Annotated in this window: 61 protein-coding genes, 10 tRNA genes, 1 other RNA gene, 3 pseudogenes and 1 riboswitch (1 of these 76 running past the window's edge); of the genes and pseudogenes, 41 read left to right on the forward strand and 34 right to left on the reverse strand. The window is 70.7% G+C overall.

Going from position 1 to position 84,611, the window contains the following annotated elements:
- Nucleotides 1–337: the 5' portion of a winged helix-turn-helix domain-containing protein gene (locus PH203_RS18590; RefSeq protein WP_289921215.1), read on the reverse strand. Its footprint begins 650 nt before the window's first position; the window shows 337 of its 987 coding nt (coding positions 1–337); its start codon is at nucleotides 335–337; its stop codon lies beyond the left edge, outside the window.
- Between the two features lie 274 nt (nucleotides 338–611).
- On the opposite strand from PH203_RS18590, the gene PH203_RS18595 reads away from it, so the two are divergent.
- From PH203_RS18595 to PH203_RS18615, 5 genes are all read left to right on the forward strand, one after another.
- On the forward strand, nucleotides 612–2,006 hold the full coding sequence (locus tag PH203_RS18595; protein ID WP_289921216.1) for an alpha/beta fold hydrolase: 1,395 nt from the start codon (nucleotides 612–614) through the stop codon (nucleotides 2,004–2,006).
- Nucleotides 2,007–2,449: 443 nt separating this feature from the next.
- Nucleotides 2,450–3,919, forward strand: coding sequence for an FAD binding domain-containing protein (locus PH203_RS18600; protein ID WP_289921217.1), 1,470 nt, complete (start codon nucleotides 2,450–2,452; stop codon nucleotides 3,917–3,919).
- Nucleotides 3,916–6,396 carry a xanthine dehydrogenase molybdopterin binding subunit gene (gene xdhB, locus PH203_RS18605; RefSeq protein WP_289921218.1) on the forward strand — a complete coding sequence of 827 codons (2,481 nt, stop codon included), beginning with the start codon at nucleotides 3,916–3,918 and terminating at the stop codon, nucleotides 6,394–6,396. Before PH203_RS18600 ends, xdhB begins: the two co-directional genes overlap by 4 nt.
- Nucleotide 6,397: 1 nt before the next feature.
- Nucleotides 6,398–7,207: a xanthine dehydrogenase accessory protein XdhC gene (gene xdhC, locus PH203_RS18610; RefSeq protein ID WP_289921219.1), complete on the forward strand. Its 810-nt coding sequence runs from the start codon at nucleotides 6,398–6,400 to the stop codon at nucleotides 7,205–7,207.
- A 172-nt stretch (nucleotides 7,208–7,379) separates the two neighbouring features.
- Nucleotides 7,380–7,883 (forward strand): nucleoside deaminase, encoded by a 504-nt coding sequence (locus tag PH203_RS18615; RefSeq protein WP_289921220.1) that lies wholly within the window; start codon nucleotides 7,380–7,382, stop codon nucleotides 7,881–7,883.
- A 28-nt stretch (nucleotides 7,884–7,911) separates the two neighbouring features.
- Here PH203_RS18615 and PH203_RS18620 read toward each other — a convergent pair whose 3' ends face one another.
- Together PH203_RS18620 and PH203_RS18625 are read right to left on the reverse strand one after the other, a co-directional pair.
- Nucleotides 7,912–10,338, reverse strand: a complete 2,427-nt coding sequence (locus PH203_RS18620; RefSeq protein WP_289921221.1) for a helicase-associated domain-containing protein — start codon at nucleotides 10,336–10,338, stop codon at nucleotides 7,912–7,914.
- A gap of 130 nt (nucleotides 10,339–10,468) precedes the next feature.
- Nucleotides 10,469–10,556, reverse strand: a tRNA-Ser gene (locus PH203_RS18625).
- Nucleotides 10,557–10,628: 72 nt separating this feature from the next.
- On the opposite strand from PH203_RS18625, the gene ffs reads away from it, so the two are divergent.
- The 6 genes from ffs to PH203_RS18655 all read left to right on the forward strand — a co-directional run bounded on the left by ffs (nucleotide 10,629) and on the right by PH203_RS18655 (nucleotide 19,911).
- Nucleotides 10,629–10,727, forward strand: an RNA gene (ffs, locus tag PH203_RS18630) — signal recognition particle sRNA small type.
- Nucleotides 10,728–10,787: 60 nt separating this feature from the next.
- On the forward strand, nucleotides 10,788–13,322 hold the full coding sequence (locus tag PH203_RS18635) for a DNA polymerase III subunit gamma and tau (protein ID WP_289921222.1): 2,535 nt from the start codon (nucleotides 10,788–10,790) through the stop codon (nucleotides 13,320–13,322).
- Between the two features lie 173 nt (nucleotides 13,323–13,495).
- Nucleotides 13,496–14,749, forward strand: a complete 1,254-nt coding sequence (purD, locus tag PH203_RS18640) for a phosphoribosylamine--glycine ligase (protein ID WP_289921224.1) — start codon at nucleotides 13,496–13,498, stop codon at nucleotides 14,747–14,749.
- Nucleotides 14,750–15,176: 427 nt separating this feature from the next.
- Nucleotides 15,177–17,144: a hypothetical protein gene (locus PH203_RS18645; RefSeq protein ID WP_289921225.1), complete on the forward strand. Its 1,968-nt coding sequence runs from the start codon at nucleotides 15,177–15,179 to the stop codon at nucleotides 17,142–17,144.
- 272 nt (nucleotides 17,145–17,416) lie between these two features.
- On the forward strand, nucleotides 17,417–18,919 hold the full coding sequence (locus PH203_RS18650) for a N,N-dimethylformamidase beta subunit family domain-containing protein (RefSeq protein WP_289921226.1): 1,503 nt from the start codon (nucleotides 17,417–17,419) through the stop codon (nucleotides 18,917–18,919).
- Nucleotides 18,920–19,011: 92 nt separating this feature from the next.
- The gene (locus tag PH203_RS18655; protein ID WP_289921227.1) at nucleotides 19,012–19,911 is read left to right on the forward strand and encodes a phosphoribosylaminoimidazolesuccinocarboxamide synthase; all 900 of its coding nucleotides are present in this window, start codon (nucleotides 19,012–19,014) and stop codon (nucleotides 19,909–19,911) included.
- Nucleotides 19,912–19,964: 53 nt separating this feature from the next.
- Here PH203_RS18655 and PH203_RS18660 read toward each other — a convergent pair.
- The 8 genes from PH203_RS18660 to PH203_RS18695 all read right to left on the reverse strand — a co-directional run bounded on the left by PH203_RS18660 (nucleotide 19,965) and on the right by PH203_RS18695 (nucleotide 24,549).
- Nucleotides 19,965–20,037 (reverse strand) — tRNA-Gly (locus PH203_RS18660).
- Between the two features lie 22 nt (nucleotides 20,038–20,059).
- The gene (locus tag PH203_RS18665; RefSeq protein ID WP_289921228.1) at nucleotides 20,060–20,668 is read right to left on the reverse strand and encodes a response regulator transcription factor; all 609 of its coding nucleotides are present in this window, start codon (nucleotides 20,666–20,668) and stop codon (nucleotides 20,060–20,062) included.
- Nucleotides 20,665–22,014 (reverse strand): histidine kinase, encoded by a 1,350-nt coding sequence (locus tag PH203_RS18670; protein WP_289921313.1) that lies wholly within the window; start codon nucleotides 22,012–22,014, stop codon nucleotides 20,665–20,667. Before PH203_RS18670 ends, PH203_RS18665 begins: the two co-directional genes overlap by 4 nt.
- A gap of 14 nt (nucleotides 22,015–22,028) precedes the next feature.
- On the reverse strand, nucleotides 22,029–22,805 hold the full coding sequence (locus tag PH203_RS18675) for an ABC transporter permease (RefSeq protein WP_289921229.1): 777 nt from the start codon (nucleotides 22,803–22,805) through the stop codon (nucleotides 22,029–22,031).
- A complete protein-coding gene (locus tag PH203_RS18680; RefSeq protein WP_289921230.1) occupies nucleotides 22,802–23,728 on the reverse strand; it encodes an ABC transporter ATP-binding protein in 927 nt (308 codons plus the stop codon). The genes PH203_RS18675 and PH203_RS18680 overlap by 4 nt, the downstream gene beginning before the upstream one ends.
- Nucleotides 23,729–23,872: 144 nt before the next feature.
- Nucleotides 23,873–23,945, reverse strand: a tRNA-Gly gene (locus tag PH203_RS18685).
- An 80-nt stretch (nucleotides 23,946–24,025) separates the two neighbouring features.
- Nucleotides 24,026–24,097: transfer RNA gene (locus PH203_RS18690), tRNA-Gly, on the reverse strand.
- Between the two features lie 134 nt (nucleotides 24,098–24,231).
- A complete protein-coding gene (locus PH203_RS18695; protein ID WP_289921314.1) occupies nucleotides 24,232–24,549 on the reverse strand; it encodes an Lsr2 family protein in 318 nt (105 codons plus the stop codon).
- A gap of 291 nt (nucleotides 24,550–24,840) precedes the next feature.
- Between PH203_RS18695 and purS the strand changes: the two genes are divergently transcribed.
- From purS to purL, 3 genes are read left to right on the forward strand one after another with little or no spacing between them, the layout of a single operon-like run.
- Nucleotides 24,841–25,104 carry a phosphoribosylformylglycinamidine synthase subunit PurS gene (gene purS, locus PH203_RS18700; protein ID WP_015659417.1) on the forward strand — a complete coding sequence of 88 codons (264 nt, stop codon included), beginning with the start codon at nucleotides 24,841–24,843 and terminating at the stop codon, nucleotides 25,102–25,104.
- On the forward strand, nucleotides 25,101–25,781 hold the full coding sequence (purQ, locus tag PH203_RS18705; RefSeq protein ID WP_289921231.1) for a phosphoribosylformylglycinamidine synthase subunit PurQ: 681 nt from the start codon (nucleotides 25,101–25,103) through the stop codon (nucleotides 25,779–25,781). The genes purS and purQ overlap by 4 nt, the downstream gene beginning before the upstream one ends.
- A complete protein-coding gene (purL, locus tag PH203_RS18710) occupies nucleotides 25,778–28,036 on the forward strand; it encodes a phosphoribosylformylglycinamidine synthase subunit PurL (protein WP_289921232.1) in 2,259 nt (752 codons plus the stop codon). Before purQ ends, purL begins: the two co-directional genes overlap by 4 nt.
- A gap of 52 nt (nucleotides 28,037–28,088) precedes the next feature.
- Here the strand turns inward: purL and PH203_RS18715 are convergent, their stop codons facing one another.
- The gene (locus tag PH203_RS18715) at nucleotides 28,089–28,673 is read right to left on the reverse strand and encodes a Uma2 family endonuclease (RefSeq protein ID WP_289921233.1); all 585 of its coding nucleotides are present in this window, start codon (nucleotides 28,671–28,673) and stop codon (nucleotides 28,089–28,091) included.
- A 249-nt stretch (nucleotides 28,674–28,922) separates the two neighbouring features.
- A complete protein-coding gene (locus tag PH203_RS18720) occupies nucleotides 28,923–29,186 on the reverse strand; it encodes a hypothetical protein (RefSeq protein ID WP_289921234.1) in 264 nt (87 codons plus the stop codon).
- Between the two features lie 246 nt (nucleotides 29,187–29,432).
- Here PH203_RS18720 and PH203_RS18725 point away from each other — a divergent pair, with 246 nt between their 5' ends.
- From PH203_RS18725 to purM, 7 genes are read left to right on the forward strand one after another with little or no spacing between them, the layout of a single operon-like run.
- Complete coding sequence (locus PH203_RS18725) at nucleotides 29,433–30,296, forward strand: helix-turn-helix transcriptional regulator (protein ID WP_289921235.1); 864 nt, start codon at nucleotides 29,433–29,435, stop codon at nucleotides 30,294–30,296.
- A complete protein-coding gene (locus PH203_RS18730) occupies nucleotides 30,293–30,529 on the forward strand; it encodes a DUF397 domain-containing protein (RefSeq protein ID WP_289921236.1) in 237 nt (78 codons plus the stop codon). The genes PH203_RS18725 and PH203_RS18730 overlap by 4 nt, the downstream gene beginning before the upstream one ends.
- Nucleotides 30,516–31,031 carry a GNAT family N-acetyltransferase gene (locus PH203_RS18735; RefSeq protein ID WP_289921237.1) on the forward strand — a complete coding sequence of 172 codons (516 nt, stop codon included), beginning with the start codon at nucleotides 30,516–30,518 and terminating at the stop codon, nucleotides 31,029–31,031. Before PH203_RS18730 ends, PH203_RS18735 begins: the two co-directional genes overlap by 14 nt.
- A gap of 9 nt (nucleotides 31,032–31,040) precedes the next feature.
- Nucleotides 31,041–31,838 carry a maleylpyruvate isomerase family mycothiol-dependent enzyme gene (locus tag PH203_RS18740; RefSeq protein WP_289921238.1) on the forward strand — a complete coding sequence of 266 codons (798 nt, stop codon included), beginning with the start codon at nucleotides 31,041–31,043 and terminating at the stop codon, nucleotides 31,836–31,838.
- Between the two features lie 31 nt (nucleotides 31,839–31,869).
- Nucleotides 31,870–32,769, forward strand: a complete 900-nt coding sequence (locus tag PH203_RS18745) for an META domain-containing protein (RefSeq protein WP_289921239.1) — start codon at nucleotides 31,870–31,872, stop codon at nucleotides 32,767–32,769.
- A 57-nt stretch (nucleotides 32,770–32,826) separates the two neighbouring features.
- Nucleotides 32,827–34,356 (forward strand): amidophosphoribosyltransferase, encoded by a 1,530-nt coding sequence (purF, locus tag PH203_RS18750; protein WP_079310184.1) that lies wholly within the window; start codon nucleotides 32,827–32,829, stop codon nucleotides 34,354–34,356.
- 44 nt (nucleotides 34,357–34,400) lie between these two features.
- Nucleotides 34,401–35,483: a phosphoribosylformylglycinamidine cyclo-ligase gene (gene purM / locus PH203_RS18755; protein ID WP_289921240.1), complete on the forward strand. Its 1,083-nt coding sequence runs from the start codon at nucleotides 34,401–34,403 to the stop codon at nucleotides 35,481–35,483.
- 72 nt (nucleotides 35,484–35,555) lie between these two features.
- On the opposite strand, the gene PH203_RS18760 is transcribed toward purM, so the two are convergent.
- Nucleotides 35,556–35,810, reverse strand: a complete 255-nt coding sequence (locus PH203_RS18760; RefSeq protein ID WP_289921241.1) for a DUF3073 domain-containing protein — start codon at nucleotides 35,808–35,810, stop codon at nucleotides 35,556–35,558.
- Between the two features lie 309 nt (nucleotides 35,811–36,119).
- Entirely contained in the window at nucleotides 36,120–37,217 is a 1,098-nt protein-coding gene (locus PH203_RS18765) for a Glu/Leu/Phe/Val dehydrogenase dimerization domain-containing protein (protein WP_289921242.1), read from the reverse strand.
- Between the two features lie 222 nt (nucleotides 37,218–37,439).
- On the opposite strand from PH203_RS18765, the gene PH203_RS18770 reads away from it, so the two are divergent.
- Nucleotides 37,440–38,282, forward strand: coding sequence for a hypothetical protein (locus PH203_RS18770; RefSeq protein ID WP_289921243.1), 843 nt, complete (start codon nucleotides 37,440–37,442; stop codon nucleotides 38,280–38,282).
- A gap of 527 nt (nucleotides 38,283–38,809) precedes the next feature.
- On the forward strand, nucleotides 38,810–39,016 hold the full coding sequence (gene bldC / locus PH203_RS18775) for a developmental transcriptional regulator BldC (protein ID WP_003949541.1): 207 nt from the start codon (nucleotides 38,810–38,812) through the stop codon (nucleotides 39,014–39,016).
- Nucleotides 39,017–39,475: 459 nt separating this feature from the next.
- Here bldC and PH203_RS18780 read toward each other — a convergent pair whose 3' ends face one another.
- From PH203_RS18780 to PH203_RS18815, 8 genes are all read right to left on the reverse strand, one after another.
- On the reverse strand, nucleotides 39,476–39,667 hold the full coding sequence (locus tag PH203_RS18780; protein ID WP_289921245.1) for a DUF6274 family protein: 192 nt from the start codon (nucleotides 39,665–39,667) through the stop codon (nucleotides 39,476–39,478).
- 195 nt (nucleotides 39,668–39,862) lie between these two features.
- Nucleotides 39,863–39,937, reverse strand: a tRNA-Asp gene (locus PH203_RS18785).
- Nucleotides 39,938–40,031: 94 nt separating this feature from the next.
- Nucleotides 40,032–43,985, reverse strand: coding sequence for an ATP-dependent RNA helicase HrpA (gene hrpA, locus PH203_RS18790; RefSeq protein ID WP_289921246.1), 3,954 nt, complete (start codon nucleotides 43,983–43,985; stop codon nucleotides 40,032–40,034).
- Nucleotides 43,986–44,056: 71 nt separating this feature from the next.
- On the reverse strand, nucleotides 44,057–44,341 hold the full coding sequence (locus PH203_RS18795) for a hypothetical protein (protein WP_289921247.1): 285 nt from the start codon (nucleotides 44,339–44,341) through the stop codon (nucleotides 44,057–44,059).
- A 62-nt stretch (nucleotides 44,342–44,403) separates the two neighbouring features.
- A tRNA-Phe gene (locus PH203_RS18800) sits at nucleotides 44,404–44,477 on the reverse strand.
- Between the two features lie 22 nt (nucleotides 44,478–44,499).
- A tRNA-Asp gene (locus PH203_RS18805) sits at nucleotides 44,500–44,574 on the reverse strand.
- A 38-nt stretch (nucleotides 44,575–44,612) separates the two neighbouring features.
- Nucleotides 44,613–44,685 (reverse strand) — tRNA-Glu (locus PH203_RS18810).
- Between the two features lie 80 nt (nucleotides 44,686–44,765).
- The gene (locus PH203_RS18815) at nucleotides 44,766–46,385 is read right to left on the reverse strand and encodes a metallophosphoesterase (protein ID WP_289921248.1); all 1,620 of its coding nucleotides are present in this window, start codon (nucleotides 46,383–46,385) and stop codon (nucleotides 44,766–44,768) included.
- A gap of 127 nt (nucleotides 46,386–46,512) precedes the next feature.
- Between PH203_RS18815 and PH203_RS18820 the strand changes: the two genes are divergently transcribed.
- The 6 genes from PH203_RS18820 (at nucleotide 46,513) to PH203_RS18845 (ending at nucleotide 54,884) form a co-directional block, all read left to right on the forward strand.
- Complete coding sequence (locus PH203_RS18820; RefSeq protein ID WP_067022470.1) at nucleotides 46,513–46,863, forward strand: metallopeptidase family protein; 351 nt, start codon at nucleotides 46,513–46,515, stop codon at nucleotides 46,861–46,863.
- 75 nt (nucleotides 46,864–46,938) lie between these two features.
- Nucleotides 46,939–47,463: a hypothetical protein gene (locus PH203_RS18825; RefSeq protein WP_289921252.1), complete on the forward strand. Its 525-nt coding sequence runs from the start codon at nucleotides 46,939–46,941 to the stop codon at nucleotides 47,461–47,463.
- A gap of 219 nt (nucleotides 47,464–47,682) precedes the next feature.
- On the forward strand, nucleotides 47,683–49,797 hold the full coding sequence (locus PH203_RS18830; protein WP_289921254.1) for a DEAD/DEAH box helicase: 2,115 nt from the start codon (nucleotides 47,683–47,685) through the stop codon (nucleotides 49,795–49,797).
- 223 nt (nucleotides 49,798–50,020) lie between these two features.
- Nucleotides 50,021–53,110, forward strand: coding sequence for a VCBS repeat-containing protein (locus PH203_RS18835; protein WP_289921256.1), 3,090 nt, complete (start codon nucleotides 50,021–50,023; stop codon nucleotides 53,108–53,110).
- A gap of 48 nt (nucleotides 53,111–53,158) precedes the next feature.
- Entirely contained in the window at nucleotides 53,159–54,712 is a 1,554-nt protein-coding gene (locus tag PH203_RS18840; RefSeq protein WP_289921258.1) for an amino acid permease, read from the forward strand.
- A gap of 99 nt (nucleotides 54,713–54,811) precedes the next feature.
- Nucleotides 54,812–54,884: transfer RNA gene (locus PH203_RS18845), tRNA-Lys, on the forward strand.
- Between the two features lie 97 nt (nucleotides 54,885–54,981).
- Here the strand turns inward: PH203_RS18845 and PH203_RS18850 are convergent.
- Nucleotides 54,982–56,097, reverse strand: a complete 1,116-nt coding sequence (locus tag PH203_RS18850) for a dihydrofolate reductase family protein (RefSeq protein ID WP_289921260.1) — start codon at nucleotides 56,095–56,097, stop codon at nucleotides 54,982–54,984.
- Between the two features lie 85 nt (nucleotides 56,098–56,182).
- Here PH203_RS18850 and PH203_RS18855 point away from each other — a divergent pair, with 85 nt between their 5' ends.
- Entirely contained in the window at nucleotides 56,183–56,686 is a 504-nt protein-coding gene (locus tag PH203_RS18855; RefSeq protein ID WP_289921262.1) for a MarR family transcriptional regulator, read from the forward strand.
- A gap of 147 nt (nucleotides 56,687–56,833) precedes the next feature.
- Nucleotides 56,834–57,475, forward strand: coding sequence for a GTP cyclohydrolase II (gene ribA, locus PH203_RS18860; protein WP_289921264.1), 642 nt, complete (start codon nucleotides 56,834–56,836; stop codon nucleotides 57,473–57,475).
- A 9-nt stretch (nucleotides 57,476–57,484) separates the two neighbouring features.
- On the opposite strand, the pseudogene PH203_RS18865 reads toward ribA, so the two are convergent.
- A pseudogene (locus PH203_RS18865) lies at nucleotides 57,485–57,786 on the reverse strand (DNA-binding response regulator); the annotation flags it as partial.
- Nucleotides 57,780–58,186 (reverse strand): annotated as a pseudogene (locus PH203_RS18870) (histidine kinase); the annotation flags it as partial. The pseudogenes PH203_RS18870 and PH203_RS18865, both read right to left, overlap by 7 nt.
- A 183-nt stretch (nucleotides 58,187–58,369) precedes the next feature.
- On the opposite strand from PH203_RS18870, the gene PH203_RS18875 reads away from it, so the two are divergent.
- From PH203_RS18875 to PH203_RS18895, 5 genes and pseudogenes are all read left to right on the forward strand, one after another.
- Complete coding sequence (locus tag PH203_RS18875; protein WP_289921265.1) at nucleotides 58,370–59,023, forward strand: TetR family transcriptional regulator C-terminal domain-containing protein; 654 nt, start codon at nucleotides 58,370–58,372, stop codon at nucleotides 59,021–59,023.
- 169 nt (nucleotides 59,024–59,192) lie between these two features.
- The gene (locus PH203_RS18880; RefSeq protein ID WP_289921266.1) at nucleotides 59,193–60,416 is read left to right on the forward strand and encodes an alginate lyase family protein; all 1,224 of its coding nucleotides are present in this window, start codon (nucleotides 59,193–59,195) and stop codon (nucleotides 60,414–60,416) included.
- Nucleotides 60,417–60,500: 84 nt separating this feature from the next.
- Nucleotides 60,501–60,574 (forward strand) — tRNA-Met (locus tag PH203_RS18885).
- Nucleotides 60,575–60,801: 227 nt separating this feature from the next.
- A pseudogene (locus PH203_RS18890) lies at nucleotides 60,802–61,676 on the forward strand (PP2C family protein-serine/threonine phosphatase); the annotation flags it as partial.
- A gap of 244 nt (nucleotides 61,677–61,920) precedes the next feature.
- Nucleotides 61,921–62,078, forward strand: a riboswitch (cyclic di-AMP (ydaO/yuaA leader).
- A gap of 12 nt (nucleotides 62,079–62,090) precedes the next feature.
- Nucleotides 62,091–63,137, forward strand: coding sequence for a M23 family metallopeptidase (locus tag PH203_RS18895; protein WP_289921268.1), 1,047 nt, complete (start codon nucleotides 62,091–62,093; stop codon nucleotides 63,135–63,137).
- Nucleotides 63,138–63,276: 139 nt separating this feature from the next.
- Here PH203_RS18895 and PH203_RS18900 read toward each other — a convergent pair whose 3' ends face one another.
- From PH203_RS18900 to PH203_RS18920, 5 genes are all read right to left on the reverse strand, one after another.
- On the reverse strand, nucleotides 63,277–64,623 hold the full coding sequence (locus tag PH203_RS18900) for a PrsW family intramembrane metalloprotease (RefSeq protein ID WP_289921270.1): 1,347 nt from the start codon (nucleotides 64,621–64,623) through the stop codon (nucleotides 63,277–63,279).
- 120 nt (nucleotides 64,624–64,743) lie between these two features.
- Nucleotides 64,744–65,496, reverse strand: a complete 753-nt coding sequence (trmB, locus tag PH203_RS18905) for a tRNA (guanosine(46)-N7)-methyltransferase TrmB (RefSeq protein WP_289921315.1) — start codon at nucleotides 65,494–65,496, stop codon at nucleotides 64,744–64,746.
- Between the two features lie 173 nt (nucleotides 65,497–65,669).
- On the reverse strand, nucleotides 65,670–65,957 hold the full coding sequence (locus PH203_RS18910) for a DUF6355 family natural product biosynthesis protein (RefSeq protein ID WP_289921271.1): 288 nt from the start codon (nucleotides 65,955–65,957) through the stop codon (nucleotides 65,670–65,672).
- 232 nt (nucleotides 65,958–66,189) lie between these two features.
- Nucleotides 66,190–67,431: an L-2-hydroxyglutarate oxidase gene (gene lhgO, locus PH203_RS18915; protein WP_289921272.1), complete on the reverse strand. Its 1,242-nt coding sequence runs from the start codon at nucleotides 67,429–67,431 to the stop codon at nucleotides 66,190–66,192.
- A 62-nt stretch (nucleotides 67,432–67,493) separates the two neighbouring features.
- The gene (locus PH203_RS18920; RefSeq protein ID WP_289921273.1) at nucleotides 67,494–68,918 is read right to left on the reverse strand and encodes an MFS transporter; all 1,425 of its coding nucleotides are present in this window, start codon (nucleotides 68,916–68,918) and stop codon (nucleotides 67,494–67,496) included.
- 684 nt (nucleotides 68,919–69,602) lie between these two features.
- On the opposite strand from PH203_RS18920, the gene PH203_RS18925 reads away from it, so the two are divergent.
- Nucleotides 69,603–71,702 carry an asparagine synthase-related protein gene (locus PH203_RS18925; RefSeq protein ID WP_289921274.1) on the forward strand — a complete coding sequence of 700 codons (2,100 nt, stop codon included), beginning with the start codon at nucleotides 69,603–69,605 and terminating at the stop codon, nucleotides 71,700–71,702.
- A 420-nt stretch (nucleotides 71,703–72,122) separates the two neighbouring features.
- Nucleotides 72,123–75,497: a BTAD domain-containing putative transcriptional regulator gene (locus tag PH203_RS18930; RefSeq protein WP_289921275.1), complete on the forward strand. Its 3,375-nt coding sequence runs from the start codon at nucleotides 72,123–72,125 to the stop codon at nucleotides 75,495–75,497.
- Between the two features lie 39 nt (nucleotides 75,498–75,536).
- Here PH203_RS18930 and PH203_RS18935 read toward each other — a convergent pair whose 3' ends face one another.
- Together PH203_RS18935 and PH203_RS18940 are read right to left on the reverse strand one after the other, a co-directional pair.
- The gene (locus tag PH203_RS18935) at nucleotides 75,537–77,438 is read right to left on the reverse strand and encodes a sigma-70 family RNA polymerase sigma factor (RefSeq protein ID WP_289921276.1); all 1,902 of its coding nucleotides are present in this window, start codon (nucleotides 77,436–77,438) and stop codon (nucleotides 75,537–75,539) included.
- Nucleotides 77,439–77,750: 312 nt separating this feature from the next.
- Nucleotides 77,751–78,518 (reverse strand): TetR/AcrR family transcriptional regulator, encoded by a 768-nt coding sequence (locus tag PH203_RS18940; protein WP_289921277.1) that lies wholly within the window; start codon nucleotides 78,516–78,518, stop codon nucleotides 77,751–77,753.
- Nucleotides 78,519–78,896: 378 nt separating this feature from the next.
- Here PH203_RS18940 and PH203_RS18945 point away from each other — a divergent pair, with 378 nt between their 5' ends.
- Nucleotides 78,897–80,276, forward strand: coding sequence for an NAD(P)/FAD-dependent oxidoreductase (locus tag PH203_RS18945; protein ID WP_289921278.1), 1,380 nt, complete (start codon nucleotides 78,897–78,899; stop codon nucleotides 80,274–80,276).
- A gap of 175 nt (nucleotides 80,277–80,451) precedes the next feature.
- On the forward strand, nucleotides 80,452–82,089 hold the full coding sequence (locus PH203_RS18950) for a SpoIIE family protein phosphatase (RefSeq protein ID WP_289921280.1): 1,638 nt from the start codon (nucleotides 80,452–80,454) through the stop codon (nucleotides 82,087–82,089).
- A 77-nt stretch (nucleotides 82,090–82,166) separates the two neighbouring features.
- Here PH203_RS18950 and PH203_RS18955 read toward each other — a convergent pair whose 3' ends face one another.
- The gene (locus PH203_RS18955) at nucleotides 82,167–83,423 is read right to left on the reverse strand and encodes an MFS transporter (protein ID WP_289921283.1); all 1,257 of its coding nucleotides are present in this window, start codon (nucleotides 83,421–83,423) and stop codon (nucleotides 82,167–82,169) included.
- A 131-nt stretch (nucleotides 83,424–83,554) separates the two neighbouring features.
- Here PH203_RS18955 and PH203_RS18960 point away from each other — a divergent pair, with 131 nt between their 5' ends.
- The gene (locus PH203_RS18960; protein ID WP_289921284.1) at nucleotides 83,555–84,103 is read left to right on the forward strand and encodes a MarR family transcriptional regulator; all 549 of its coding nucleotides are present in this window, start codon (nucleotides 83,555–83,557) and stop codon (nucleotides 84,101–84,103) included.
- Nucleotides 84,104–84,611: the final 508 nt, after the last annotated feature.

Consider the following 84,611-nt stretch of genomic DNA (forward strand, 5'->3'; position numbering starts at 1 on the left):
TCCGGGGCCGCCCGTCCCGCAGGGCCTCCAGTTCCTCGACGACCCGCTCGGGCGGGGTGGCCCGCACCCGCTCCAGCTCCTGCTCGACACCGGGCGAGGGCCCGTCGGGATGCGGGCTGAGGAAGTCCGGCACATACCCGCCGCCGTCCAGCGCCAGCTCCGACAGCAACGGCAACCGCGCCCGCCGCAGCACCCGCCGGGCCCGCGCCACCCACGGGTCGGCATTCGGGGCGGGCCGTAATCCGAAGGGCAACAAGGTCGCCACGACCTCATGCAACGGCGACACGGCAAACCGCGAACGGGCCAGCCCATCGGCATCCACGGTGAGCTCGATCAAGAAGCACTCCCTTCAGACCCACGCGCCCACCCAGCCTGCGGGCAGGCGTGCCGCCAGGTCGACGCCCACCCAGGCAGGCGGTGCCTCCCAGGCCTGCCTGGCCTGCGGGCATTCGTGCCACCCAGGGCGGCACGGGTGGGCGCAGGCGGCACCCGCCGACGCGGGTCAGCGGCACCCACCGCACAGCAACCCCCACTCTGGGAACCCTTCGAACCTCCTCGAATCCTGGCACGGAACCTCGCACCCACACCCCCGATCGGCGCACCCTGAGCACGTGGGAAGACGACGGACGACCGCGATCACCCTGGCCGCAGCCGCTGCCCTGCTGCTGTCAGGCACCTGTACGTCGAACGCCCAGGACCGGCAGGCCGCGGCGTCGCCCGGGGAGAGCGGGGGACTCTCCGGCGCCGCGGCCTGCCCCGGCCTCGACGGGTACACATGCGCCACCCTGTCCGTCCCGCTGGACCACCGCGGCGCCACCTCCGGCCGGCTGCCCCTGAAGGTGGCCACGGCCGACAACACCAAGGCCCCCAAGGGCGTCCTGGTGTTCCTGACGGGCGGCCCGGGCCAGCCGGGCGTGCCGTATGTGAAACGCGTGGCCGAGCGGTTGAAGCCGGTGCTGAAGGACTACCGCCTGGTGATGTTCGACCAGCGCGGCACCGGCGACGGCGCCCTGAACTGCCCGCGGCTGCAGGAACAGATGGGCTCCTCGGACCTGACCCCGCCGACGGCCGAGGCGGTGCGGTCCTGCGGCGCGTCACTGGGCACCGACCGCCGCTTCTACGGCACGAACGACACCGTCGCCGACCTCGAACTCCTCCGCCGCGCCCTCGGCGTACGCACACTGACGCTGGACGGCGTCTCGTACGGCACGTACACCGCGGAGCGCTACGCCCTCGCCCACCCCGGCCGCGTCTCCCGCCTGGTCCTCGACTCGGTCGTCCCGCAGACCGGCTACGACCCCATGGACCTCGCCGCGATGCGCGCGGCGCCGGCCGTCCTGACCGCGGCCTGCGAGGCGACCGGCTGCCCGACGGACCCGGCGGCGGACCTGGCCGAGGTGGTGGAGACGTACGACAACGGCGTGGACGTCCTCGACGCCCTGACGACGTACGAATTCGTCGACCCGGACTACACGGCGGCGATCGACGCCCTGCACAAGGCGGCGAACGGCGACGACGGCCCGTTGAAGGGTCTGATCGAGGGGGTGCGGCAGGGCAGCGCGGCGACGGCCGAGGAGCTGAGCCAGGGGCTGCATGCCGCGACCCTCTGCCTGGACGGCCGTTACCCGTGGGGCAGGTCGGACGCACCGGAGGAAGGCCGTGAGGAAGCCCTGGCCAAGGCGGCGGCTGAGCTGACCCCGTCGGACCACGGCCCCTTCGACCCGAGGACGGCGACGGGCCTCGGCTCGATGCGGTCCTGTCTGTACTGGCCCCGCACACCCGCCCCGCCCCTGCCCCCGGCGGACCGCCGCCTCCCGGGCGTGCCGGTGCTGCTGCTGGGCGGCGACCGTGATCTGTCGACACCGCTGGAGTGGCTGTACGACCAGAAGAGGCTCACGCCGAGGGCCCAGGTCGTCGTGGTCCGCGGCGCCGCCCACTCCGTACAGACCCGGGCGGTGAGTGACCAGGGGCGGAAGGCCGTGGCGGACTTCCTTCTGGATCATTGAGGCACCTGATCACTGAGGCACCGGGTCGCTGCCCGCGAGCTCATGTCTTTCGACAACACGGCCGGTGCGGTGCCGGAGGAAGGTACGACCACGGAGTCGCCCCCTTGACCTCGCTGGTCGCGGCCACTAATTTGCGGTAAACGTCGACCCATAACGCCCGAAAGGAGGCGACCGGCAGATGAACACCAGCTCTGATCTCGGTCGCCTCGCCCACTGCACCGTCTGGGTTCCGGGCCGGATCGCGCACGGCTGCTGAGCAGGCCGTTCTGATGTGCCCGCGCGGGGCACATTCCGGGTTTCCCGTCATCTTTTTCCGGCACGTCGTTGTCGCGTGCCTTTTGGCGCCCGCTCCTCGCAGGTGGCGCGCATGAACACAGAAAGCTGCCTGAGAAATTGGCGAATATGATGAATCGACGGATCACGCACCAGAACGAAGGCCTGTCATGACAGAGGCGCGGATCACGGTCAACGGGAAAGAAACCCCTATTTCACCGGCTGCCCCCCACACCACCGTGCTGGATTTCCTGCGCGAGCGTGGTCTGACCGGCACCAAGGAGGGCTGCGCCGAGGGTGAGTGCGGAGCCTGTTCGGTGCTGGTGGCCCGTCCCGGGGTGAACAAGCCGACCGACTGGGTCGCGGTCAACGCCTGTCTGGTCCCGGCCGCGGCGCTGGACGGCCAGGAGGTCATCACCTCCGAGGGCCTCGCCACCGTCGGCGCGGACGGCACCCCGCCCACCCTGCACCCGGTGCAGGAGGAGATGGCGGCCCGCGGCGGCTCCCAGTGCGGCTACTGCACGCCCGGCTTCATCTGCAGCATGGCCTCCGAGTACTACCGGCCCGACCGCTGCGCGCACACAGAGCCTGAATCGGCAGACGGTGGCGACCACGAGCACGGTCCCAACGGGTTCGACCTGCACGCCCTCTCCGGAAACCTGTGCCGCTGCACCGGCTACCGTCCGATCCGCGACGCCGCCTTCGCCGTCGGTCAGCCCACGGACGAGGACCCCCTCGCCCGGCGCCGCGAGCAGGCCCCGCCCGCCCCGGTCGCCACCGAGTACACCCAGGACGACAGCACCTTCCTGCGCAAGGAGACCCTCGCCGAGACGCTGCGGCTGCTGCGAGAGCGGCCCGACGCGGTCGTGGTCGCCGGTTCCACCGACTACGGCGTCGAGGTCAACATCCGCTCCCGCCGCGACGGTTGTGTCGTCGCCGTCGACCGGCTGCCCGAACTGCGGGAACTGCGCGTCGAGTCCGACCACATCGAGATCGGCGCGGCCCTGACGCTCACCGAGATCGAGCGCCGTCTCGACGGTCAAGTGCCGCTGCTCGCTGAGCTGTTCCCGCAGTTCGCCTCCCGGCTCATCCGCAACGGCGCGACCCTCGGCGGCAACCTCGGCACCGGCTCCCCGATCGGTGACAGCCCGCCGGTGCTGCTCGCGCTGGAGGCGTCGCTGGTGCTCGCCGACGCCGACGGCGAGCGCGTGGTCCCGCTCGCGGAGTACTTCACCGGCTACCGGCAGAGCGTGCGCCGGCCCGACGAGCTGATCCGCGCCGTCCGCGTCCCGCTGCCGCCGGCGCCGGTCGCCGCCTTCCACAAGATCGCCAAGCGGCGCTTCGACGACATCTCCAGCGTCGCCGTCGCCTTCGCGCTCGACATCGAGGACGGCATCGTCCGCAAGGCCCGGATCGGCCTGGGCGGTGTCGCCGCCACCCCGATCCGCGCGCTCGCCACCGAGGCGGCCCTGGAAGGCAGGCCCTGGTCGGCGGAGACTGTGGATACCGCGGCCCGGGTGCTGCGGGGCGAGGGAACGCCGATGGACGACCACCGCGCCAGCTCCCTCTACCGTTCCGCGATGCTCGGCCAGAGCCTCAAGAAGCTGCACGCACAGAACACCGAGGCGGTGTCGTCATGAGTCACCTTTCCGAGCGCCCCGAGAAGCCGGTCGTCGGCGTCTCCCTGCCCCACGAGAGTGCCTTCCAGCACGTCACCGGCACCGCGCTCTACACCGACGACCTCGTCCAGCGCACCAAGGACGTCCTGCACGTCCACCCGGTGCAGGTCATGAAGGCGCACGCCCGGATCACCGCGATCCGCACCGGGCCCGCGCTCGCCGTGCCCGGCGTGGTCCGCGTGCTGACCGGCGCCGACGTGCCCGGGGTCAACGACGCCGGTATGAAGCACGACGAGCCGCTCTTCCCCGACGAGGTCATGTTCCACGGCCACGCCGTCGCCTGGGTGCTCGGCGAGACCCTGGAAGCGGCCCGGATCGGGGCCGCGGCCGTCGAGGTCGACCTCGAAGAGCTGCCCTCCGTGATCACGCTCCAGGACGCCATCGCGGCCGACAGCTTCCACGGCGCCCGCCCGCTCATGACGCACGGCGACATCGACGCGGGCTTCGCGGACTCCACGCACGTCTTCACCGGCGAGTTCCAGTTCTCCGGCCAGGAGCACTTCTACCTGGAGACCCACGCGGCCCTCGCCCAGGTCGACGAGAACGGCCAGCTGTTCATCCAGAGCAGCACCCAGCACCCCTCGGAGACCCAGGAGATCGTCTCCCATGTGCTGGGCGTGCCCGCGCACGAGGTGACCGTGCAGTGCCTGCGGATGGGCGGCGGCTTCGGCGGCAAGGAGATGCAGCCGCACGGCTTCGCCGCCATCGCCGCGCTCGGCGCCAAGCTCACCGGCCGCCCGGTCCGGTTCCGGTTCAACCGGACCCAGGACCTGACCATGTCCGGCAAGCGGCACGGCTTCCACGCCACCTGGAAGATCGGCTTCGACGCGGAGGGCCGCATCCAGGCCCTGGACGCCCGGCTGACCGCCGACGGCGGCTGGAGCCTGGACCTGTCCGAGCCGGTCCTCGCCCGCGCGCTGTGCCACATCGACAACACGTACTGGATCCCCAACGCGCGCGTCGCCGGCCGCATCGCCAGGACCAACACCGTCTCCAACACCGCCTTCCGCGGCTTCGGCGGCCCCCAGGGCATGCTGGTGATCGAGGACATCCTGGGCCGCGTGGCGCCCAAGCTCGGCCTCGACCCGATGGAGCTGCGCGAGCGCAACTTCTACCGTCCCGGCCAGGGCCAGACCACGCCGTACGGGCAGCTGGTCACCCAGGCCGAGCGGATCGCCACCGTCTGGCAGCAGGTGAAGGACGACGCCGGCCTCGCCGACCGGGGGCGCGAGATCGCGGCCTTCAACGCCGCGCACCCGCACACCAAGCGGGCGCTCGCGATCACCGGCATCAAGTTCGGCATCTCCTTCAACCTCACCGCCTTCAACCAGGGCGGCGCGCTGGTGCTGATCTACAAGGACGGCTCCGTCCTGATCACCCACGGCGGCACCGAGATGGGCCAGGGCCTGCACACCAAGATGATGCAGGTGGCCGCGACCACGCTGGGCATCCCGCTGCACAAGGTGCGGCTCGCCCCGACGCGGACCGACAAGGTGCCCAACACCTCGGCCACCGCGGCCAGTTCCGGCGCGGACCTCAACGGCGGCGCCATCAAGAACGCCTGCGAGCAGCTGCGCGAGAGGCTCCTCCAGGTCGCCGCCACCCGGCTCGGGGTGAACGCCTCCGACGTACGTATCGTCGAGGGCGTCGCTCGCGCCCTGGGCAGCGACCAGGAGCTGGGCTGGGACGAGCTGGTGCACACCGCGTACTTCCAGCGGGTGCAGCTGTCGGCGGCCGGCTTCTACCGGACCGAGGGGCTGCACTGGGACGTGAAGTCGTTCCGCGGCACGCCCTTCAAGTACTTCGCGTACGGCGCCGCCGCCACCGAGGTCGAGGTCGACGGCTTCACCGGGGCGTACCGGATCCGGCGCGTGGACATCGTGCACGACGTCGGCGAGAGCCTCTCCCCGCTGATCGACATCGGTCAGGTCGAGGGCGGCTTCGTGCAGGGCGCGGGCTGGCTCACCCTGGAGGACCTGCGCTGGGACACCGGCGACGGCCCGAACCGGGGCCGGCTGCTGACCCAGGCCGCCAGCACCTACAAGCTGCCGAGCTTCTCGGAGATGCCCGAGGAGTTCCACGTCAGGCTGCTGGAGAACGCCACCGAGGAAGGCGCCGTCTACGGCTCCAAGGCGGTCGGCGAGCCCCCGCTGATGCTGGCGTTCTCGGTGCGCGAGGCGCTGCGGCAGGCCGCCGCCGCGTTCGGGCCGGCCGGGGTCAGCGTCGATCTGGCCTCGCCCGCGACGCCGGAGGCGGTGTACTGGGCGATCGAGGAGGCCCGCGAGGGCGGCTCCTCCCGGATTGACCATGCCGTGAGCGGGAACGCGGTGGACACCCACTCCGCGAACGGACAGTCCCCGAACGGGCAGTCCCCGAACGGGCAGTCGTCGAACGGCGAGGTCCGTACCGACGACGCGCAAGCGCTGAGCGGTGCCTGACATGACCTGGATCGCCGCGGTCGCACGGTTGCGGGCACGCCGGGAACCCGGCGTGCTGGTGACCGTCGCGACCGTGCGCGGCCACGCCCCGCGCGACGCCGGCGCCAAGCTGGTCGTGGGGCGCAGCGAGACCTGGGGCTCGATCGGTGGCGGCAATGTCGAGGCCGTCGCGATCGACCGGGCCCGCGAGATGATCGGCGCGGCCGAGCCGGAGCCGGAGCTGATGGATTTCGCGCTCAACGACAAGGTGACCAACCAGCACGGCGTGCAGTGCTGCGGCGGCACCGTCCAGGTACTCCTGGAGCCGCTGCCGGTGGTCCGGGCGGTGGCGATCTTCGGCGTCGGACACGTCGGCCTCGAACTGGCGCGCATCCTGGCCCGCCAGGACCTCGACCTCCATCTGATCGACTCCCGCGCCGAGACCCTCACCGAGGAGCGGCTCGACGTCCTTCAGGACGCGGTGGCACACGTGCACACGCATCACACGCCGCTGCTGCCCGAGGAGGTCCTGGAGGATCTACCGGCCGGCACCCACGTCCTGATCATGACCCACGACCACGCCGAGGACGCCGCCCTGTGCGACGCCGCCCTGCGCACGCCCCACCTGGGCTCCATAGGCCTCATCGGGTCGTCGGCGAAGTGGGTGCGGTTCCGCAAGCGCCTCTCCACCGAGGGCGGCCACGACGACGCCGCCATCGACCGGATCAAGACCCCGATCGGCCTGGCCGACATCGGCGGCAAGGAACCCGCGACGATCGCCGTGAGCGTCGCCGCGGACCTGCTGCGCACCTTCGGGACCGAGGGCCACTGACCCTCCGGTTTCCGCTGGAATTCGGCGGGGTTACCGGTCACCTGCCCTTCATACGAAGCTACGAGAAGGGCAGGTCGGCCCGCCGACTCCTTCATGGTTTCGGTGACTGACCCTCCACGAGGCCCGACGGGTCTACTTGCGCTGGGAGCGACCCGCAGAAGAAGGAGCCACCGTGACCGCGTACACCCAAGAAGCGAGCGTCCAGGAGACCGAGCGCGCCTGGATGGACGAGGCCATCGGCCTTGCCACCGAGAGCGTGAGGAACGGCGGCGGTCCGTTCGGCGCGCTGATCGCCAAGGACGGCGAGATCGTGGCGATCGGGAACAACAAGGTCACGTCGCACCTCGACCCGACGGCACACGGCGAGGTGAGCGCGATCCGCGCCGCCTGCCAGAAGCTGGGCAGCTTCTCCCTCGAAGGCTGCGTCCTGGTCACCTCGTGCGAGCCGTGCCCGATGTGCCTGTCCTCCGCGCTGTGGGCGCGCGTCGACCGGATCATCTTCGCCGCCGACCGCGACGACGCCGCGGTGGCCGGTTTCGACGACCGCAAGTTCTACGACCTGTTCGAGAAGCGTCCCGCCGAGCTGTGGCCGCTGGCGATCGAGCGGGTGGAGATGCCGAACCGCACGGCGCCCTTCGACGCGTGGCTGGCGAAGTCGGACCGCATCGACTACTGAGAACGCGCCGAGTCCGGGTCGGTGTGCCCTACGCGGGCATCACGCCATGGATACGGGAGGGAGTGAAGACGCGTTCCGCCTCGCGCAAGTGGCACCACGCTTCGAGGTAGGGCGGGTCGAGCTCCAGGTCGCTGAGGGTCCGTACGGTCCGGTTGCCCGAGGTGGCGACGTACTCGACCGTGATGGCCGCACCGGTGTCGATGGCATGGGCGACCTGGCGGACATCGCTGTACGACAGGTGCTTCGCGTAGCTGGCGACGATCTCCTCGGTGTCCGTCTCGAAAGGCACGCCGGTGCCGAACGGGTCGGGTTCCGGCGTCGTCGGCGGGGCCTTGAGGAGGCGGTCGGCCAAGGCGTCCATCCCGGTGTCGGCGGGCAGGTCCGAGGCGCGGGTCGCGGTGGTCCGGGGCCCGCGCCGCCCGACATCCCTTCGCGGGGACGGGACGGCGGCGGCCCTCTGCGGCAGGCGCTTCTCGATGCGCACCGTTCCCCCGGCGGTCTCGGCGACCGGGGCGTACCCCGCGGCGCGGAGCGCGGCGAGAGTCGTCGCGGGCGGGCTGCCGCTGACCAGGACCGTCGGGGCGAGCTGCCGCAGGGCGAGCTTGGACAGTGCGCGGTGGGCGGCGAGTTCGGCCAGGAGCGCGGGTTCGTCGCCGTGGATGACGCAGGCCGCGGGGGCGATGCGCACCCGTCCATGACCTCGCGCGGTGTCGGCGATGAGATAGGTCAGCGGCTGCGGCAGGGCCGTGGCGGAGCTGTCGGCCAGGTCGGCCGCGATGTCGTCCGGGGTCCGGCCGGCGTCCAGGGCCCGGCGGACACTGCCGGCACTGAAGCGCCATACCGACGCCGTGCCACTGGTCTCCCGGTCGGCCACCGAATCCAGCAGCGCGGAGAGTCGCGCGGACGGCGTGCCGGTGACGACGGCGGTGAGGTCGGCGCCGATCCGGGCGGTCGTGGTCGCGGGGGGCAGCAGCCGCCGGGCGGTGATGTCGAGCTCTTCGTCGGCGTGGGCCGCCAGGTGGACACCGAGCGGTGACAGCGCACCCCGTGCCAGCACGCCCAGCAGTTCGCCTTCGCGGATCACGGCGCTGAACGGTGCCGTGTCCTCGGGCGAGGCATCGTCGGCGAGCGGACGGTGCCAGGCCACGAGCGGCCCCAGCTCCGAAGCGACCTTCACACCCTGCCCTGCCGGGAGCCCCGCCGCCGCGGTGAGCAGCCCCTGGCGGGCCTGCAGACAGCCACCGCAGGGCGGCGCACCGGCGAGCGCGGGAAGCGCCTTGCCGTCTTCGTCGCGCGCCCGGCTGGGGGTGAGCGGCAGGTCCCGCCATGCCCGGAGCAGTACGGCGAGCTGTTCCGCAGGCTCCTGCCCGGCCCAGGCGTCGTAGGCCCCGGTGGGCGCCACGCGATCACCGTCACGGGCCAGCAGCCCAGCGGCGTACGCCGTCTCCAGGGCGATGCGTACGACGGCGTCGTCCGCCTGGGCGGCCTTGCCGAGCCGGGCCAGTTCACGCGCCCCGATCCCGCCCGACTTCAGCCGGGCCGGCGGGGCGGTCGCGCACGCCGACAGGACGGAGGCGGCCTGGGCCGCGAACGCGGTGGCGGCCACCGCGGCCTCCCGCTCCACCTCCGAGGAGGTGACGGGCACCAACTGTGGGAGAGGCGGCAGAGGTTCGAACGGAGCGTGCCAATCGGGGCCCCGCAGAGCCAAGGCCACTTCGACCGGCATCCGGACGGGCCCGTACCGGTGACGGTCCTGGAGCAGAAGCCCACGGTCGAGTGCCCAACGGGCACCCGGCTGGAGATCGAGTCCCAGAACCCCGAACACGGCGAACGGTGACGGACGCGGCGTGGACCCGGCACTCTCCTCAAGCAACTTCCGTGTCGCTGCCGGTGCCCCCGCCACCAGCGCGGCGACCCGCTCCGCGTCACTGTGGTGCTCCACCAGAGCCGCGAGCCGCTGCTGCTTGGTGCCGGGTGGCTTGACACCCAGGACCACCAGCATGCCGCGCAGTTCCTCCGAGGTGGTGCCGGCCAGCAGCTCCTCCAGCGGGGCGTCAAGCCCCAGGGGCGTGCTCCATGCCTGGCGCAAGGGCGTGGACATACGGAGTGCCCCGTTGCCGTCGTGCCACACGAGCGCCCGATCCGACAGCTCCTCCAGGGTCGCGTCCAGCGCGTGCACCGCCGCAGGTGATGCCGAGCCGAGCAACTCCGCGAGGCTGTCCCGGGTCGCTCGTGCTCCCAGGGCTGCCAGTGCCTCGGCGGCCTGCAAGCACGGCAGCGTGAGCCGCGGCAGGACGAGTGCCACGGACCCCGGACGCTGGAGACGGTCCGCCAGTTCGCCCACCGAGCGTGGTTCCGGAGAGGAGGCCGCGTCCTTCCGCATCGCGAGTACGCGTGCCAGACGGGAACGGTCGAGTCCGCTCAGCCAGGTCGCAAGCGTCGATCGGGACTTCATGAAGGTCAAGGATGGCGCAGTTCCATGATCGGCGGATGCCGTACCGGCTGAGACGGAAACTGAGGCGGAGAACGTCGAAGGGCCCCACCGCGAACGGTGGGGCCCTTCGACATCGTGCCCGGTGAGGCACTGGCGGAGGATACGAGATTCGAACTCGTGAGGGGTTGCCCCCAACACGCTTTCCAAGCGTGCGCCCTAGGCCTCTAGGCGAATCCTCCGCCGCAAACAATACAAGACGTTGAGGAGTGCTCGCGAACTCGTTCCCGGCCCCCGCCATCAGGTACTGTTTGGGCAGCCCCTCACGCGGCGCTATCTGACTGAACTCCCCCAGGGCCGGAAGGCAGCAAGGGTAGGTCGGCTCTGGCGGGTGCGTGGGGGGCGCTTGCGTTTCCGGGCCGGGGTCCCGTGCGTGGGGCTGGTTGTCAGTGGGCGCCTATAACCTCGTATGCGTGTCGTCTCTCGCGCTGTACCGCCGCTATCGCCCGGAGTCGTTCGCCGAGGTCATCGGGCAGGAGCATGTCACCGACCCGCTGCAGCAGGCGCTGCGGAACAACCGGGTCAATCACGCGTACCTGTTCAGCGGTCCGCGCGGCTGCGGCAAGACGACCAGCGCGCGCATCCTGGCCCGCTGTCTGAACTGTGAGCAAGGTCCCACCCCGACGCCGTGCGGGGAGTGCCAGTCCTGCCGTGACCTGGCCAGGAACGGGCCGGGATCCATCGACGTCATCGAGATCGACGCCGCATCCCACGGTGGCGTGGACGACGCCCGTGAGCTGCGCGAGAAGGCCTTCTTCGGGCCCGCCGGCAGCCGTTACAAGATCTACATCATCGACGAGGCCCACATGGTCACGTCGGCGGGCTTCAACGCGCTGCTGAAGGTCGTCGAGGAGCCCCCGGAGCACCTCAAGTTCATCTTCGCCACGACCGAGCCCGAGAAGGTCATCGGGACGATCCGGTCCCGGACCCACCACTACCCCTTCCGGCTCGTGCCGCCGGGGACGCTGCGCGACTACCTCGGCGAGGTCTGCGGCAAGGAGAACATCCCGGTCGAGGAGGGCGTACTCCCCCTCGTCGTGCGCGCGGGCCAGGGCTCCGTGCGTGACTCCATGTCCGTCATGGACCAGCTGCTCGCCGGTGCGCGGGAGGAGGGTGTGACGTATGCCATGGCCACCTCCCTCCTCGGCTACACCGACGGCTCCCTCCTCGACTCCGTCGTCGAGGCCTTCGCCACCGGCGACGGCGCCGCCGCCTTCGAGGTCGTCGACCGGGTCATCGAGGGCGGCAACGACCCGCGCCGCTTCGTCGCCGACCTCCTGGAGCGTCTGCGCGACCTCGTGATCCTCGCCGCCGTCCCGGACGCCACCGAGACCGGCCTCATCGACGCCCCCGCCGACGTCCTGGAGCGCATGCAGGCCCAGGCCGCCACCTTCGGCCCCGCCGAACTCAGCCGCGCCGCCGACCTCGTCAACGCGGGCCTCACCGAGATGCGGGGCGCCACCTCCCCCCGCCTCCAGCTCGAGCTGATCTGCGCCCGCGTGATGCTCCCGGCCGCCTACGGCGACGAGCGGTCCGTCATGGCCCGCCTCGACCGCCTCGAGCGCGGCGTGAACTTCTCCGGCGGCGGGGCCGGACCCGCGATGGGATATGTCCCCGGTCCCGACATGCATGGAGGAGCGGCCGGGGCCCCGGCCCAGACTCCGGTCCCAGCGGGCGGCGGCGCCGCGGCAGCACGCGCCGCGGTACGGGCATCGGGCGCACCGAGCGGCGCGGGCACAGGCACACCGCAGGGCACCGGCACGGGTTACGGCCCCACTCCGGGCCAGGGCGCGGCTCCGGGGTACGGCGGTGCCCCCGGGCAGGGCGGGGCTCCTGGTTATGGCGGTGCCCCCAGCCAGGCAGGTACCCCCGGTCAGACCGGTGCCCCCGGCTACGGTGGCGCTCCCGGCCAGGGCGGCGCCGCAGCGTACGGTGCCGCCCCGGGCCAGGCCCCGGCTCCGGCCGGGACCGGCGATGCCGGCGAAGCCACCGGTCCGGCCGGCGCACCCTCTGGTCCCGCAGGCGCACCCCCCAGCCCCGCAGGCGGGGTCGGCGAAGCCCAGCCCCAGCAGCAGCCCCAAGCTGCCGCCACCCCCCCGCCCGCCTCCCCGGCCCCCACGGCCCCGACCACCTCCGCCCCCGGCGCCTGGCCCACCGCGGCCCCCGTCGGCGGTGGCCGACGCCCCGGTGGCTGGCCCACGGCGGCCCCGGCCGGCGGCGGACAGCCCCCGGCCGCCCCCGGCGCCCCCGCCCCGTCGTCCACACCCACCCCGCCCCCCACCCAGGCGCCCCAGGCAGCGGCACCCCCCGCCGCGGCCGCCTCCTACGCACCCCCGGCCGGCGGCCTCGACCCCCGCATGCTCTGGCCGAACATCCTGGAGGCCGTCAAGAGCCGCCGCCGCTTCACCTGGATCCTGCTCAGCCAGAACGCCCAGGTGGCCGGCTTCGACGGCACCACCCTCCAGCTCGGCTTCGTCAACGCCGGTGCGCGCGACAACTTCGTGAGCAGCGGCAGCGAGGACATCCTGAAGCAGGCGCTGGGCGAGCAGTTCGGCGTCCAGTGGAAGATCGAGGCGATCGTCGACGCGTCGGGCGGCGGCGCGGCACCCCCGCAGACCGGCGGCGGCATGTCCGGCTTCAACGGCGGTGGCGGTTACGCCGGCGGCGGCGCCCCCGGCGGTTACGGCGGAGGCGGCGCCCCCACCCAGCAGCGCCCGGCGGCCCCGGCACCCACCTCCGCGGCGGCCCCCGCACCGGCCCCGGCGTCACCGCCCCCGGCGGCCGTCCCCACCCCCCAGCCGTCCGCCCCCGAACCACCCCCGGTCGCCCCTGAGGACGACATCCCCGAGGACGACGACCCCGACCTCAACGAATCGGCCCTCTCCGGCCGCGAACTGATCGTGCGGGAGCTGGGGGCGACGGTGGTGGAGGAGATCGCGAACGAGTAGGGGCAGGCCAGGGCTGCTCGGAGGGCATGCACGGCACACCTGCCGAGGCCCGCCGGGAACCCCACTGAACAGCCGCCCACCCCGCTCATTAGGAGAAACCCACAACACCCACCCCCCACCGCCTTCAGCAACCCGCACAATTCCCCGAGCCCCTCGCCGGTTACGCTGACCCCGTGAAGGTCCTCGTCATCGGCAGCGGCGCCCGCGAACACGCCCTGTGCCGCTCCCTGTCCCTCGATCCCGACGTCACCGCGCTGTACTGCGCCCCCGGCAACGCCGGCATCGCCGAGGTCGCCGAGCTGCACCAGGTCGACGCCCTGGACGGCAAGGCCGTCGCCGCGCTGGCCGGCGAGCTCGGCGCCGAGCTCGTGGTCGTGGGTCCGGAGGCGCCCCTGGTCGCCGGGGTCGCCGACGCCGTACGCGAGATCGGTGTTCCCGTCTTCGGCCCCTCCGGGGAGGCCGCGCAGCTGGAGGGCTCCAAGGCCTTCGCGAAGGACGTGATGGCGGGGGCCGGGGTCCCCACCGCGCGGTCCTACGTCTGCACGACCGCCGAGGAGGTCGACGAGGCCCTCGACGCCTTCGGCGCCCCCTACGTCGTCAAGGACGACGGGCTCGCCGCCGGCAAGGGCGTCGTCGTCACGCCCGACCTCGAGGCGGCCAGGGCGCACGCCAACGCGTGCGAGCGCGTCGTCATCGAGGAGTTCCTCGACGGCCCCGAGGTCTCCCTCTTCGCGGTCACGGACGGCGAGACCGTCGTCCCGCTCCAGCCCGCCCAGGACTTCAAGCGCGCCCTGGACGGCGACGAGGGTCCGAACACCGGCGGCATGGGCGCGTACTCCCCGCTGCCGTGGGCCGACCCGAAGCTGGTCGAGGAGGTCCTGGCGACCGTCCTCCAGCCGACCGTCGACGAGATGCGCCGCCGCGGCACCCCCTTCTCCGGCCTGCTCTACGCCGGTCTCGCGATCACGTCACGCGGGGTACGGGTCATCGAGTTCAACGCCCGCTTCGGCGATCCCGAGACCCAGGTCGTCCTGGCCCGCCTGAAGACCCCCCTCTCCAGCCTCCTGCTGGCCGCGGCCAAGGGCGACCTCGCCGACCTCCCGCCGCTGCGCTGGAGCGACGACGCCGCGGTCACCGTCGTCATCGCCTCGCACAACTACCCCGGCACCCCGCGCACCGGCGACCCGATCACCGGCCTCGACGCGGTGGCCGCCCAGGACGCCCCGCACGCGTACGTGCTGCACGCGGGCACCAAGCACGACGGCGACGCCGTGGTCAGCGCCGGCGGCCGCGTCCTGTCCGTCACGGCGACCGGCAAGGACCTGAACGAGGCCCGCGACCGTGCGTACCAGGCGGTCGCCCGGATCGGCCTCGACGGCTCCCAGCACCGCACGGACATCGCGGCGAAGGCCGCGGCGGGAGCGTGACCACCGGGCTCAGCCCGGCGCCGAACACCGCTCCGACGGAGTGAACCCGTCAGGCCCCGAATCCGTCTCAGGATTCGGGGCCTGACGCGTCCCCGGAAGGACTGACCCGTCCCCGGGACTGGACACCCGGGGACGGGGGAAGACTGGATCCGGTGCCGGACGGGGGCTGAATTTGAGTCAAGATCCAGGGCCTGATCTTCGCTGTCCGTCATCCACCTTTCCCCAAAGCCATTCCATCGAGTGACCGCAGCCGTTAACGGCTGACGGGGGCCAGGGCCCCAACTAGGGTGCGGCGCAAGCGTTCCGGCGCGTTCCGGCACTTGGCCCACCGGCATTGCGATGTCAGTGGTGGGTGCCACAGTGGGGGAGTGAGCAACGCCAGGACAGGCAGACAGCCAGGACAGCAGGGAGGGGGTGGCATCCGGTCGTGACCGGCATGGGTGGAGAGATGGGCGCACAGGCCGCCCGCTCCCGGGCGCTCGCCGTGCTGCGCATCCGCAGCCGGGCGCTGGCCGTCGCGCTGCTGCCCGCGGCCGTCGCCGTGGTGCTGCTCGCGGGCGGTTCCACCGGCCATCTCGTGGGTCCCGGCTGGCACGCCGCCCGCTGGGCCGTCACTCCGCTGGCCGTCCTGGTCCTGCTCGCCGCCGCCGCCATCGCCCTGGTCGTGGCCCGCGCCCGCCCGGCCATGAGCCCGACGGTCCCGATCGCCGAGGAATCGGCGCCCGACCTCTACCGCATGGTGCGCGACCTGGCCGACCGCCTCGACGTCCCCGCCCCCTCCGCGATAGCGCTCACCCCGGACTGCGACAGCTGGCTGGAGGACCGCACCCATCCGGCCCACGGCCCGCCCCCGCAGCAGGACCGCGACGAGCTCACGGGCGTACGCGGCCCGCGCCGCACCGCCGCCGCGCCCGTCCTGGTCATCGGCTCCCCGTTCCTGTGGTGGATGCGCGTCGGCGAACTCCGCGCGGTCCTCGCCCCGGTCGTCGCCGGTACGGGCCCCTCGGCGCACCCCGACATAGCCGCGGCCCGCCGTTTCGTCCGAGGCCTGGACGCCGCGGTGGCCGTGGCCTCGGCCTCCGGCCGCTGCCCGATGACCCGGGTCGTCTGCGCCGGCGTCGGCTGGGTGGCCCGCCTCCTTCTGCACAGCTGCCGTGAACACGCGGCCCAGATGGAGCGAGGGGTCGCCGCGGCGGCGGCCGAGCGTGCCCAGGCCGTGGACTACGGCCTGCGGATCGTCGCCCAGGAACAGGTGGGCCTGGCTTACGCGGGCTGGGACCGCCTCCTCACCCGCGTCGCCCTCCCGGCCTGGCGGATGGGCCGCTGGCCGTCCCGCCTGGACGCGGGAGTGGTGGCCGCCCTGACGGAACTCTCCCGCCGCGACCGCCTGGCCGAGGGCTTCGCCTCCCGCCTGGGCGAACGCCCGGCCTGCGACCTCCTGGAAGAACCCGGCGCGATAGACGAGGCCACCTCCCTGCTGGCCGCCCGCCTCTTCCACGGCGGCCCCGCGGAATCCGGCCCCGACTGGTCCCCGGTCGACTGGCAGGAATACCCCGACGAGGTCGTCGACCGAAAGTGGCGCCTGGACGCGGCCCGCCTCCACCGAGTCCTCGACGCCCAGGGCGTCCGCCGCACCCCGGAAACAGACGGCCCAACCCTGGCAAGAGTCCTGACCCACCTGTCGACTCCGAGCCACACCGCCCCCGACCCCCTTCAGGACACGGGAAGGCACCCGGCCCCCAACGAAGACCCGGACCAGACCCCCCACCCCGAGCCCAGCCCGGCACCGCCGACGGACTCCGAGCCGACATCTGCAACGGCAGGCGCGGGGGCTTCCGGGCCGCCGCCAGCCCCGAACGCTCCCGCAGCCGCCAATGGCGAGTCCGCCCCGCAGGGGTCACCCGCACCTGGCCACGAAACCCGCACGGGTGGTGCGGGTGGGAACACAACGTCCGAAGGCGAAGCCGAGGACGAGACCGACGCCGACGCCGACGCGGAACCCGACGTCGACAACGAACGCACCGCCACCCTCGCCGCAGCCCTCACCGCGGAACTGGCCCGAGAAGAGGCCGCCGCCCCCAAGACCCAGACCCCCGACACCACCTTCTGGGACGAAGGCGAACTCCCTCTCTTCCCCCCACAGGCCCCCCGCACAGCCCGCGAACTCCTCACCGACCACGTCACGGCGATGGTCTGCTGCGCCGCGATGGACACCGCCGGCGCCACCCCCGGCCTCGACTGGCTCGACGGCCCGATCCTCCTCATCGACGGCGAACGCGCGGCCGACCTCACCCCGCGAGTCCTCAGCCTCATCGAGGACGGCGACCCCGCCCCCCTGCGCACCTGGCTGCTGGAATCCGGAATACGCCCGGAGAAGCCGGTCCGCCTCGTCTGAGCCAGACCCCCAGCAGCGCCGGCGCCAGCGCCGGCCCCGGAGCAAACACCCGGCACAACTCCCGTACCGGAAGACCCTGTTCCACTTTCGGCCAATTCGCAACGAATAGTGACAGCCTGCGTGCGTAATGTGATGTGCTGGGACCGATCGAGCACATGGCAAGGGCTTACGACATAAGACAGCCGTCACAGCAGCGCACGCACGAACTCAGGCACGAACTCAGGCACAAACTCACGCACGAACACACGGGGGCACGAGGGAGGGGAGCAGCCATGGCATCGGAGCAGATCCGCCGTTGGGAATCAGGCGCGCTGGCGCACGCGGTGACGGACCCCTTCGGCCAGGGCCCCGTCCCCTGGCTCCGCGGCGACGAGACGTACTTCGACGACACGGGCCACGTAGTCCCCTGGTACGTGGACGGCACCCAACAACCTCCCCGCCCGGGCCGCGAAACCCCCCGAATCCCCACCCCCCGCTCAACCGCCGGAGGCCCCCGCGCCGCAGACGACGTCCGCCGCCAGATCAAGGGCTTCACCTCCACCGGTGCGGCCGCCCCCGGCGAGGCCGTCGACTTCCACATCACGGTCGACCCGCCCCAGGAATTCAGCGTCGACGTCTACCGCATCGGCCACTACGGCGGCGACGGCGCCGCGAAGATCACCACCAGCCCCCGCCTCTCCGGCATCGTCCAGCCCCCGCCCCTCACCGCGGACCGCACGGTCTCCTGTCACCACTGGTGGCTGAGCTGGCGCCTGCAGATCCCGTCGTACTGGAGCATCGGGGCCTATGTCGCCGTACTCACCACCGCCGACGGCTACCGCTCCCACGTCCCCTTCACCGTCCGCCACGACCACCCGGCGGACCTGCTGCTCCTCCTGCCGGACGTGACATGGCAGGCGTACAACCTCTACCCGGAGGACGGCCGCACCGGCGCAAGCCTGTACCACGCCTGGGACGAGAACGGCCGTCTCCTGGGGGAGTCCGACGCCGCCACGACCGTCTCGTTCGACCGCCCGTACGCCGGCGCCGGCCTCCCCCTCCACGTGGGCCACGCCTACGACTTCATCCGCTTCGCCGAGCGCTACGGCTACGACCTGGCCTACGCCGACGCCCGCGACCTGCACTCCGGCCGAGTCGACCCCACCCGCTACCGCGGCCTGGTCTTCCCCGGCCATGACGAGTACTGGTCGGCGAACATGCGCCGCACGGTGGAGCGCGCCCGGGACCACGGCACGTCCCTCGTCTTCCTCTCCGCCAACACCATGTACTGGCAGGTGGAGTTGGGCCCGTCCCCCTCAGGAGTCCCCGACCGCCTCCTGACCTGCCGCAAACGCCGGGGCCCGGGCCGCCCGGTCCTCTGGCGCGAAATCGACCGCCCGGAACAGCAGTTGGTCGGCATCCAGTACGCGGGCCGCGTCCCCGACCCGTCCCCCCTGGTCGTCCGCAACGCCGACCACTGGCTCTGGGAGGCCACGGGCGCCCACGAGGGCGACGAGATCGAGGGCCTGGTCGCGGGCGAGGCCGACCGCTACTTCCCCCGCACCGCCCTTCCCGAGCACGAGGACCGCATCCTGCTCGCGCACTCCCCGTACGCCGACACCGAGGGCACCCTCCGCCACCAGGAGACCTCCCTCTACCGTGCCCCCTCCGGCGCCCTGGTCTTCGCGTCCGGCACCTTCGCGTGGTCCCCGTCCCTGGACCGCCCCGGCCATGTAGACCCCCGGATCCAGCGCGCCACGGCGAACCTGCTGGACCACATCTGCAAGCGCGACTGACACCACCCACCCACCCCATCGACCCCCTGTCCAGGACCGGCCACCTCATACGGGACAATCGAGCCAGTTGGACAGAACCACGGGGAGGAACCGTGTCCGGATTCGTAGAAAAGCCCGAGCCGATCCAGGTTCCGGGCTTGGTGCACCTCCACACCGGCAAGGTGCGTGAGCTGTACCAGAACGAGGCGGGCGACCTCGTGATGGTCGCCAGCGACCGCATCTCCGCGTACGACTGGGTGCTGCCGTCCGAGATCCCCGACAAGGGCCGGGTTCTCACCCAGTTGTCCCTGTGGTGGTTCGACCAGATCGCCGATCTGATCCCCAACCACGTCCTGAGCACCGACCTGCCCGAAGGCGCTCCCGCTGACTGGGCCGGCCGCACCCTCGTCTGCAAGTCGCTCCAGATGGTCCCGGTGGAGGCGGTGGCCCGCGGCTACCTCACCGGCTCGGGCCTGGTCGAGTACAACGAGTCCCGCACGGTCTGCGGCCTCGCCCTCCCCGAGGGCCTGGTCGACGGCAGTGAGCTCCCCGCCCCGATCTTCACCCCGGCCACCAAGGCCGAGGTCGGCGAGCACGACGAGAACGTGTCGTACGAGGAGGTCGCCCGCCAGGTCGGCGCCGACACCGCCGCCCGGCTGCGCCAGGCGACCCTCGCCGTGTACTCGCGGGGCCGGGACATCGCCCGGGACCGCGGGATCATCCTCGCGGACACCAAGTTCGAGTTCGGCTTCGAGGGCGACACGCTGGTCCTCGCGGACGAGATCCTCACCCCGGACTCCTCCCGCTTCTGGCCGGCCGACCAGTGGGAGCCGGGGCGCGCGCAGCCGTCGTACGACAAGCAGTTCGTGCGCGACTGGCTGACCTCGGCGGAGTCCGGCTGGGACCGCAAGAGCGAGCAGCCCCCGCCGCCGCTGCCGCAGGAGGTCGTGGACCGGACCCGCGCCAAGTACATCGAGGCGTACGAGCGCCTGACCGGCACGACCTGGAGCTGACCCCCGGCGCCACGAGAAAGGCCCCGGTCCACTGGACCGGGGCCTTCATCAAGAGCGAACGACGAGGTTCGAACTCGCGACCTCAACCTTGGCAAGGTTGCGCTCTACCAACTGAGCTACGTTCGCATGCGCCGTGGCGCGAGAACCACTATACCCAACCTCGCTGCCGGGCGAGCCGCACCGCCGCATGACGGTTCTCGGCCCCGAGCTTCGAGACGGCAGACGACAGATAGTTCCGCACGGTCCCCTGTGACAGCGCGGCCCGTTCCGCGATCTCCGCGACGGGCGCCCCGTCGGCGGCCAGTTCCAGCACCTCGGCCTCGCGCGAGGTCAGCGGCGAGTCGCCGGCGGAGATCGCGTCGGCCGCCAACTCCGGGTCCACGTACCGCTGTCCGGCATGCACGGTACGGATGATCTCCGCGAGCCGCTGCGCGCTCACCGTCTTCGGGACGAACCCCCGCACACCCGCCTCAAGGGCTCGCTTGAGATGCCCGGGCCGCCCATGACTGGTCACGATCAGCACTCTGCAGCCGGGCAGTTCGGTCCGTAGGGATGTGGCGACCTTCACACCGTCCGCACCGGGCATCTGAAGATCCAGTACGGCGACATCGGGAGCGTGTGCCCTCGCCATCGCCAGCGCCTCGGGACCCGACGCCGCCTCGGCGACGATCACCAGGTCGTCCTCCAGCGCGAGCAGCGCCGCCAGGGCGCCCCGGATCAGATGTTCGTCGTCGGCCAGCAGCAGCCGCACGGTCATCCCGTGACCTCTCTCACACGCAACGGCACTGAGGCCACCACTCGAAACACACCCTCACCCACCGGCCCGGCCTCCAACGTCCCCTCCACCGCGGCGAGCCGCTCCCGCAACCCGACCAGCCCCGATCCCCCGACCCCAAAACCCCCGACCCCAAAACCCTCAGCCCCAGAACCCTCAGCCCCAGAACCCTCAGCCCCAGAACCCTCAACCCCAAAGCCTTCAGCCCTGGAGCCCCCGCCCCCCGGCCCACCACCCCGCGAGCCCGCCCCCGCTCCCACCCCGTCGTTCTCCACGCTGAGCACCACCCGCCCGTCACTCACCCGCACACTCACCACACACCATCCCGCATCCCCGTGCCGCAGGACGTTCGTCGTCGCCTCGCGGACGACCCACGCGAGCGCCGACTGCACGTCCGCCGCAAGTCCGGCCGTCGCCTCCCCGTCCGCCGCGAAGGTGCAGTGGATCCCGGCCGCCTGCAACACCCCTTGCGCACCGGCGAGTTCCACCCCGAGGTCGGCTTCCCGATAGCCGCGTACGACGTCCCGCACCTCGCGCTGGGACTCCCGCGCGATCCGCTGCACCTCGACCATCTGCTCCTCGGCCTCGGGCCGTCCCCGTCGCGTCAGCTGGACGGCCAGCTCGCTCTTGAGCGCGATCACGGCGAGGTTGCGCCCCATGACGTCGTGCAGGTCCCGTCCGAACCGCAGCCGCTCCTCGGCGACGGCGAGCCGGGCCCGGGTCTCGCGGGCCTCGTCGAGTTCGTAGACGGCGTTGAGCAGCCAGACGGAGAAGGCGGAGGTGAAGGCGAGGAACCCGGCCCCGAGCAGCACGGCCAGCATCGTCAGCAGGGTGGCGGCGCCGGGCAGTCCCAGCGGGAAGGCGACGACCCCCGAGCCGACGGCGAACCCCGCGACGAGCCCGTACACGCGCCGCCGGTCGCGTACGCCCATCGCGAACACTCCGGCGCCGAAGATCAGGACGACCGAGAAGATCCCGCCAGTGGCACTGTCGACGGCGTCCCCGCCCGGCCCGTGCTCCGCGATCACGATCGCCGTCACGGAGACGGCCGCGGTGACCGCACCGAGTGTCCACAGCGTGTGGACGGGCTGCTCACGCCGGCCCCGGGTCCAGTCCAGCGCCCGGGACGCGGTCACGGCACAGGCCACGGCGTGCCCGACCACCAGCACCAGCAGCAGGCCGGCGAGCCAGCCCGGTATCCCGCCCAGGATCGGCAGCCCGAGCGACACCACCTCGATCACCGCGAAGAAGTGGAACGACCACCGCGTATACGTCTCCACCTTGGCCGGCGTGCTCTTCCGCTGCCACCAGCCCCCCGGCTCGCGCATGCTCTCCCCGTACGTCAGCGCCTCGGCTCCCACCGGAACCACCGTCCTACAGCAAACACCGCCGACACGGTCCAGGCCAGCGCGATGGCGAGGGCACCCAGCGCCTCGTACACCGACAGACTGCCGGTCCAGCCGCCGCGCACCAGAGTGATCACCGGGGACAGCGGCAGCAGCTCGCACACGGATGCGAACCGGTCGGGCAGCACCTCCAGGGGCACGGCGACCCCGGAGAAGATCATCGAGATCAGCACGAACGGCAGCGTCGTGACCTGCGCGCTCTCCATGGTCCGGGTCACGGCCGTCGTCAGGGCCGCCAGCGCCGCGCACATCACGAGCCCCAGCAGCAGGCCGAGGACGGCGAGATAAGGCGCCTTCGGGGCGGCCATGTCCAGCAGGGCGGTGCTCCCGGCGACCAGCACCAGCGACTGCGCGAGCCCGGTCGCACCGATCGGCAGCGCGGTGCCGACGAGGATCTCGACGTCCCGCAGCTCCCCGGTGCGCAGCCGCTTGAGCACCAGTTCCTCGCGCCGGGCGGTGTAGATCCCGACCAGGGCTCCGTAGACGCCGAACAGCAGCGAGAACCCGATCCCGGCCGGCAGCAGCACCAGTCCCATGTCGAGCCCGGCGTCCTCGACGTCCATGTCGTCCACGACGGACCGCAGGCTGAACGGCAGCACGAGCGGCACCAGGACGGCCGTGAGGAGCGTGGCCTTGCTGCGCCCGAGCAGGGTGAACTCGGCCCGCGCCAGCGCGCTCAGCCGTCCGGCCGGTGTGGTGGTGACGATGCTCATGCCGTGACCTCCTCGGCCGCCGCGATCCCCAGGAACGCCTCTTCCAGCGACGCCGACCGCACATCGAGCCGACGCAGCTCCACCCCGGCCCGCTCGGCCCACACCAGGACCCCCGTGGCCGCCCGCTGCAGTTCCCGGGTCCGCAGCCGTACGACCCGGCCGTCCATCTCGTGGCCCAGCACCCCCAGCTCCCCGAGCGGCGGCAGGTCCCCCACGAAATAGCCCTCGGGCAGCTCGAAGGAGATCCGCGAGGGCTGCCCCGCCGTCACCTCGGCCGGTGTCCCGGTCACCGCGATCCGCCCCTCGTGCAGAATCGCCAGCCGGTCGGCGAGCCCCTCGGCCTCTTCCAGATAGTGCGTGGTCAGCAGCACGGTCGTACCGCCGTCCCGCAGCGCCCGCACCAGCTCCCAGGTGTCCCGGCGCCCTTCCGCGTCCAGCCCGGTGGTCGGTTCGTCCAGGAACAGCACCTCGGGCCGCCCCAGCAGCGCGAGCGCGAGATCCAGCCGCCGCCGCTCACCCCCGGACAACTGCTTCACCCGTACGTCGACCCGCCTCGCGAGCCCGACGAGCTCCAGCGCCTCCAGCGGCGGCCGCGCCCCGCTGACGCAGCCCGCCCACATCCGCGCGGTCTCGGCGACGGTCAGCTCGGACGGAAACCCGCCCTCCTGCAGCATCACCCCGGTCCGCGGCCGTACGACGGCCCGCTCCTCGTAGGGATCGTGCCCGAGCACCCGCACCCGGCCCCCGGCCGGTCGTGCGAGCCCTTCGAGCAGCTCCACCGTCGATGTCTTGCCGGCCCCGTTGGTGCCGAGCAGCGCGAAGACCTCGCCCCGGGCCACGGAGAAGGTGATCCCGCGGACCGCTTCGAACCCGCCCCCGTAGACGCGTCGCAGGTCGGTGACCTCAATCACGTTCGTGTTCATGGAACAAGCTTCTCGGCGCCCGGGTCCCGGAAGCAGTGCGCGCTGTCATCACTCGGCATGACAAATGTCAGGGGCGCGCCCGTCCCGTACGCACGACCATGCACGAAAAAGCCCCCCGGTGGAAGCCGGGGGGCTTGATTCAAGAGCGAACGACGAGGTTCGAACTCGCGACCTCAACCTTGGCAAGGTTGCGCTCTACCAACTGAGCTACGTTCGCATTGCCTCCGACCGGCTCTCACCGATCGGCGCGAGCACCATCCTACCTGATCCACAAGGGGGACCAGACCGGCGATGCAGAGCGGGTGACAGGAATTGCACACTGCGCCTTCCCCCTGGAAGGGGGATGTTCTGCTACTGAACTACACCCGCATGTACTCCGTGGGCTGGGCTTTTCCGTCCCCGCCCCTCGGCGTGCTCCAGACTCTAGCCGACCAGGTGGGGGGCAATGCAAGTCGGTTGTCCTCAGGGCCCGCTGACGGACCCTGAGCACGCCCGGTGAGCCGTCACTGCGCCGCGGCGAACGCCTCGTAGACCTTCTTGGGGATCCGGCCGCGCGCCGGGACGTCCATCTTGTTCGCCTGGGCCCAGGCCCGGACCGCAGCCGGGTCGGGGGCGACCTCGGTCTGCTTGTACGCCTTGCCGGACCTCGACCGCTTCCGGCCGGCCTCCACGTACGGCGCGAGCGCCTTACGCAGTTGCTTGGCATTCGCTTGATTCAGGTCGATCTCGTACGACTTGCCGTCGAGTCCGAAGGCGATCGTTTCCGCCGCTTCCGAGCCGTCGATGTCGTCAAAGAGAGTGACCACGACCTTCTGCGCCACGAATATCGGTCCCTTCATACGGCACTTGCCAATTCATTTGTACAGTGCCCGACAATGCAATGGGAAGCCCGACTAAATCCTTCCGCGTGTCCGAACGCAATAGGTTTCGGGTGTCGATCGGGGATCTTTCCCGGAAATTTTCGTGAACGCGGCCGTCGATACCGGATCGTGACGGCCCTCACGTAGCTTCCTACAAGTCAACGCGCGTAGAAATTTTGTGCGGGTAGTCTGAAGACACCTGTTGGAGGAACCCGCAGGAACCTTGCTCAGCACCACACACCGGGAGTGCCAGTGGCACGCGTCGTAGTCGACGTCATGCTCAAGCCGGAGATCCTCGACCCCCAGGGCCAGGCGGTGCAGCGCGCACTGCCGCGCCTGGGTTTCGAAGGCATCTCGGACGTACGTCAGGGAAAGCGATTCGAACTGGAAGTTGACGGACCGGTCGACGAGGCCGCGCTCGCCCGCATCCACGATCTTGCGGAATCCTTCCTCGCCAACACCGTGATCGAGGACTTCACCGTCAAGGTGGAGGAAGTCGCGGAGGCCGCGAAGTGACCGCTCGTATTGGCGTCGTCACTTTCCCCGGCAGCCTCGACGACCGGGACACCCAGCGCGCGATCCGCCTCGCGGGCGCCGAACCGGTCGCCCTCTGGCACAAGGACAAGGACCTCCACCAGGTCGACGCGGTCGTTCTCCCCGGTGGTTTCTCCTACGGCGACTATCTGCGGGCCGGCGCCATCTCCCGCTTCTCGCCCGTGATGGAGACGGTCATCGAGCAGGCGAAGGCCGGCCTCCCGGTCCTCGGTATCTGCAACGGCTTCCAGATCCTCACCGAGGCCCACCTGCTCCCCGGCGGGATGCTCGGCAACGACCACCTGCACTTCATCTGCCGCGACCAGAAGCTGCGGGTGGAGAACGCGGACACCGCCTGGACGGCCGACTACACCGCCGGCCAGGAGATCCACATCCCGCTGAAGAACATGGACGGCCGGTACGTGGCCGACCAGTACACGCTGGACAAGCTGGAGGCCGAGGGCCGGGTCGCGTTCCGGTACCTGGACTTCAACCCCAATGGCTCGCTCAACGACATCGCGGGCATCACCAACGAGGCCGGCAACGTCGTGGGCCTCATGCCGCACCCGGAGCACGCCGTCGAGCCGCTCATCGGCTCGGGCCGCACCGACGGCCTCCCCTTCTTCACCTCGATCCTCAAGAAGCTGGTCAACGCATGAGCCGGACGCCTCTGGACACGGTCGAGCACGCGGCCGCGACCCCCGACGTCGAGCTGCCCTGGGCCGAACTCGGCCTGAAGAAGGACGAGTACGAGCGGGTCGTCGAGATCCTCGGCCGCCGCCCCACGGGCGCGGAGCTGGCCATGTACTCCGTCATGTGGTCCGAGCACTGCTCGTACAAGTCCTCCAAGGTCCACCTCCGCCAGTTCGGTGAGAAGGCCCCGCAGAGCGATGCGCTGCTCGTCGGCATCGGCGAGAACGCGGGCGTGGTGGACGTCGGTCAGGGCTACGCGGTCACCTTCAAGGTCGAGTCGCACAACCACCCCTCCTACGTCGAGCCCTACCAGGGCGCGGCCACGGGTGTCGGCGGCATCGTCCGCGACATCATCGCGATGGGCGCGCGGCCGGTGGCCGTGGTCGACCCGCTGCGCTTCGGTGCGGCCGACCACCCGGACACCAAGCGAGTACTCCCCGGTGTCGTCGCCGGCATCGGCGGCTACGGCAACTGCCTGGGCCTGCCCAACATCGGCGGCGAGGTCGTCTTCGACTCCTGCTACCAGGGCAACCCGCTGGTCAACGCCGGTGCCATCGGCGTCATGCGGCACGAGGACATCCACCTCGCGAAGGCGTCCGGCGCGGGCAACAAGGTCATCCTGTACGGGGCCCGCACCGGCGGCGACGGCATCGGCGGCGCCTCCATCCTCGCCTCCGAGACCTTCGACGACGCCAAGCCCTCGAAGCGCCCGGCGGTCCAGGTCGGCGACCCCTTCCAGGAGAAGCTCCTCATCGAGTGCACCCTGGAGGCCTTCAAGGAGAAGCTGGTCGTCGGCATCCAGGACCTCGGTGCGGCGGGCCTGTCCTGCGCCACGTCCGAGCTGGCCTCCAACGGCTCCGGCGGTATGCGGGTCACCCTGGACGACGTACCGCTGCGCGACTCCACGCTCTCGCCCGAGGAGATCCTCATGAGCGAGTCGCAGGAACGCATGTGCGCGGTCGTGGAGCCGGAGAAGGTGGACCGGTTCCTGGAGATCTGCGACAAGTGGGACGTCATCGCCACCGTCATCGGTGAGGTCACCGACGGCGACCGCCTCGAAATCTTCTGGCACGGCGGCAAGATCGTCGACGTCGACCCGCGCACGGTCGCGCACGACGGCCCGGTCTACGAGCGCCCGTACGCCCGCCCGTCCTGGCAGGACGAGCTCCAGGCGGACGACGCCAACCGGCTGCCCCGGCCGACGACTTCGGCGGAACTCCGGGACCAGGTCCTGAAGCTGGTGTCGTCCCCCAACCAGGCCTCCAAGAAGTGGATCACGTCCCAGTACGACCACTTCGTGCAGGGCAACACGGTGCTGGCCCAGCCGGAGGACTCCGGCATGATCCGCATCGACGAGGAGACCGGCCTCGGCGTCGCCATCGCGACGGACGGCAACGGCCGTTACGCGAAGCTGGACCCGTACGCGGGTGCCCAGTTGGCCCTGTCGGAGGCGTACCGCAATGTCGCCACGACGGGCGCCAAGCCGCTCGCGGTGTCGGACTGCCTGAACTTCGGCTCGCCCGAAGACCCGGCGGTGATGTGGCAGTTCGCGGAGGCCATCCGTGGACTGGCGGATGCCTGCCAGCAGTTGGGCACGCCGGTGACCGGCGGCAACGTCTCGCTCTACAACCAGACGGGCGAGGCGGCCATCCACCCGACCCCGGTCGTGGCCGTGCTGGGCGTCATCGACGATGTCGCCCGCCGCACCCCGGTCGCCTTCCAGGAGGAGGGCCAGCTGCTCTACCTCCTCGGCGACACGGCTGAGGAGTTCGGCGGCTCGGCCTGGTCGCAGGTGGTCCACGACCACCTGGGCGGCCTCCCCCCGAAGGTGGACCTGGAGCGTGAGCGCCTCCTCGCGGAGATCCTCATCTCGGCCTCCCGCGACGGCATGATCGACTCCGCGCACGACCTCTCCGACGGCGGTCTGATCCAGGCGGTCGTGGAGTCGGCGCTGCTCGGCGGCAAGGGCGCGCGTCTGGTCGTACCGGACGGGCTCGACGCCTTCACCTTCCTGTTCTCGGAGTCGGCGGGCCGCGCGGTCGTCGCCGTACCGCGCTCCGAGGAGGTCCGCTTCAACGACATGTGCGGCGCCAGGGGTCTCCCGGTCACCCGCATCGGTGTCGTGGACGGCGAGACGGTAGAGCTCCAGGGCGAGTTCGAGCTGCCCCTGGAGGAGCTGCGCAAGGCGCACGAGGGGACGATCCCGGCGCTGCTGGCGTAGTCCCTCGTACGACATGAAGGTCCCGTCCGACTCACGGACGGGACCTTTTCGTCTACCGCACGTAGTTCTTGAGGATCTCCGTGTCGAGCTCGATGCCGATCGGGTCGGGGAGGAGTACCTTCTCGCCGAACTTCGCGGTGTGGATGTCGCGGTAGCCGCCGACCTGTCGATCCGTGTTGCCGTGCACGGTGACCGTGGAGGAGTCCCGGTCGATCAAGACGTACAGGGGGATTCCGGCCTGGCCGTACGCGGTCGGCTTCTCGTGCCGGTCCCTGCGGTCGGTGTCTGAGTCGTACAAGGTGACCTCTACGACCATGAGCGTGCCGTCCGGGTCGGACCACTCACCATGTCCTGCGAAGTGAGCCTCGGGCGCGAGCACGGCGTCGGGTTTTGCCCTGCCCTCTCGATGCGCCTCCACCTGGAGCCCTCGGCCGTGGTACAGGTCCAGATCGGGCCTGGCCTGCATACAGGGTCGGGCCAGCCAGGACACGATGGTGCTGTGGTTCCCGTCCGCAGCCTTCTTGACTCCGATCCGTCCGTCGATGAACTCCAGCGTGACGGTCTCTGGAGCGGCGAAGGCGATCGTTTCGAACTCCTGCACCGACATCTGAGGCATGTGCTCGGCCATAGCCGTCATGTTGCACCGTTCGTCGTCGATTCCCTGCACGGGTGATCGACCCTGGCCCGCTGCCCCGTCATGTGCGCCGCCTGGACCTGCCGCAGATGATGTACGGCCACGGGCCACCCATGCCGAACGGCATGTAGGCCACGTCCTGCTCCGGTTCGGGCGCGACCGGGTCCGGCGGAGGCGGTACGGCGTCCGGCCTGAGCAGTAAGAGGAGGGCGAGCGATGCAAGCAGGCCGGCGGCGCAGCTGAGGAGCGGGATCACTTGCGGCTCGCCTCCCGCACCAACTCGGTGTCCGAGACCAGCGCTTGGCGCTCGGTGTGGTCGTCGAGCCGGACCCAGAGGAAGGCGCGCTCGGCATCCACACCGGCGTAGCCGGAGCCGACCTGGACGACGACTCCCTCGAAGGGTTCCGGGTGTTCGCGGCGGTGGGGGTCGGGCGGGACGTAGGTGGTGCCGCGGACTCGGTCGCCGATGAGGAAGGGGGCGTCGGTGCGGGGGCGGGGGCTGTTTTGGCTGGTCATGGGTTCACGTTCGCGCTTGATCCAGCCCTGTCGCAATAGAACGTAAAAATTCCACGAGAACTGGCAATTGCCGGAAGGGTGGCATAGGCCTGCGCAACACAGGCATGCGGTGTCACACTCGGGGCACGAGCCGTGATCTACAGGGCACGGGGAGTCAACTGCCGGGCATCGGCATACTGTTGGCGGGCATGACCGCAGAAGGGGCGGGCAGGAGTGGCGACGAAGACGGGACCGACCATCCGTCGTATGCAGCTGGGCCAGGAGCTGCGCCGACTACGCCAGAACGCTCCTCGGGAGGACGGCGATGGACATGGTCTGACGCTGGCACAGGCCGTGAAAGGGCTCGGCTTCACGGAGTCGAAGCTCTATCGCGTAGAAAACGGACTCACCGGCCTGCCCAAGGTCCAGGACCTCAAGGAGCTGCTGGACCGGTACGGGCTCACGAACCCCGAGGACGTGGAGTTCCTGCTGGAGGTCCACAAGAACTCTCTGCAACGGGGTTGGTGGTCGCCGTACCGGAGTCTCATGCCGTCGGGCTTCGGTATGAGCGTGGGCCTGGAGGGCGACGCCAAGATCCTCCGTGTCTACCAACCGGACGTGATCTTCGGGCTGTTCCAGACCGAGGCGTACGCCCGTGCGCAGTTCGAAGTCGCCAAGCCGGTCGACGAGCGCACTACGGAGTTCGTTGAACGGAACATCGAGATCCGCATGAGACGCCAGGAGGCCATCACCCGAAGCGACCGTCCGGTCGAGGTCCACGCGATCCTCGACGAGGCCGCAGTGCGGCGTGTTGTGGGCGGCTACGACGCCATGCGTGAACAGTACGAGCGCTTGGCTGGGTTGGCCGCTCTGGACCATGTGACCGTACAGATCCTTCCGATGTCCCAACCGGTCTACCGTGCGCGGGACAACTTCATCCTGATGGAGTTCGAGCCGCCGCTGCCGAAGGTGGTGAGCGTGGACGTACAGGACGGTGTGAGCGTCGCGGACAAGGACACGGAGATCTGGAAGTACTCGCGCAGGTTCGATGCCATGCGCGCTGAAGCCGCCCCGGCTCGCGAAACGCCGGGCTTCCTGCACCGACTAGCACAAGACCTGGAACAGTCATGAGTACTCACCCCAAGGCCCTCGAACTAGCCGCAGAAGAGACGTGGTTCAAGTCCACCTACAGCGGTGACGACGGCAGCAGCTGCGTCGAGATAGCCAACCTCACCCCCACCCACCCCCTCATCGCCGTCCGCGACTCCAAACTCCCCCACGGCCCCGCCCTCGCCCTCCCCCCGCAGTCCTTCGCCGCGTTCGTGGACCACGTACGGCAACGAGGCACCGGTGCGTCTGCGTAACGTCACCCCGGACGACGTGGACGCCTATGTCCGCATGCGCTGTGACCCCGTGATGATGAAGGAACTCGGCGGACCGGTACCCCGCGACGACATCGAGGACAAGGTCCGCCGGGACGCCGAGGAGGCCGCCGCCGACACCTCCTGGATCAAGATGATCGTCCCTGATCCGGGCAGACCGGAGGTCGTCGCGGGCAGCGTGTGCGTCTGGTCGCACGACCAGGACGAGAAACCGTTCTCCGAGATCGGCTGGATGGTCCTCCCCGAGTTCCAGGGCCGAGGCATCGGCAAGCTCGCCACCCGCATCCTCCTCGAAAGGGCCGGGGAAGACGGCCGCTGGGGCGAGATCCACGCCTTCCCGGCGACGGGCAACGCCGCCTCGAACGGCATCTGCGCGGCTCTCGGCTTCCGCCTCCTCGGCGAGACCGACGTGGACTTCGCCGGCCGGATCATCCACAGCAACCACTGGATGATCGACCCGCGTTCCGACCCGCCGAAGTCATAGGCTCACCCCATGCCCCCGGCCAGAAGACGCCCCCGCACCTACAACCCCGCCAAGATCCGCACCGCGGTCCTCACCCAGTTCGGGAACGTACGCCAGGCCGTGGCCACCCTCACCGAGGCCCAGCTCGCCGCCCCCACCCGCCTCGGCGACTGGACCGTCCGCGACCTGGCCGCGCACATCACGATGGCCGTCGAGGCCATCAGCCGCGGCCTCGACCTCGACGAACCGCCGAGCCGTGGCCTCGACCTCCTGGAGTGGCCCTTCACCACGGCCCCTCGCGCCGAGGGCATCTCCGACGACACCGAGGCACTCGCCGCAGCCTGCCCCGACCTCGACGCCCTCTTCGCCCGCACCGAGCAGCGCTTCACCGAGAGCCTCGACAAGGCCCCCGACAGCCGCCTGATCGGTAGCCGGACGGGCGCGATGACCCTCACGGACTACCTGGTCACCCGCACCGTCGAACTCGTCGTCCACACCGACGACCTGAACGCCGCGGTCCCCGGCCTCGACATCCCGTACGACCGTCAGGCCCTCGCCGCCTGCACCCGCCTCCTCGCCGACGCCCTCGCCGCGAAGGCCCCCGGCGGCTCGACGGAGGTGCGGATCCCGCCGTACGCCGTGGTGCAGTGCGTGGAAGGCCCCCGCCACACCCGCGGCACCCCGCCGAACGTCGTCGAGACCGACCCGCTGACCTGGATCCGCCTCGCGACCGGCCGGGTGGTCTGGGCGGACGCCCTCGCGGACGCCGAGGTCAGCGCCAGCGGGGAGCGGGCCGATCTCGGAGAGTTCCTGCCGCTGATGAGGTGAACCCATCAGGTGCCTCGTGCGTCCAAGGACCATGAAGCAGACGACACGTGTGAAGTACGCCGTCGCCCTGGCCGGCACCGCGCTGCTGGCGGCCTGCGGCACGGAATCCGGCGGCGGCGGGGCCGGCGGCGAGGGGAAGGACGAGGGGAAGACCAAGGTCGCGAACACCGAGGACGTGATCGCGGACACCTACTGGGTGCCGCAGAAGGTGACCGTCGACGGCAAGACCTACACCCTCCCGAAGGACGACCGCTTCCGGGTCGACGAGGCCCACATCACCTTCAAGCCCGACAGCACCGACCCCGAGATGGGCGGCGGCGAGTCCGGCGGCACCGTGGGCTGCAACAGCTTCGGCGCCGACGTGGAGATCCAGGGCGACACCGTGAAGCTCACCGATCTCGCCTCGACGGCGATGGGCTGCCAGGGCCCGGTCGGAGAGTTCGAGTCGAAGTTCCTCAGCGTCTTCGACGGCACGCTCAAGGCCGCCGTCGAGGAGCCCGACGGGACCAGGACCCTCACTCTGAGCGCCGCCGGCGGCGACAGCATCACCCTCCGCGAGGGCACCCCCCAACCGAGCCCGGCCCTCCAGGGCACCCGGTGGACCATCGACACCCTGCTCTCCGGCAAGGGAGACGACGCCACCGCCTCCTCCCTCCCCGAGGACGCGAAGGCCCATCTCACCCTCACCAAGGACGGCAAGGCCACCGGCAGCCTCGGCTGCAACACCTTCACCGCCGAGGCCACGGTCAAGGACGGCACCATCGAGTTCGGCCCCCTCGCGACCACGCGCAAGGTCTGCTCGCCGCCCGTGATGAAGACCGAGCGCGAACTCACCGAAATCCTCGCGGACAAGGTCTCCTACCAGCAGAAACAGGATTCTCTGACCCTCACCGCGGCTTCCGGGAAGGGCCTCGTGGCCCGCACGGAGTAACCAAGCACACGTCCAGCGAATTCGGACCAGTGGACGACCTCGCCTACACTCGGGGACGTGCCACGTGGTGACGGTCGACTCAATCATGATCTGCTCCCCGGCGAGAAAGGCCCCCAGGACGCGTGTGGCGTCTTCGGTGTCTGGGCTCCGGGTGAAGAGGTCGCCAAGCTCACTTACTTCGGGCTCTACGCCCTCCAGCATCGGGGCCAGGAATCCGCGGGTATCGCGGTCAGCAACGGCTCCCAGATCCTCGTCTTCAAGGACATGGGCCTCGTTTCCCAGGTCTTCGACGAGACCTCTCTCGGTTCGCTCCAGGGTCATATCGCGGTCGGTCACGCCCGCTACTCGACCACCGGCGCCTCCGTGTGGGAGAACGCCCAGCCAACGTTCCGTGCCACCGCGCACGGCTCGATCGCGCTCGGCCACAACGGCAACCTGGTCAACACGGCGCAGCTCGCCGAGATGGTCGCCGACCTCCCGAAGGACACCAACGGCCGCTCGACCCGGGTGGCCGCCACCAACGACACCGACCTGCTGACGGCCCTGCTGGCCGCCCAGGTCGACGAGGACGGCAAGCCCCTGACCATCGAGGAGGCGGCCCACACCGTCCTCCCGCAGGTCCGCGGTGCCTTCTCACTCGTCTTCATGGACGAGCACACCCTCTACGCGGCCCGCGACCCCCAGGGCATCCGCCCGCTGGTCCTCGGCCGCCTGGAGCGCGGCTGGGTCGTCGCCTCGGAGTCCGCCGCCCTCGACATCTGCGGCGCCTCCTACGTCCGCGAGATCGAGCCGGGCGAGTTCGTCGCCATCGACGAGAACGGCCTGCGCACCTCCCGCTTCGCGGAAGCGAAGCCCAAGGGCTGTGTCTTCGAGTACGTCTATCTCGCCCGCCCCGACACCGACATCGCCGGCCGCAACGTCTACCTCTCCCGCGTGGAGATGGGCCGCAAGCTGGCGAAGGAAGCCCCTGTCGAGGCCGACCTGGTCATAGCGACCCCGGAATCCGGCACCCCGGCCGCCATCGGCTACGCGGAAGCCTCCGGAATCCCCTTCGGCGCGGGTCTGGTGAAGAACGCCTATGTGGGCCGTACCTTCATCCAGCCCTCCCAGACGATCCGCCAGCTCGGTATCCGCCTCAAGCTGAACCCGCTGAAGGAAGTCATCAAGGGCAAGCGCCTGGTCGTCGTCGACGACTCGATCGTGCGCGGCAACACCCAGCGGGCCCTGGTCCGCATGCTGCGCGAGGCGGGCGCCGCCGAGGTCCACATCCGGATCTCCTCGCCGCCCGTGAAGTGGCCCTGCTTCTTCGGCATCGACTTCGCCACCCGCGCCGAGCTCATCGCCAACGGCATGACCATCGACGAGATCGGCACCTCGCTGGGCGCCGACTCCCTGGCGTACATCTCCATCGACGGCATGATCGAGGCGACCACCATCGCCAAGCCGAACCTCTGCCGCGCCTGCTTCGACGGTGAGTACCCGATGGAGCTCCCGGACCCCGAGCTGCTCGGCAAGCAGCTCCTGGAGACCGAGCTGGCCGCAGGGCCCGCCGCCACGGCCGCGGCCGACGCGATCCGTCGCCCGTAGCCGGTCCGTCCTACCTGCAGTACGACACGAAAGTTCTCACCGTCATGTCTGAGACAACTGGTGCCAGCTACGCAGCTGCTTCTTACAAAACAGCAGGTGTCGACATCGAAGCGGGCGACCGCGCCGTAGAGCTGATGAAGGAGTGGGTGAAGAAGACCCAGCGCCCCGAGGTCCTCGGCGGCCTCGGCGGTTTCGCCGGTCTCTTCGACGCCTCCGCCCTCAAGAACTACGAGCGCCCCCTGCTCGCCTCGGCGACCGACGGCGTCGGCACGAAGGTCGACATCGCGCGCCAGTTGGGCGTCTACGACACGATCGGCCACGACCTGGTCGCGATGGTCATGGACGACATCGTGGTGTGCGGCGCCGAGCCGCTGTTCATGACCGACTACATCTGCGTCGGCAAGGTCCACCCCGAGCGGGTCGCCGCGATCGTCAAGGGCATCGCCGAGGGCTGTGTCCTCGCCGGCTGCGCCCTCGTCGGCGGCGAGACGGCCGAGCACCCCGGTCTCCTCGGCCCGGACGACTTCGACGTCGCCGGCGCCGGTACGGGCGTCGTGGAGGCCGACCGGCTGCTGGGCCCGGATCGCATCCGTACGGGTGATGCGGTCATCGCCATGGCCGCCTCCGGTCTTCACTCGAACGGGTACTCGCTCGTCCGCCACGTCCTGCTGAACCAGGCGGGCCTGTCCCTGGACGCCCGGATCGAGGAGCTCGGCCGCACCCTCGGCGAGGAGCTCCTGGAGCCGACCAAGATCTACTCGCTGGACTGCCTGGCGCTGACCCGCACCACGGACGTCCACGCGTACAGCCATGTCACGGGCGGCGGCCTGGCCGCGAATCTCGCCAGGGTCATCCCGGACGACCTGCACGCGATCGTCGACCGCTCCACCTGGACCCCGGCCCCGATCTTCGACCTCGTCGGCAAGACGGGTCAGGTCGAGCGCCTGGAGCTGGAGAAGACCCTCAACATGGGCGTCGGCATGATCGCGATCGTCCCGGAGGACTCGGCGGACGTGGCCCTGAGGACCCTGGCCGATCGCGGTGTCGAAGCCTGGGTGGCAGGCGAGATCACGGCACGCGGCGACCACGCCACCGGTGCGGAGATGGTGGGTGACTACGCCGTCTGACGCGCAGGAGCAGCGCAAAACCCGGTCCGGTGGTGTGGACCACATCGGACCGGGTGAAGCGCAGCTGGAGCGTCAAGCGCCGCGGCGTTGCGACGTGGGACCGGACTCGTCGTCCTCGTCCTCATCGTCGTCGTTGTATAGATCCGCGTACTGGGCGTACGGGTCGTCTTCGTCTTCGTCGTCCTCGAACGGCTCGCCATTCGGCGGCTGGCTCGAAGTCGAAGCGCCCAGCTCATTGGCCAGACGCGACAGGTCAGTCCCGCCGCTGCTGTACTTCAGCTGGCGGGCGACCTTCGTCTGCTTGGCCTTTGCCCGGCCGCGCCCCATGGCTCGACCCCCTCGGTGACGGGGCTCGATGGCCCCAGAGTCTTGACACGCGTTCATGATCTGGAACGGGCTCTCCGCAGAGAGACCGGCCCGTAGGGCTTCCACGGTACCTGAGCCCACGCCCATACGGTACGTCGCCCACAGCACGTGCCGGGGCCCACAACCGGCGGAGTGCCCTGTCCCCGCTGGTCAACCGCGATTTTAACCACTTCTTGGCGGCCGACCCGCCGACGAACGTGAGAGTTCTCTCTAACTGCTCGCCGACGGGTACCGGCCAAGGTGCCGGGCACCGATGCGACGGGGCTCGTTTCAGCGCGCCCGGCGCGCCATCGCCGCCTCATGCATCCGCTGCTCCGCGATCCGGTCGGCCGCGGCGGCCGGCGGAATCCCGTCCGACTTCGCACGTGCGAATATGGCGAGCGTGGTGTCGTAGATCTTCGCCGCCTTCGCCTTGCACCGCTCGAAGTCGAACCCGTGCAGCTCGTCGGCGACCTGGATGACCCCGCCGGCGTTCACGACGTAGTCCGGCGCGTAGAGGATCCCGCGGTCGGCGAGGTCCTTCTCCACGCCCGGGTGTTCGAGCTGGTTGTTGGCGGCCCCGCAGACCACCTTGGCGGTGAGCGCCGGGACGGTGTCGTCGTCGAGGGCGCCGCCGAGCGCGCAGGGGGCGTAGATGTCGAGACCCTCGAGGCGGATCAGGGTCGCGGTGTCGGCGACGGCGGTGACCCCGGTCGGGTGCGCGGCGAGGATCCGGCCGACGGCCTCTTCCCGTACGTCGGTGATGACGACCTCGGCGCCCTCCGCCCGCAGGTGCTCCACCAGGTGGTGGCCGACCTTGCCGACGCCCGCGATGCCGACCTTCCGCCCGGCCAGCGAGGGGCTGCCCCACAGGTGCTGGGCGGAGGCGCGCATGCCCTGGTAGACGCCGAAGGAGGTGAGGACGGAGGAGTCGCCGGCGCCGCCGTTCTCGGGGGAGCGACCGGTGGTCCAGGGGCACTCACGTGCGATGACGTCCATGTCGGCGACGTACGTGCCGACGTCGCACGCGGTGACGTACCGCCCGCCGAGCGAGGCCACGAACCGGCCGTAGGCGAGGAGCAGCTCCTCGCTCTTGATCGTCTCCGGGTCACCGATGATCACGGCCTTGCCGCCGCCGTGGTCCAGGCCGGCCATGGCGTTCTTGTACGACATCCCGCGGGCGAGGTTCAGGGCGTCGGCGACGGCCTCCTCCTCGGTCGCGTACGGGTAGAAGCGGGTACCGCCGAGGGCGGGGCCCAGCGCGGTGGAGTGGAGGGCGATGACGGCCTTGAGGCCGCTGGCACGATCCTGGCAGAGCACGACTTGCTCATGGCCGCCCTGGTCCGAGTGGAACAGGGTGTGCAGGACGCCGGCTGATACGTCGGTCACTGTGGTGACTCCTGGGTAAGTAGCCGCTGTTGGGACCAGCTCCCGTAAGGGTGGCGGGCGCTGTGAGCATGAGATTAGAGCCTGGCTGCTCGCCGCCGCCCCGCCGTGCTCAGGATCACCTACTCCCGGAGTACGCCCGTGCGACGATTTGCATAGATTTCCCGCCCGTTTGTGAGCGGGTTTCGCAGGTTTTCCTGGCAGTGGGCGGGGGAGGGAGCAGGCGTGCCCAAGGTGTCCTCGGTGGTCGTCCCGTACGCGACCTATCTGCGCGTGTACGAGCCGTTGGCGGCCTTCCCGGAGCCGGAACGCGGCCACTGGACGCGCTACGCCCGCCGCCCCGACCGTCCCTCGTACCAGGACGAACTGCGCCGCTCCCTGGCCGACTTGCTGCCCACCCCGCCGATCCCGGTGCCGGTGCACGAGAGCAGCGACGCGTTCGTCCTGGATGTGGACGGCGTGGTCTGCGTCTGCCCCTGGCGGACCCGGCTGCGCGGCTGGCAGGCGCTGGAGGAGCTGCCCGAGGAGCTGCCGAAGCCGGTCCTGGACGCGGTGCTGCCGCCGGTCGTACGGCGGCAGGCGGCCCAGGACTACGAGCGCTGGCTGGTCCGCAACCCCGACGCCCGGCCCTGGATCCGGACCTCGACCTGGCAGGTGCCGCTGCACTGGTTCGTGCTGGTCGCGGACGAGGAGCGGCGCTTCGACAAGGGCTCGGGCGAGATCCCGCCGATGCTCCGCTACCGCACGCCCATGGTGCAGGCCCGGCGGCGGGTGGCGCGGGCTCTGCGGACTCTCAAGGACGCCATCGACGAGGGGCCGCTCATCGACGGCCTCGTGGACGTCGGGCGCTGGCTGGAGGAGTTCCATCCGCGCTCGCACGTCGAGCTGGACTACGGCGGTCTGGTGCACACCCTGCCGCCCGGCGAGCTGGAGGACGACCACTCGGCGGCCGACGTGGCCGAGGGCATCGAGGCGTTGCGGCTCGGGGACGGGGCGGCCGCGGGGGTCGCGTACGGGCGTCTGGTGGAGCGGTGGCGGTCGGTCCGGGACCGGCGTTCCGCGAACTGAGTGTGCCCTGAGTCACTTTGGTCACGAACTGGCGTTTGACCTGACGCCCGTTTTGGGGTTTCGTCCTCGGTCAAGGTGTCACCAAGTTTCCCCTGATGCTCCGCCAACAAGGGACGTAGGTCCCGATCCGGGCGTACGCCTCACTCAGTGTCAAGCGTGACGGACCGCACGTACCCGGCTCTTGCATCTCTTGCCCCTCCTCATGCCAAAATAGGACAAGGGGCCCGGGGGAGGTTCCGCTTTGGGGGGTCTGGTGACTCCTGATCGCTCTGTGACTGATCGTCACAGTGGCGTGACTGTCCGCTATGGCATGGTCCATCGGCGTCTGTCGCCCGATGAACACCTGGGGGGCAATTCCATCGGTTTGGCCGACGCGGCTGGACAGATGGTGTAGTTGTAGTGCCGAGGACAAGCCGTTCGTCCTATAACCGACTCGACTCGCGTCCGCCATTTCGGGCAACGCGGGTCAAGGTGCAGAATTTAGAGGAAAGAACCGAGAAGGTTCGGTTCTCCCGAGGAGGCCGCTCATGACCGCTCGCACCCCTGATGCCGAGCCGCTGCTGACCCCGGCTGAGGTCGCCACCATGTTCCGCGTCGACCCCAAGACGGTCACGCGGTGGGCGAAGGCCGGGAAGCTTACTTCCATCCGTACGCTCGGCGGGCATCGCCGCTACCGCGAGGCGGAGGTCCGTGCACTGCTCGCGGGCATCCCGCAGCAGCGCAGCGAGGCCTGAACCAACTGAATAACGGACAAACCGGCAGGTCCCCCAACGTGCCGAGGCGTCCGTGGCAACGCTTCAAAAGCTCCAAGCGACGCGGGTTCCGCCCCAACGGGGCCCACGCCCAAGCTCATCCCAGAACGTCACAGGGTGCGTCGTCGATCGCGCTGGACTCCGCCGGGTCCAGCGCGATCTTTTTTGTGCGCGAGATGTGGTTCAGCGCACGGCTCTGTGAGCGGGCTTGTCGGAGTCTGGGGAGGGGTGTCGGATCTCCTGTGGGGACCCCTGACGACTGGTGCAATTGCACATATTAAATTGACCAGTTGTAGGTGAGGTGTAAGTACCGCGGTTTCCGAAACTCATGCGGTGACTCCCGTCACATGCCAGAGTCCTTGTTGCCGCCGCCGCACGTGCGCTAGGGGAGGCGCATGTTCCACCGTCCCACGCCCGTACGGCCGTTGGGGCCGCCGATGGTCACGCGGGCGAGGGACTTTCGTCCTCGACGGTCTCGTCCGGCTCCTGCACGGCTCCCGAGGGGCAGTCCATGGCGAGCCGCAGCAGCTGATGACAGATCGGGCAGTGCCGCGTCAGATGGCGATAGGAGGAAGCGGCCGACAGATGCGCACGGAGCAGCGCCCGCGTCTCGTGCCTAGCCGAAGCCGCCATACGCCACCTCCAGGGGCCGCACGGGGAACGGGGCCCTGATTTCTGGAGTACCGAGCGAATGTGACGCCGTCAAGAGTGGCTGGGCGGCCATGGCACGCAAGAAGGCCCGGATCCGAAGATCCGGGCCTTCTGACTTCACTGCGGTCCAAGAAGACCCGCTCCCCTGGTGGGGGTGCGGGCCCTCTGACTTCACTGCGGTCCTGACGGGATTTGAACCCGCGGCCTCCACCTTGACAGGGTGGCGAGCACTCCAAACTGCTCCACAGGACCAGGTTTCGCGGCGCTTGGTGCTGCGTTGCGCTGCGAGAAGGACTGTACAGGAGGGGGTGCCGTCTGCGCGAACTCACCCAACGTGCAGGAGCGGTTACGGTACGGCCGCGTCGATCGCCTTCACGATCCGCTTGTCCGAGATGGGGTAAGCCGTCCCCAGCGCGTGGGCGAAATAGCTGACCCGGAGCTCCTCGATCATCCAGCGGATGTCCAGGACCGCGGACGGGACCGGGCGGCCCTTCGGCATCTGCTCCAGGAGCCACGCGTACTCGTCCCGCATCTCGTGGACCTTCTCCATGCGCGTGGTGTCCCGCTGGACGTTCGTCGGCATCTGCTGGAGGCGACGGTCCGCCGCCACCAGGTACCGCATGAGGTCCGGCAGCCGGCGCAGCCCGGTCTCCGTCACGAAGCCCGGTTTCACGAGGGCGTCCAGCTGTCCCCGTACGTCCTGGAGGTTCGCCAGGAGCGCGGGGCTCCGTACGGCCTTCAGACGGCGCTCACAGGCCTGCCAGGCGGCCAGCACCTGCTGCACCTGGCCGACCGTACGGACCGTCGTGTCGACTATCTCGGCGCGCACCTTGTCGTAGAGCTTCCGGTACGACTCCTCGTCCCACGCCGGCCCCCCGAAGTCGGCGATGAGCCGGTCCGCCGCCGCCGTCGCGCAGTCGTCGAAGAGGGCCTGGATCGTGCCGTGCGGGTTGGCCGAGAGAGCGAGCTTCTGGGGGTTGGTCAGCTTCTCCGAGGCGAACTTCGCCGGGTTCACCGGGATGTTGCGGAGGATCAGCCGCCGCGTGCCCTTCCACATGGCCTCCGCCTGCTCCGCCTCCGTGTCGAAGAGACGGACCGAGACCGTGTCGCCGTCGTCCACCAGCGCCGGGTACGCCTTCACCGGGTGGCCGGCTCGGCGGGTCTCGAAGACGCGGGTGAGGGTGCCGATCGTCCAGTCGGTGAGGCCCTTGCGTTCCAGGGACTCGCCGCCCTGGCGCTCGGCGGTGGCTGCCGCGGCCTGCGAGAGGGCCTGCCGTGCCTTCGGCTTCAGCTGGACCTTCAGCGCCTCCAGATCCTTGTCCTCGGCCAGCTTGCGGCGCCGCTCGTCCACGATCCGGAAGGTGATCCGCAGGTGCTCGGGGACCCGGGACCAGTCGAAGTCCTCGGCCTCGAAGGGGACCCCGACCATGCGCTTCAGCTCGCGCGCCATCGTCGTCGTCAGCGGCTCCTGCAAGGGGACGGCCGTATCGAGGAACCGCTTCGCGAAGTTCGGCGCCGGCACGTAGTTGCGGCGGATCGGCTTCGGGAGCGAACGGATCAGCTCCGTCACCAACTCCTCCCGCAGACCCGGGATCTGCCAGTCGAAGCCCTCGTCCGTGACCTGGTTCAGCACCTGGAGCGGGATGTGGACGGTCACACCGTCGGCGTCAGCGCCCGGCTCGAACTGGTACGTGACGCGGAACTTGAGCTGCCCCTGCCGCCAACTGTCCGGATAGTCGGCCTTGGTGACCGCCTCCGCCGACTCCCGGATGAGCATCTCCCGCTCGAAGTCCAGGAACTCCGGCTGCTCATGCCGCTTCCGCTTCCACCAGGAGTCGAAGTGGGCGCCGGAGACGACGTGTTCGGGCACCCGCTGGTCGTAGAAGTCGAAGAGCGTGTCGTCGTCGACGACGATGTCCCGGCGCCGGGCGCGGTGTTCGAGCTCCTCGACCTCGCTCAGCAGCTTGCGGTTGTCGGCGTAGAACTTGTGGTGCGTGCGCCAGTCGCCCTCGACGAGCGCGTTGCGAATGAAAAGCTCGCGGCTCGTCTCGGGGTCGATCCGGCCGTAGTTGACCTTGCGCTGGGCGACGATCGGCACGCCGTACAGCGTGACCTTCTCGTACGCCATCACGGCCGCCTGGTCCTTCTCCCAGTGCGGTTCGGAGTACGTCCGCTTCAGCAGGTGCCCGGCGAGCGGCTCGACCCACTCCGGCTCGATCTTGGCGTTGACGCGTGCCCAGAGGCGGCTCGTCTCCACCAGTTCCGCCGACATCACGAAACGCGGCTGCTTCTTGAAGAGCGCGGAGCCCGGGAAGATCGCGAACTTGGCGTTGCGGGCGCCCAGGTACTCGTTCTTGTTGCCGTCCTTCACGTCCTTCATGCCGACGTGGGAGAGCAGACCGGCGAGAAGGGAGACATGGACGCTCTGGTCGGCCGCGTCCTCCTCGTTCAGATGGATGCCCATCTGCTTGGCGACGGTCCGCAGCTGGGTGTAGATGTCCTGCCATTCGCGGATGCGCAGGAAGTTCAGATACTCCTGCTTGCACATCCGCCGGAAGGAGCTCGAACCCCGCTCCTTCTGCTGCTCGCGGACGTACCGCCAGAGGTTCAGATACGCGAGGAAGTCGCTGGTCTCGTCCTTGAAGCGGGCGTGCTGCTGGTCGGCCTGGGTCTGCTTGTCGGCGGGGCGCTCGCGCGGGTCCTGGATGGACAGGGCCGCCGCTATCACCATGACCTCGCGGGCACAGCCGTTCTTGTCGGCCTCCAGGACCATCCGGGCCAGGCGCGGGTCGACGGGCAGCTGAGCGAGCTTGCGGCCGGTCTCGGTGAGCCGCTTGCGGGGGTCCTTCTGCGCCGGGTCGAGGGCGTTCAGCTCCTGGAGCAGCTGGACGCCGTCGCGGATGTTGCGGTGGTCCGGCGGGTCGATGAAGGGGAACTTCTCGATGTCGCCGAGGCCGGCGGCGGTCATCTGGAGGATGACGGAGGCCAGGTTCGTACGGAGGATCTCCGCGTCCGTGAACTCCGGGCGGGCGTTGAAATCGTCCTCGGAGTAGAGGCGGATGCAGACACCGTCCGACGTACGGCCGCAGCGGCCCTTGCGCTGGTTCGCGCTGGCCTGGGAGATCGCCTCGATCGGGAGCCGCTGGACCTTGGTGCGATGGCTGTAGCGGCTGATCCGGGCGAAGCCGGGGTCGATGACGTACTTGATGCCGGGGACCGTCAGGGAGGTCTCGGCGACGTTCGTTGCCAGAACGATCCTGCGCCCGGTGTGCGGCTGGAAGACCCGGTGCTGCTCGGCGTGCGAGAGCCGGGCGTAGAGGGGGAGCACCTCGGTGAACCGGTAGTTCTTCTTGTTGAGCGCGTCCGCCGTGTCCCGGATCTCCCGCTCGCCCGAGAGGAAGACCAGGATGTCGCCCTTGCCCTCGCCCTGGAGCTCCTCGACGGCGTCGCAGATCGCGGTGATCTGGTCGCGGTCGGCGTCGTCCGAGTCCTCCTCCAGGAGGGGCCTGTACCGCACCTCCACCGGGTATGTCCGGCCGCTGACCTCGACGATCGGGGCGTCCCCGAAGTGCCGGGAGAAGCGCTCGGGATCGATGGTCGCGGAGGTGATGACGACCTTGAGATCCGGGCGCTTCGGCAGCAGCTGGGCGAGGTAGCCGAGCAGGAAGTCGATGTTGAGGGACCGCTCGTGGGCCTCGTCGATGATGATCGTGTCGTAGGCGCGCAGCTCGCGGTCGGTCTGGATCTCGGCGAGCAGGATGCCGTCCGTCATCAGCTTGATGAAGGTGCCGTCCTGGTTCACCTGGTCGGTGAAGCGGACCTTCCAGCCGACGGCCTCGCCGAGCGGGGTGTCCAGCTCCTCGGCGACGCGTTCGGCGACGGTGCGGGCGGCGATACGACGGGGCTGGGTGTGCCCGATCATGCCGCGCACACCACGGCCCAGCTCCAGACAGATCTTCGGGATCTGGGTCGTCTTGCCGGAACCGGTCTCACCGGCGACGATCACGACCTGGTGATCACGGATGGCGTCCGCGATCTCGTCCTTCTTCTGGCTGACGGGGAGCTGCTCGGGATAGCTGACGGCGGGTACCCGGGCGCGCCGCCCGGCCATCCGCTCCTCGGCCTTGGCGATCTCGCCCTCGATCTCGGCGAGCACGGCGGCCCGGGCCTCCGGCTTACGGATCTTGCGCGCACCTTCGAGCCTGCGCCCGAGCCGCTGCGCGTCGCGCAGGGAGAGCTCGGTCAGGCGAGGGGCGAGGGCGCCGAGGCCCGGGACACCGGGGGCAGGATGCGTAGACATACGCGATCCAGGATCTCATCCTCGGGAAATTTGTGGCGAACGGTTTTGCCGCCGGCGGTGGAGCGGGCGGGCTACAGGGTGCGCTGGCCCGGGATCTCCGCCACCGGTACCGGGGTGCGGGTCTCGTGCAGGGCGATGGACTTGGCGGTGTTGGAGACGGCCTTGATGCTCAGATAGGCCGTGGTCATGCTGCTGACCGCGGTGAAGGCGGCGGTGAGGACGCCGACGATCACCGCTTTGTCGCCGTCGAGCTGCCAGACCCCGACGATCGCCACCACGGCGATCGCCAGATTGCTGAGTATCACCGCGAACAGGCCGTACCGCGCACGGGCCAGTTCCAGACCGTTCTGACTCATCGAACCCCCTGAGCACCCCTGGATACAACAAGACCCCGATCCGAGGATCGGGGTCTTTGCTGTGGCTGGGGCCGGGGTCGAACCGGCGACCTACCGCTTTTCAGGCGGTCGCTCGTACCAACTGAGCTACCCAGCCGAGAGATTCCGGAGAATCTCAGCGGTCCTGACGGGATTTGAACCCGCGGCCTCCACCTTGACAGGGTGGCGAGCACTCCAAACTGCTCCACAGGACCAAGCTGTTGTGTACGACAGTGTCGCACACGGTGTTGCGTGCCCCCAACGGGATTCGAACCCGTGCTACCGCCTTGAAAGGGCGGCGTCCTAGGCCGCTAGACGATGAGGGCTATCGGCCCGCCTGCGCGCTTCTCAGCGCGTCGGGGACGTGAGAAGCATATGGGATGGCAGGAGGTATCGCCAAAACGGTTTAAGGAGCGCTGGGGGACGGGGTGCGCGACAGGGGCGGAGAGGTGGACGGGGAGGGGGAGGGAGTCGGGGAGGGCGTGGGGGACGGTGTGGGGGCCGCTCCCGGCAGGTTCTCCTCCGGCAGGTGGCGGCTGACCTCGGCCGTGGTCAGGCCCAGACCGCCGAGTTTGATCTCGTCCCAGGCCTGGAGGCGGCGGGTGTCACGGTCGAAGTAGAGGATCGAGGCCTCGATGGGGTCGGGGTACTTCCCCTCCACCGCGCGCAGCCCGCTCCCGCCGGTGGAGCCCTCGATACGCAGCCGGGTGCCGTTGCGCAGGACCTCCATCTCCTGGTGGTGGAGGTGGCCGGAGAGCACCAGCGGTACCGACCCGTCGACCTCCCGGGCGGCGGACGGCTCGTGGATCATGGCGACGTCGACCGGTTTCCCGGCGGTCGTCCAGTCACGCAGGGAGGCGGCGAGCCGGGCGCCCGCGGCCTCCTGGGACTCCTCGGCGCCGGACTTCTCGCTGCGGTCGGGGGTGAACTGCGGGTCGCCCAGGCCGGCGAAACGCAGGCCCGCGACCGTCTCGGCCCGCCCGTCGTCGAGGACGTGGACGTTCTTCAGGCCCTCCAAGTAGCGCTGGGTGATCCGGGAGTCGTGGTTGCCGCGCACCCACACATAGGGCGCGCCCAGGTCCTCGACCGGGTCCAGGAAGCCGTTCTCGGCGGCCGTCCCGTGGTCCATGGTGTCGCCCGTGTCGACGATGACATCGGCCTGGTACTGCTCCACCAGCGAGGCGATGATCTTCCAGCTCGCCGGGTTGAGGTGGATGTCGGAGACGTGCAGGACGCGGATGGTGGTCGGGTCGGGGGCGTAGACGGGCAGCGTGGAGGTGACGTCGTAGAGCTTCGTCACATTCGTCACCAGCCGCGCCAACTCCTTCTGGTAGACGTCGAATTCGGTCACGATGTTGCGCGCGTTGCCGACCAGGGACGGGGCCGAGGAGAGCAGGCCGGAGAACTTCGGCTCCAGGACCGAGTCCGGGTTCCAGGTGGCGTACGCCGTGCCGCCGGACGCGGCCAGCAGGGTCAGGGCGAGGCCGCCGGCGGCGAGCGCGCGGCGCGGGCGGCGGTAGACGGCGAGGCCGAGGGCGGTGGCCCCGGCGACGACGGCGACACAGGACCGTACGGCCAGGTCGAGGGTGCCGTGGCCGACGTCCTCGGCGACCTCCTGCTGGAGCCCGGAGAGGCGCTCGGGGTGGTCGACGAGGGCCTGGGAGCGGACCGGGTCGAGCTGGTCGACGTTGACGTCCAGGCGGACGGGGGCGTGGTGGCTGTCGAGCTGCAGGGCGCCCAGCGGGGAGACGTTGATCTTCGTGCCGCCGGTGAAGGAGGGGCGCAGGGTCATCGTCGTGTTCATCGGTCCGACGGGGGTGCGGACATTGCCGACGATCAGCAGGCCCAGCCACGCCCCGAGCAGCACGACCGTGATCAGGCCGAGGGCCCGGCCCCAGGGGTGCGGCTGGTGGACGAGTTCCAGGGTGGGCAGGGGGCGGCGGGTCCGGTAGTGCCGCGCGAGGGTGCGCGGCGAGCGGCGGATACGGACCAGGACGTTCAGGACTGCGGCGGGGACGCGGGCCATTGGTCCCGTATGCCCAAGTGCGGGCGTGGATATGCGGAGCGTCCGGTGACTGTCGTACGACGGTTCAGAGTTGTCGTACGACGGTTTGTGACCCTCGTACGACGGTTTCGTACCGGACAATGGCCCTGTGCTGGAGATGACGCGTGAGGAGTTCGAGGAACTGGTCGCCGAGGCGCTGGACCGGATTCCGCCGGAGTTGACGCGGCTGATGGACAACGTCGCGGTGTTCGTCGAGGACGAACCGCCCGCCGACGATCCTGAGCTGCTCGGGCTCTACGAGGGGACTCCGCTGACCGACCGCGGGGAGTGGTACGCGGGAGTGCTGCCGGACCGGATCACGATCTACAGGGGGCCGACCCTGCGGATGTGCGAGTCGCGGGAGGAGGTCGTCGCCGAGACCGAGGTCACCGTGGTGCACGAGATCGCCCATCACTTCGGGATCGACGACGCCCGGCTGCACGCCCTCGGATACGGGTGAGGGTTCGCGTGTCCTCTTGTGGGCGGCGGGAGTTGGAGAGGTTGACTCCTTCAACCGCCCTCGGAGGTGGCTCCCGTGCGCCCCTTGTACGTACCCGTCCGTCTGGCCGCCACGGTGATGGCGGTCGCCGCTGCCGCCGGTTGCATGAGCGTGGGTGACGACGACGGGGGCAAGAGCGCCAAGCCCTCGCACTCCGCGGGGCACCGGGGCGGCGAGGCGCCGGACGGCGGATCGGCGGTGACGGGCGGTGGCGGCGGGTACGGCGTCGCCGGGGCCGACGGCAAGCACGGGAAGAAGAAGGGCAAGGGCAAGGGCAAGGACGGGGAGTCGGCGTCGCCGTCCGCCTCGGCGTCCGGGACGGCCAGTGCGTCGCCCTCGGCGGAGCCCAAGCCCGGCAAGTCCGACAAGCCCAAGCCGACGCCGACCAAGACACCGCCCACCCCGACGAAGACGCCCGAGCCGGAGCCGACACCGACCCCGACGCCCGAGCCGCCCTCCCCGACGCCCACCGTCGCCGAGCCGTCCTCCTCCGCGCACCAGGAGACCGGGGCGCAGCTGGCCCAGCGGGAGCCGGCGCCGGCGGCGGGGACTCCGGCGTAGTTGATGTGCGTCACATCGGTGGGGTTCGGTTTGCCTTCACGGGTGGTGGGTGCGTATGGTTATAGATCGTTTGATTCATTTGCCCGGCGCCAACGCAGAAGCGCGCCGTGTGGCGCGTTCTCTCCCTTGCCGTGGCTGACCGCATAGAGGCGGTCGTATTGCGAAATCACGGAGTTGACGGGCGCGTGCCGACGAGACTCCGGAAGGTTTCGCTTACGCATGTCCATTTCCAGTTCTGATCACGTTGTCCTGCCCGAGAACGACGAGGCCGAGGCCGTAGCGGCGCTCGAGGCCGTCGACTCCGGCGACACCGCCGAGTCCACCGACTTCGGCGAGAAGACCCCCGAGATCACCTTCGCCGACCTCGGTCTCCCCGAGGGCGTCGTGCGCAAGCTCGCCCAGAACAACGTGACCGTCCCCTTCCCGATCCAGGCCGCGACCATCCCGGACGCCCTGGCCGGCAAGGACATCCTCGGCCGTGGCCGCACCGGCTCCGGCAAGACCCTCTCCTTCGGTCTGCCGACCCTGGCGCGTCTCGCCGGCGGCCGCACCGAGCGCCACAAGCCCCGCGCGGTCATCCTCACCCCGACCCGTGAGCTCGCCATGCAGGTGGCGGACGCCCTCCAGCCCTACGGCGACGTCCTCGGCCTGAAGATGAAGGTCGTCTGCGGCGGTACGTCCATGGGCAACCAGATCTACGCCCTGGAGCGCGGCGTCGACATCCTCGTCGCCACCCCGGGCCGACTGCGCGACATCATCAACCGCGGCGCCTGCTCCCTGGAGGACGTCCAGGTCGCCGTCCTCGACGAGGCCGACCAGATGTCCGACCTGGGCTTCCTGCCCGAGGTCACCGAGCTCCTCGACCAGGTCCCGGCCGGCGGCCAGCGGATGCTGTTCTCGGCCACGATGGAGAACGAGATCTCCACGCTGGTCAAGCGCTACCTGAGCAACCCGGTCACGCACGAGGTCGACAGCGCCCAGGGCAACGTCACGACGATGTCGCACCACATCCTCATCGTGAAGCCCAAGGACAAGGCGCCGGTCACCGCGGCCATCGCCTCCCGCAAGGGCCGCACCATCATCTTCGTCCGCACCCAGCTGGGCGCGGACCGTATCGCCGAGCAGCTGCGCGAGGCGGGCGTGAAGGCCGACGCGCTGCACGGCGGCATGACCCAGGGCGCCCGCACCCGGACGCTGGCCGACTTCAAGGACGGGTACGTCAACGCCCTCGTCGCCACCGACGTCGCCGCGCGCGGTATTCACGTCGACGGCATCGACCTGGTGCTCAACGTGGATCCGGCGGGCGACCACAAGGACTACCTGCACCGCGCCGGCCGTACGGCCCGTGCGGGTCGCACCGGCACGGTCGTCTCCCTGTCCCTGCCGCACCAGCGCCGCCAGATCTTCCGCCTCATGGAGGACGCGGGCGTCGACGCCGGGCGTCACATCATCCAGGGCGCCGGCGCCTTCGACCCCGAGGTCGCCGAGATCACCGGTGCCCGGTCGATGACCGAGGTCCAGGCCGAGTCCGCGGGCAACGCCGCGCAGCAGGCCGAGCGCGAGGTCGCCTCCCTGACCAAGCAGCTGGAGCGGGCGCAGCGGCGCGCGACCGAGCTGCGCGAGGAGGCCGACCGGCTCGTCGCCCGGGCCGCCCGTGACCGCGGTGAGGACCCGGAGGCGGCGGTGGCCGAGGCGCAGGCCGCGGCGGTCGTCGAGGCCGTGTCCGTGCCCGAGCAGCCGACGGCGCAGGAGGCCGACCGGGCCGAGGCCCCGTCGACGTACGAGCGCCGTGACGACCGTGGCGGGTTCCGCCGTGACGAGCGTCGGGACGACCGTGGTGGCCGTTCCTTCGAGCGCCGTGACGACCGTGGTGGCCGTGGGTTCGAGCGTCGGGACAACGACCGCGGTGGGTTCAACCGTGACCGTGGCGAGCGTGGGTTCGAGCGTCGTGACAACGACCGTGGCGGGTTCCGCCGTGACGAGCGTCGGGACGACCGTGGTGGCCGTTCCTTCGAGCGCCGCGATGACCGTGGTGGCCGTGGGTTCGAGCGTCGTGACAACGACCGTGGCGGCTTCCGCCGCGACGACCGTCCGTCCGACCGTCCGTCCGACCGCCCGGCCGGCCGTGGCTTCGAGCGCCGTGACGACCGTGGCGGCCACCGTGGCAGCGACCGCCCCTTCAACCGCGACCGCCGCGACGACCGCCCGGGCTTCCGCTCCGGCGGCCACGAGCGCCCCTACGGCCGCCGCGACGACCACCGCGGCACGGGTTCGGGTTCCGGTTCTTCCTTCGGGCGTCGGGATGAGAAGCCGCGTTGGAAGCGCAACGGCTGACGCCGGCTGAGCTGACCCGGAAGGGCCCGTACGACTTCGGTCGTGCGGGCCCTTCCGCCGTTTCGTGCGCGGCTGCGGCCGCGGGTGCGTTGGGGCAGAGAACGCTCTCCGGCCCGCTGCGAGAGGGCTGTAAGATCAGCCGACTTCTGAGAGGGATGTGACGGCCGGGGCCGGGGAGCCCAGTGTGAGCCGCTTCCTCTCGTGCTTCTGGGGAGGGTTCATCTTGGCTCGTCATGCCTTCGTACGGCTGCTGGGGGCGTCCGCGATACTCGCTGCCGGTCTGAGCCCGCTGCTGCCGTTCTCCGCTGCCGCGGACACCGCGCAGGAGACGGTGGTGCCGGCGACGTTCCGGGATCAGTACACGGGGGCGAGCCTCACCGACTACGCCACCACCTACGGCGGTGACGGCACGGGCAGTCAGGGCGTCTTCCACCGGCTGGAGGGCCACTCAGGGGTGGTGTGGACGCGTTACGCCGACGGCAGGACCTTCAACGCCCCGGCCCCCACCGGGGGTTCGTACGTCACCAGGGGGACGGGCGACGACGTCCTGGCGCACCTCTACACCGGCGGCAGGGTGGACCTGTGGAACGCCGGCGAGGGAACGACCAGCACCATTCAGGTGCCCGCGGGGCACACCATGGCGTCCGGGATCTTCGGTGACACCGTCGTCACCTTCGAGAACATCACCGCCGAGGACGGCACCACGACCCGGGTCACCCATCTGCTGAGCGCGGCCCCCGACGGCAGCACGCGGGACGTGGTCGTCAGGGGCATGCCCGCGGGGCTCAAGATCGGCTCACCCCTGCGCGGTGACGCCACGGGACTCCTCTTCACCGCCGGGCTCGAGGGCACGATCCGGACGGTGGCCGTCGATCCGGCGACCGGCCTGGTCCAGAGCTGGACGCAGCCCCGCCCCAGTGGGAACCCCTACGTCGAGATCTCGCCCGACTACCTGGTCCACTACGCGGGACGGGCCTCCTCGAAGGTCTACGTGTACTCCCGCGCCGACCTCTCGGCGGCCCCCGTCGAAGTGACCCTCGACAATGCCGAGGCCACCTACCCCGCGAGCGACCTCTCGGTGGTCGGCGGCTGGATCGTGCACCAGCCCGCCGGCAGGGCCGCGGTGACCGCGGTTCCCATCGCGGGCGGCGACCCGGTCACCCTGCTCCCCGCCGCCAACGCCGGCATCTCCGCCTCACCGAGCGGCAACTCCGTCGTCATCGGCCGCACCGGCTCCGACGACTGGGGCATCCATCGCATCCACGGCGACGAGACCGGCAAGCCCGTCGTCACGCTCGTCAAGGCGCTGCCGAAACCGCCGTACGCCATCCAGGGGCTCGCTCTGGAGCAGGGGCGGCTCCTGGTCGCGGACGAGAGCTGGGGCAGCACGCGCGACACTTACGTCCGGACCGTCGCCGCGACCGGAACTCCCGCATTCGGTGCGCGTTCCTCGTACGACGGGACCGACGTGATGCTCTACGACTGCCCGGAGCAGGAGGGCGGCTGCCGGATTTTCGGCACTGCCGACAACCGTGCCGTCTGGCTCTCCGATTACTCGGAGACCTCCGACCGGCTGGTCGCCAACGGGCCGGCGCAGTACGGCTACTGGGCCGTGAACGTCCCGCAGGGCGGACGCATCACCGACGTCTCCGGGCAGTACCTGATCCACACGACCGCGACCCAGCAGATCGTCCTCAAGCTCGGCGACACCTCCGGCCCCAAGGTGACCCGTGCCCCCGGTGCCGCCGCCCTCGACGGTGACGTCCTGTGGACGGCGGGCGCGACTCCCGGCACGGTGACGGCGTACAACCTGAGCACGAAGAAGACCACCGAGACGCTGACGACCGACGCCGGCTGCACCCCCACCGAACTCCAGGCCCTCGGCCGCTATCTGTACTGGACGTGCGACGGCAAGGCGGGTGTGTACGACCGTTCGACGGCCACGTCCGTGCCGGTCCCCGTCGGCGAGGCCAAGCTCGGTGACGGGTATGTCGTCACGCACGACAAGGCCGCCGGAAAGCTGGTGCTGACGACGGTCGCCGGCGGGACCGCGTCCGGCCGGGTCATCGGCGACCTCCCCGACACCGGGGTCTCGCAGCGCGATGTGCGGTGGACGGTGGACGAGGCGGGCGCCAACGCGGCCTACGCCGACGACCGGGAGCAGGTGCACCTCGTGCCCTCCGGGGTGCCGCAGCAGCCATTGCGGCTCCTCGCGCCGGTCACGGCGAACCCGTTCGTCTCGGCGAGCACGATCGACACGGTCCCGGACACCCTGGCCACCGTCCTGCTGTCGAAGCCGTCCTCCGACTGGGCCCTGACCGCGCGCAACCGCGCGACCGGCAAGACCTACACGGACGGCCGGGACGGCACGGCCGCGCGCGGTGAGCTGACCGTCGGCTGGCACGGTGCCGACTCCACGAGGACCGGGGACGCGTTCGCGCCGAACGGCACCTACGACTGGACCCTCACCGTCACCCCCGCGGACGGCGTCGGCGATCCGCTGACCGTCAAGGGCACGGCCCGGCTGACCAAGGCCGAGCCCGTACGCCACGACCACATCGGCGACGACGGCATCGGCGACCTGCTCACCCTCAACTCCTCCGGCGGCCTGACCTTCCAGCACGGCACCGGCAAGGGCACGTTCGCGGGGAAGACCACCGGCGCCGGCTGGCCGACGGGCGCGAGGTTCGTCCCGGTCGGCGATCTGAGCGGGGACCGCTGCAACGACGTCCTCGTCCGCTACAGCTCGGGCGCGCTGCGGCTCTACAAGCCGGGCTGCGGCGCGGAGCTGACACCGTCCACGGCGTACACGACGCTCGGCAGCTCCGGCTGGACGCAGTACGACGTACTGACCGCGCCGGGTGACGTGAACGGCGACCGCCTCCCCGACCTGATCGCCCGCAACGCCTCCACCGGCGCCGTCTACCTCTACAAGGGCACGGGTACCGGCAAGCTCTCCGCGCGCATGAAGCTCTACGACAACTGGAAGACGTACAAGAAGGTTGTGGGCGCCGGGGACCTCAACGGTGACGGTGTCGGGGATCTGCTCGCGCAGGACAAGTCGAACAACCTGTACCGGTACTACGGCAAGGGCAACGGGACGTTCACGGCCCGGGCGAAGGTCTTCTCGAACTGGGGCGGCTCCTACAACGTGGTCGTCGGGGTCGGGGACATCACCGGGGACGGCAAGGCGGACCTGGTCTCCCGGGACACCGCGGGCAACCTCTGGCGCAACAACGGCAACGGCAAGGGGTCGTTCGGGGCGCGGACGAAGATCGCCACCGGCTGGCAGGGCTACAAGGGCATTTTTTAGCCATGCTGTGACGTGTGTCACGCCCCCGGTGAGGGAATCGCTGGGGGCATGACAGAAGACGACATAGCGAGTGGGCAGTCGGGGGTCTCCGTACTCTCCGATGAGGAACGCCTTGCCCAGCTCGGCTACACACAGGTTCTGGCCCGCCGTATGTCGGCGTTCTCCAACTACGCGGTCTCCTTCACGATCATCTCGGTCCTGTCGGGGTGCCTGACGCTGTACCTGTTCGGCATGAACACCGGCGGCCCCGCGGTGATCACATGGGGATGGGTCGCCGTCGGGCTGATGACGCTGTTCGTCGGGCTCTCGATGGCGGAGATCTGCTCGGCGTACCCGACCTCGGCGGGCCTGTACTTCTGGGCGCACCGGCTGGCGCCCCCGCGGACGGCGGCGGCCTGGGCGTGGTTCACGGGCTGGTTCAACGTGCTCGGGCAGGTCGCGGTGACCGCCGGCATCGACTTCGGGGCGGCGTCCTTCCTGGGCGCCTACCTGAACCTCCAGTTCGACTTCGAGGTGACGCCGGGGCGGACGATCCTGCTCTTCGCCGGGATCCTCGTCCTGCATGGCCTGCTGAACACCTTCGGCGTGCGGATCGTCGCCCTCCTCAACAGCGTGAGCGTGTGGTGGCACGTCATCGGCGTCGCGGTGATCGTCGGCGCGCTGACCTTCGTACCCGACCGGCACCAGTCCGCGTCCTTCGTGTTCACGGAGTTCGTCAACAACACGGGCTGGGGGAGCGGGGTGTACGTGGTCGCGCTCGGCCTGCTGATGGCCCAGTACACCTTCACCGGCTACGACGCCTCCGCCCATATGACGGAGGAGACCCACGACGCCTCGACGGCCGGACCCAAGGGGATCGTGCAGTCGATCTGGACGTCGTGGATCGCCGGGTTCGTCCTTCTGCTGGGCTTCACCTTCGCCATCCAGTCCTACGACGGCGCCCTGAACTCCGCGACGGGCGCGCCCCCGGCGCAGATCCTCCTCGACGCGCTGGGCGCCACCGCCGGCAAGCTGCTGCTGCTCGTCGTGATCGGGGCCCAGCTGTTCTGCGGGATGGCGTCCGTGACGGCCAACAGCCGCATGATCTACGCCTTCTCCCGCGACGGTGCCCTGCCCTTCTCGCACATCTGGCACACGGTCAGCCCCCGCACCCGGACGCCCGTCGCGGCGGTGTGGCTGGCGGCGGGCGGTGCGCTCGTCCTCGGCCTGCCGTACCTGATCAATGTGACGGCGTACGCGGCGGTGACGTCCATCGCCGTCATCGGGCTCTACATCGCGTACGTCATCCCGACGCTGCTGCGGCTGCGCAAGGGCGAGTCGTTCCAGCGGGGCCCGTGGCACCTGGGCCGCTGGTCCCGGCCGATCGGGATCGTGTCGGTGGTGTGGGTCGGCGTGATCACGGTCCTGTTCATGCTGCCGCAGGTCTCGCCGGTCACCGCGGAGACCTTCAACTACGCCCCGGTCGCCGTCCTGGCCGTCCTCGGCTTCGCGGCGGCCTGGTGGTTCGCCTCGGCCCGGCACTGGTTCCTCAACCCCGACCACGAGCGCACCCGGGCCCGCGAAGCCGCCCGCAAGGGGGCGCCCGAACCGGTTGATCCGTGATCTTTGGGTCCAGTCCCATGCGGTCGGCACGGCCGTGTCACCGATACCCGATCGGAGACACGGCCGCGTCCGGCTATGCTCGGGGAGGCAACATCGCCAGGGCCGTTAGCTCAATTGGCAGAGCAGTGGACTTTTAATCCATTGGTTGTGGGTTCGAGTCCCACACGGCCTACCGAACGGGTCAGCGGGGAAACCCGTGTCGACCTGTGGCGCGGCGCTCCGGTCGAACTTGATCGTCCGGGGCGCTTTCGTCGTTCCGGGGCCCCGACTCACCCCAGCAGATGCAGATTCGGCTCCTTGGCCCGCTCCTCGAACTCGGGCAGCACGACGACCTCCACCCCCGCCCCCGCCAACAGCCCGTTCCCGTCGGCCGAGACCACGAACGTGTCCGGCTCCCGCCAGGCCGTCACCACCCGCCGCACCCCCGCGTCCAGGATCAGCCGCGCACAGGGCGCCGGCCGGGAGGCCCGTCGGGCGCAGGGTTCCAGGCTGCTGTAGACCGTCGCCGAGGACAGACGAGGATCTCCCGCGTCGATCTTCGCCAGCGCGGCCTCCTCCGCGTGGACCACGGGGTCGCCGCCCTCCCTGGAGTGGCCGCGCGCGAGTTCCGTGCCGTCGGCGGCGACCACCACCGCGCCCACGCTGAAGGCCGTCTCCGAGGGCGGGCACAGCGTGGCCAGTTCGCAGGCGAGGCGCAGCCAGTGGCGGTCGGCGGCCGTGCCCCCGGGCGCCGTGGGTTCGTAGCGCATGAGGACGACGTCCTCGATCTGCCGCGAGTCGATCAGGCGGAGTCGGCCGGGCTGGTAGGCGCCGGGGCCGAAAAGGCGGGGGGCGTCCGGGGTGCCGACGAACAGAGGTGCCACGACCAGCTGGAGTTCGTCGGCGAGGCCCTGCTGGAGGAGCTGGGTGTGGATCGTGCCGCCGCCCTCGACCATGAGCCGCTCGACACCCCGGGCGGACAGGTCGTCCAGGAGGCCGGGCCAGTCCAGGTCGGGGCCCAGGGAGACCACGCTGGCGGCCAGTCCCGCCGTACGGGCCCGCTCCGCGCCCTTGTCCGTCGTGTAGACGACCTTGTCGCCGCCGGTGTGCCAGAACTTTGCGGTCGGGTCGAGGTCTCCGGAGCCGCTGACCGTGACCTTGAGGGGGTATTCCGGCTTGCCCGCGGCCACTCGGGCCGCGCGGCGTTCCGCCGAGTTCACCAGCAGCCGGGGGTTGTCCGCGCGGATGGTGCCGGCGCCGATGAGGATCGCGTCGACCGAGGCCCGTACCTCGTCGACGCGGTCGAAGTCGGCCGGGCTGGAGAGGAGCAGGCGGTCGGGGCTGGTGTCGTCCAGGTAGCCGTCCAGGGAGACGGCGGCGGAGAGGAGGACGTACGGGTGGGGCATCGGCGCGGTCCCTCTCGCTGTAGCGGGCAAGACTCTGTGACATGCACGTCTTGGTTCAAGTTTGAAACAAACCTACACTGGCGGCATGACGACTCGCTGGCTCACGCCCAAGGAGCAACGCGCCTGGCGCGCGTACATCGCCGCGTCGCACCTTCTGGAGGACGCGATCGACCGGCAGCTCCAGCAGGACGCCGGCATGCCGCATCTCTACTACTCCATCCTCGCCACCCTCTCCGAGGCGCCGGACCGCAGGCTGCGGATGACTGATCTCGCCGAGGGGCTGAAGATCACCCGGCCCCGGCTGACGTACGCCGTGACCCGGCTGGAGAAGGACGGACTGGTCCGGCGGGAGAGCTGTCAGTGGGACAAGCGCGGCAGCATCGCCGCACTCACGGACGAGGGCATGGCGGAGGTGGAGCGGGCGGCGCCGGGACATGTGGAGACGGTCCGCTCCGCCCTCTTCGACCGGCTGACCGAGGAGCAGGTGGGGCAGCTGGAGGAGATCTCCAGGGCGATCGCGGAGGGGCTGCAGACGGACACGGGGGACGAGGTGCCGTGGCGGCGGCGGTCGTCGCCGTCCTGTTCGTGACCGGCACGGTTTGTGACCGGCACGGTTCGTGACGAGCGCCATATAGCTGTTGCTTCAAATTTAAAGCATGAGGTAGGGTCTCGAACCGTAGACGTGCTTCAAATCTGAAGCACGTATGCCTACGGACCTACGGACCGGAGAACCCGCATGCCGAACATCCCCGCCGCCACCCAGCGCTCCCGCGTCCGCGTACCCCTGCGCTTCGGAGACGGCTACAGCGTCGACGCCGAGCTGGTCACCTTCCACGGACTGACCGACGGCCAGGAGCACGTGGCCGTCGTCCTCGGCGACCCGGCCCCCGGCACCGTCCCGCTGGTGCGACTGCATTCCGAGTGCCTCACCGGCGACGTCTTCGGCTCGGCCCGCTGCGACTGCGGACCGCAGCTGCGCGAGGCCGTGGAGCGGATAGCCGAGCGGGGCGGGGTGCTGCTGTACCTGCGGCAGGAGGGCCGCGGCATCGGCCTCTACAACAAGCTCGACGCGTACGCCCTCCAGGACCAGGGCCTCGACACCTACGCCGCCAACACCGCGCTGGGCCTGCCCGAGGACGGCCGCGACTACACGGCGGCCGCGCAGATGCTGACGTCCCTGGGCATCGGCGAGCTGGACCTGCTCTCCAACAACCCCGACAAGGCGGGCCAGTTGCGCGGCCTCGGCATCGACGTCCGCGACCGGGTGCCGACCGGGGTCTTCACCACGGCCCACAACGTCCGTTACCTGCGGGCCAAGGTCCTCCAGACCCAGCACACGCTGCCGCTGGGCGAGCTGACGGAGCTCAGCGCGGGCTGACGGTCTCAGCGGGGTGTCCTTGCGGCGGGTCAGCAGCTCGGTGACGACCTCGGGTCCAGGGCCGTACCGCCGTCCGCGCCCCGCTTCAGGGCGTCCAGGAACGCGTCGACCCGGCCCACCCGGTCCTTGAGCCCCTCGTCCCGGAACCCCGGCGGCATCCGTACCTCCAGGACCGTGACGTCGGGCCGGCGTTGCGGCAGCGCGGGCATGATCTCGGACCCGGTGCCGACGGCGACGACCTCGCGCCCGGCGGAGCTCAGAAGGAGCACCAGGCCCTCTCTGAGCAGGGCGTTGTCCTCGGCGATCACCACACCCCTGGCAGCTCCGCTTCGATCACGGTCGGCCCTCCGACCTGGCTGGACACCTGGACGGTCCCGTCGAGCGTGGCGCCCCGGCGGCGCATCCCGGGCAGTCCGGAACCGCCGCTCTCATCGGCCCGCCCCCACGGCCCGCGCTCGGTGCGCACGAGGCGGACGTCGGACCGGGCCGAACCACCGTGTACGGCGGCGTTGGTGAGGGCCTCGGCGACCACGCCTGGTCCTGCGCCTCGTCCAGGAGCCTGCGGGCGGCCTCGGGGCCACGCCCGTAGGCCCGCTTGGCGAGCCCGAACCGCACGGACAGCGCGACGAGCCGGGACTGGGCACCGTCGTGCAGGTCCCGCTCGATACGCCGGAGTTCGGCCCCGTGCACGGCGATCGCGTCGGCACGGGTGGCGGCCGGCTCCTCGCCCCGCACGCGGCCGTCATCGCCCGCGAGCTCCACGACGAGGGGGGTGGCCCGCTCCCGAAACCCGTCTGCGTCCTCATGGTCGTCCCCTGCTTCACTACACTCCGCCTCACACTCCGCCTCCCGACGGCAGGCCAGGACGCGGCAGGCCATGACGAGGAGTACGACGTGACCGAGCAGCGCCTCGACGGGCGAGTGGAGCGAGGCAACCGCACGCGCCGCCTGGTCCTCCGTCGTACGGTCGCGATCGCCTCCCTGGAGGGCCTCGACTCCCTGTCCCTCGGCCGTCTGTCCACCGAGCTGCAGCTGAGCAAGAGCGGGGTGTTCGCCCTCTTCGGCTCGAAGGAGGAACTCCAGCTGGCGACGATCAGGGCGGCGTCCCGCATCTACCTGGACACGGTCGTCACCCCCGCCCTCGCCCACCCGCCCGGCCTGTACCGCCTCTGGGCCCTCAGCGAGTCCTGGCTCCGCTACTCCAGCCGCCGCGTCTTCCCCGGCGGCTGCTTCTTCCAGAAGGCGATGACCGAGTACGGCTCCCGCCCCGGCCCCGTCCAGGACGCCCTGCGGGCCGCCGACACCGAGTGGCGGACGCTGGTCCGGCAGACCCTCACCGAAGCCCTGGACACCGGGGAACTCGCACCCGGTGCGGACACGGCTCAACTCGCCTTCGAAGTCATCGCCCTCTGGGAGGCCGCGAACCTCCAGTCCGTCCTGACGGACTCGGACGAGCCCTACGACCGGGCCCGGGCCGGCGTCCGGAGGCTGCTGGGGGCGGTCTCGACGGCGGGGGCGGACTTCCTCGCCACCCCGGCGGGAGACTGAGCCCGGAGACGGACCGTCCTTGACGGCCGTCTCCGGCTTCGCCGGCCTCACCGCCTCACTGCCTCGCCGAAGCCGCCGGACACCCTCCCGGAGTTCGACCGGCCCCCCAACCCCTCCCATCGGCCCAACAGATCCTGCGCCCCCGCACCCCCCGGGTGACGCTGCCCCTATGAGGTCAGCCCGTTTCCGTGCCGTCGCCGCACTTCTGCTCACCCCCCTCCTCGTCACCGCCTGTGCGGGCACCGACGCCGGTACCCGCACCATGGCCCGGGCGCTGCCCCCCGACGCGGAGTTCACGCACCCCGGCGTGCTGGTCAGTGACGCCCAGCTGGACGCCGTACGGGAGAAGGTGACCGCGGGGGAACAGCCGTGGTTGAAGGCGTACTTCGGGATGCGGGACAGCAAGTACGGGGCGTACAAGTACCGGGCGGAGCCGTACGAGAGTGTGGAATGTCCCGGTGGGGACCATGCCGACCGGGCCGCGCACGGGTGTGTCGAGGAACGTGAGGACGCCATCGCCGCCTATACGCAGGCGCTGCTGTTCCGGATCACCGGGAAGCGGCAGCATGCCGTGAAGGCGCGGGAGATCATGGACGCCTGGTCGGCGAAGATGCGGCGGCACACCGAGGAGGACGCCGGGCTGCAGACCGGGTGGGCGGGGGCGACCTGGGCGCGGGCCGCGGAGATCGTGCGGCACAGCGAGGGGGCCGGGTGGCCGGCGGACCGGGTCGCGCGGTTCCAGGAGATGCTGCGGAGCGCCTATCTGCCGACCGTCACCCGGAAGGTGCCCGGCTACAACGGGAACTGGGACCTCGTCATGACCGACGCGGCCATCGGCATCGCCGTCTTTCTTGAGGATCGCGCGGCCTTCGACCATGCCCTGGAGCGCTTCCGCGAGCGCGTGCCCGCCTACTTCTACCTGGAGAAGGACGGGCGTGTGCCGCTCACGCCGAAGGGGTCCGGTGTGAACACGCCCGCGAAGCTGACCACGTACTGGTTCGGGCAGAAGACCTACAAGGACGGCATCTCCCAGGAGACCTGCCGCAACCTCAAGCACGTCGGCTACTCCATCGCCGCCACCGCCCATATCGCCGAGACCGCCTGGCACCAGGGCGTCGACCTGTACGGCGAGATCAAGGACCGGCTGAAGGCCACGCTCGCCTTCCACTCCCGGTACCAGGCCGGGGAGACCGCTCCCGTCTGGCTGTGCGGCGGCAAGGTGGACCGGAACATGGGCCCGGACCTGGAGGTCGCCCTCAACCACCTGGAGGACCGGCTCGACCTCTCCGTCCCGGCCGCCCGCAAACTCGCCGAGGAGACCCGCCCGGCCGGCACGGATGATCTGTTCGTCTCGTGGGAGACCCTGACCCACGCGGGCAACCCCGGCGACTGACAGGGCCAAAACTCCAGGTCAGCAGCGCCGCCAATAAACCGTGGTGCTGGGCGTCCCGCGGATGGCGTATGCTGGTTTCACCGACGCGGGGTGGAGCAGCTCGGTAGCTCGCTGGGCTCATAACCCAGAGGTCGCAGGTTCAAATCCTGTCCCCGCTACTCAAGGCTCAGGGCCGGAATCCAGTCACTGGATTCCGGCCCTGAGTGTTTTCCCCGGCGTTTCCCCCGGTCGGGCCACACCGCTCGCCGCCCGGCCCGGGTCCGGGAAACCTGGGGATGTGGATCAAGAAGCGACGCAGGGGTGGCGCGTCGCCGTCGTCACCGGGGCCGTGGCTCTGGTCGTCTCCTTCGCCGTCCACCTGCGGTACGGCTTCCACCTGGACGCGGACACGCTCACCGAGGCGCTCACGGTGGCCGTGGTCGCCGTCCTGGCCGCCGTCCTCAACCGTGTCGTGCGCCGCGGCGACCAGCGGCTCGCCTCCCAGCGCCGGATCGCCGAGGCCGCCCAGCGGGCGGTGCCGCCGCAGCCCGACGACCGGATCGGCGGGTTCGAGATCGCGGCGCGGTACGAGGCGGCGCAGAAGGACGCCTTCATCGGCGGGGACCTGTACGCGGTGCAGGACAGCCCGTACGGGGTGCGGCTGGTCGTGGGGGACGTACGCGGGAAGGGGATGGGGGCGGTCGCGGCCGTCGCCGTCGTCGTCGGGGCGTTCCGGGAGGCCGCCGAGCAGGAGGCCACGCTGGAGGCGGTCGCGGTGGGGGTCCCCCCGGGGCGAGCGAAGCCGAGACTTGGGGGAGGCTGGAGCGGGCGCTGGCGCGCGAGGGCACGCGGCGCGAGGGGCTCGATGCCTTCGAGGGGTTCACCACCGTCGTACTGGCCGAACTCCCGCACGGCGACGGGTTCGTACGGATCGTCAACCGGGGCCATCCGCCGCCGTTGCTGCTCTGTCCCGACGGGACCGTGCGGCCGTTGCCCGCCGCCGAGCCCGCGCTGCCGCTCGGGACGGGCGAGTTGGGGGACTGGCCCGACCGGGCCGAGGAGGCCGGCTTTCCCGGCGGGGCCACGCTGCTGCTCTACACCGACGGGCTGTCCGAGGCGCGGGACAGGCGCGGGGAGTTCTACGATCCGGCGGCACGGCCGGCGGGGCGCAGTTTCCGCGAGCCGGGGGCGCTGCTGGCCACGCTCGCCGCGGAGGTGCGCCGGCATGCCGGGGGCGGCACCACGGACGACATGGCGCTGCTTGCCCTACGACGGCCCTGAACGCCGAGCACACATATCACGTGCAGTGATCGGGCGACCGCCCTCCGCATAACAACTGACACACCGTCAACATCTGTGAGATGGCTGAGGTGAGGTCAACTCGCCCGTTTTTCGCCGCTCATCGACCCGTACGTCCAGCCGAAAAAGGTTAACGATCAAGCGGAACAGCTTGGAAACCATGGTCCGGGTCTATTAACGTTCGATAACGCAGCGCGGTCGTCCCAGCCGTCACAAGAGGCGGCTCCGTGCTCACGCGCTTAATCCCGCAAGGGAGCCGGGGAACCACCAACCCTGGGGTGAATCGCGCGAACACCACCGTGAACTCACGGCAGGTATACGCGCGTAGGAGACCTTCCTGCTCCGAACCCGTCAGCTAACCCGGTAGGCGAGAGGAAGGAAAGGAGTACGCCCCACGTGGCGTCGAACCGGCCTGCCCCCGAGGCCCCGTACGTGCCGAGCCAGCGCACCACCACCGATGTCTTCGGCTACGGCAGCTACCACCATGACGAGGGCCCGCGGGAGGAATGGAATCCCACCGAGGAGTCCATCCGGCCGGTCCGCGGCAAGCATCGCGTCGCCAAGCAGCGCAGCGGCGGATTCGCCCGCAGCTCCACCGTTCTGGGCGTCGGTGTCATAGCCGCCGTCGGCGGGGCCGGCATGGCCAGCGCCAACACCGGCAAGCCGCCGGTCTCCATCTCGATGCCCGACCTGCCCTTCGTCTCGGACGAGGACGAGGCACCGCAGGGCTCGGCCACCGCGCTCAGCGATCTCGCCGCCGCGGGCTCCGCGGTCGCCCCGGCCAGCGCGGACACCACCCAGGCCGTCGCCGGCGCCGGTGAGTCGCTGCGCAGCCGGATCATGGCGCAGGCCGAGAGCCAGCAGACCCAGGTCGACAACAAGGCGCAGCTCGCCACCCAGACCGCCCTCGCCGACGAGGCCGCCAAGGCCGAGGCCGCCGCGCTGAAGAAGGCCGCGGACGAGGCCGCCGAGGCGAAGAAGGAGGCGGAGGAGAAGGCCGCGAAGGAGGCCGAGGCCAAGCGTCTCGCCGAGCTCGCCAAGCAGTTCGCGCTGCCGACCTCCTCCTACACCATCACCTCGACCTTCGGTCAGGCCGGCTCCCTGTGGTCCTCCGGGTACCACACGGGCCTCGACTTCGCCGCTCCCACGGGCACGCTCATCAAGGCGATCCACAGCGGCACCATCACCCAGGCCGGCTGGGACGGTTCGTACGGCTACAAGACCGTCCTCACCCTCGACGACGGCACCGAGCTCTGGTACGCCCACCAGTCGTCGATCAGCGTGAGCGTCGGGCAGAAGGTCAACACCGGGGATGTCATCGGGCGCGTGGGCGCGACCGGCAATGTCACGGGTGCGCATCTGCACCTGGAGTGCCACCCGGGCGGTTCGTCCTCCGGGATCGACCCGTTGGCGTGGCTGCGGAGCAAGGGGCTCAACCCCTGAGCTTCCGAGGTGTGAGGCCCTGAGAGCCTCCCCTGATCACCGACGGCCCTGACGCAAACCCCCCGACGTCAGGGCTGTCGGTTTTTCGCGTCCGAGAGCGGGCGTACGACGGCCGGTCCGCACGTCCGGCTCCGATCCCTCAGGTCTGGTACGGGTTGTAGCCCGGATACCCGGGGTGCCCCGGATACGACGGCTGCCCCGGATACTGCGCCGCCGGATACCCGTGCAGGGGCCACTGCACCGGCGGGATCATCACCGGCACCGGCGGCGCCGTCACACGGGCCGCGTGGTCCAGTGCCGGGCGCGCGACCTCCCGCCGGGCCCACAGCTCGCCGAGCAGCTCCCTCTCCCGTACGACGAAGTCGGCGCCGGCCCGCCCGCGGCGCCCCCGGTGCCGTAGGAACGCGAGGGAGGTCGCGTACGCCTCGTACTGGGCCACCGCCCGTGCCGCGGGCCGTCCGGCGTGTTCGCGGGCGTACTGGCGGGCGATCCGGCGGGCCCGCATCGAGCCGAGGGCGAAGGGTTCGGCGGGGGTGAGCCAGCCGGCGACGGCGTAGGCGGGGAGCTCCTCGCGCACGGTCCGCAGCTCGCGCTGCCGGGTCCAGATGACCAGCCAGGTCAGCAGGCCGAACGCGGGGACCATGAAGGCGGCGTACACGGCGAAGAAGCCGTACTCGCCGAAGCTCGAGGAGCCGTTCCAGATGGCGTGCATGCCCATCGCGAGCAGCAGGCCGGAGAGCGGCAGGAGTACGCGGCGCACATGGTGGCGGTCCGCCGAGAGCGCGGCGATGCCGAACCCGATGCCGGTGAGGACCGTGAACAGGGGGTGCGCGAACGGGGACATGATGACGCGCACGAAGAAGGTCGCCGCGGTCACCGAGGCGATGCCGCGGTCGCCGGTCAGCTGGTCGGTGCCGAAGGCGGTGCCGAGGTAGAGGATGTTCTCGGTGAAGGCGAAGCCGGTCGCGGTGACCCCGGCTATCACCACGCCGTCGACGATCCCGGTGAAGTCCCGTCTGCGGAACAGGAAGACGAGGAGCACGGCGGCGGCCTTCGCGGACTCTTCGACGACCGGGGCTATGACCGTCGCGCCCAATGTGTCCGCGCTGGACGGGTCCGCGGTCGCCGTCGCTATCCATCTGGTCGCGAAGCTGTTGGCGACGATCGCTATCAGCGCCGCCGCGCACGCGCCCCAGGAGAACGCGAACAGCATATTGCGCCAGGGTCCCGGCTCGACCCGGTCCAGCCAGCGGAAGGCGGCTATCAGCAGCGGCACGGGCAGGATCGCGAGGCCGAGTCCGACCAGGAAGCCCTCGGTACCGGTCTGCTCCCGCACCAGGGCGAGGATGACAAGGCCGGAGAGCGCGAGCAGGGTGATGAGGGCGCCGTATCGCACCCAGTTCCGCTGCCACCAGTGCGCGTGCCGCAGCGCACCGCCGGCGGGGCCGGTGGGGTGGTGCGTCGGGTACGGGGGAAAGGTGGCCACGGCATTGACCCTAACGAGTCAGGGGCGCCGCCCGCAGGTGGGCGAGGTGGTCTCAGGCGCCGGTGGGGGGTCGGTCGTTGTGCGGTTCTGTAGCTGTCGTCACCGCTTCCGCTGTTGTCCTCACCGCGGTACGCGGCGGAACAGCAGGTCGTTCACGACATGTCCCTTGTCCAGTCCCTGGCCCTCGAAACGGGTCAGCGGCCGGTAGTCCGGACGCGGCGCAAAACCGCCCTCGTCCTGGGTGTTCTCGAAGTCCGGGTGCGCCGTGAGCACTTCGAGCATCTGCTCGGCGTACGGCTCCCAGTCGGTCGCACAGTGCAGGATCGCCCCCGGCTTCAGCCGGCTCGCGGCGAGGCTGAGGAACTCCGGCTGGATCAGCCGCCGCTTGTGGTGCCGCTTCTTGGGCCAGGGGTCGGGGAAATAGACCCGCAGCCCGTCGAGCGAGTCCTCGGCGAGCATCTCGCGCAGCAGGATGATGGCGTCGCCGTTGGCGACCCGGACGTTGGAGAGCCCGTTCTGGTCGGCGAGGTTGAGCAGATTGCCCTGGCCGGGGGTGTGCACGTCGACGGCGAGGATGTTGGTCTCCTGGTCACCGGCGGCCATCTGGGCGGTGGCCTCGCCCATCCCGAACCCGATCTCCAGCACGACCGGGTTGTCGTTGCCGAACAGCTGGGCCGGGTCGATGACCTGCTGCCCGTCGATGTCCAGCCCCCACTTGGGCCACAGCCGCTGCAACGCGTCCGCCTGTCCCGCCGTGACCCGGCTGCGCCGCGGCTGGAAACTCCGGATCCGCCGCTCGAAGTGCGACCCGGCGGGATCGGCCTTCGGACCGTCGGGGAAGCGGGGCTCCCCCTTGTGCCGGGAGTGCCGCACGGAGACACCGGGGGCGTGGTCGGGCTGCCCGTCGTGCCCGTCGTGGTCCTCGCCGGGGGCGGGGGTGTCGGCGGGCTGGGGCGCGTCGGGGGCGTGGTGGGAGTCAGACACAGTGCGGTCGATTTTACGGCCGCTGAAGCCACCGGCCGACTCCCGCGCCCCCGACGCTCGGATCAGCAGGTGCGGCCGGTGTAGAAGGCACCGTCGATGCTGCCGCTGGAGCCGAGCCAGGACACGCCCGGTCCCACACACTTCTCGTAGTTCGGCCCGAAGACCTCGACCTCGATGACGACGCGCGAGCCGTCCGAGGTGCAGTGGTTGTAGTAGGCGTCCGAGGCGGTCTCGTAGAAGCCGCAGGGGTCGGCTGCGGCCGCACCGGCGCTCGCGGTGACCGCGCCGAAGGAGGCGAGGACGAGGGCGGAGGAACCGAGGGCGCCGGTCACGACACGACGAATACGCAAGGGAGCTCCAGAACGCTAGAGGGATGGGAGAGGTCTGTGCGTTCAGGCTGGCAGCTCGGAACGGCCGTTCCGGGCGCCTATGGCACCGTTCACCCGGCGGATCGATTCACTGCTGCGCCGATCAGTTGATCTTTGCCGGTTCTCCGTTTGACCCTTGCATCGGCCCTCGCGCGTCGTCCGGCGACGGGCCCGCTTCCCAACCCCACCGCCGCCTGCCCGCGCACCCTGTCGCTCACACGGCGCCCAGCGCCGCCAACGCCCGCCGGGCGACCTCCCGCCCGATCGGCAGCGAGGCGGTCGCCGCCGGAGACGGCGCGTTCAGCACATGCACGGTCCGCGGGCCCTCCTTGATCAGGAAGTCGTCCACGAGCGTCCCGTCCCGCAGCACGGCCTGCGCCCGCACCCCCGCGGCCGACGGCACCAGGTCGTCGTCCGACACCGCCGGCAGCAGCCTGCGCACCGCGTCCGCGAACGCCGCCTTGGACACCGACCGCCGCAGCTCACCGGCCCCGTACCGCCAGTGCCGCCGGGCTATCCGCCAGGACCCCGGCCATGCCAGCGTCGCGCCCAGCTCCCGGGGCCGTACGACAGTCCAGCCGTACCCCTCCCGGGCCAGCGCCGGCACCGCGTTGGGTCCGATGTGCACGCCTCCGTCGATCCCGCGCGTGAGATGCACCCCGAGGAACGGAAACGCCGGATCGGGCACCGGATACACCAGCCCCTTCACCAGCTCGGGCCGCGCCAGGGAGTAGTACTCGCCCCGGAACGGCACGATCCGCATCCCCGGCTCGTCCCCGGCCAGCCGCGCCACCTCGTCGCAGTGCAGCCCGGCACAGTTCACCAGCACCCGCGCCCGTACGACGTCCCCGGAGGCCGTCCGTACGGCGACCCCGAGCGCCGGCCGCCGGTCGATCCGCTCGACCCGCGCCCCGTACCGGATCTCCGCCCCGGACGCCTCCGCGAGCTGCCGCGCGACCCCCACGAAGTCGCACACCCCGGTCGTCCCGACCTGTATGGCGGCGAGCCCCCGCACCTCCGGCTCGTACTCCGGGATCTGCGCGGCGCCCAGCTCCCGCACCGGGATTCCGTTCTCCCGCCCGCGCTGCACCAGTGCGTGCAGGCGCGGCAGCTCGGACCGCTCGGTGGCGACGATCAGCTTCCCGGTGACGGCGTGCGCGATTCCGTACTCCGCGCAGAACTTCACCATCTCGGCCGCGCCCTTGACGGCGTACCGCGCCTTCAGCGACCCCGGCCGGTAGTAGATCCCGCTGTGGATCACCCCGCTGTTCCGCCCGGTCTGATGGCGTGCGGGCCCGGCCTCCTTCTCCAGCACGGTCACCCGCGTCCCCGGCACGGCACGCGTGATCGCATACGCCGTGGACAACCCGACGATCCCGCCCCCGATGACGAGCACGTCGCAGTCGTAAGCGATCTCCGGCCGCACCTGCACCACCTCCCGCTCTAGATAGTGCACTGCGCCACTGACAGTGCCTTCAAACGCGAGGGAAACGAGGAGTCACCCGGAGCCGCTCACTCCTAGGCCGGAGCCATCAGCAGCGGCCGTGCGCGCTCCCGGAGCTCCACGACACGCGGCTCGTCCCCGTACGGCTCCAGCCGGTGCAGAAGATCCTTCACGTACTCGGTGGTGCGGGCCGACGAGATGCGCCCCGCGACCTCCACCGCCCGCACGCCCTGCTCGCACGCCGCATCGAGGTTGCCCGACTCCAGCTCCGCGACCGCCGAGACGACCAGCCGCAGCCCGTGCGACCGTACGAACTCCTCCGTCGGCTTCGACAGGGCCTGCTCGGTGAAGCGACGCACCTGGCGCGGCGCCTTCAGGTCGCGGTAGCACTCGGCCGCGTCCGCGGCGAACCGGTCGTAGGAGTAGAAGCCCAGCCACGACGGATCCTGGTCCCCGTCACGGGACCGCTCCAGCCACCCCTCCGCCGCCTTGAGCGCCGCTCCCGCCGCCTGCGCGTCGCCCGCGCGCGCGTGCGCCCGTGCCTCGACGAGCCGGAAGAAGCTCATGGTGCGGGCGGTCGCCAGACCACGGTTGCGCTCCAGGGCGGCCTGCGCGAGGTCGACCCCCTCGTCGCCGAACCCGCGATAGGTCGCCTGCAAGGACATCGACGCCAGCACATACCCGCCGAGGGGTACGTCCGCCGCCGCGCGGGCCAGTCGCAACGCCTGGATGTAGTACCGCTGCGCGGCCTCCTGCTGACCGGTGTCGAAGGCCATCCACCCGGCGAGACGCGTCAGTTCGGCGCTCGCACCGAACAACGCCCGGCCCACTTCGTCGGAGTACGAGCCGAGCAGCAGCGGTGCCGCCTCCACCCGTAAACACTCCGGCACCATGGACGAACGCCAGTCGCCGCCTCCGTACTTGGAGTCCCAGCGCCGGGCGTCCTCGGCGGCCTCCCGCAGCTTCTGCACATCGCTGTGGCCGACTTTGAGCGGTGCGCCGGAGCCCTCCGCGGAGTTGACCTCGCGCGCCACCGAACTGTCGGCCGGGGTTATCAGCCACCGTGAGGCGGGCGTTGCGTATGCGCTTACTGCGAACGAACCGGCCAGCGACTGCCAGATGCCGCCGGAGCCGGCGCGCCGCCCGGCGAGGTCGAGCCGGTACAGCTCCGTCGCGCTGCGGACGGCCTGTCCGACGTCCCTGGGGAAGGCGAGGCCCACTTCGGGTGCGGGATCCGCGTCCGCCAGACCGATCTCGTGGAGCGGCACCGGGCGGCCGAGCTTCTGGCCGATGGCGGCCGCGATGAGGTGCGGCGCAGCGCCTTGCGGCACCATGCCCTTCGACACCCAGCGCGCCACCGACGTCTTGTCGTAGCGAAGAGTCAACCCGCGTTGAGCGCCAAGATCGTTGACGCGACGCGCGAGTCCTGCGTTGCTGATTCCCGCGAGGGCGAGAACGGCGCCGAGTTTTTCGTTCGGCCCGCGTTGCTCCCTGGACATTGCGCCACCCCTCGACACAGACGGCTGCCGCGTTGGCATAACCACGCGGCATTCGTAAACCCAGCGTAGTTCGCCGCATCCCAAGCGTTAAGAGGCATTGTTCCGGATGGCGGGATTGTGGTCCGTACGCACGTACGGGCTCCATACGCACCGTTAAGACGTGCTCCCGTTGTGTGGCCGTGCGCCTGTGCGTGCGCTCTTCTCCGGCCATCGGGGGAGCGGTTCCATGGATCGTGCGTGGGTCGGCCCGCTGTACTGGATCCAGTGGGCTGGGGGATTCCGCCACCTCCATCCCCGCGGGTGGCGGAACGGTCCGGGGGGCGAACTCCGTTCCCCGGACTGCGCGTTGCCGAGGCGGTGCGCAGAGCCTGTACGGAGCGTGCGCGAGCCTGTCCCCACTCCGCCAATTTGGCCGAAAACCGACCCCTTACTCCGTAGGCAATTACCGCTCCCACCATGGAAATTGACGGCGCGAAGGGCGTTCTGGGGGAGCGTATCGGGGGCGCATTCAGGTCGTAGACGCCCTGCCCTGTACGGGTGTTCGCTCCTTCACAGGCATGTGCGCGGGGGCGTATTCAAGGGAGCACAAGCGGCTCCGCCGCCCCTCCGGTGCGCGTCCTTCATGGCAGCATGGTGAACCGGTTCGTACGGTGCACTGGTTGTCCACAGCCTGTGGAGGCGTCGATGCGGTGGTTGGTGGGGTGGAGCAGCACCGCAACGGGAGCAGCCGAGATCGGCTCCGCGGGGGCCACGGGAAGCGACGGCGAGACCGTGCACCCGGTGGGCTCCCAACTCCTGTGGGGCGACCCCGATCCGCTGTGGGCGGTCGGCGACTGGCGCCCCGACGAGGTGCGCGTGGTGAAGGCCGACGCGCAGAACCGCATAGCGGTGCTCGGGACGTGCGGCGCGAGCGACGAACAACTCAGGGTCGGCCTCTTCGCCGCGCGCGGAGGCGCCCTACGCCATCTGACGGCCTGGCCGGGCAGCTACACGGCGGTCGTCCAGGTCGGCCGCCGGATCATGGTCTGCGGCGATCTCGCGGGCGCCCGCCCGGTGTTCTACACGCCCTGGGCAGGCGGCACGGCGTACGCAACCGCGGCGCTGCCCCTGGCGGACCTCATCGAGGCGAACCTCGACTTCGGCCACCTGGCGGCCCTCCTGGCGGCCCCCGACGTCCCGGCCGCCCTCCATGACTCCACCCCGTACGACGGCGTGCGGCGCATTCCCCCGGGGCATGCGCTGATCCTGCGCGCCGGGGCGCGTGAGATCGCCGGCTACGAGCCGGTCGCCTCCCTCGCGGTGGCGGCACCCTCGGCCGACCCGGACAGCGCGGTGGACGCCGTACGGGACGCACTGGTGGAGGCGGTACGCGCGCGCCTGTCGGCCCCCCGCCATGTCCCCGGCGCCGACATAGACCCGGGACCGGTCCCGGGCATGGGGCCCGCCGAACGGCGTGCCGCGCGCGGGATGCCGGTGCCGGGGATCGGGGCGGACCTGTCGGGCGGCCCGGCGTCGGGCACGCTGGCGCTGCTGGCCGCGGGCCTGCCCGGGATGCCGGGCACGGTGCTGGGCCACGGCACGGGAGCGGGCGAACGACTCCTGGCCGTCACCTTCAACGACCTGGCGGTGGCCGGCCGGGAGTCGGAGCTGGAGCGGGCGGGTTCGCTGGCGGCCAACCCGCGCCTGCACCACGTGGTGGTGACCGGCGGCGAGGAGACACTGCCGTACGCCGACCTGGACGGCCCCCTGACGGACGAACCGGGCCCGTCCCTGGTGACGGCGGCCCGTCACCGCGCGCGCCTGGCTTCGGGCAGCGCGGACCACTTCACGGGCTACGGCGCCCGCCAGGCGCTGGACGCACACCCGGCCCGCCTGGCGGACCTCCTGATGGACCGCAAACGCCGCCACTTGGTCCGCCCGGTGGCAGCGCTGGCGAAGGCGGACGGCTCGGTGATGGTCCCCGCGCGCGTGTACGGCGCGGCGAGGCGCCTGGCCCGTACGCCGTACCGAACGGGCCTGGAGGTGCTGTCCGACCGGCTGATGGAGCGCAGGTTCGACGAACCGGGCGGTGCGGTAGGGGCGTCCCTGGCGGCCCTCGCCTGGGCCAGACCGGGGCCCGCGGCACGCTGGTTGACCGGGGAGGCGCTGGCTGAAGTATCGGTTCGCCTCCAGAGCGCGACGAGCCGCTCGGGCGTCGGCCCGGGCCAGCGCCCCGGCGACTACCGCGCGCGTGCAGCCCTCGCGCGCACCGCGTCCGACGTACGCATCCTGGAACAGGCGGCCGAGATCCGCTTCCAACGCCTGCACGCCCCGTTCCTGGACAACCAGGTCGTCCGAGCCTGCCGGGCCCTCCCGGAGGCGCTGCGGGTCCAGCCGGGCGCCAGGGCGGCGATCCTGCGCACAGTCCTCCAGGGCGCAGGCGTGGCCGACCTCCCACCCGGCTGGGGCGCTCCGTCCCACGCCTCGACGGCGGTGGCGGCCCGCACGGGCCTGAGGGTGGCCGCGGACTCACTGATGTCCCTGTTCGGCACCCCGCTCCTGGCAGAGGCGGGCCTGGTGGAGGCCCGCGTGGTCCGCAAGGCGCTCCGCGCGGCGGCAGAGGGCGAACCCTTGCCACTGGACGGCCTGGCGGACCTCGTCTCCCTCGAACTGTGGCTCCGCCGGCTGTTGGCCCGCCGGGGAACCTGCTGGACGGGAACACCGGCACGCGCGCGTGCGGTACCGGCGGGGATCACGCCGCAGAGGGGGGTGTTGGGGGCGGGGGCGTCGGCGCGGAGGGGGTAGGGAGGGTGCGCGTTGAGGGCTCCTGGGCCTAGGGTTCACCCACCCGTCCTGGCGTTGTCACGCGAGGCCGCTCCGGCTCATCTCAGTTCATCCCAGCCCACCTCGGCCCATCTCAGCCTGTCTGGGGGTGCCCCCTCTGGGGGAGTTTGAGGACGAGGCCCTTTAGGGGCCGAAGCGGGGTCTGGGGCGACAGCCCCAGCGGGGTCCAGGGGCAGAGCCCCTGGGCGGGGTGGAAGGGGCGGCAGCCCCTGGGGACGGGACGGGTAGGGGCGGCGGGGGCGAAACAACCCGACGCGAACCCCCACCGCGCCGCACCCGCGAACCCGCCGCACCCGCCGCACCCCGAACTCACCGCACCCCCCAACACCCCGCCGCCCCAAAACCCGTGCCCCCCACAGCCACCCCAGCGACAATGACCCGGTGCGGTACAGAATCCTGGGCGTCACCCAGGCCGAGGACGACCAGGGCACCGTCATACCCCTGGGCGGCCCCCGCCTCCGAGCCCTCCTCACCGCCCTGGCCCTCCGCCCAGGAGCCGTCACAGCCCAGAACACCCTGATCGACGACGTCTGGGGCGCCGACCCGCCCCAGGACGCCCCGGCCGCCCTGCAGGCCCTCGTCGGCCGCCTCCGCCGCACCCTCGGCAAGGACGCGATCACCTCCGCCCCCGGCGGCTACCGCCTCACCGCGACCCGCGACGACGTGGACCTGTTCGTCTTCGAACACCTCACCCGAGCGGGCATCGACGCCCTCCACGCAGGCGACCCCAGGAAAGCGGCCCACGCCCTGGACCAGGCCCTGGCCCTGTGGCGGGGCCCCGCCCTGGCAGACCTCCCCGACCGCACCTCCGCCACCCGCCCGGAAGCCCTCCGCCTGGAGGCGACCCGAGCCCGCGCAGAGGCGGACCTGCGACTCGGCCGGGCCCAGGAAGCCGTACCGGAACTGACGGAACTGACCACGACGCACCCGTACGACGAACCGCTCCACGCCCTCCTCATCCGGGCCCTGCGCGACACCGGCCGCAACGCCGACGCCCTCGCCGCGTACGAACGGGCCCGCCGGACCCTCGCCGACGGCCTGGGCACCGACCCGGGCCCGGAACTCCGGTCCCTGCACACCGAACTGCTCACACCGCACCCTGCACGCGAACCGCGGCCCGCTCCCGCACACCCCACCTCCTCCCACCGCGCCCCCACACCTCCCGCGCCCCCGGCACCTCCCACGCCCCCCGAACCCCCCACCCCCCGCGGCAACCTCCGTCCCCGCCTTACCTCTTTCGTGGGCCGGGAACCAGAACTCGTCGCCATCCGTTCCGAATTGCACAGGGCCCGCCTGGTCACCCTCACCGGCCCGGGCGGCTCGGGAAAGACCCGTCTGGCCGAGGAAGCCGCCGCCGAGGAACCCGAGGCATGGCTGGTCGAGCTCGCCCGGCTCGACCGCCCGGAGGCGGTGCCAGGGGCGGTGGTCAGTGCGCTCGGTCTGCGGGAGACCAAGCTGATCACCTCCGAGCTGGTGGTCCAGCAGGACGACCCGCTCGCCCTGCTCGTCGAGTACTGCGCTCCGCGCAGCCAGCTTCTGATCCTTGACAATTGCGAACATGTCATCGAGGCCGCGGCCCACCTCGCCGAGACCCTGCTGACCCGCTGCCCGGGGCTCACGATCCTCGCCACCAGCCGTGAACCCCTGGGTGTCCCCGGCGAGTCCGTGCGCCCGGTCGAACCCCTCGTCCCCGACCAGGCCCACCGGCTCTTCAAGGAGCGCGCGACGGCGGTCCGCCCCGACGCGGACGTCGTCCTCCGCGACTCCGAGGCCGTCGCCGAGATCTGCCGCCGCCTCGACGGACTCCCGCTCGCCATCGAGCTCGCGGCGGCGAGGCTGCGGCTGCTCACCCCGCGCCAGATCGCCGACCGCCTCGACGACCGCTTCCGCCTCCTCACCTCCGGGAGCCGCACCGTCCTGCCCCGCCAGCAGACCCTGCGCGCGGTCGTCGACTGGTCCTGGGACCTCCTCGACGAGCAGGAGCGGACGGTCCTGCGCGAGGTCTCCGTGTTCGCCGGCGGCTGGGACCTCGCCGCGGCGGAGGCCGTATGCAGCGGCCCCGTCGCCGAACTGCTGGGTGCGCTCGTCGACAAGTCCCTGATCGTGGCCGCCCCGTGCGAGCGCTCCGGCCCGGCCGCCATGCGCTACCGCATGCTGGAGACGATCCACGAGTACGCCGTCGAGCGCGCCGTCGAAGCCCCCCACGCGCGCGCCGACGCCCTGCGCAGGCACCGCGCATGGGCCCGCGCCCTCGTCGAGGAGGCCGAGCCCCGGCTGCGCTCCGCCCGCCAACTCCCGTGGATCTCCCGCCTGGAGACCGAGCTGGACAACATCCGCGCGGCTCTCCATCGCGCGATCGAGGCCGGTGACGAGGCGGAGGCCGCCGCCCTGGCCGTCGCGATGACCTGGTTCTGGTGGCTGCGCAACTACCGCAGGGAGGGCGGGGACTGGACCGGCCAGGTGCTGCGCCTCGGCGCCGCCCTGGACGCGGCCGGGGGAGCGCTCCCCGCGGACCGGGACACGGCGTGCTCCCTGATGACGTCCCTGGACCACGTGGACGCCTTCCTCGCCGCACCGGACGGCCAGCGGAACCACCCGCTGCACACGCTGCGGATGGACGTCAGAATGCTGAACCTCTTCCTCATGGCCGAGGTCGACCCGCCCCGGGACGGACTGGACCGGCGGATGCGCGAGTACGTCGCCCGGATCCGCGACCACTTCGGCGAAGGCGGCCCGCAGGCGGCCCGGCTCCCGGGTCTCGCCTGGCCGGTGACGGTCTTCTTCCTCCCCGGCCCGGTCGATGCCGCCCGGCCCTTCCTGGACCGGGCGGTCGCCAACTGCCGTGCGCACGGCGGCGACTGGGAGACCGGCGTCATGCTGATGTTCCGCACCCACATGGTCGTCGACTCCCCGGGCGGCATGGAGGGCATCGACGAGGACCTCGCGGAACTGCGCGTGCTGAGCCGCCGGGTGGGCGACCGCTGGCTGCGCGCCCAGGTGTGCAGCGCCGCGGGCGAGGCGGCCATGGCGCGCGGCCGCTCCGACGAGGCCGAGGGCGAGTTCGAGGAGGCGCTGCGGCTCGCGCACGAGGTGGGCGCCCACGCGGAGAAGCCGTTCCTCCTGGCCCGGCTCGCCGAGATCGCCTTCCGCAGGGGCGACCGTACGAGGACGCAGACCCTGCTGGACGAGGCGAGCGCCGCCGCCGAACGGTACGCCGTGGCGGACTCCCAGGCGTTCGTGCTGCTGGAGCGGGCCTGGATGGCGCTGGACGACAAGGACCCCGGCCGTGCCCGGGAGCTGTACGAGGCGACCTGCGAGGCCATGGGGCGGGCCACGCCGCCACCGCAGTTCAAGGTGATGCTGAAGGCCGTGGACGCCATGGTCACGGCCGCCGAGTCCGGCCCTGGGAGTGCCCTGCCCAAGGTGGTCGACGCCCTCCGGATGGCGATCGACACGCGCTGTTCGGATGTGGTCAGGGCAGGGCTCGCCGACGGTACGGCGTACCAGCTGTCCCAGCTCGGCGATCACCCGCGTGCCGCCCGTCTGCTGGCGACCGGCTACCGCTGGCGCGGCGGCCTCCCCCGCCCCATGCCGGAACGCACGGACGTCGAACGCGCCGAGGCCGACACCCGCGCGGCCCTCGGCGCCGAGCGCTATCTGGCGGAGTACGAGAAGGGCTCGGCACTGACCCCGGACGACGTCCTCGCCGAACTCGACGAGGCCCTGCGCGCCCAAGCCGTCGACGGGGGACCCTGAGGCGGGACCTGGCCGCCGTACTGTCGGCGAGCCCTGCCCCTACGAGCAGCGGAACTTCGACTCCGCCCAGTCCGCCAGCATCAGCTCGTCGTGGTGACTGTGCGGCTCGACCACCAGCCGTACGGTCTTCCGCCCGGCGATGTCCACATGCACCGGCACCGCCGGGTCCCCGCCCTCGACCAGCCCGGACTTCCACAGCTGGACGCCGTCGGCGTAGACGGAGAAGTACATCTTGCCGAGCCCCAGCGTCATGTCGTCCACGCCGACCATCGCGTCGTAGGTGGTGCACTCGCGGTTGAGGTCGATCGTGACGGAGGACCGGCCGTGCACGGTCACGCCGTGCTCGTAACCGGTGCCGCCGATGGTGACGCCGTACCGCTGCCACACCCAGCTGCTCTCGGCGATCCGCATCTCGGGCTGGGTGCCGTCGCCGTTGATGTCGTACGACAGCTCGCTCCACTGGTAGACGGCCGGAGGGGGCGGGGGAGTGGGCGTCGGGGTGGGGGTGGGCTTGGGGGTCGGCTTCGGTGTGGGGGTGGGCGTCGGGGTCGGCTTGGGCGTCGGGCTGGGGGTGGGTGTGGGGGTCGGTGTGGGTGTGGGGGTCGGGGTCGGCTCGGGTGCGACGACGACCGGTGCCTCGGGCGCGGGCTCCTTCTTCGGGGGCCTGGGCGAGTTCTCGGCGGGCTCGACCACCGGCGTGGACGCGGGCGGCTTGGCGTCGTGCTTCTCCAGGGGCTCGGAGTTGTTGGACAGCGCGTACACGAGCCCGGCGGTCACCGCCGCGGCCACGCCGACCCCGATCGCGACCTTCGCCGGCAGTCCCAGCCCTTCCGAGGCCGCCGCACCACCACCCGCGCCCGCGCCTCCCGAGGTACCGCCGCTCGCCGCGGCCGCGCCCGTGACACCCGCCGCGCCCACGCCGGTGCCACCGGCGATGAGCGCGGCGGCCTTGGCGTATCCGGCGGCACCGAACCAGCCGATGACCGCGACCGGCACGACGGCCGGGATGCTGCTGGCGACTTCCGCGATCTGGCTGGCCGCGAGGCGGCACTTGGCGCACTCCTCCAGATGCTTGCGCAGCCCGCGCTCGGCCCGGTTGCGCAGCCGGCCACGCGCGTACGTGCCGAGCTGGTCGGCGTACCGGGCGCACTCCTCGTCGTCGGCGAGGGTGGCGCTGACATGGGCCTGGAGATAGGCCTGCTTGAGTCCCTCGCGGGCACGGCTGGCGAGCACGCGTGTGCCGTTGGCGTCGAGCCCGAAGAGCATGGCGACTTCGCTCGGCGACTCGTCCTCGACCTCGGTGTGCCACAGCACGGCCTGCCAGCGCTCGGGCAGCGACCGGAAGGCCTGCATGGCCATGGACTGCTCGGCCTCGTGCATCGCCCGCACATCGGCGCCCAGGTCCAGGGTGTCGTCGGACACCTCGGACGAGTGCGCCGCCTGCGCGGCGAACACCGCGAAGTCGTCGACCAGTTGCTCCCGCTTCGCGGACTTCGTCCAGTTCGCGGCGACGCGCCGGACGGTCGTCAGGAGATACGCGCGTACGGCGTGCTCGGGCCCGTGGCCGCCGCGCACCGCTTGGAGCATGCGGGCGAAGACCTCGGCCGTGAGGTCGTCGGCGGTGTGGGCGTCACGGCAGCAGGTGCGGGCGTACCGGCGTACCGCCTCCGCGTGGCGCCGGTACAGCTCCTCGTAGGCGGAGTCGTCGCCCGAGCGCATCCGGCCGATGAGGTCGGCGTCGCCGGGCGGCAGCTCGATCGGGGGCGGCAGGACACTGTCCTCGCGCCGGTCGCGCTGGGCCGGGACGCTGCCCTCCACCGGGTCGCCGCCGACCGGCGCGCGGCCCGCGCGTCCCCCCTGGCTCGGCACCTGGGGCGACGCCTGGCCTCCGGCCTCCGCGTCCCCGTCACCCTGTGACTCGCCCCGCCCGTCAAAGCTCATCGCGGAAAGCCCCCGCCGCCTGCCCAACCAGTCCCGAACACCGGGTCAGCGTGCCATATTGGCTTTTGGTCAGAACCCCGGAGTCAGGGGCTTCCACTCGTCCGTGGGGATTCACCGCAGCTCAGTACTAACCGTCACCCGTACGGGGAAGGCTAAATTGTCGCCGCCCGCACGGAAGTTGACCGACGTACCCGAAAATCCGGGAATGCGTACGAGGCGCGGGTGACGCAGCACCCACACCTCGCCGTCACCTTTTCGAGTCACCCGGTCACCCGGAGTGGACGGACCGGATCACCCGCCGACGGCCTGAGCTCACGCCGGCCGTGACCGCAGACCCTCCAGCAGGATGTCCAGCAGCCGTGCCGAGGCCGCCGCCTGCTGCGCCGCGTCCGGCAGCGAGGGCGCCGCCGTCGCGATCACCAGCAGGACGTCCGACACCGACACATCGGCCCGCAGCTCACCCGCCGTCCGCGCCCGCTCCACGAGCTGGCCCACCACGTCGAGCAGCGCCGCCGCCCCGGAGTCGTCCTCGGCCGCGCTCCCCGGGTCCTCCGGCACCAGCCGCAGCTCACCCGAGCCCGGCTGGGTCCGCTGCTGCGGCACCCGCGCCTGGTCGTACCCCGTACCGTCCTCGGTGCCTTCGTCGGCGACCCCGACCCGCAGCACCTGCGGCGGCAGCAGCCGCCCGGCACCCGAGGCCACCGACGTCCGCAGGAAGCGCGACAGCGCCGACCACGGCTCGTCCTCCTGACCGAGCGCAGCACGCGCCTGGTCGGTCAGCCGGGAGGTCTCCTCCTCGGCTATCCGGCGCACCAGGACGTCCTTGCTCGGGAAGCGCCGGTACACCGTGCCGACGCCGACCCGCGCGCGCCGCGCCACGTCCTCCATCGGCGCGCCGTATCCCAGCTCGCCGAAGACCTCGCGCGCCGCACGCAGTACGTGCTCCAGATTGCGCTGTGCGTCCACGCGCAGCGGTGTCGAACGCGAACCGTCGCGTCCGTTCCCCGCCGCCGCGCTCATCGCGCCGCCACCGGGTGTGATGGCAGCCGCGGAAGACCAATGAGAGTCCTGAACATGCATAAGCGATCCCCCGGTAATGACGTCTCCCCCCGGAGACTCTCCCCGCCACTGAAAGCCGGAGCGCTATGGGGAACAAACCCGCTTCACGGGCCGCCCGTCGCGGACCCGATGAGTGCATCCCCCTACACCCCGTCGACACACGAACATAGTTGAGAGGGGGTCAATTCAGAAGGGGCACGTTCCGCACGGAGCGCCCCCCGATCGGAGTACGGGTCGTATACGTCCCGATTGCACCCCCTGAAGACCCCCGGCGCACACCCGCTGACCTGCGAACCTTCTCCGCACGCCGTCGATTCGGCCAACCCCGCCCGCGCAAAACGCGCGGTCACACAAATTGCCGGGGCTGTGGACAAACTGAAGCGTCGGGTGCGTCATGGGGTGGTGAAGGAACGCGCGCGCATTCTCGTTGTCGGCGGCGGCTACGTCGGGATGTACACCGCCCTGCGTCTCCAGCGGAAGTTGAAACAGGAACTGAGGCGCGACGAGGTCGAGATCACGGTCGTCACCCCCGACCCGTACATGACCTACCAGCCGTTCCTCCCCGAAGCGGCCGCCGGCTCCATCTCCCCCCGCCATGTCGTCGTCCCGCTGCGCCGCGTCCTCGACCACTGCAACGTCGTCATCGGCGAGGTCACCACCATCGACCACGCCAAACGCGCCGCGACCCTCACCACCCTCGCCACTGAGGAAGAAGGCACCGGCGCCCAGCGCCTGACCTACGACGAACTCGTCCTCGCCCCCGGCTCGGTCTCCCGCACCCTGCCCGTCCCCGGCCTCGCCGAGCACGCCATCGGCTTCAAGACCGTCGAGGAAGCGATCGGCCTGCGCAACCACGTCATCGAACAGATGGACATCGCCTCCTCCACCCGCGACCCCGCCATCCGTGACGCCGCCCTCACCTTCGTCTTCGTCGGCGGCGGCTACGCGGGCGTGGAGGCCCTGGCCGAGCTGGAGGACATGGCCCGCTACACCGCGCGCTACTACCACAACGTCCGGCCCGAGGACATGAAGTGGATCCTCGTGGAGGCCTCCGACCGCATCCTCCCCGAGGTCGGCGAGGAGATGGGCCGCTACACCGTCACCGAACTGCGCCGCCGCAACATCGACGTACGCCTGGGCACCCGCCTCGAATCCTGCGTCGACCGAGTCGCCGTCCTCAGCGACGGAGCCCGCTTCCCGACCCGTACGGTCGTCTGGACCGCCGGCGTCAAACCCCACCCGATCCTCGCCGCCAGCGACCTCCCGCTCACGGACCGAGGTCGGCTGAAATGCACCCCCCAGCTCACCATCGAGGGCACCACGCACGCGTGGGCGGCCGGAGACGCGGCAGCCGTCCCCGACGTGACAGCCGAGGAACCCGGCAAGGAAACGGCCCCCAACGCCCAGCACGCGGTACGCCAGGCCAAGGTCCTCGGCGACAACATCGCGCACGCACTACGAGGCGAGGACCTGGAGACGTACTCCCACAAGTACGTCGGCTCGGTCGCCTCCCTCGGCCTCCACAAAGGCGTCGCACACGTCTACGGACGCAAGCTGAAGGGCTACCCTGCCTGGTTCATGCACCGCGTCTACCACCTCAGCAGGGTCCCCACCTTCAACCGCAAGGCCCGAGTCCTGGCCGAATGGACACTCTCCGGACTCTTCAAGAGGGAGATCGTCTCCCTGGGTTCCCTCGAACATCCCCGAGCGGAGTTCGAACTCGCGGCCGGTGGAAAGCCTCCTCAGGACCCCTCGAACGACCCGAAGGGGTCGTCCTGACCGGACCGAGGAACTCCACCGGCAAGGTAGGCGTCTGACGGATGTCGACCCGGTCGGTCACACTGCCACACTGATCCCCGACCCAGGAGCGGGTGGACACCCGCCCTCCGAACCCGCGACGACCCCTAGGCCGGGTCCGGAGCCGGCCGAAGACGACGACACGAGGCAAGGATTCGTGAACTTCACGCGCTGGAGCGCCCGGCTCCCCGGAACGCAGCGCCGCGCAGCAGCGCGGACCGACCACGAGGTCACCCCCGACCGCATCGGGGAGGGCTCCGTACCCGCGGCCCGCGCCGAACAACTCACCGACGACACCCCGCCCGTGCCCGCCGTCGACGAACTCCCCGTCCGCGCGGTCCTCGACCGCGTCCCGGCCCTCGTCGCCCTCGTCCACGGCCAGGACCACCGCCTCGCCTACGTCAACGACGCCTATGTGACGGCCTTCGGCGCCCGCCCCTCCGGCGAACCGGCGAGAGAAGCCCTCCCTGAGCTGAACGAGATCGGTCTCCTCCCCCTCCTCGACCAGGTCCTCCGCAGCGGCAAGCCCCGCACGGTCAAGTCCCGCAAGGCCCCCGACGGCCGCTGCTACACCTTCACCTGCACCCCGGTGTCCGAGGGCGACGGCGGCGTCCTCGTCTTCGCCACGGACGTCACGGACCACGCCGAGGCCGCCGAACGCCTCAGAGCCAGCGAACGCCGTCAACGCGAAACGGCGGTCACCCTCCAGCGCTCGCTGCTCCCCCAGGTCCTGGAGGAACCCGACGACCTCCGCATCGCCGCCACCTACCACCCCGGCGGCACCGAGGCCGCCGTCGGCGGCGACTGGTACGACGTCATCACCCTCGGCGGCGGCCGCACGGCCCTGGTCATCGGCGACGTCATGGGCCGAGGAGTCCGCGCGGCAGCGGTCATGGGCCAATTGCGCACCGCGGTCCGGGCGTACGCCCGCCTCGACCTCCCCCCGCACGAGGTGCTCCAGCTCCTGGACGGCCTCGCGGCCGAGATCGACGCCAACCAGATCGCCACCTGCGTCTACGCCATCCACGACCCCAACGAGGGCAAGCTGGTGTACGCCTCCGCCGGCCACCTGCCGATCCTGGTCCGCGACGAGAGCGGGGCGGTGCTGCGGGCGGACGAACCGACGGGTCCGCCGCTCGGCACCGGCAGCTGGATGCACGCGTCGGGTTCGATCCCCCTGAGCCCCGGATCCACGGCGGTCCTCTACACGGACGGCCTGGTGGAGCGCCGCAACGAGGACCTGGACGAGGGCATCGCGGCCCTGGAGCGCGCACTGTCCGGAGCGACCGGTACACCCCAGGTCGTCTGCGACCGGCTCGTCCGCTCGGCGGGCGTCACCGCCGACCACGACGACGACGTGGCGGTCCTCGTCCTCCAGCACCCCGCCCGCACCGGCCCCGACAGCGACCTCTTCCGCAACGCCGCCCTGGAACTCCTGGGCGGCATCGAGGCGGCCCCACGCGCGCGTGCGTTCGCCTCCGGCGTGCTGACGAGTTGGCGGTTCCCGGCGGAGTTGCACGACCTGGGGGTACTGGCGGCGAGCGAGCTGGTCGCGAACTCGTTGCAGCACGGGACGCCACCGATGCGGTTGAGGCTTCGCCGGACCGACCGGCGGTTGATCATCGAGGTGACCGACGGAGACGACCACCTGCCCCGGCGTCGGCGGGCTGAGCCCGGTGACGAATCGGGGCGGGGGATTGCCATCGTCGCGACGATCGCCTCGAACTGGGGGTCACGGAGGACGCCCGGGGGCGGGAAGGCTGTTTGGTGCGAGTTCGTGCTGCCTAAGGGGTAAGGGAGCGGGGTTGTTCGGCGGCTGCGGGTGTGTGGGGGCTGATCGCGCAGTTCCCCGCGCCCCTTAGGTGTCTGCAGTTACGCGGCGACAGATTCTTGATGTGCGCCGCCCATCGCCACCACACGGCTCTTCGCACGCCACGGGTGATCTTGTATGGCGGTGAGCTGCTGCCCGAGCCTGAGCGCCAGGAATGTGATGCCCACCGAGAACAGCAGGAACGTCACGATGTACGGCGTGTGCAGTGAGGCCCCCATCGGGCCGCCGATCGCCGGGCCCACCGCCAGGGCGAGCTGCTTGACCAGGGCGAAGGCCGAGTTGTACTGCCCGGCCATGCCGGACGGGGCCAGGTCGGCGACCAGCGGGGCGACCGTCGGGGACAGCATGGCCTCGCCCAGACCGAAGAGGGCGTACGTCGAGATGAACGCGGCCGTGGCCATGGTCTGGCTGCCGTGGCCGAGGCCGGCGTAACCGGCGGTGATCCAGGCGACGGCCCAGATGATGCCGACCGCGGCGATCACGCGGGAGCGGCGCCGGCGCTCCACGAACTTCAGGACCGCGAACTGCGCCACGACGATCATCGCGGTGTTGGCGGCCAGCGCCGTGCCCAGCGCGGAGGTGGAGATTCCGGCGGCCTCGACTCCGTACGCGCTCAGGCCCGACTCGAACTGGCCGTAGCAGGCGAAGAAGAGCACGAAGCCCAGGACGCAGAGCTGCACCATGGCGCGGTTGCCGAGCAGCTGCTTCCAGCTGCCCTTCGTCGAACCGGCGGGGGCGCCGCCGATCTTCGGCGAGTGCGGCATGCGCACGGTCGCCATCACCACGACCAGCAGCAGGAACATCGCCGCCTCGATCGCGAAGAGCACAGTGAAGGAGGAGGCGTCCGTCGTGTCGACCAGGTGACCGCCGATGAGCCCGCCGACACCGAGGCCGAGGTTCTGCAGGAAGAACTGCATCGCGAAGGCACGGGAGCGGGTCTCGGACGTGGAGCAGTCCACGATCATCGTGGCGAGCGCGGGCTGCATGACGGCCTGACCGGCACCGAGCGCGGCCGCCGAGAGCAGAACAGTGGTCGCGTTGCTCGCGAGCCCCAGGCTCAGCGCACCGACAGCGGCCGTGACCAGGGCGGCGAACAACACCGGAAGCGGGCCCCGCCGCACGATCGCCCGGCCGGCGAACGGCAGCACGATCAGCGCGGCCACGGCGAAGACGGCGAGAACGAGCCCCGCCGTCACGGCACCCAGTCCCCGCACCTGCGCCACATAGACGTACAGGTAGGGGACGGTGAAACCGAGCCCGAACGCGCTGAGTGCGTTACCCACGTGAATCCGGCGCATCGCTGCGCCCATCGCCCTGGTCACGTTCACCTCTCTCACTAGTTAGGAGTGAAGACTTCAAAGCTAAAGTTCGAACCTAAAGTGTACAGAGTGAAGGACTTAGAGGCAAAGTGACGTGGAATACTGCGGGCATGGCCGAGACCCCTGGCATCCCCGAGCCCACGCTCGACGAGCAGATCGCCGCCTACCAGCGCGAGTTCCAGGACCTCGACCCCCAGGTCGAGAAGATCGTCTCCGCGCTCTCCCGGCTCAACCGCCGGATGAACGTGGCGTACGGCCGCCAGACCTCCGCCCTCGGCATCAGCGGCGCGGAGTGGGAGGTCCTCAAGGCCCTCGTCCTCTCCGGCGCTCCCTACCGAATGGGCCCCAGCGACCTCGCGAAGCGCCTCGGCCTCACGCCGGCCGCGATGACCCACCGGATCGACCGGATGGTCGGGGAGGGGCTGGTTCACAGGGAGCGGGACGAGTCCAACCGTGTCCGCGTCATCGTGGAGCTGACGGACGAGGGGCGCGAGAAGTGGCTGGAGGCGATGCGCCTCGCCACCGTCTTCGAGGAGGACCTGCTCCAGGACCTCTCCCCTGAGGAGCGGACATCGCTCGGGGATGTCCTCACCCGCCTGTTGCGTAGGGTGGAGCACGCTCAGCCGGACGCCGGCGGCCGACTCAGTGACCTGGACTGACGACGCTCGCTGACGTCACCCGAAAAGATCTTGACAGGGGTGGTTGACATCCCCCTGCGGGGTCCGTAGAGTTCTTCGGGTTGCCGCAGAGCCGTAACGGTTCTTCGACAGCCACTCCCGCCGCATCAGCGGCACACAAACCATCAGCACGATCTCCCAGCCGGGGTGAATTCGGCGTGCCCGAATTCAATTCGATTTGGGTTCGGCAGCTCGATTAGGAACTGCCGAGAGGATCCGCTAAGGTTTGAGACGTCGGAACGGCCCAACAGCCGCGAAGACAAGCCCCTCTGACTGGGAGTCAGGCCCGAAAGGATCTGATAGAGTCGGAACCGCCGGAAAGGGAAACGCGAAAGCGGGAACCTGGAAAGCGCCGAGGAAATCGGGACCGGAAACGGTCTGATAGAGTCGGAAACGTAAGACCGAAGGGAAACTGCCCGGAGGAAAGCCCGGAAGGGTGAGTACAAAGGAAGCGTCCGTTCCTTGAGAACTCAACAGCGTGCCAAAAATC

Source organism: Streptomyces sp. S.PB5, from assembly GCF_030403745.1.
Taxonomy (GTDB): domain Bacteria; phylum Actinomycetota; class Actinomycetes; order Streptomycetales; family Streptomycetaceae; genus Streptomyces.

Bases quoted from the DNA above. Each gene is read 5' to 3' on its own strand.
- PH203_RS18850 (WP_289921260.1), bottom strand. From the start codon at position 56,097: ATGCCCCACCCGTACGTCCTCCTCTCCGCCGCCGTCTCCCTGGACGGC.
- PH203_RS18715 (WP_289921233.1), bottom strand. From the start codon at position 28,673: ATGACGGCTATGGCCGAGCACATGCCTCAGATGTCGGTGCAGGAGTTC.
- PH203_RS18940 (WP_289921277.1), bottom strand. From the start codon at position 78,518: ATGCATGTTCAGGACTCTCATTGGTCTTCCGCGGCTGCCATCACACCC.
- PH203_RS18795 (WP_289921247.1), bottom strand. From the start codon at position 44,341: ATGAGTCAGAACGGTCTGGAACTGGCCCGTGCGCGGTACGGCCTGTTC.
- PH203_RS18600 (WP_289921217.1), top strand. From the start codon at position 2,450: ATGACAGAGGCGCGGATCACGGTCAACGGGAAAGAAACCCCTATTTCA.
- hrpA (WP_289921246.1), bottom strand. From the start codon at position 43,985: ATGTCTACGCATCCTGCCCCCGGTGTCCCGGGCCTCGGCGCCCTCGCC.
- PH203_RS18960 (WP_289921284.1), top strand. From the start codon at position 83,555: ATGGCCGAGACCCCTGGCATCCCCGAGCCCACGCTCGACGAGCAGATC.
- PH203_RS18830 (WP_289921254.1), top strand. From the start codon at position 47,683: ATGTCCATTTCCAGTTCTGATCACGTTGTCCTGCCCGAGAACGACGAG.
- PH203_RS18670 (WP_289921313.1), bottom strand. From the start codon at position 22,014: ATGCGCGAGCCGGGGGGCTGGTGGCAGCGGAAGAGCACGCCGGCCAAG.
- PH203_RS18780 (WP_289921245.1), bottom strand. From the start codon at position 39,667: ATGGCGGCTTCGGCTAGGCACGAGACGCGGGCGCTGCTCCGTGCGCAT.
- xdhB (WP_289921218.1), top strand. From the start codon at position 3,916: ATGAGTCACCTTTCCGAGCGCCCCGAGAAGCCGGTCGTCGGCGTCTCC.
- PH203_RS18680 (WP_289921230.1), bottom strand. From the start codon at position 23,728: ATGAACACGAACGTGATTGAGGTCACCGACCTGCGACGCGTCTACGGG.
- PH203_RS18665 (WP_289921228.1), bottom strand. From the start codon at position 20,668: ATGACCGTGCGGCTGCTGCTGGCCGACGACGAACATCTGATCCGGGGC.
- ribA (WP_289921264.1), top strand. From the start codon at position 56,834: ATGCCGAACATCCCCGCCGCCACCCAGCGCTCCCGCGTCCGCGTACCC.
- PH203_RS18725 (WP_289921235.1), top strand. From the start codon at position 29,433: ATGCAGCTGGGCCAGGAGCTGCGCCGACTACGCCAGAACGCTCCTCGG.
- PH203_RS18760 (WP_289921241.1), bottom strand. From the start codon at position 35,810: ATGGGGCGCGGCCGGGCAAAGGCCAAGCAGACGAAGGTCGCCCGCCAG.
- bldC (WP_003949541.1), top strand. From the start codon at position 38,810: ATGACCGCTCGCACCCCTGATGCCGAGCCGCTGCTGACCCCGGCTGAG.
- PH203_RS18935 (WP_289921276.1), bottom strand. From the start codon at position 77,438: ATGAGCTTTGACGGGCGGGGCGAGTCACAGGGTGACGGGGACGCGGAG.
- PH203_RS18955 (WP_289921283.1), bottom strand. From the start codon at position 83,423: ATGCGCCGGATTCACGTGGGTAACGCACTCAGCGCGTTCGGGCTCGGT.
- PH203_RS18740 (WP_289921238.1), top strand. From the start codon at position 31,041: ATGCCCCCGGCCAGAAGACGCCCCCGCACCTACAACCCCGCCAAGATC.
- purL (WP_289921232.1), top strand. From the start codon at position 25,778: ATGAGCCGGACGCCTCTGGACACGGTCGAGCACGCGGCCGCGACCCCC.
- PH203_RS18920 (WP_289921273.1), bottom strand. From the start codon at position 68,918: ATGTCCAGGGAGCAACGCGGGCCGAACGAAAAACTCGGCGCCGTTCTC.
- PH203_RS18745 (WP_289921239.1), top strand. From the start codon at position 31,870: ATGAAGCAGACGACACGTGTGAAGTACGCCGTCGCCCTGGCCGGCACC.
- PH203_RS18650 (WP_289921226.1), top strand. From the start codon at position 17,417: ATGGCATCGGAGCAGATCCGCCGTTGGGAATCAGGCGCGCTGGCGCAC.
- PH203_RS18840 (WP_289921258.1), top strand. From the start codon at position 53,159: ATGACAGAAGACGACATAGCGAGTGGGCAGTCGGGGGTCTCCGTACTC.
- PH203_RS18730 (WP_289921236.1), top strand. From the start codon at position 30,293: ATGAGTACTCACCCCAAGGCCCTCGAACTAGCCGCAGAAGAGACGTGG.
- PH203_RS18675 (WP_289921229.1), bottom strand. From the start codon at position 22,805: ATGAGCATCGTCACCACCACACCGGCCGGACGGCTGAGCGCGCTGGCG.
- PH203_RS18925 (WP_289921274.1), top strand. From the start codon at position 69,603: ATGCGGTGGTTGGTGGGGTGGAGCAGCACCGCAACGGGAGCAGCCGAG.
- purM (WP_289921240.1), top strand. From the start codon at position 34,401: ATGTCTGAGACAACTGGTGCCAGCTACGCAGCTGCTTCTTACAAAACA.
- PH203_RS18880 (WP_289921266.1), top strand. From the start codon at position 59,193: ATGAGGTCAGCCCGTTTCCGTGCCGTCGCCGCACTTCTGCTCACCCCC.
- PH203_RS18815 (WP_289921248.1), bottom strand. From the start codon at position 46,385: ATGGCCCGCGTCCCCGCCGCAGTCCTGAACGTCCTGGTCCGTATCCGC.
- PH203_RS18720 (WP_289921234.1), bottom strand. From the start codon at position 29,186: ATGACCAGCCAAAACAGCCCCCGCCCCCGCACCGACGCCCCCTTCCTC.
- xdhC (WP_289921219.1), top strand. From the start codon at position 6,398: ATGACCTGGATCGCCGCGGTCGCACGGTTGCGGGCACGCCGGGAACCC.
- PH203_RS18855 (WP_289921262.1), top strand. From the start codon at position 56,183: ATGACGACTCGCTGGCTCACGCCCAAGGAGCAACGCGCCTGGCGCGCG.
- PH203_RS18620 (WP_289921221.1), bottom strand. From the start codon at position 10,338: ATGAAGTCCCGATCGACGCTTGCGACCTGGCTGAGCGGACTCGACCGT.